This is a genomic window from Yersinia massiliensis CCUG 53443 (assembly GCF_000312485.1).
Classification (GTDB): Bacteria; Pseudomonadota; Gammaproteobacteria; order Enterobacterales; family Enterobacteriaceae; genus Yersinia; species Yersinia massiliensis.
In genome coordinates this window covers 191,858-304,028 of sequence record NZ_HE997647.1, presented here as the reverse complement: position 1 = coordinate 304,028, position 112,171 = coordinate 191,858, and the positions used below count along the sequence as shown (strand labels likewise).

Below are 112,171 nucleotides of genomic sequence, written 5' to 3'. Positions count from 1 at the left end.
TTTTTGACGTTGAAGTTTAAAAGCACATTTGAGCTGCCGAATGAAGAGAGAAGGTAGGACGCGAGGCATGGATGCCGAGCGAGGGCCGCTTGAACAGGAGTGAATCGGCCCGGTCCGTCAGCCGAAACGATGAGTGAGGGAACCTGCAAAGCAGGCAAGCGATACGTGCGAAGCGCGGGTTTCCAAAGGGGCCACGCTCATGGCCCCTTTGGCGGTTGAGGCATCAAAGCCAAGGTGAACACTGAAGTGATAACAACCGAACCAATCACCAAACTGAATTGAGTCGATCATCGAATATCAACCGAAACCAGATCCAGTCCCATCCGAAGCCAGATCCGAATATCAACCGTCCCCCCTGCGAAGCAGGCAAGCCGCGCGGGGTCACGCGCTTGTAACCCCATTGCCGACTAATAGCCCCCGTATCCCCTCCACCAACCCACCCCGCCAACACAGTGAATCATGCCCGCCACTATAAACTCGATACTGCAATCGATGCCCCGCTATCCTTAGCGCCTCACTCATGACTTCATTTACCTGATAAATCACATCTTCGCGACGGCCTGCTTCCATGAAAATATTCAATGAATGACCTGCCCCCAATCCCTGAAGCACTTGCTGAGTCAACCAGCCTTGGCGCACTGCGGTATCCACTGCCGATCTCTTCGCATGATCGGTATCAGGCCACCAAAAAGACCCTGATTGACTCAGTACGCAACCAAAACGTTGTGGCCAATTTAATCCGGCATACAACGAGGCCAAACCACCAAAACTTTGCCCCGCCACCACCGTACGCGATGCCTTACCCGTAAAGGGTTGCAGCTTCGCCACTTGCGGTAATAACTCGGTTTGTAATGCCTGCCAGAAAGCCTCATTGCAAGGTAGCTCTTGAGAACGGTGCGCTTGGTCAATGATATCAATCAACACATACACGGAAGCTGGCAGATGACCCAACACAGTTTCATTATCCAGCACGCCAAAAATAGGTTGTTTTTCGGCCCAATATTGGCCGTCCAGCATAATCACTAATGGCCGCTCAGCCACATCTTCAGCGTGAGAACTCGGGGTAACGTAGACCCACACTTGGCGACGGTTGCCTAATAATGCGCTGTCCCACGTGATCACTTGCAGCCGTTGTGGATCGGCGGGTAGCTGCTGACCGGCATCGATGGGCTGCCAAGCCGCTTGCGGTAAAGCATCGGCTAAATGTACGCCAGACAGTGGCCTTCCCCAATAGCTGGCATGGGCTGCCGTGTGATTGAACGGATCGCTCTCTGCCAGACTCATAAATGAAACCCACCAATTGCGCTGCGCTAAACGCCGCTCTTTGGTGCTGCCTTGCGGTAACGTCAACAGTTTATCTTTCGTGGCGGGAATAAAGCAGTAACTGCCGCGAAAGTCAGACTCGATTTCGGCCTGCCAATACCAAACATCGGTCTGGCCCAACCGCTGGAGCCTTTGCGGGTGTGTGCTGTGATGGTCAGTCAGACCGTTCACATCAATATAAACATGGCTAAAAGCAGCGTCATGCGCCTTGCCTAACCGATCACGCCAAAGAAATGTCAGTTTAACGCGGCCCTCAACCACCGGTTCAGCCAATGGCGTTCCCCACTGCGCAATCTGTTGCCACCATGCCTCGCTGCCCGCCTCGGGGGAATTTAACAACTGCTGACTATCTGGATAGGGGTTCGCCAAACTCACGGGCTGTCCTTTTTTAGTAGACTCAAAATTTCTCAGAAATTAAGACAAATAATATTGAGAATCATTATCCACCACAAGAATATGATGCCGAATTATCTCGTCTGAATACTTCAATTTCATTTGCCCAAAAACCAACTCGGCACTTAATCATTTTTAGGCGAATCGTTTTTGAACAAATAGGTTTTAAACAAATAGCTTTTGACGTTCTGGCACATGTTGATTAAAGAAAAGTAAATTTTTCCCTCGATTGACACTATTTCTGAGACGTAATGAGGAATAAAGAGATGAAATTCATCGCACTAACTTTTGTGCAACCTTTCTATCCATTCAATGTAACCTGACAAAACCATTCTAAAAACAGGGAGATAGTCCTATACTCGCTGGCAACATAATGTCATACCGCGACTTATTCCGCCTCAATGGCCAGTATTCATGGGACCCGCACTTATGGGAAGATCACAGCTTATGCATCAGATGCGCGCCAGTAAAAAGCGCCTGTGCGGCATGCTATTGATCGCCTGCTGGTTGATTCTGAATGCACAATTGGCCGTTGCCAGCCATCAATGTGATATCGCCCCTGCCGCCTCCCCTGTTTTTACCCAACACCAAGGGCATTTACAGAGCCAAATGCATGACATGCCAGCAATGATGGACATGTCCCATGGTCAGGCGCAAAACGCACTGTGCGAGAAACACTGCATTCCAGATTCCATTCAGTCTGATAGCGGTATGTTGGTACTAGCTGCGTTACCCACCAATACAGAGCTGGTATTGGCGGATAGGCAACAAAACCCACGAATTCATCGCCTTGACTGGCAAACCCCACCCATTGTCGGCCCCCCGACCGAAATCGTTTTCTGCCGATTTAGAGAATAGATCCAGACATATTTGACCGCATCTTTAGGCCGCTTTCGTGCGGTGTATTGCGTTTTCTTATGTTTTGGAGCCATTCTTATGCGTACTTTATCTCGTGCTGTCTCCGCTGCTGCGGGCGTGCTTTTTTCTACTGCGACACTTTTTTCCATCATTACGTTTTTCTCGGCTATTTCACTTTTCTCTACTCCCCTGTCAGCCGCGACCTCAACCATGGCCGACACGATGCCAATGTCCCATGATCATGGGGCGATGATGGCCGATGCTGCCACGTCTGACGCCGAGATCTATCACTCCCGTGGGCAGATAAAAGCGTGGAACGCCACCAGCGTTTCTATCGCTCATACCGCCATTGCGGCACTGAATTGGCCGCCGATGACCATGACCTTTGATTTGCCAGATGGCCTGATTACGACCCCCTTGCCGGTTGGTGCATCGGTCACCTTCAGTTTTATTCAAACGAGTCAGGGTTATCAGCTAACCGCCATTTCAGCGCAACAGCCGTAAGGCGGGAGTCATCATGAACGCATTATTCAATCACCCGCAGCAGGGGCGGCCCACGGCTGCGCCACGTTTCGGGTTTGCTCGCCTATTAATGGCTGCCATGTTTAGCCTGCCCGCGATGAGCCATGCCGCAGATATCACGCTGGAACAAGCACTCTCTTCTGCTGAGCGCTATTCGGCCGAACTCTCGGCCAATCAACATCAGGTCAATGCGCTGGAGAATATGGCCAGCTCTGCCACGCAATTACCCGATCCCAAACTGAAATTCGGTATTGAAAACCTGCCCGTTGGTGGCAGCAATGCTCGTCGTTTTACTCGCGAAGGCATGACCATGCAGCGCGTTGGGATTATGCAGGACTATATCAGCAGTGATAAACGGCAAAGAAAAGCCGATACCTTCAGTGCCGAGGCCCGTAAAACGGCTGCGGGCAGCGAAACCATCCGCACCCGCCTACAAAAAGAAGTCGCTCAAGCGTGGTTGGATTTAGCCCTAACCGAGCAGGCAGTCAGCGATGCTAACGTGCTGGTACAGGAAAGCGAAAAACAAGTCGCGCTACAACGTGCAGGAGTCGCCAGTGGTGGTGCGTTGCCCAGCAGTGTCCTTGATGCTCGCCTGACATTTTCAGCCATGCAAGACCGATTGACCACCGCACAACGGGATGTCGCCTTGGCACAAACGCAACTGACCCAGTTGACGGGCATTGAGGTCAATCACATCAGCGGCCCAATGCCCTCTTTTACCCGCTTGCCTGCCGAGAGAACCGTGCTGCGTGAAGCCATCAATCAACATCCAGAGATTGTGCTCGCCAGCCGTGAAGCCGATGTCGCCAAAGCGCGCTCTGCGCAATCCGCGATTGCCGCTACGCCCGATGTTGGCATTGAAGTGTATTACGCCAAACGGGCAGACGAATATGAGGATATGGCCGGAGTGATGGTGACCGTTGACCTGCCACTCTTTCGCTCACAACGCCAAGACAAAGATTACGCCGCTGATGTTTCGCGATCGATGGAGGCCAATGATCAATTGACCTTATTGACCCGCGACCATCAGGCGCAACTTGACACCTTACTCGCGCAGTATCAAGCCGCCCAACAGCTCTGGCAACGACAAACTAATGAAGTATTACCGCTGCAAAAACAGCGCGTTAACTTAATGATGGCGCAATATCAGGCCAATAAAAGCGATTTAAGTAGTGTGTTGGAAGCACGACGCGCCCTACTCGATAGCCAACTCAATGCCAGTAATGCCGCCAGAGAGTTGGCCCGTACTTGGGCGGCCATCCGTTATCTGACCCCGCAGGAGCGCATGCAATGAAAAAACATTTAGGCTTAACCTGGGTCGCCGTGGCAGTGATCAGTGGACTCGCCGGTTATTGGCTGGGCCAACCCGCGTCACAAGCGGCCCCGACAACCGAATCACCTGCGAATGTCTCCTCTGCGAACATATCCCCTGAAAACAGCCCAAAAGTGCTGTATTGGTATGACCCCATGTCACCCGGCCAACGTTTCGATAAACCGGGAAAATCACCCTTTATGGATATGGAGCTTGTTCCGCGTTATGCCGGTGAAACAGCAGACGATGGCGGGGTCACCATCAGCGCACGCCAACAGCAAAATCTGGGTGTACGCACCGCACTGGCTGAGATGCGCCCACTCAACTATCGCCTAAATGGTTACGGCACGGTGACAACCGATGAACGTAACGTACAAATCATCGCGGCACGGGCAAATGGCATTATTGAAAAGTTATACGTCAATGCTAGCCAACAACCGGTCACAAAAAATCAGCCATTAGCTCAGCTCTGGGTGCCTGAATGGAGTGCGGCGCAGCAGGAGTATCTGGCGGTTCGCGCATTAGGTGACACCTCGTTAACGGCCGCCGCTCGCCAGCGGTTACAGTTACAATTCATGCCAGAAGCCGTTATCCGCAGCGTCGAGAAAAGTAGCCAACCGCAAACGCGGGTGACACTACGCTCCCCGTCTGATGGCTATGTGAATAAGCTCGATATTCGCGCCGGTTCGCAAGTGACGGCCACCCAATCGCTATTCGAGTTAGCCAGCCTCGATCCGGTGTGGATCGTCGTCGATTATCCGCAATCACAAGCCAGTTTGCTCACGCTGGGGAGTACCATTACCGCCACCACCGCCAGTTGGTCAGGTGAAACGTTCCACGGCAAAGTCAGTGAATTACTGCCCAATATCGATCCCGCGACCCGTACCTTAAAAGCACGTATCGTGCTGGAAAACCCACAACATAAGCTAAAACAGGGTATGTACCTGAGTGTGCAATCAGCATCTAACGATAATCTTGAACCGGTGCTGGCGATCCCGCAGGAAGCATTATTGATGACGGGCAACCGCAATACTGTCCTGCTCGCCGAAGGAGACGGCCACTTTAAGCCGGTCGAGGTCAGTGCGGGATCAACGCAAGATGGATGGGTAGAGATCAAATCAGGGCTCAATGTTGGCCAGCGCGTGGTAACTTCGGGCCAGTTCTTGATCGATTCGGAAGCGAGTCTGCAAAGTGCGCTGCCGCAGATGGAAGCCACGTCTGAAGCCACCACACCGCCAACCGAACAAGGCACAGAGAGTCCGGCAGATATCTACTCGGTACAGGGGGAAGTCAAAGCGATAAATGGGCAAAACATTACGCTATCGCACGGCCCAATCGCAGCCCTGAAATGGGGTGCCATGACCATGGACTTCCAATTACCGAAAGGGAATTTAGCCCCAGAAATTGTGGTCGGCAGTCAGGTAAACTTCACCTTTACGCTCAATGAACAAGGGGCTCAGATCCGCCAAATCCAACCCGTAAAATCCAATAGCAGTGCCGATATCCATGGAGGCCATTTATGATTGCCGCCATTATCCGTTGGTCACTGCGCAACCGGCTGTTGGTGTTACTCGGTGCGGTGATGATGGCCGCATGGGGGATCTGGTCATTACAACAAACCCCAGTTGACGCGCTGCCGGATCTGTCTGATACACAAGTGATTATTCGCGTCAGCTATCCCGGCAAAGCACCACAAGTGGTGGAGGACCAAGTCACTTATCCACTGACGACAACTATGCTATCGGTGCCGGGTGCCAAAACCGTGCGCGGCTTCTCGATGTTCGGCGATGCTTACGTCTATGTGCTGTTTGACGATGGTACCGATCCTTACTGGGCACGCTCAAGAGTGCTCGAATACCTCAGCCAAGTGCAATCCACCCTGCCCGCCGAGGCGAAAGCTTCACTGGGGCCAGATGCCACCGGCGTAGGTTGGATCTATGAATATGCGTTGATCGATAGAAGTGGCAAATTGAGTTTGGCTGATTTGCGCGCATTACAAGATTGGACGCTGAAATTTGAGCTAAAAACCGTACCAAATGTCTCGGAAGTCGCGAGCGTCGGCGGCATGGTGCGGCAATACCAAGTGGTACTCGACCCCGAACGCATGCGTGCACTGAATATTCCCCATCAACAGATTGCCAGCGCCATTAGTGACAGCAACCAAGAAGGTGGCGGCTCCGTGTTAGAAATGGGGGCGGCCGAGTATATGGTGCGAGCCAGCGGCTACCTGAAAACACCGGATGATTTTAACAATATCGTGATTACCACTCGCGACGGCATTCCTATTTTACTGTCCGATGTTGCCAGTATCCGCATGGGGCCAGAAATGCGCCGTGGCGTGGCAGAACTGAACGGTGAAGGGGAAGTTGCTGGCGGTATCATCGTGATGCGTTACGGTAAAAATGCGCTAGAAACCATCAATGGCGTGAAAGAGAAACTGCAACAGATTCAGCGCAGTTTACCCGCAGGGGTGGAGATCGTGCCGGTTTATGACCGTTCTCAATTGATCACCCAAGCCATCGACAGCCTGTCATTTAAGCTGCTGGAGGAATTCTTAGTCGTCGCCGTGATTTGCTCACTGTTTCTGTTCCATTTTCGCTCGGCACTGGTAGCTATCATCACCCTGCCGCTCGGGATCCTCGGTGCGTTTATCGTGATGCATTATCAGGGCGTCAATGCCAATATCATGTCGCTCGGCGGCATCGCGATTGCCATTGGAGCCATGGTGGATGCGGCCATCGTGATGATCGAGAACATGCACAAGGTGCTGGAGCAATGGCGGCGCGATCACCCTGATCAAACACCTGCCAGCCAAGACTATTGGCGTATATCAGAGCAGGCGGCGATTGAAGTCGGCCCCGCACTCTTTTGCAGCTTATTAATTATCACGTTATCGTTTATTCCTGTCTTTACCTTACAAGCCCAAGAGGGGCGGATGTTCTCCCCGCTGGCCTTTACCAAAACCTACGCCATGGCCGTTTCCGCAGGTTTGGCGATCACGCTCGTCCCCGTCTTAATGGGCTATTTTATTCGTGGGAAAATCCCTGATGAAAATGCTAACCCGATCAATCGCGCACTGATCGCCCTTTATCATCCGGTATTAACCGCCGTGTTAGCACGGCCTAAAACCACCTTAGTCATCGCAGGTATGTTGTTACTGGCCACGCTGTATCCACTCAGTCGATTAGGCAGCGAATTTATGCCCGCGCTGGATGAGGGGGACTTGCTGTATATGCCGTCTACCCTACCGGGGATCTCGGTACGAGAGGCCAGTCACTTGCTACAACAAACCGATCGGCTAATCAAAACCGTACCGGAAGTGGCGACGGTATTTGGTAAAGCTGGGCGAGCAGAGACAGCCACCGATCCCGCTCCACTGACGATGATCGAAACCACGATCCGCTTTAAGCCCAAAGACCAGTGGCGTCCGGGTATGACCATGGACAAATTGATCGAAGAGCTAGACGCCACAGTGAATGTTCCCGGTATCGCCAATCTCTGGGTTCCTCCCATCCGCAACCGGCTAGATATGCTGTCGACCGGCATCAAAAGTCCCGTTGGCATCAAAGTCAACGGCAAGAACGTGCAACAAATCGAGCAAGTGGCGCAGCAAATTGAGCAGGTGGTACGCAAAGTACCTGGGGTGACCTCGGCGTTATCTGAACGTTTAGCCGGAGGGCGCTATGTGGATATCGATATTGATCGCAAACGAGCGGCTCGCTATGGCGTTTCAGTGAAAGAGCTGCAATCACTGGTGGCGACGGTGATCGGCGGGCAAAACATTGGTGAAACCATTGAAGGGCGTGAACGATATCCCATCAATCTACGCTACCCGCGAGAAATACGTGATTCCCTGCAAAAGCTGCGCGATTTACCGGTTGTGACCGCCGGTGGCGGTCAAGTGGCGCTCTCGGAGCTGGCTGATATTAAAGTGACAGAAGGCCCACCCATGTTAAAAAGTGAGAATGCGCGCTTATCCGATTGGGTGTATGTCGATTTACGTGGGCGAGATTTAAAATCAGCCGTCACCGAAATGCAGCAAGCCGTCGCTCAGCAAGTCAAGCTGCCTGAAGGGGTATCACTCGGGTGGTCAGGGCAGTTTGAATATCTGGAACGGGCCACTGCGAAACTGAAAGTGGTGCTGCCAGTGACGTTAATGATCATTTTTGTGCTGCTCTACGTGACTTTCAGCAGTGTCCGCGATGCGGCACTCATCATGGCAACGCTACCTTTTGCTCTGATCGGCGGGGTTTGGCTGCTGTATGGGTTGGGATACAACTTTTCTGTCGCCGCGGCTGTCGGTTTTATTGCGCTGGCGGGGGTGGCAGCAGAGTTTGGTGTCATCATGGTGCTTTACCTTAATCAGGCCGTGAAAAAGCATCAGCAATCGGGTATTGCCTTGACCGCCAGCCAAATGAGTGCCGCTATTCATGAAGGTGCAGTGCTGAGAGTGCGGCCAAAAGCCATGACAGTGGCGACTATTATGGCGGGCCTGCTACCGATAATGTGGGGCGGCGGCACCGGTTCCGAAGTGATGCAACGTATTGCAGCACCGATGATCGGCGGGATGGTCAGTGCTCCATTACTTTCTATGTTAGTAATTCCGGCGGTTTATATGCTGCTGCATAAAAAAGATCACTCATCTTCCTAAGCATCTCAACAGAGTCTCACTCAAGCCCTAAGTCTTGTATCACCGGATTTAGGGCTTTTCTTTACCACCTTAGAGAAACTCAGCTCATCTGAAATAACAACAAGTCTGAGTCAATAAGTTATCACCCCAAACGAACTAATCTTAACACCGAATAAAGTCTTTACCGCTTATTCACTTTATGTACCCAATAGATATCTTATAGAGGATAAATATTATAGTTTTAGCTACAAAGATATAATGACATCTCAAAGATATATAAGAACCCAACACAATTCATAGTTCAATCAAAAATAAAAAAACATAAAATAAAATAAAATAGGAAAACACTGAGAAATAGTAATGATAAATAATAAATAACTGCATAAATAGGAACGATGCTGACTTGTTAATCACAATTTAATCGTGCAAGAATATATAGAAACACCATTAAGGAAAATGAGAATTACAACACAAGCAGTTAGACCCACTCACTACCATTATTAATGATAGAAATAATCTTCACCATAAAAACACTTAAAGAGAAGTACCTACATAGCAATAAAGAACTTATCTATGGCAGGGTAAATGACTAAAACACTCAAATAATATGCATAAATCTTATACAGAACAGGGAGCCTTGAATATGGAGAAAAATGATATCGTATTTAAATTAGAGGGATCAGTGCTATTCTCGCCCACACAACGCAGCTTAAACGGCCCCGATAATAAAGTCGCAAATTTAACTGAAAACAATCTCAGATTTTTACAGCTATTGCTAAATGGCGTGACTGAGAAAGAGCAAATTATCAATGAGGTATGGAAAGAACAGCGAGGTGCGGTCAGTGAAAGTAGCTATTACGGTCAACTCTATATGCTACGTAAGGCATTTGTACAGGTGGGGCTGAAAGAATCACTTATTCATACAGTTCCTCGTAAGGGTGTTCGCTATATAGGTACAGTCAGTCAAATGGCAGTTTGTCATAAGGTTGAGCAGCAGATTAGCGATAACACAGCACCGCTAATAGTCAATACTCCTCCAGCCATGCCCACTCCTTTGATAGCCAAGAATGTACCGACATTAGTCCCTCAACCACCGGTCAAACCCAGTTTTTTACAAAGTTTCCACTGGAAGAAACTGATCTCTTTACTGGCTTTCTTTTCTTTCTGCTGGCTCTCATTTCTTTCAGTCTTAATCGTCATCATCTTATTTAATGGTGATGGCCCACACTCCTAATATCACAATTAAGATGAGAATAATCAAACAAGATTAAATGATGATAATAAAAAGGTATTCACCATAAAAAAAACATTTAATAGCTACCACTACGAACGAGGCGAAAATATTGAATCGGACCGTAGATAAACATTCGATGAGTATAGTAGACAAATAACGGGAATATCCCCATTAATTCAAAGGAAAACAAAATGATGAACTTAATCACTAAAGGCTATGTCACTGCACAACTGAAAACCGAAGCGTTTATGAAAGATAACCGCGGTTCTATTATTGAATATGTGATGATTATTGCTTTGGCGGGTATTCTTATTACTGCGGCTAAAACGCCATTAACAAATCTTGTCACTGATTTGGTGGACGCTGCCAAAAGTTCTGTCACTGCCAATTAATTAAAGGTAAGCACCTATCATCCCCAATATGGCAATTTAAAGTTGCCATATTGGTAAATAACATAAGGAATCGTCTTGGACATCCTTAATATATTACTCATTATTATATTAGTTATACAGCTATTAGTGATTTGCTATAGTGATATTCGTTTCAGAATAATCAGTAATAGATTAATAATCACTATAGCAATGACAACATTGCTTCTTAGCTTTACCCAACACAATACCGTCAGTATTGTCATTCCATTAATCGCGTTACTTACGGGTTATACACTCTTTCATTTCAAACTGATCGGAGCAGGTGATGTAAAATTGATCACCGTATTACTCTTGGCTTTAACGACAGAGCAATCGCTGAACTTCATCCTCTATACCGCCATCATGGGTGGTGTCGTGATGATGATAGGAATGTTGATCAATCGTGCAGATATTCAACGCAGGGGAGTTCCCTATGCCGTGGCAATCTCAATAGGTTTCTTATTATCGCTGTATCTCTAAACATTAGATTTTTACTACTCCAACAATATGAAGGTCATTCATAATGAACCGTAAGTTTATTCTATTATTTTCACTCTTAATTGTGGCCGTCGGTGTCGCAGGTATCCTGAACAATAATAAAGATGATACGAATAACCTCACAAATTTTGGCGAACAGAAAAAAGAGCAAAATGTTGATATTTTACTCGCACAAGCAACACGCCCCCTACCCTCAGGTAAAATACTAACGAGTGAGGATTATGAACTTACTAAAGTCATGGTGAGTAAATCAAGTGAACTAATAAGTAGTGATGTTTCAAATATTAAAATGATCAATAGTCACTTATTGAAATCAAATATTACAGCAGGATCTTACATTACTAATGATATGTTAGTTTCACCGGAAAGTCGTGAATTTAGCCAGTTAACATTAAAGAATAATGAACTTATCTACAGATTCAATATTACACAAGAAGAAGCATATTTACTCGATGCATTAAGTATTGGCGATATGATAGTGCTTCAATTAAGAACACGTGAAACCGATAAGAGAAAAGGATTAGAAAACAGCATTAACATAGACACAAATGAATTAAATGATAGAAAATCACAAAATTACTTATTAACCAACGTCATTTCTAACATACAAGTAATAAGAATAAAAAAGCATTCTTCAAGCGATTTATCAGAAAAAAATAAAGGTAATCAAAAGACTGATGAGATATTTACTGGTTATATAGATGTCATAATACGCACAGATGAACTGGATCTAATCCATATGGCAGAGAAAGCAGGTGATATTCTTCTTGTGCCCGAGGTTAGGTTGGGCAATCACAGCTATAGCCCAATAAGTTTACATGACATCTTCCCTAAACTGCATACAGTAAGAGAGCTCAGAGGATGAACTTAATCAGAACAAAATATCTAAGTTGGAATTTCATTTCCTTATTTATTATTGCTCTTAGCCTAATAGCATTTAATAAAGCTAACGCAAAATCAGTTTATATATCTCCGGGGGAGTCATACATTGTCAAGACTCAAGAAGCGATAGAAACTGTCTTTATCTCATCAGCAGAGGTGGCCGACTATGAATTAGTGGGTAAAAATAGTGTCATTGTTTATGCCAAAGCAGAAGGAACTGCAGAGTTAATATTGTTAAACGATAAAAATATAGAAATCACAAAGAGGGCCGTTGTCGTAAACAGCATCATCAATGCGGTAAAGAAAAGAATAAAGATTGAGTATCCAGACAGCAAAGTTGAAATTGATAAAATAGGGACTAGCTATATTTTAACTGGAGAAGTTGCGTCCGAAGAGGCTAAGGATACTATCGTCAGTATTGTAGGGGAAGCGATTGGTAGCAGGAAAGAAACAATCGGTAAGGAACAATATTTCAGCACGCCTGATTATTCCCGTCTGATTAATAAAATAAGCGTTACACAGTCTAATCAAGTGAATGTCAAACTCACCATTGCGGAGGTCACAAAAGACTTCACTGAGAATATCGGTATAGATTGGAATACGGTCGGAGATGCCATTGGGTCATTCCAATTTATAAAGTTCAATGCCAACGGCGTTAGTACACTCGTTCATGCCATCAATGATGAATCAATTGCACGTATTTTAGCTGAGCCCAATCTCTCCGTCTTATCGGGCGAAAGTGCGTCATTCTTGGTTGGCGGCGAAATACCGATTGTCTTTTCAACAGAAAACAGCCAAACAGTCAGTTATAAAGAATTTGGCATCAAACTCAATGTTGGCGCAAAAGTCAATGAAAGCAAACGTATACGTATTCTCCTAAATGAAGAGGTTAGCAGTATTGACAAGTTATTCGATGCTAAAGGCGGGGATTCTTATCCTTCATTGAGAACACGCAAAGCTGCGACGACATTAGAGCTGGGGGATGGAGAAAGTTTTATTTTGGGCGGCCTTATCAGCAACACAGAAAGAGAATCGCTCAAAAAAATACCCTTTATAGGCGATATTCCGATACTAGGTGCATTCTTCCGTAATGCGCATACCGAACAAAGACAAACTGAATTAGTCGTGATCGCGACAGTGAACCTGGTAAAACCAGTATCAAAGCAAGAAGTGGAACTGCCCGATTTCATGCAAACATCTACCCTCGAACGTCTCTTTAATTTCACCCATATTATGGAGATTAAAAGAGAACAAATGGCAAAAGAGTTTATGCGTAAAGGTGGTTTTATAAAATGAAATTATTAATAATGATTGGTGTGCTTCTTATCTCCAATTTATCTCAAGCAAAAATACTAATAAATCCAGTTAAAGATGACTATTCGTTTACTTTAAAAAAGGAAAAAAATGCCACTAAGAGTAAGACAGCGTGTAAAGAAAAAAAAGAATATAAGCCCTGTGCTTATCAGCTTAATGACTATCGTTCAGTAAAAAATAGTGCATTCGGGTGTGCCGTTAACAACAACAATAAAAACGCAAGTGACAATGGTGATGTATGCAATTAATTCTTAACAAGGATCTGATCAGTAGAAAAGAACGTAAGGTCAAGGATAGCATCACGATTATTTCTAATAGACATTGGCTCATTGAGATAGTTTCCGAACAAATTCGGCTCGCCGATATGAATAACATTAATGAGATCAATAAAGATATTTTTAATGTGCCATCTGTTAGTTTATCGGATCAAACTAACGGTGTTATTGTTGACATCGGCGATAATAGCAATGTTGATGAGCTATTGGCTTTAGCAAATAACTATATCTCACGTCACTGCTGGTGTGTATTAGTCGGTGATGTTGACTCAATCTCTATCGCGCAACAGTTAACTGAACGAGGGGTACTATACTTAAATATACAGTCACAATCAGCGGAGCTAACACAACTTTTACTTAAAGGTATTCAGGTAGAAAAAGATAGAAAAGCATTCTTTATCAGTGTGCTTGGCTGTAAAGGCGGAATAGGTACAACCCTGCTCAGTTATCATTTAGCACATGAGGTCGTTCAAATAAAAAAAGTTCCCACTTTATTATTGCAAGGTAATAACGGTTCACAAGATCTTGACCTTATCACAGAAAAGAAAATAGTCAGTGACTTAACTGAGTATCAGAAAAACTTTGATCTTATGCAGAGCAAAGATAAAAACCTAAATGATATTAGCACTAAAGAAAGCAAAAATTATAATTTCATCATATTTGATCAACCCATACATAACTCATCTAAAGAAAGATTGACTGATTATATCGAATACTCCAACTGTATCATTATCCTACTCGATAATAGCATGACATCAGTTCGTACCGCTAAAGAGTTCATTGACATACACTCTAGATTCAAAAGAGATAACAAACGCGGCATTAAATTAATTATTTGCTTAAATGAAAGTAGGATCGTTACAAAAGATATGCTAAGCACATCCGACATACCGTCTTTATTAGGTCGGAAGATTGATATTAAAATCCCATATATAAGTAAAGAAAATAACTCAATCAGTGACAAGAACTATTATGGTCGTCGTAAAAAGCTAATAACGGAATTAACCAAGCAGACACTAGGTATGCGTCTTGGCACCCCAAAATATAATACTGCATGGATTAACACCATTGCGAAAATATTCGTAAGGAAAAGGTAATTAATGAAAATATCATTAACCACACAAGAGATTATTCGAGAAAAGATGTTGGCCAATATTGATATTGACAAAGTAGAGTATCTCATTAATGACTACGCCAAACTTAACAATTTTATCTCACAAACATTTTATGAAATATTTAATGATAACGAGCATCAGCTAACCACCCAAGATCAGAAAAATATTATCGTAATGATAACAGATGAAATAACGGGGTTCGGGCCACTAAGAGAATTGATGGAAGATGATTCTATAAGCGATATTATGGTCAATGGACCTGATAAAGTATTTATTGAACGTTTTGGGTTAATCAGTTTAAGTCATCAGCGCTTTATTAATAACAAGCAACTGACAGATATTACCAAACGCTTAATGCAACGGGTAAACCGTCGTATAGACGAAGGTAGACCTCTTGCAGATGCCCGACTCATTGATGGGAGTCGAATCAATGCCGTAATAAATCCTATCGCTTTAGATGGTACGGCACTTTCCATCCGAAAATTTAGTAATAACAAAAGAAAGCTAGAAGACTTGGTCGATATGGGTGCGATGAGTAGTGATATGGCTAACTTCCTCATTATTGCAGCCAGTTGCCGAATCAATATTGTTATCTCAGGCGGAACAGGATCGGGGAAAACCACTTTACTCAACGCATTATCGAAGTATATCTCTGAAAACGAAAGAGTGATTACATTGGAAGATGCAGCAGAGTTAAACCTTGAACAACCTCATGTTGTGCGAATGGAAACACGCTTAGCTGGCCTAGAGAATACTGGGCAAATTTCCATGAGAGATTTGGTTGTTAACTCCTTACGTATGCGGCCTGATAGAATAATTATTGGAGAGTGTAGAGGCGAGGAAACATTTGAAATGCTCCAGGCCATGAACACCGGCCATAATGGCTCGATGTCAACACTTCATGCAAACTCACCTCGTGATGCGATTACTCGATTGGAAAGTATGATCATGATGGGGCCAGTTAATATGCCTATATTAACTATTCGACGTAATATCGCATCTGCGATAAATCTTATTGTTCAAGTTTCGCGAATGAATGACGGCTCGCGCAAGATATGCTATATCAGTGAAATTATGGGAATGGAAGGTGAAAATGTCGTACTACAAGATATATTTACATTCAAACCCAATAAAGAACGCGATGAGAAAGGCAAGATTCAAGGAAAATTTACTAATCATGGTTTATTGAGCCGTTCTTCAGTAAGAATAAATGCTGATATTTTCAATTTATCAAATGAGCTCAGCAGTATATTTCCCGTGGTGAAATAATGATTTATTATATATTGCTATTTTCTGGGGTGATTTTATTCACACTCACTAATTTCAAATGGATAAAAATAAAAAGATCCATTAATAACACTGAATTTAAGCCATCAAAAGATGGAGTCTATTTCATTTCGTTTTACAGAAGAATATTATCAGAATGGACTAGTTACATATCAAATATTATCATCGAAAGAAATAATAAACATATAATCGCTCCGATTGTATATTCTATTTTAGTTTTCTTTTCTAACTCATATTGGTTTCATATAGATAATGTTTTTGTTCTTACATTCACCCTTATCAGCATCGTATTTTTTCAATTGAAGATTTCAAGAAGAATTCATCGTTCTCATTTTAACAAAGACTTTCCTGAAGTGTTATTAATGATTAACATGGCCGCCAGTAGCGGTGCGAGTATTAATCAAGTATTAGAACGTTGTGGCAATGAAATAAAAGGGCCATTAGGAAATGAACTCAATTTTATTTGCAGAAAACTGAATGTAGGGGAATCTCCAGAGTCTGTTTTTTATGATTCCTATAAACGATTTAACTACCCAGAGTTCTTTTTCCTTATCACTATCATCTTACTGAACCTTCAGCAGGGGGGGCAATTGAGGGAATTGACTAGCCGACTGTCCTCAGTGACCACAAAAAATAAAACGGCCGAACAGAAAAAAGCTGTTATGACGGCTCAAACGCGAATGTCTGTGAATATAATATCACTAATGCCAATATTATTTTCATTACTGCTTTATTTTATTGATCCAGCCACAATGGACTCAATGTGGAACCACCCGATTGGTAGGATAATCTTTTATTACATAATCGCCAGTGAAACAGTTGGTTTAATAGTAATAAGAAGAATGCTTAGGAAAACATTATGAAAATAGCGTTGATAATTATAACATTATTTTTGGTTGGTTTGTTTTTCACAAAGAAATCAAAATCAAATAAAATTTCAGTTTATCATAAAATGACCAGCCAAGAAAAAGTAGATAATGAAAAAGAACCTAGACACCCAGATAACAAATTATCAAATTTCATTAATCTCCCATTTGTTCTTCGTAATGTAATTTATTTGAAACTGTTAATAACAATAACAACTATAGTAATGTCGACTTTATTTATCGCTACCGACATGATAACCATAAGCCTCAACACATTGATGATTATCGGACTTATTACTATAGCAATGATGTTTTTCCTCCCAAAGATAATAATAAGGAACTATATTAATAGAAAAACGACGTCTATCCTTCGAACACTCCCTTTCTTTATCGATGTTGCCGCAGCTTGTGTTCAATCGGGAATGACGATAGACAGCTCACTAAGCTATGCGGCAAAAAAGTTTCAATTAATCAATACGGATTTATGTTTTATTATTTCCAACATGAATAAACGAGCAGAAATTAATGGACTAGATAGCGCCATTAAAGAGCTACATCAAAGCTCAACAGCGACTGAAATCAGAATGTTTTGCAGTACATTACAATATAGTATTAGTTTTGGTTCTACCGTTTACGATCAACTGATTCAGTTATCCCAAGATATCAGAGAAATGCAATTATTAATTACAGAAGAGAAACTCAGTAAGTTATCGACAAAGTTAACAATACCATTGTTTATTTTTATCCTCATCCCTTTCGTTGTTCTCGTTATATCACCAAGTGTATTGGAGTTAATCACATATGTTCAAAGCAATTAAGTCCGCCATGGCAATTTCTATTTTCATCTTTCTAATCAACGGCTGCACATCTAATACTATCAGTAAAAAAGAATTTTCTTACCGTGAAAGCCTTTTAGTTAAAGCTAACAACTACGGTGGACTTATCAATTTATACCGTGAAAAGTTAAAAATAAGAGAGGATGATACCGTTAGGATCAAATTGGCAAATGCATATTACCTTGCTGGAGATAGCAAGTCGTCATTATATTATTTGCAATCAGTTTCCGATAAAAAAAATGAATCATTCTATCTCATACAAACTAAGAACCTTATCAATCAAAACAAGGTTATTGCCGCCAAGATTGCAGTAAAAGAACTGCTTACAATTTCACCTAACAATGCTGAAGCTCATAATCTGAATGGTATTATATTGGCTAATAGCGGCGAGACGAAAAAAGCTGAAAAAGCCTTTGAACAATCTCGATCCTTATTTATTAATGATGAAACAGCAATGAACAATATCGCTGTCGTAGCAATGCTTGATAATCGTTATACCGATGCGGTGAGAATACTGTTACCGGACTATTTATCAGGCAATAAAAACTCACTGATTTTACATAACTTAGTATTCTCACTGATTAAATTAGGGGACAAGCAATATGCCAAAAAGATAATCATTGCTGAAAAAATGGCAAATGAACCTGATGAATTATTATTAGCATTGAGCCAAGTTGAGCATCTTCATCAAATAAAACTCAGCAATGAAGGTGTTTGATGCGTAAAAAAAGATGGCTATTTTTTTGTTCAAACATCGGCTCTGTTACTATTGAATTTACAATAGTTTTCATTCTTTTTATACTCACTTTACTATTCTCAGCAGAAATATCACGCCTTCTCTATATATCTGCCAGCCTCGATCTGGCAGTTTCAGAAGCAGCGAAAACGGCTAAGAACAAGGAAATAAATAGTGAGTCATATCAGTCGATATTTAATAGAAAGATCATCGAACAGCAAGGTATGTTCGGAAAATTCATTAGCCCAGACAACACTGTCGCAACAGTAGAATTTGCTAATAGCATAGCAGATATTACTTCAAATAATATGTCCTCATACTACTCTAATCAGAAACTGGCGCGTTATACAGTGCGCTATATTTACAAGCCGATTTTATTTCCTATTCCCTCCATTTGGGCCAGCAGCCTGCTATCTCGAGAGGTGGTTTTTGCAAATGAAAACTAATCATTCTTGTCTTATTGCGAGTTGTCATGGTGCAGTCATTATTGAATTTACATTTGTCATCTTCATTATCACATTGCTTATAAAGTTGATGATCTCCGTTGCAACATACCAATCAACAATAGGTAAATTAGATCGCATCTCGTACTCAATTGCAGGAATAGTCAGAGAGCGGGGAATAATATATGCTACTGATACTGAATTAACCCAAAATCAAGTTGATGAGCTAAAAATGCTAGCAGATAAAATGCTGTTACGCTCAGGCTTACAAAGAAGTAATCTTGAAATAACAGTAGAGACATTAAGTTTTATTGTTTCTACTCCAGAGATTAAAAGTATTGATAATAGCAAGACTTTCTCATTAGGCTTCGGAACTTGTCAGCCGATCCAGCCTCTTCGTGACATGACCGCATTATCTCCCTACACCAATTCCGCTCGCTGGTTACCTTTATATCAAGTGACATTATGCCTATCTGCCTCACCTTGGTATACCACATTATTCAGTGTTGGAAGAGGCGAAAGTGCCGCTATTTCCATAAAATCATCTGCGGTGACGATTGAACGCTAGTTCTTATTTTATAGGGATATTACAATGAATTTAAAAAAAATACTTATGCTTTATAAAAAGCATACTGCTCATAACTATAAGTCAATTTTTCTATTTACAGCCAACAAGCAAGGTGCGATTTTATTACCTTTTATTCTTATTCTTCCATTTTTTATTGGCTTAATATTTTTATCTTTTGAGATTTCACATTATTTACAAAAAAAAGCCAAACTGTCTGATGCTATTGAGCAAGCAACACTCGCACTAACCGTCGAGAATGATGATATCCCAGATGCTAATCAAGAAAGTAAAAATCGGGACTTGGTGAGTCAGTATATTCATGCATACTTGCCATTGGAAAATTTCTCGACTCCAGAGATTGAGATAAATAATTATTGTGGCCAGCTTGTTTATAATGCGAAAATGTTTATGAATTACTCAGCAAAATTTTTAGCTAAGACTCCTATCACTAATAAAATAAAAACGATAGATATAGTAGATACTGCTGTGGCAAAAAAAACAAAAGTTAATAATAAAGAAACGGATGTTATTTTTGTTGTTGATTACTCTGGCTCCATGGATAGGGGATTTAGGAATAGTCATTATAGCGATAAAAAAATAGATGCCCTAAGAGAGACATTCATTAGACTCAACAATACTATCTTGCGAAACGCGAATATTCAGACCATTGGTTTTATACCCTACTCATGGGGAACTAAAAGGAAAATAATAGAAAATAATCAGACGAAAGAATACTGCCACTTTCCTTTTGTCGCTAAAGAATATAGCAAAAAAAATGATTACTTTAGGAGATATATTGCGTCTAAACTACGTGAAATATCAGGCCTTGAGAGCATCGAAAATGTTGATGATATTAAATATGCGGACATTGGTTTATTTGATGAAAGACACTCGTACTTTTACAATCAGATAATAACCTTACCCGATGATTATAGATATAAGGCGGAACAACTCTATAATAGAATTCGTTATATCTCCACGGCTTTAACCCAAATCAAAATAATAGGTGAAACTATAGATTATGATGCAACGATTAAGTCAATAAACTCAGATGCAAAATATATCGACATTCCAATAAAAGATATAATAAACGATGAGATTTGTCTAAATTTATCAAATGCATATTCGTTAGAGAACTATCAAGATAATAACATTATTAATTCGATGTTAGGTATGACACCTATTGGTGGAACACTTACTAGTTCAGGCGTTCTCTATGCAAATAATTTATTCAGAAATAACAATGATGATGACAAAGAGAAATTAATGATAATAATCTCTGACGGGGTCGAGAGTTATGATGAAAAATATAGAGAAAACCCAGGGTTTTATATTACTAAAAAACTGATCGATAAAGGTATGTGTGAAAAGATCAAAGATAATAATATAAAGATGATTTTTATTGCTATTGACTATGATCCGGAGAAGATTCAGGACCCCAGAAGATATATTGATTGGAAAAAGTGCGTTGGCGAAGACAATTATTACGAGGCAAATAATGCCCATCAGTTAGAAGTCGAGCTAATGGGGGCTCTAGGGGCTCAATCCTCCAGTGAAGTTGGCCGTAACACACCTAAATAACGATAGCAGGTGCGGTGTATTAGCCACCGCACCGGTTGCAAGCTATTTGGCACCACCTGCTGCTTCCATGCCAACTAGCCCAACTTTGAGATAGCCTGATTTACGTAGCGCATCCATCACGCTCATTAAGGTTTCATAATCCACCACTTTGTCTGCTTGGAAGAAGATCGTGGTTTCTTTATTGGATTGAGTCACTTTATCCAGCGCAGCGGCTAACGTATCGCGGTCAACTTGCTGATCACCGACATAAAGCTGGTTATCCGCCTTAACCGTCAGGAATACTGGTTTCTCCGGCCGTGGTTGTGGTACTGCTGAAGATGCAGGGAGATCGACTTTAATATCAACAGTTGCCAATGGTGCTGCAACCATGAAGATGATCAGTAATACCAACATGACATCAATGAAGGGGGTCACGTTTATTTCGTGTAGTTCACCGCTTTCATCGAGGTTATCATTCATCCGCATCGCCATAAATCACCCCGCACGCAATTGGTGAGGCTGCTTAGATGACTTTGCTTCTGCACTGCTGTTCAGGTCAAGGTCACGGCTTAACAGCAATAACACCTGTGCTGCAACATCACCGACTTGCGCACGGTAGGAACCAATCAAGCGAGCAAAGATATTGTAGATAACCACCGCAGGGATTGCCGCAACTAAGCCTAATGCTGTCGCCAACAGAGCCTCAGCGATACCCGGTGCAACAACGGCCAAATTCGTGGTCTGGGAATGTGCAATGCCGATAAAGCTGTTCATGATGCCCCATACCGTACCAAACAACCCAACAAAGGGTGAGATTGCACCAATAGTGGCGAGGAAACCGTTGCCTTTACCCATTTGGCGGCCAATAGCAGCAACTCGACGCTCTAAACGAAAAGCCGTACGTTCTTTGATGCCGTTGTTGTCGCTCGATTCCGACGATAGCAAACGTTCATTCTGAGCTTCACGCAGTAATTGGCTGCTGATGCTATCTGCGGCAAACACTTCCGCTCGTTCAGATGCAGTGTCCAAATCAGTCACTGCGCCAATAACTTCATGTTCTTGTCGTAAACGGCGACGTGCGCGATATAGCTCAGTCCCTTTAGAGAACAAGATGGTCCAAGTGACAATTGACGCTAATACCAAGCCAATCATGACACCTTTAACCACCACATCGGCATGCTGATACATACCCCAAACAGATAAATCCATCGCCAAACCTTGTGGAGCAGGCGCAGTCAAAGGCTGGACCATCGGTGCAGGGCTAACATTTGTATTGATTGCGGCTTCAGCGGCGGGGGTAATTTCAGGTGCCGGAAGCGGGGTCGATGTTGCTGTTGTTGCTTCTGTTGAGGTTGCTGACGCAACAGATGAAGCAACGGCGCTACCGTTACTTGGTGCAGCCTGCACATGACCTGCTAAACCGGCCACCAGCAATAATGCCACCACCCCTGTCATCACTCGACCTTTTGCGAATGACTTTTCATTAATTTCTTTGCCAGCTGTTTTCACGCTGTGCCTCCACCCAATATGCATTTCAATTTAAGGACGAAATCTAGGTGCCGATCATATCAAACAAATGAGGGATTGATAGTAATTATCATTAGTGTTTACGCCGTTTTTTTGAGAAAAAAAAAGAATTCGCCAAATATCAGGGACTACGTTACTTAACGAGCAGGCTTCAATTGTTGGCTGTACAGCGGAAGTGACACTAATCGTAAACAGAGGTCATTAATTGATTTAACACGGTAATATATTGGCAACATCGAACGCCATCGCTTATAGCCCTTTAATAAATATCCCATTTCGTTACATACACAGCATTTTCCCATGATAAAACCACAGAATATAGCGGGTCACCCTCTTGAGTTTTTTTCATGCTAAAAGCTACGCCCACGCGCCATTCATCATGTTAACGTAATAAATAACGTCCCCTATACATGCTCGCTAATAAAGCTCGGGCATCGCTGATAAGAAGGTCATAAGAAAACCATGTCTGCAAACAAACCAACTTCAGAAAAACTTGAAACACACCTGGTCAGCGCGGGCAGGCGTAAAAAATTCACCCAAGGCTCGGTCAATACTGTGATTCAACGGGCATCGTCTTTGGTTTTTGACACTGTTAAAGCAAAAAAGCATGCCACTATCAATCGGGGAAATGGTGAACTCTTCTATGGTCGTAGAGGCACTCTTACTCATTTCTCCTTGCAGGAGGCGATGACAGAGCTGGAAGGGGGCGCAGGCTGCGTCCTGTATCCCTGCGGTGCAGCCGCAATCAGCAACGCGATCTTGTCATTTGTTTCCGCAGGTGACCATGTACTGATGACGGGTTCGGCCTATGAACCTGCACAAAGTTTCTGCGATAAAATTTTGACGCGCATGAATATCACCACCACCTATTTTGACCCGATGATAGGGGCCGGTATAGCTGACCTCATCACACCAGAAACTAAAGTCGTGTTCCTAGAATCTCCCGGCTCCATCACCATGGAAATACAAGATATTCCAGCAATGGTTCGCGCAATTCGCGCCGTTTCGCCGAATATGGTCATTATGATGGACAATACTTGGGCTGCGGGTGTGCTCTTTAGAGCGCTAGATTTCGATATTGATATCTCCATCCAATCAGGAACTAAATATATTATTGGTCATTCCGACGCGATGTTGGGGATCGCAGTTGCCAATGCCCGCTGTTGGGAGCAGCTACGGGAAGACTCATATCTGATGGGGCAAATGGTCGATGCTGATACGGCCTATCTGGCAAGCCGTGGGCTGCGTACACTAGGTGTTCGTTTAAAACAGCATGAAAAAAACAGTATTGAGATTGCCAACTGGTTAGCGCAACACCCAGAGGTCGCGGCGGTCTATCACCCTGCACTGCCGAGCTGCAAAGGGCATGAATTTTATCTACGCGACTTCACAGGCTGCAACGGTTTGTTCTCTTTTGAATTAAAAGAACAATTATCCCAAGAGCAGTTAGAAGCCTATCTCGACCATTTCACCCATTTCAGCATGGCTTACTCATGGGGCGGTTTTGAATCCTTAATTCTCGGTTATCAACCGAAAGATATCCGTGCAATCCGCCGATATGAAGGTGAAGAGCTTAAAGGGACCTTGTTCCGTCTGCACATTGGCTTAGAGAATGTTCAAGATTTGCAGGACGACTTGACGGCAGGGTTTGAGCGCATTAAAACAGTGTAGTAAACCACCTCCTTCATCATGATGTGTCAATGCGCGGTGACAGCACCCGCGCATTAATTCTCTCTTACAAAAATAATATCAATAGCACGTAGATAGACACTCAAAATTCATTTATTGAGGATAAGATCAATGTGGATAAGCGCCAATGCGAATAAACTATATTGCCCTTATAAACATAAGTCGTTAAGGTCCTCATCGTGACTGGCATTAGCACTTAAAGATAATATCCTCACACGATAGGCGAACAGGAATAGAAATGGATGTATTACACGAAATCCTAAATGCCTTATGGCAGCAGGATTTTAGTAAACTTGCTGATCCAAATGTGATTTGGGTCATTTATGGCATTCTCTTTACCACCCTATTTTTAGAAAATGGCCTGCTGCCGGCTTCTTTTTTACCTGGTGATAGTTTGTTGCTATTGGCAGGAGCCTTAATCGCTAAAGGTGTCATGGGTTTCTTGCCCACCCTAATCATTCTTACCTTGGCGGCCAGCCTCGGTTGTTGGCTAAGCTACTTGCAGGGGTTATGGTTAGGCGATACCAAAGTTGTCAAAAGGTGGCTGCTACAATTACCGGTTCATTATCGTCAACGTGCCCATACCTTGTTTGTGCGCCATGGTTTGGCAGCCCTCATTATTGGCCGTTTTCTCGCCTTTGTGCGTACTCTGTTACCCACACTTGCCGGTATTTCTGGCCTGAACAGTGCGCGTTTTCAATTCTTTAACTGGCTCAGTGGGCTGTTATGGGTTGGCAGCGTCGTGGGGCTGGGCTTCGCGCTGAGCCACATCCCGTTGGTTAAGCATTATGAAAATCAGGTCATGACCGCACTGATGATTTTACCGATTGTTTTGTTATTGGTCGGTTTGGTCGGCACACTGGTGCTGGTGTGGTGTAAACGTAAAAGCGCGACGGAATAACGCAACCGTCATACTCAGTTGGTGCGCAACTTGGCAACCTCTTCGCTGGGGGTGTGGCCGAAGTAACGTTTAAATTCACGACTGAACTGTGACGCACTTTCATACCCCACTTTGTTTGCGGCGGTGCTGGCCTTTAGGCCGTCGTGTAACATCATCATCCGCGCACGATGCAACCGATAAGATTTCAGATATTGCAAAGGAGAAGTATTGGTTACCGCTTTAAAGTTGTGATGGAATGCAGAAACACTCATATTTACATCGGCGGCTAATTGTTCCACATTAAGATTATCTGCAAACTGATGTTCAATCCGCCGTAATGTCTTTGTAATTTGATTAAAGTGCCCGTGTCGATTCACTAACGCCTGCAATGCCCCACCGCACTGACCACAAAGCACATAATAGAGAATTTCACGTACAATTTGTGGACCAAGCACTCTGGCATCACGGGGTTGGGACATCACATCTAGCAACCGTTCGGTAGCACATAGCATTTCATCTGTGAGCGCGGACGAGTTAACACCTGACGCATTACTGAAGGGTTTATCCAGCTCATCTTCACCGATATCAATGAGTAAATCCTGTAGCATTTGGCTATCGATATGAATTGAAATGCCCGCCAGTGGTATTTCTGGGCTAGCAAAAGTTTCACATTCAAACGGCAATGGCACTGTCAAAATCAGATAGTTTTTCGGGTCATAACGAAACACTTTACTGCCCAAATAACCAACTTTATGCCCCTGAAATATAATCACCACACTGGGGGTGTACATGACCGGTGTACGCGGCTGATGAACGGTGGAGTACAGGATTTTCACCCTCGGTACTGCGGAAGGTGTTAGGCCATTACCCTGTGCCAGACGGGTAATCTTCTCCGCCATCTGCGTTTGAATATCATTCACCTCTGTCATTATGCTTTCACCTGCTTCTGCTATCTAAGACAATCTATCATCGGAAACGATCTGACATAAATTGTGCCGTATTTATCGTGTTTTCTACAGCGCTTTGGAGAATTAGGCAAGAGCAAGGCAGGAATGTGCATTGAGGTATCACGCTAAGTTGCCGACAATGGCTGACAATAAAACTGACAACACAGGAAGACAAATTATGCAAAACTTTACCCTTCATACCCCGACTAAGGTGCTGTTTGGTACTGGCCAGATAGCGCAGTTGAGCAAAGAAATTCCTGCTGATGCCCGTATTTTGATCACCTATGGTGGCGGCAGCATTAAGCAAAATGGCGTGTTAGACCAAGTCCATGATGCACTGAAAGGCTTTGATTTCTTGGAGTTTGGCGGTATTGAACCTAACCCGACCTATGAAACATTAATGAAAGCAGTTGAGCTTATCCGTGCAGAAAAGATCAACTTCCTGTTAGCTGTGGGTGGTGGCTCAGTTCTTGATGGCACCAAATTCATTGCTGCGGCCGTCAACTATCCGCAGGATCCCTGGCACATTCTAGAAACGACAGGCAGCGCTATCACTGAAGCATTGCCGATGGGGTCAGTATTGACCTTACCCGCGACGGGATCTGAAACCAACAGCGGTGCAGTTATCAGCCGTCGTAGCACTGGTGATAAACAACACTTCTTCTCACCACATGTACAGCCACTGTTTGCCATATTGGACCCTGTGGTCACCTATAGCCTGCCACCGCGTCAGGTCGCTAATGGGGTAGTCGATGCGTTTGTTCATACCATTGAGCAATACCTGACTTACCCCGTTGATGCAAAAGTACAAGACCGTTTTGCTGAAGGGCTGCTATTAACCCTGATTGAGGATGGTCCTAAAGCGCTGACCGACCCAGAAAATTACGCTGTACGCGCCAATATTATGTGGAGCGCAACCATGGCATTAAATGGGCTGATTGGTGCCGGCGTGCCGCAAGACTGGGCAACCCATATGCTCGGCCACGAGCTCACCGCGCGTCATGGCCTCGACCATGCGCAAACACTGGCGGTGGTATTGCCTGCACTGCTGGTGGCGAAAAAAGAACAGAAACGCGCCAAACTGCTGCAATACGCCGAGCGTGTTTGGGGCTTGCGTGACGGGACCGAAGATCAACGTATTGATGCCGCGATTGAAGCCACTCGTCATTTCTTTGAAAGCATGGGTGTCGCGACTCGCCTATCTGCTTACAAACTCGATGGCAGCTCCATTCCTGACTTGATCAAGAAATTGGAAGAGCATGGAATGACTCAACTGGGTGAACACGGTGATATCACGCTAGCAGAGAGTAAACGTATCTACGAAGCTGCTGTCTAAAATGATGTAACGGGAGCCGCGAAGGCTGGCTCCTGACCATGACTGAAGACATTGCGCAAATGTCATGTTTTCAGCCAACCAGTGATTCATTATTTTCGCCTGCCATGGTGGGCGAAATTATTATTTACTGCTAGGCTTTGGATTATTGCCGCACATTACGCTCCTCCTATCTCAGTGGCAGGCCAGTGCCAATGATAGACCTGTTAACGTTGATGATTTCCCACACGCGATAAATACCAACCAAGCTAATAATTATGATGATCACGACTAAACTTACACTATCGGTCACCGGGCTGGAGTAGCCCAGTCTGTAAGCTAAGGAGATAAACATGTCGACGCAACCCATTATCAAATTGCACGATGGCAATCTGATGCCACAACTTGGCCTTGGCGTTTGGCAGGCAAGTATTGAAGAAACGCGGCTTGCTGTCAGCAAGGCTTTAGAGGTGGGCTATCGGTCGGTGGATACCGCGGCTATTTATAAAAATGAAGAAGGCGTCGGCAAAGCAATAAAAGAGGCAAACGTCGCCCGCGAAGAGCTATTTGTGACCACCAAACTGTGGAATGATAGCCAACGTAACCCAAAACAAGGGCTTGAAGAAAGCCTGCAAAAACTTCAGCTCGATTATGTCGATCTCTATCTCATCCATTGGCCGGTTCCCGCACAGGATCATTATGTCAGTGCTTGGCGTGAACTTATCGCCTTAAAAGAACAAGGTTTGATCCGCAGTATTGGCGTCTGCAACTTCAACATTCCGCATCTGCAACGATTGATTGATGAAACGGGGGTTGCGCCTACTCTCAATCAGATTGAACTGCATCCACTGCTACAACAGCGCCAGATCCATGCTTGGAATGCCACTCATCATATTGCAACCGAGTCTTGGAGCCCCTTAGCGCAAGGAGGCCAGGGTGTTTTTGATCAAGAGATTATTCGCCAGTTAGCGCAAAAATACAGCAAAACGCCGGCGCAAATTGTGATCCGATGGCATCTTGATTGCGGGCTGATTGTTATTCCAAAATCAGTCACACCAGCGCGTATTAAGGAAAACTTCGACGTGTTTGACTTCAAGCTGCACAAAGATGAACTGACGGCAATTTCGAAGTTAGATTGTGGTAAACGATTAGGGCCAGACCCGGCTGTCTTCGGGTCTGACGGCTGATTCAGATATGATTTTCAGCTCAATGAGGTTTTGTTTTGCCTTTGCTCGTCCCTGACGGCTTATTCACCGGCGCTCTGTTTGCGCCGGTTTTGCTACCTGCTGATTTAGGTGCTGTTGCGCCACTAGCTGAATTCGGTTTTTTCCCCGCTGGCACGGCATGCGCTCGAGCACCAGGCTGACGCTGACGGGTGATTGAGGTATGTTTGGTGAGCGCTGGCGTATGATGGCGCAGTGCACGTCGAGCTTCACGTTGCTCTTCAATCGTTGCTGCGGGAACCAAGCACTCACGGCGGCTACCAATCAGGTGTTGCATCCCCATATCGTTTAATGCATCGCGAATCATCGGCCAGTTAGCCGGATCATGATAGCGCAACAGTGCTTTATGCAACCGCCGTTGGCGATCGCCTTTTGGCACCACGACATCTTCACTTTTATAACCGACTTTCGACAGCGGGTTTTTACCGGTGTAATACATGGTGGTGGAGTTCGCCAATGGCGAAGGATAGAAATTCTGCACCTGATCTAAACGGAATCGGTTTTTCTTCAACCACAGAGCCAAATTGACCATGTCCTTATCTTCCGTCCCTGGATGGGCAGAGATGAAATAAGGGATCAAATACTGCTCTTTACCCGCTTGCTTAGAGTAAGTATCAAATAGCTCTTTAAAGCGTTGATAGCTACCCATGCCCGGTTTCATCATTTTGGAAAGTGGCCCTTCCTCCGTGTGTTCCGGTGCGATTTTCAAATAACCGCCCACATGGTGGCTGGCTAATTCTTTGATATAACGTGGGTCTTCGACTGCGATATCGTAACGTACCCCTGAGGCGATCAGGATCTTTTTGATCCCTTTCAAATCACGCGCCCGCCGATAGAGGGAAATGGTCGGCTCATGATTGGTGTCCATGTGCTGGCAAATATCAGGGTAAACGCAAGATGCACGGCGGCACGTTTGTTCAGCACGCGGTGATTGGCAACGCAACATATACATGTTCGCTGTCGGGCCACCCAGATCGGAAATAATGCCGGTAAAACCAGGCACTTTATCGCGAATCTCTTCGATCTCGCGAATAATGGAATCCTCTGAACGGCTCTGAATAATACGGCCTTCATGCTCAGTAATGGAGCAGAATGAACAGCCGCCATAACATCCGCGCATGATGTTAACCGAGAAGCGAATCATGTCGTACGCTGGGATAGGTGATTTCCCATAAGAAGGATGCGGCACACGCTGATAAGGGAGTCCGAAAACGCTGTCCATCTCGTCCGTGCTAAGTGGAATGGCTGGCGGATTGATCCAAATATAGCGGTCGCCATGTTTTTGCATCAACGCTCGTGCACAACCTGGGTTTGTTTCATGATGCAGAATTCGCGACGTATGGGCATATAACACTTTGTCTGCTTTCACTTTTTCATAGGAAGGCAGCAAGACATAGGTTTTCTCCCATGGCTTGGGTTTGGCCGCACGCACTGTAACCGGTTTAGCTTCCGGCTCAGGGATCTCATTCGTTGCGCAGGGCAGATCTTCACCATAAGGATTGGGGATAGCTTCAATACGGCCGGGGTTATCTATACGGGTAGAGTCTACCCCACTCCAGCCTGGTAACGCCGTTTTGCGCATCACGACCGTGTTACGTACATCTTGAATATCGGCGATTTTCTCACCGGCTGCCAGACGATGCGCAACTTCAACCAGTGGCCGCTCGCCATTACCGTAGACCAGCATATCTGCTTTCGCATCCACGATTACCGAACGGCGTACTGTGTCTGACCAATAATCGTAGTGGGCAATGCGCCGCAAACTAGCCTCAATGCCACCGAGCAAGACAGGCACATGGCTATAGGCTTCTTTGCAGCGCTGGCTATAGACCAATGTGGCACGGTCTGGTCGCTTACCGCTTTCATTATCGGGCGTATAAGCATCGTCATGACGCAACTTTCGGTCAGCCGTATAACGGTTGATCATCGAGTCCATGTTTCCGGCGGTCACACCAAAAAACAGATTCGGCTCACCAAGGCGCATGAAATCATTTTTATTGGTCCAATCTGGCTGAGCGATAATGCCCACGCGGAAACCTTGGGCCTCTAGCATCCGACCAATGATAGCCATTCCGAAACTTGGGTGGTCAACATAAGCATCACCAGTGATGACAATAATATCGCAGCTGTCCCAGCCTAGTACGTCCATTTCCTCCCGTGACATCGGCAAGAATGGCGCAGTGCCGTAGCATTCAGCCCAATATGGCTGATAGGAGAATAGGTCACGTTCTGGTTGGATCAGGCTGGTACTCATGGCAACACTCTTCGAATTGGGGAAAGTTGAGGTGGTTCGGGTTAAGAAATCATCACCGGGCGGGGATTATACGCATTTATCCATTGGAAGAGGAAGGATAATGGTGGTTTTGGTTTCAATTTCAATTTCACGTTCAATGAGGATCGGAGCGGGTTTCGGTTGAAGATTGGATCTCGTTTCGGTTGATATTCGTTTGGTGATCACTTTACCTCCGTTGCCTCAACCGAGTCGGGCCGCAGGGCGGCGGCCCAACACCCGCGCCTTTGCGCGAAATATTGTGGCTTCGCCATTCCCTCCGGCAGCTTGCCGGCTTATCGAACCGGCGCTGACTCGCTCCCAGCTCGACAGCCCCTTTCGCCGCGTCCATGCGGCTCATTCGGCCTGCAATCTTTGTCGGCAATTTTTCTGATTGCGCTCAACGTCAAAACCCACAATTCACAACCCAAGACCCAAGACCTAAAAATAATGGTTTTGACCTTGAAGTTTAAAAGCACATTTGAGCTGCCGAATGAAGAGTGAAGGCAAGGAAAACGGGCAGGACGCCCGTTTTAGGCGCCATGAGCAGGGATGCGAATAAAGCCGTCCGTCAGCCGAAACGATGAGTGAGGGAACCTGCGAAGCAGGCAAGCGATACGTGCGCTAGCGCGGGTTTCCAAAGGGGCCACGCTCATGGCCCATTTGGCGGTTGAGGCATCAGAGCCAAGGTGAACACCGAAGTGATAACAACCGAACCTATCACCAAACCAAATAACCGGAGCACCTGCGAAGCAGGCAAGCGATACGTGCGCTAGCGCGGGGGCTCCAAGGGGGTCACGCGCTTGTGACCCCATTGGCGGTTGAGGCATCAGAGCCAAGGTGAATGCCGATTTCATGTCAACCGAACCGATCACCAAACCAAACCAAACCAAACCAAAAAAACCAAAGCACCTGCAAAGCAGCCAAGCAATCCGTGCGCAAGCGCGGGTTTCCAAAGGGGCCACGCTCATGGCCCATTTGGCGGTTGAGGTGCGTATTCTTTCTACGGTGCTGCCACCGTCACCAACTGCCCCGCTGAACCGCGATCTGCCATCTCAAGCGTTTGGCTATGGAACAAGAACGGGAAGTGCTCAGAAGACACTTGATTGAAATACACCAGCAACTCCACATCACCATCGACCCAAACTGTATCCTTCCAACCGCGATCTTCAGCCATCGCAGATGCGCCGTTCACTTTCTTCACTAAGAAAGAGACGCCTTGGATATGGAATGCTTGTGGCATATCAGCATGTAACGTCCAACGTTCCCAAGTCCCTTGCTGTGCCTGAGCATCAACGCGCCCCATATCCCAGATAACGCCATTGATACCCGGCAAATCATCCCCCAACCTGAACTCGCGTGAACGAACCACATTGCCATCTAGAATCTGATCAGAGAGTAAACGCATAGGGAGATTATCAGTCACTAATGGCAGCAAGCCCGTCGGTTTTAAGGTCAAAACCAAGGTAGAAATCAAAATACTGGAAGGCTCAAATAAGCCACGTAGCCGATCCATAATGCCAGCGGAATCGCCCGCAGTGATGGAGACTTCACTGCCTTGCGACATATCGATGACAACTTCACGCCGCTCACCTGGGGCCAACGACAGTTGCTGTACGGCGACTGGCGCGGGCAGGAACCCTTGGTCACTGGCGACAACATGGAGTGGACGACCATCACTGAGTTGTAAGGTATAACGGCGTGAGTTAGAGGCATTAAGTAAACGTAAGCGCACCCAACCACGAGAAACCTCTACAAACGGGCTTTGCACTCCATTAACCAGCAACGTATCACCGACAAATCCCCCTTTAGCGGGCGGGTCGTATTCCGGTACGCCAAAGTTATCTAGCCGCTTATCCTGAATAATAATCGGAAAATCATCAACACCGTAATGGCTCGGCAAAGGCATCCCTTTGCTACTGGCATCTTCCACCAGCCACATACCCGCCAGCCCGTTATAAACATGCGGAGCCATGCGGTTGGGCGTATTGGCATGATACCAAAGGGTTGCCGCCGCTTGCCTTATAGGCAATACCGGCGACCAATCTGAACCAGGAGAAATCATTCGGGACGCTCCACCCATTAACGTACCTGGGACTTGCAGCCCACTTATCGTCATGGATACCGGCTCAGTCAAACGATTGCTGTAAATGAGTTTGACGTCATCGCCACTGAAAACCCTGACGGTCGGCCCCAAATACATGCCGTTAATGCCCCAAACAGCCGCTTTCTGACCACCACTAAATGCCCAGTGCGCTCGCTGTAAGGTCAAAAACAACGGTTGGCCGCGACGGGACTCCAGCAAAGGGGGAACAGGTAGCGAGGGTTGTTTGGTGCTATTAGCCTGTGCCCTCAATGGCAACGAACCAGCACCTAGCGCTAAGCCCGTGGCCTGAATGAACTGGCGACGACTGAGTGACATATCTTCTCCGTGAAAACCGCAATCAAATCTACTGCAATATTTTGCCTGACTGCGAATAACGCTGAAGCACGGCAAAACGCTCACGGCCAAGGCCGCTTAAATGAAAACCCAAATTTCACTTCAACCAAAATTCGCTTGAATCAAGGCTAACTTCCATCTTATGGCCAGGCGCACTCACTGACTCGCCGCAACAAATAGACTACTTTTCAGTCGCCGCCTGTTGTGACTCTTGGGCAATTTCCGCATCGAGTTGCTCAATTTTAGCCAACATTAAATTGCGGCAATGCTCTGACAGCTCGCGCACTCGCTCTTTGCCATAACCTGAGGTATCTACTGGCGGCATGATTTCTACAATCACTTTGCCGTTGGACCAACGATTGAGGTTGATGTGGTTTGTACTTGAGACACAAATCGGCACAATCGGTACCCCCGCAGCTATTGCGGCATGAAAAGCACCGGTCTTAAATGGTAATAACCCGCGGCCACGGCTGCGAGTGCCTTCAGGGAACATCCAGATAGAGACATTTCTTTTTTGCACCTGCTCAACAACCTGCGCGATAGTGCCATGCGCTTTAGCACGATTATCGCGATCAATAAGCAGGTTTCCGGTCAGCCAGTAAAGTGGACCAAATAATGGCACCCATAATAGGCTCTTTTTGCCCACCGTCACCGTACCGGACTGAACCACATTCGACATGGTAACCATATCGTAATTATTTTGATGGTTAGCGATATAAATACAGGTGCCGTAATCAGCGGCCTCTTTGGGTATGCGCTGTTCAACCGTAATGCCAAACAACACAGACATCCGGCCAAATAGATGGGCAAACGTCGCGAGATTACGGGGATTACGCGGCCTAAATAGGCAATAAATAGAACCAAACACACACACCAGAACACAATATAAAACAGCCAGTACCGTGCGCAAAATTAATAACATAACAACCTCTTAAACACTGACTCTTAGACACCTAATCGACGCTAGTATAACGGCTTAGCAACAAAAAACCGCGCTGATTCCTTGCCATCATCATGTTACGCGACAACGCGCGCAAAATGCGCGCGTTGCCTGTTACATTTACTCGCTAATACCTTTTTACCCGCTAATCCCTTTCTGAGATTCCAGTCACTTAGGATATTAGGCATCATTCTCTGTTGGTGCTGCCTGCGCTGGTGCATCAATATCAACACGATCAATACGTTGCAGCCCTCGAGGCAATGGTGAACCTTTTCGGCCTCGTTCAGCACGGAATTTCTGCAAATCTTCAGGTCGTAGCGTTAATTTACGTTTCCCGAAGTGCAGTGTCACTGAAGTTTGCGGCGGCAACACAAATAGCCACGCCAGACGATCTTCACCCGCGGCCGCTTGCGCGCCAGGAATTGATACGATCTTATTCCCTTTACCTTTTGATAATTCAGGTAAATCAGCAACAGGGAACATTAACATACGCCCAGCAGCAGTGATGGATAACAACATATCATCTGGGCCATGAATTTCTAATGGCGGCAGTGCCTTAGCATTCTCCGGCAACGTGATCATTGTTTTACCGGCTCGGTTTTTAGCAACCAAATCATTGAAAGTGCAAACAAAACCATAGCCTGCATCCGAAGCCATTAACAATTTCTGGTCATCCGGAGCCATCAATACCTGCTCAATGGTCGCACCCGGTGGTGGCGTCAATTTGCCGGTCAGCGGTTCTCCTTGCCCACGAGCAGAAGGTAATGTCAGCGGGTCTAAAGCATAACTACGGCCAGTTGAATCAATAAACACCACGGGTTGGTTACTCATGCCACGAGCAGCAGCACGGAAACTATCACCCGCTTTATAACTTAGCCCGCTCGGATCAATATCATGGCCTTTCGCACTGCGCACCCAGCCCATTTCAGACAATACAATGGTCACAGGTTCAGAAGGCACAATGTCATGATCGCTCATGGCTTTCGCTTCAGCGCGCTCAGTCAATGGCGAACGACGTTCATCGCCATAGGCCGCAGCATCAGCTTGAATCTCTTTTTTGATCAGAGTGTTAAGCTTACGTTCTGATGCTAACAATGCCTGCAATTGATCACGTTCTTTAGCCAGTTCATCCTGCTCACCACGAATCTTCATCTCTTCCAGTTTGGCTAAATGGCGAAGTTTCAGTTCGAGGATCGCTTCAGCCTGCGTCTCAGAGATACCAAAATGCTGCATCAGCAACGGTTTCGGTTCATCTTCGGTGCGGATGATATGAATAACTTCATCAATGTTTAAGAAGGCAATCAATAAACCTTCTAAAATATGCAGCCGCTTCAGTACCTTTTCCAAACGGTAATTCAATCGGTTACGCACAGTTTGGCGACGGAAGACCAGCCACTCGGTGAGGATCTCCAACAGCCCTTTGACTGATGGGCGATGATCCAAACCGATCATATTCATATTGATACGGTAGCTTCTTTCCAGATCTGTCGTGGCGAACAGGTGGTGCATCACTTGATCCAGATCGACTCGGTTGGTACGTGGAACAATAACCAAGCGAGTAGGGTTTTCATGGTCAGATTCATCACGCAAATCTTCGACCATCGGCAATTTCTTAGCACGCATCTGGCTGGCAATTTGTTCCAGCACTTTGGCACCGGAAACCTGATGCGGTAATGCAGTAATGACCGCGCTACCGTCTTCTTTCTTCCACAATGCCCGCATGCGTACAGAGCCACGGCCATTCTCGTAAATTTTACGAATTTCATTACGCGGCGTGATGATCTCAGCTTCCGTTGGGAAATCTGGCCCTTGCACGAATTCCAGCAATTCTTCGAGCGACGTCGCAGGTTTATCGATAAGTGCGATCACCGCCTGAGCAACTTCACGTACGTTATGAGGTGGAATATCGGTTGCCATCCCGACAGCAATACCTGTGGTGCCGTTGAGCAAAATGTTCGGCAAGCGTGCAGGCAGCATTTTCGGCTCCTGCATGGTGCCGTCGAAGTTCGGCACCCAATCAACCGTACCTTGGCCTAACTCACTCAACAAAACTTCGGCATATTTGGACAGACGAGATTCGGTATAACGCATCGCCGCAAAGGACTTAGGATCATCCGGTGCCCCCCAGTTCCCTTGCCCATCCACCAGCGGATAGCGGTAAGAGAATGGCTGCGCCATCAGGACCATCGCCTCATAACAAGCACTGTCACCATGAGGATGGTATTTACCCAGCACGTCACCTACAGTACGGGCAGACTTTTTGAATTTCGCGCTATTGCTTAGCCCCAGTTCAGACATCGCATAAACAATGCGCCGCTGGACGGGTTTCAAACCATCGCCGATAAATGGCAACGCCCGATCCATGATGACGTACATGGAATAGTTCAGATAGGCGTTTTCAGTAAAGGTGTGCAGCGGTAAGCGTTCTGCACCGTCATGAGTCAAATCACTCATTACTCAAATATCCTCAGACTCTGGAATGGCGATCACTGGGCGTCAGCGGATCGGCACCGCAAGTTTATTGTCGAATTCTGCCCGCGATAGTACCTCATCTGCAGGGTGACTGTCACAATCCGCAGAGAATCTCAATCTTTCCCCTTCAACAGAGTCAATTTCCACACTGTCGAACTCAATAAAGAAACGAAACAGCCTTAATACATCGCTTTTGTTGCTAAATGAGCAACAGTGTTATGCATAATTGTACATTTTTCTCTGGTCAGGTACCCATTAGCATACTCACTATTCCGAGCCATCTATTTATCTGCGCTATCGGTTCCTAGCTATACAAGGATTATCCCAATGAGTAACGTATTAATTATTAACGCAATGAAAGAATTTGCGCACTCCAAAGGCGCGCTTAATCTCACTCTCACTAATGTAGCCGCCGACTTTTTGCAGGAAAGTGGTCATCGGGTTAAAGTCACTACAGTTGACCAAGGTTATGATATTGAAAGTGAAATTGAAAATTACCTGTGGGCTGATACGGTCATTTACCAGATGCCAGCTTGGTGGATGGGTGAGCCATGGATTTTGAAAAAATACATTGATGAAGTCTTTACCTTTGGTCATGGACGTTTGTATCAAAGTGATGGTCGTACCCGCTCCGATGTGACCAAAGGCTACGGCTCTGGTGGTTTGATTCAAGGTAAAAAATACATGCTTTCAGTAACCTGGAATGCACCTGTTGAAGCCTTTACCGATCCTTCACAGTTTTTTGAGGGCGTCGGGGTTGATGGCGTGTATCTGCATTTCCATAAAGCAAACCAATTCCTTGGCATGGAGTCATTACCAACATTTATGTGTAATGACGTGATGAAACAACCTGATATTGAAGGGGATATTCGTCGTTACCATCAGCATTTGGCTGAGCATTTTAACGGCCAGACTGCTTAAATTCTTACCAATAGGTCATTTGAGGCAGCAATGATTACTGTTTTTGCAGAAATAAAAGTTAAACCAGGGCGTCGTGAGGCCGTATTGCAGGCCATTGGGAAGCTTCTCCCTTCAGTATTAGCGGAAGACGGTTGTAGTGCTTACCGGCCAATGGTTGATGTTCCGACTAAGCTCGACTGGCAGAAGAAGTCGCCTGATTCTATTTTCATGTTAGAGAAGTGGCAAAGCGTTCACCATTTGGAGTTGCATTTACAAACGCAACATATGCAGCAGCATCATGAAGTCACCAAAGATGATGTGTTGGATGTGAATATTCATATTCTGGATAATGCGTAACGCCTCACCCCAAAGCCATTGGCGTTGCAGCTAGGCAGCAAACGAGTAAATCCCGATGAGCTGACTCAAGTCAGTGATTCGGGTGCGCGAGTGCCGCTAACAACGCTGCGGCGTCAAGAATGAAAAGGGATCCCCAAAGCCATTGGCGTTGCAGCTAGGCAGCAAACGAGTAAATCCCGATGAGCTGACTCAAGTCAGTGATTCGGGTGCGCGAGTGCCGCTAACAACGCTGCGGCGTCAGGGGCGAAGGGGATCTTTGAGCCAATCACGCCCCCGCAACTGAATCTGCTCACTCACATAATCTAGAAAACACATGATCCGTGCCGCAAGCTGCGTATTGCGATAATAAACAGCGTTGATAGGCTGCCAAGTTTCCAAAATTTTGTCGGGCATGACTTCAACTAAACGCCCTGCCCGCTGATCCTCTCGGGTCATAAAATCAGATAACTCAACGATCCCTTCCCCTTGCAAGGCTAATAAACGCAGAGTTTCACCACTGGAGGCAGCTAGATTCGGGATGATTGAGGTTCGTCCTGTCGGCAAATGGGGCAATGACCACTGATTGAGAGATTCAGGTTGCGTGAACCCCAACAAACTGTGGTTTGCTAAGTCGTCGATACTGTGTGGTGTACCGTGGCGTTCGAGATAATCAGGGCTGGCGAGGATACGTACTCGACTGGCTCCGAGCAAGCGGGCATGGATCGTCGAGTCACGCAACGCGCCGATACGGATCGCAATATCGGTGCGCTGTTCAAGAAGATCGATATTAAGATCGTCAGTATTCAATTCGAGAATAATTTGCGGGTATAACGTACGAAATCCGGTGACCATCGGCACAATCACATGTTGCATAAACGGAGCGGCTGCATTCACCCGCAGCCGTCCCGCTGGCTGTAATCGACGCAGCGCAATCTGCTCTTCAGCATCATCTACCGCACCAATAATCTGCCGCGCATGACTGAGGAATAACTCACCTTCTTCAGTCAACTCCAAGCGTCGGGTGGTGCGGCGCAGCAGCGTAGTGGCCAGTTTCTTTTCCAGCCGGCTTAAAGCACGGCTGATACCCGATGTGGTTTGGTTACGCTGCTCTGCGGCTGCCGTAATCGAGCCGCAGTCAACCACCGAGGTGAAAGCCTGCAACTCTTCTAAGGTCACTTTCATCGATCACACCTCGATTTCAGCGGTATCCCCTTTCTCTTGCAGCCAATTGCGGCGGTCTTCGGAGCGTTTCTTCGCCAACAGCATATCCATCATTGCCATGGTCTTATCAACATCATCGTCACCGATGGTCAATTGTACCAAGCGGCGAGTATTCGGATCGAGAGTGGTTTCCCGTAACTGCAATGGATTCATCTCACCCAACCCTTTGAATCGCTGAACGTTAGGCTTACCGCGTTTACGCTTTAGTTGATCCAACACACCCGCTTTTTCTTCTTCGTCCAAGGCATAGAATACTTCTTTGCCTAAATCGATACGATACAACGGCGGCATCGCCACATAAACGTGACCATTACGTACTAACGTGCGGAAGTGGCGAACAAACAATGCGCAAAGCAAAGTGGCGATATGCAAACCATCGGAGTCCGCATCCGCCAGGATACAAATCTTCCCGTAACGGAGTTGGCTCAGATCATCGCTGTCGGGATCAATACCGATCGCCACTGAAATATCATGGACTTCCTGCGAAGCCAGTACTTCATCCGAGGATACTTCCCACGTATTGAGGATCTTGCCTTTAAGCGGCATGATCGCCTGATACTCTCGATCGCGAGCTTGTTTAGCTGAGCCGCCTGCGGAATCCCCTTCCACCAAAAATAGCTCAGTCATACTCAAATCTTGCGAAGTACAATCTGCGAGTTTGCCGGGCAAGGCTGGGCCACTGGTCAGCTTTTTACGCACCACTTTTTTTGCTGCGCGCATCCGACGTTGTGCACTGGAAATCGCCAGTTCAGCTAGCTGTTCTGCTGCCTGTACGTTTTGATTCAGCCACAAACTAAAAGCATCTTTTACGACGCCGGACACAAATGCGGCGCATTGACGTGAGGAGAGTCGCTCTTTCGTCTGACCCGCAAATTGTGGGTCCTGCATTTTAACTGACAACACATAGGCGCAGCGTTCCCAGATATCATCCGCTGAGAGTTTGACGCCACGTGGCAGAATATTGCGGTATTCGCAGAAATCGCGCATGGCATCAAGTAAGCCCTGACGCAAACCATTAACGTGCGTACCACCCTGCATCGTGGGGATCAGGTTAACGTAGCTTTCAGTCAGCAGTTCACCACCTTCAGGTAACCATAATAGCGCCCAATCAATGGCTTCCGTGTCCCCGGCAAAAGAGCCGACAAAAGGCACCTCTGGCAAGGTGATCAGGCCATTTACCGCTTCCATCAGGTAATCAGTCAATCCATCGGCATAGCACCAGCGTTGCTCTGTGTTATTCACCAAATCTTTAAAGATGATTTCCACGCCAGGGCACAACACGGCTTTTGCTTTTAGCAAATGGGATAAACGAGAAACGGAGAAACGTGGGCTATCGAAGAAAGAGACATCTGGCCAGAAATGCACGCTCGTACCGGTATTGCGTTTACCGCAGGTGCCGATAACCTGTAAATCCTGCACTTTGTCGCCATTCTCAAAGGCGATGCTGTAAATCTGGCTATCACGGCGCACCGTCACTTCAACACGTGTGGATAAGGCATTCACAACCGAAATACCTACACCATGCAAACCACCCGAGAACTGATAGTTCTTATTGGAGAATTTACCACCCGCATGTAAACGACATAAAATCAGTTCAACGGCGGGAACACCCTCTTCAGGATGGATATCGACAGGCATACCACGGCCATCATCGATAACTTCCAATGATTGGTCGGCATGCAAAATAACATCAATGCGACGAGCGTGGCCTGCCAACGCTTCATCAACGCTGTTATCAATCACCTCTTGACCAAGGTGGTTTGGCCGCGTGGTATCCGTGTACATTCCCGGACGACGACGCACTGGTTCTAAACCGCTGAGTACTTCAATGGCATCAGCGTTATAGCTGGATTCAGTCATGGTTTGATTAATATTCGGCTAAGGGTTGGAAGGCTTTAGGCGGTCGCTAGCCCTAAAAACGTTACGATCGGGGAGAAAAAGTGATCAAAACCAATAAAGGCATGATTCCCACCTGATTCGACGGTCTGCCGACAAGGGGTGTAATAGGCCACCGCTTGACGGTAATCGAGGATTTCGTCCCCTGTCTGTTGCAATAACCAGAGTAAATCCGGTGATTCCAACGTTTCAATCTGCATGGCCTTCAGGTCATAAATATGCCGAGACTCTAACACATATTGTTGCCCTGTGTAGGGGTTCTCATTTTCGCCTAAGTAATCATTGAGTAGTTCAAATGGCCGCACGGCTGGGTTGACGAGCACAGCAGGGATGCTGAAACGCTGAGAAAGCCAAGTCGCAAAATACCCACCTAAGGAAGAGCCAACGATACCAATAGACTGCCCAGCTTTATCCATCACGATGTTTTCTAACATTTCTGCCGCTTCAGCAGGATAAGGCGGTAGCTGCGGTGTCAGCATCTCAATATGAGGATGGTGTATCTGCAACCAACTTTTGAAGGTCGTTGCTTTCGCCGAGCTGGGGGAGCTATTAAAACCATGAATATATAACAGGGTGCTCATCAATAACCGTCCGCGTCCATGTCCGGGCTGAACTCATCACTGGCTAACCGACGAACCTCAGTTTCAAGTATTCCATTAGGCAGTAAATCGAGGTAGCGCCATCCCGGGGCCACAGTATCAATAGTGAAATTAGTACAGTGCGGTTTGAACTGTACGCAAGTTGAGGGGCTAGCCAGTAGACGTTTGCCATACCAATCGAGATCCAAGTCTTGATGGATATGACCGCACAATAAAGTCGTCACTCGCGGATAACGAGTCAAAACGGCCGCCAGCATATGCGCATTACGCAAGCTGTGCTGATCAAGCCAAGTACAACCGGATGGCATAGGATGGTGATGCAATAAAATCAGTGTATATCGTTCTGGGTATGCCACCAGACAACGTTCCATCCATGCCAACTGATAGTCGCTAAGTTCACCATAAGGAACGCCAAAGACCTGACTATCCAATAACAGAATTTGCCAGTTATCACCCACGAGAACTTGCTTTGAAGGTGCAATTCCTGCATCTGCCAGTGCATCAACCATCGCAGGCTGGAAATCGTGATTCCCCGGTAGCCATAAGCAAGGTGCAGGTAAACGCGCGATACCCTTCGCAAAATTCTGATAGGCGGCAACAGAATGGTCCTGAGCCAAATCACCCGTGGCAACAATAAGATCAAATGGGTGCTGCTCTGCAATAATCGCATCCAGTACTGCGCGATAACTGCGAGATGTATTTACACCCAGCAATGTCTCATGTTCACCTGCAAAAAGGTGGGTATCTGTTATTTGTAAAATTCTGACCTTGGCCCCACTCGCCATAGGCAGTTTAAACAGGCTTTCCAAATGGTGTCCTTGTTTTTGCACCCTTTTCTACCCCGTTATCACGGATATTTACGTTCGGTAGGCAAGGCGATAAGTCTGTCTAACAAACCGGAACTGCCACAGCTCCATGCGCCAAACAATAGCGCAACCAGTCAGCTAGAAACTGGTTAATTTGATGCTTTTCGTCCCGTTGATGCAACTTTTTATTCGGATAATCATAACTTGCTTTGAAGCGAGAGATCTGCTGACTGGCACACACTTCCGCGACCTGCGCATCATGATAAAGCCTCACAACCATCGATGGCAGGCTCCACTGATTAACAGCAGGCTCAGTTTGCACAATCTCTACCAGCGAAGTGTAGCGGGTTGACTCAATAATTGTCAGCCGATAACTCACGCCATTAACCTGATAAGCGATATTTTCACCCACTTCATCATTCCGCGGTATCAAACGACGTAATTGTGCGTAGTTGATTTCGCATAGCCGCATCATTTCAGGGAAATCAGGTGTATAGCGTTTTATCATTCTTATGCTCACTTTCTCTTTACGACTGCCATTCTGCTCTTAGCGAGCGGTGGTGCAACGCCAGCCATTGTAATGCAATGATTGAGGCTGCGTTATCAATAGCACCTTCTTCAACCCAACGACAAGCCTGTTCGCGACTCACCACATGTACTCGGATATCTTCATTTTCATCGGCTAACCCATGAATCCCGCTAGCGGTCGTCGCATCAACCTCACCAACCATGATCGATAAACGCTCGCTGGTACCGCCAGGGCTGGCCAAGTAACTGAGCACGGGTTTACAGCGCCCAATGTGAATGCCCGCTTCTTCTTCGGCTTCGCGACGTGCGACTTCCTCTACGGTTTCGCCCTCTTCGATCATCCCTGCAACCATTTCTAATAACCAAGGCGATGGGCTGGTGTCAATGGCAGCAATCCGTAATTGCTCAACCAACACCACTTCATCACGCACGGGATCATAAGGAAGTAACACCGCAGCATGACCGCGCTCAAAAATTTCGCGCTTAACTTCTCCACTCATTTCGCCATTAAATAAACGGTGGCGAAAACGGTATAAATTAAGTGAAAAAAAACCACTGTATAGAGTTTCACGTGCAATAATTTCCACGTCGTGCTTGTCGAAAGTCACCGGTGAGGGCTTGGCAGATGACATAGACTGATTTCCTTACTCAGATTAGCGGCCTAAAAAGACAGTTTGATAAAGATTGTTTGACAAACATACCCTGATACCGATTAGTTGACTGAACACATATGTAGCTTTGTGATAGATTTAAGTAAATTAAGGCGAGATGGCACAATCGGCCACCTTATCCCATTGGCAGACTCTGATAGAATCGGCAACAATTCGTCTATCGACAGCTACCATAGTAATATTGCCGCACAACTGCTGCACAACAAGGACTGCAAATGAAGAAACTGCTCCCCCTTCTTATCGGGCTGAGTCTGGCTGGTTTCAGTACCATGAGCCAGGCAGAAAACTTGCTGCAAGTTTATAAGCAAGCCAGGGATAGTAACCCAGATTTACGCAAATCGGCGGCTGACCGCGATGCTGCATATGAAAAAATTAATGAAGCACGCAGTCCATTGTTACCACAACTCGGTTTGGGTGCAGGTTACAGCCATACTAATGGTTTCCGCGATGCCTCTGACAATCCAGATAGCAACGCCACCTCAGGCTCCCTGCAACTGACACAAACCATTTTTGATATGTCCAAATGGCGCGCGTTGACGTTACAGGAAAAAACAGCGGGCATTCAGGATGTCACGTTCCAAACCAGCGAACAATCCTTGATTCTGAATACGGCAACAGCCTATTTCAACGTGCTAAGAGCCATTGATAGCCTGTCTTATACCGAAGCACAGAAACAATCGGTTTATCGCCAGTTAGACCAAACCACTCAGCGTTTTAACGTGGGTTTAGTGGCAATCACTGATGTCCAGAACGCCCGTGCCAGCTACGATACCGTTTTAGCAGCTGAAGTCACGGCGCGCAATAATCTGGATAACGCGCTAGAAAATCTGCGTCAGATTACTGGCGTTTATTATCCTGAATTGGCGTCACTGAATGTTAGCCGCTTGAAGACACAGCGTCCTGAAGCTGTTGCTAACCTGTTGAAAGATGCAGAAAAACGTAACCTTTCTTTACTTTCTGCTCGTTTGACTCAAGATTTAGCTCGTGAGCAAATTAAATCGGCTGAAACAGGCTACATGCCAACTGTTAATTTGACCGCATCCTCCTCAGTAACCAATACCCGTTACAGTGGCGGCACACCGAGCACTCAACAAGTCAATAATGATGCGGGCCAGAACCAAATTGGCGTGCAATTGAGCTTGCCACTTTACAGCGGTGGTGCGACTAATTCAGCCGTGAAACAAGCACAGTATAATTTTGTCGGTGCCAGTGAACAGTTGGAAAGCGCCCATCGTAGTGTTGTGCAGACAGTCCGCTCCTCCTTCAACAATATTTCGGCCTCCATCAGCAGCATTAAAGCTTATGAGCAAGTGGTTATTTCTAACCAAAGCTCATTGGATGCCATGGAAGCAGGCTATCAAGTGGGGACACGTACGATTCTGGATGTGTTAACTGCCACCACTAACCTGTATCAGTCCAAGCAACAGTTGGCTGATGCGCGTTATAATTATCTGATTAATCAGCTAACTATCCAATCTGCACTCGGTACGCTGAATATGAATGATCTGATGGAACTGAATGGGGTGCTGGATAAACCGGTCCCAACTTCAGCCACCGCTTTGGCACCCGATAATGCGAATCAAAATGCCTACGCTGATGGTGGTAACACGCAATCGACACCGCGCGCTACCCCTGCCAGCCAGACGTCCGCGACACGTAACGGCAATCCATTCAGTAACTAATTCGTCGTTTAGTTAGGCTCTCCGGGTGCAGTATTAGGCTGCATCCGGCTCATTTTCAGTCCCCCTTCTCGTGCACACCCAAGCATTTTTCGTCAATGAAAAAAGCGAGGCTACTCGCACCATTTCGTATAGCTTTGTAAAGTCTGTTGCTGACCGGCCCTCGCGCTTTAATTTTATACACGTTTCCCCTATCCTAGGGACACTTACTGGGAAAGGGCTTCGAATGCCCGGAAATGAGATAATTAACGATGAAACGGACTCAAAACATCAATCAAGAGACTTTCCGTAAATCTTGGCGCAGTTATCGCCTTGCGCCGGTAGCTTTAGCTGTCAGCGCTGTATTTATGCTGGCCGGCTGCGAAAAGACCGATGAAACCGTCTCTTTGTACCAAAATGCGGATGATTGCTCTCAGGCGAATCCGTCTAAGAGTGCGGAATGTACAACTGCTTATAATACTGCTTTGCAGGAAGCAGCTAAGACAGCACCAAAATATGCAACCCGTGAAGACTGCATTGCAGAATTTGGCGAGTCTCAGTGTACTCAGGCCCCTGCGCAAGCGGGTATGGTGCCAACCTCTTCATCATCGACCAGCGAAACAACTGCGGCAGCACCACAGCAGAGCGGCGGTATGTGGATGCCATTGATGGCCGGTTATATGATGGGTCGGATGATGGGCGGCGGCGCAAGTCAGCCACTGTTCACCTCTAAAGCACCGAATAGCCCAGCGAATGGCAAATTTGTTGACTCCACTGGTAAAAACTTTGGTTCAGCGACCACTGGCCGCACCATGACTGTGCCGCGTACTGCAATGGCACCTAAGCCAGCAGTGACCAATACCATCACTCGTGGCGGTTTTGGCGAATCGGTCGCTAAACAGTCCACCATGCAACGTAGCGCCGCAACGTCATCTAAAACCAGCACTCGCAGCATGGGTGGCTAAGGTCTGATTAATGAAACGTTTAGCGATTAGCGAACGCCCAGATTGGCGCGAAAAAGCCACTGAATTTGGTTTCCGTTTTCACACCATGTATGGCGAGCCGTACTGGTGTGAAGATGCTTATTACGAGTTCACGCTAGCGCAAATTGAAGAGCTGGAAGAGACCACGGCAGAGTTGCATCAAATGTGCCTGCAAGTGGTTGAGAAAGTCATCAATAGCGATCAACTGATGGCTAAATTCCGTATTCCAAAGCACTGCTGGGATTTTGTCCGTAGCTCTTGGCGAACCCAACAACCGTCACTCTATTCTCGCCTTGATCTGGCCTATGACGGCGTCAATCCAGCAAAATTGCTGGAGAACAACGCAGACACGCCGACATCACTGTATGAAGCTGCCTTTTTCCAATGGTTATGGTTGGAAGATCAGATCAATGCAGGCAATTTGAGCCAAGATTCTGATCAATACAACAGCATGCAAGAGAAGCTGATTGAGCGTTTTGTTGATCTGCGTGAAAACCACGGTTTTAGCTTGCTGCATCTGGCTTGTTGTCAGGACAGCGAAGAAGATCGCGGTACGGTGCAATATCTGCAAGATTGCGCATTGGAAGCGGGCCTGCCGACTGAATTCATGTTTATGGAAGAGATCGGCCTTGGAGAAAAAGGGCAATTTACTGACCTCGATAACCAAGTCATCAGTAATTTGTTCAAGCTCTATCCGTGGGAATTTATGTTCCGCGAAATGTTCTCCACCAAACTGGAAGATGCTGGCGTGCGCTGGCTGGAACCCGCTTGGAAAAGTATTATCTCCAACAAAGCTTTGCTTCCTTTGCTCTGGGAGATGTTCCCAAATCACCCTAATCTGTTACCCGCTTATTTTGCTGAAGACGATCATCCTGCAATGGATCATTATGTCACCAAGCCGCTATTCTCGCGGGAAGGTGCCAATATCCAGATAGTGGAGAATGGTAAAGAAGTCGCGCGAGTTGATGGGCCGTATGGTGAAGAAGGCATGATTGTACAGCAATTCCATCCGTTGCCTAAATTCGGTGACAGCTATACGTTGATTGGTAGCTGGCTAGTGAATGACCAACCATGTGGTATTGGTTTGCGTGAAGATCGCGAATTGATCACCCAAGATCTGTCGCGTTTTTATCCCCATATCATTCTGGGATAAGTTGGCGCATTGATAAGGGAAGGTCATATGGCCTTCCCTTTTTGTTTCTAATTCCTAATCTCAACTACTGGTGCTTTTTGCTAGTTAACCAGTACCGACAACATACTCAATGATCCCATTTCGATCCCATCGGTAGGAATCGAAATCGCCTCTTTGCCATCCCAACTCCCCAGCACGTAAAGCAGGGGTAAATAGTGTTCAGGTGTTGGGTTAGATAAGGCCGCGCCTTCGTGCTGCATAAAGTTAATTAATGGATGATTCTCACCCTGATAGCTCAAATTATCCCGCACAAACTGATTGAAAGATTCGGCCCAAGGATAGGGATCACTTTCCCCCTGCCATCTCACCATCCGCAAGTTGTGCACCACGTTGCCGCTGGCAACAATCATCACACCTTGATCGCGCAATACTGCCAATTTACGGCCTAACTCATAGTGATACTCTGCCGGTTGAGTGCCATCGATACTCAGCTGCACGACGGGAATATCCGCCTCAGGATACATTTTGATCAAGACTCCCCAGCTACCATGATCCAATCCCCATTCGCTGGTATCCGCCCGTACAGGGATTGGCGCCAGCAGTTGTTGGACTTGCGCTGCTAGCTCAGGCGAGCCTGGCGCCGGATACTCGGTATCAAACAGCGCTTGCGGGAAGCCACCAAAATCATGGATGGTCCGAGGTTTCGCCATAGCAGTTACCGCAGTTCCACGGGTATACCAGTGGGCAGAGATCGCTAGGATGGCCTTAGGACGCGGTAATGTCTCACCCAACGTACGCCATGCCAGAGTGTGACTGTTTTCTTCCAGCACGTTCATCGGGCTACCGTGGCCGAGAAACAGTGCAGGCATACGAGGAGTGTTCATAGAGAATCCTTACGATTAAATAGAAAAGTGTGCTTAAACCATGAGCAACACATTACGCGCTTTTATTCTATTTCACAGCCGGATAACCATGATGATGATGTTCAATAATTTTGAATGGGAAACTGAGTGGGGTAAAAGACCGATTAATACACTGTTATAGCGAGAGATTACGGGGATTAAAGTAGAACATCACCGGGTCACTGTCTTTTCAGAAAACGAGAGGTAACCCGGTGTTTAATGCTCAACTTTAGCAGCCAATATTCAATAGCAACCAAACTAAATCAGTTGGCTATCTTCTAGCGAGATTGGCGATACGCCACCAGATCATCAATCGTGACAACAGGCATATTATGCAACTTGGCGAACTCGATCACTTCTGGCGCATGAGCCATGCTGCCATCATCATTGGTCAGCTCACACAGCACACCCGCTGGTTTGTAACCTGCCAAGATAGCCAAATCAATTGAAGCTTCGGTGTGACCACGGCGGGATAAAACGCCGCCTGATTGGCCGCGCAGTGGGAATACATGGCCCGGGCGGTTAAGGTCGCTTGGTTTTGCATTATCGGCAATTGCTGCACGGATCGTGGTTAAACGATCTGCCGCGGAAACGCCAGTGGTAACGCCTTCTGCCGCTTCAATTGTCACGGTAAAACCGGTTTGGAACTGGCTAGTATTGTTGGTGACCATCATCGGTAATTCTAGCTTTTGACGGTGTTCATCCGTGATACACAGACACACGATGCCGCTACCGTGACGAATGGTGAGCGCCATTTGTTCCACTGTCATGGCTTCAGCAGCAAAAACGATATCGCCTTCGTTTTCACGACTTTCATCATCCAATACCATTACGCCACGGCCATTACGCAAAGCGTCGATAGCACGTTCTACACGCTCGAAAGGCGTGCCAAAATCTGAAAGAAGAGTCTGATTCATGGTAAAAAAAACCTCATTAATATTATGGATTACCAGAATCAGGGCGGTCTTGAGGAGTAACAGGCCATTCTTTTATCTATAAAATCTTATAGATAGAGAAATAGCTGAAATAAGGCAGGTGATCTATACCCGACAGTTTTCAAGCGACTGTGTGAATTGTTTCTTGAAACCTAAAACGTGCATAAAACCAGCAGATACCGTTAATCTCTCCCATCCGGACTATAACCGTCGGCCCCGGAATTACACCGGATCTGCTGACCTCTACCCGACTTTCTTTGATAAGAGAAGCAAGGTGAGCGCTCGCGGGCTTTTGCACCACGACGTTGATACGCCGCAACACAATTTACCGCCGGTGGGGACTTACACCCCGCCCTGAGAATAAGTGTATGACTATAGCGCTATTGATTCTTCGGAGCAATTACCAAAATGTAGATGTGTGGAGGTTTATACAATCTTAATCTGGCATTACACTAGAGGGAGTCACTACACCTCTAATTAGGGAAATATCATGATTGACCCGAAAAAAATTGAACAAATCGCCCGCCAGGTGCATGAGTCTATGCCGAAAGGTATTCGCGAATTCGGGGACGACGTCGAAAAGAAAATCCGGCTGGTGCTACAAGCGCAGTTAACCCGACTGGATTTGGTCAACCGTGAAGAGTTCGACGTGCAAACTCAAGTGTTGCTGCGCACCAGAGAAAAACTGGCCTTACTCGAGCAACGTCTGGGTCAATTGGAAGCTAAATTCAATAGCGCGCCTGCTGCGATTGAAAATCCGACCGATGAAAACAACAGTGAGAACAAAGCTGCCGAGTGATGTGAAAAATCATTATGCGAAGGCGTTATTACTCTTCAGGGTGCTCATGTAGCACCCTGATTTTATTGTGTTCTTGAACTTAAAAGGGGGCATTAGACTAGCAATAAGTCTATTTACGATGGCAGTATCGCTTTCGGCATTCGAGATATCCCAGCCCATAGCAGAACAAACATCAGTAACGCGTATAAGCTTTTCCAACCAATCATCACCAGCAATACACAACATAGAATACTGCCAATCATCGACATCACGCGCGAGCGCCCACTCAATAAACGAATACCTGCCAGCATGCACAACAAGTAAATCAACACGAAAATACCGTTGGCATAAACAATCAGTAAATCCAAAGGTAGCGCCAACCAATAAATCAGCAAGGCGAACACTAAGCAACTACCCACAACGGCCGTTAATGCATAGACGGGAGTTTGACCGGCAGAAAGCTGCGCCAACTTACTTTGTGGTCGCACCTGAGCTTGTGACCACACCATGCGAGCAAAGCTTTGAGTATAAATATTGACGCTAGCAAAGCAGGCTAAATAGCCAATAATGCAGGCAATCCACAGCGCATGTTCCCCAAACAGTTGCACCACAATGCCAGGTAATGAGGCCGCAGCCGCTTGTTCTTCACCATAGGCATGAAAATGCAGCACGGCCACAGTGCATCCCCAGTAAACCGCACCCGCGACCAATAGCCCTACGATTAGCGCCCGAGGAAAATCACGTTCAGGATGACGGAATTCTGTCGCCAGATGCGCAAACGCTTCTAGCCCGACGAAGCACCAGAACATCACGGCAAGTGCATTGAACATATTCGGCGGGGATATATCTTGCGGTGATGGCCAAGGGATTTGGGATGGATGAATCTCTCCTTGCCACCAAATAGCCACCACGAGGGCGATGACCAATAGTGCAATCAAGGTTTGTACATTGGCACTTGAGCCTGCACTGCGCGTGCCGAGCAACCATATGGCCAGTAAAGTCACCAGTTGCACCATCAGCAGTTCGCTATCACGCCAACCAAAGGTTGCCTGCCAGAAACCTGCGGCAATCTGTAAAGCCGCAGGGAGTCCTACGGGGATGACGGACAAGAATAGCCAGCCAGTAACTTTGCCTAATTTCGGCCCAAAAGCCATAGTCACGAAGTGAGCGGCACCACCCGCGCTGGGGAAGTGACGCCCCAAAGCAGCAAAGGCAATAGCAATCGGGAAAACCAGCACAATCAGTACCGGCCAAGCCCATAGGCTGTCATCGCCCGCGAGCATTGCTGCCAGTGCAGGGACGGCAAAGACACCTGTTCCCAGCAGCGAGGTGGACAACAACCCGACGCCCTGTGCGAGGCTTAACTCCTGTTTGAGTCCACTCATTTTATTCTCTACCCAGATCCATTGGCGTTGCCAGTAGGCGTACCCGATGAGCTTACACTAGTAAGTGATTCGGGTGCGTGAGTGCCGCTAACAACGCTGCAGCGCCAAGGACGACGGGTATTTAGCCGCGACCATTCTTGATCGACTGAATAATATTCGTCGTAGAAACACCATCCTCAAAGTTCAACACCTTCACGTCACCACCGGCGGCCCAAACTTCGGCACTGCCTGCAATTTCATCGGGTTTGTAATCGCCACCTTTGACCAGCAAATCTGGCAAGATATCGGCGATTAATCGCTGAGGGGTATCTTCTTCAAACGGCACAACCCAGTCGACAGCTTCTAACGCACCTAACACGATCATGCGCTGATCTAACGGATTCACTGGGCGTTTTTCGCCTTTCAATCGTTTGGTCGAAGCATCACTGTTCACGGCAACGATCAAGCGATCGCCTAATTTGCGGGCATTGGCCAAATACGAAACATGACCAGCATGGAGGATGTCGAAAATACCGTTGGTCATCACCACTTTTTCGCCACGCTGGCGGGCTTGTGCAACGGCTTTTTTCAGTTGCTGCTCATTCATTACACCGAAACCGGTTTCAGCTCGGCCACGAATGGCATTTTCTAGCTCAATCGGAGAAACCGTTGACGTACCCAGCTTCCCAACCACCACACCTGCCGCCGCATTCGCGAGGAAGCATGACTCTTCGAGGGTATTACCCGCCGCCAAAGCCGCTGCCAGCACACCAATCACCGTGTCACCGGCACCCGTCACATCGAACACTTCTTGGGCCTGAGTAGGCAAATGTAGCGGTGGCTTGCCCAGTTGTAGCAAGGTCATCCCTTGTTCGGAACGCGTCACCAGCAAGGCAGAAAGGTCAAAATCGGCCACTAATTTCATGCCGCGAGTGACCAATTCTTCTTCATCTTTGCAGTGACCGACGACGGCTTCAAATTCGGACAGGTTAGGTGTCAACAGTGTTGCACCACGATAACGTTCAAAATCGCTGCCTTTAGGATCGATAAGCACCGGTACTTTTGCTTTGCGCGCCAGTTGAATCATCGGTTGTACGCTGCTCAATGCCCCTTTAGCGTAATCGGACAGGACCAGCGCACCAATTTGTGGAAGCGCTTGTTGGATGCGCTCGAAAATCGGCTGGGGGTCAACGCCACCAAAACCTTCTTCAAAATCCAAGCGAATCAGTTGTTGATTACGGGAAAGAACACGCAGTTTGGTGATAGTCGGATGGGTGGGAACCGAGACAAAATCACAGCGCACCTGAACTTCATTCAGTTTGTTGGTCAAGGCACGCGCCGCATCGTCGATGCCGGTTAAACCCACCAAGCGGGATATTGCGCCCAAGGAAGCAATGTTCATCGCCACGTTCGCGGCACCGCCTGGGCGTTCTTCGATGGTATCAACTTTGACAACAGGAACCGGCGCTTCCGGTGAAATGCGGCTGGTAGGTCCATACCAGTAACGGTCTAACATGACATCGCCCACGACTAAGACTCCGGCGCGACGAAAATCAGGCAGCGTGACTTTCATACGTTTGCCCCCCAATGTGAGCTGTTATTAACCCCGAAATCACCCATCCTTCGCTCCAATAATATTTTCAATGTAAGGATTATGTTCATTGTAAGGTATCGAATAATATCACAGACATATTCCATACCATTAATCACCATGACTTATGCATCAACAGGCGTTGATACCAGCCATTTATGCCAACTAGCCGTAACCTGTTCCCTCTCGGCGGCAAAACAGTCAGCCGCGACCTTACTGGATTGCTCCTGCAAGGCCAAATGATGGATTTCATCTCGCATGGTGACGTAGGCACACGTCAGCGCGGTCGCTTCTTCCTGCGGCATAATGTCGTAGTTGGCCATCAGTTCAAAAATGCGCACATTATCTGACCAACGGGTTAAACGTGGCTCACTGGCGGCATAACGTAACACCAGATATTGCGCGATAAATTCAATATCAGTGATCCCACCTTCATCGGTTTTGATATCAAAGACATCGCGTTGTTTGCTGCCGAGGTGGTTGCGCATTTTTTCGCGCATTTCTCGCACTTCTTGCTGCAAGAGTGGACAGTCACGATGACGACACAATATTTGCTGGCGGATAGTATCAAACTGTTGCTGCAATGAATGATCGCCATACACGATACGGGCGCGCACCAGTGCTTGATGTTCCCAAGTCCAAGCCTCATTTTGCTGATAATCAGCAAAAGCCTCGACCGTACTGACCAGCATACCCGCCTCACCTGATGGCCTCAGCCTGACATCGACTTCATACAAAATGCCAGATGAGGTGCGGGTGCTGAATAAGTGCATGACTCGCTGAGCCAAACGCAAATAGAACTGGCGGCCATCGATACTGCGCTCACCGTCAGTCATGACGTCCAACGGGCAATCGAGCAGGAACACCAGATCCAAATCCGAGCTATAGCCCAGTTCCCATCCACCCAATTTGCCATAGCCGATGACGGCAAAACCACGGCCTTCTTGCTGCGATAGGTGGCTTGGCTGACCATAGCGCACCACCATTTGGTTCCATGCTTGCTGGATAACCGCATCAATGATGGCTTCTGCCAGATAAGTTAAGTGATCACTCACTTTCATCACAGGCAGTGCCTCGGTGATATCACCAGCGGCAATTCGTAACTGCTGTGCCTGCTTAAACTGGCGCAATGCCTCGAGTTGTTGCTCTTCGTCGTCTTCTGGCACGCGCAGCAAATATTGACGTAACTCATCGCGATACGCGCCCGGCTCGAGCGGTTGATAGAACGATTGTGGATCGAGCAACTCATCCAATAACAGCGGGTAACGAGCTAACTGGCTAGCGACCATTGGCGAGGCTGAACACAGTCGGATAACGTGTTTTAACGCCGCATGGTACTCCACCAGCAGTTCCAAATACGTGGTGCGGGTGAGAATGCTCAGCAGCAGTTGAATCAGGCGGCTCAGCGCAATATTGGCATCTGGACGCGGGCAAATTTCAGCAAACAATCGCGGCATAAGCTGATCCAGCACTTCACGGCCACGTGGGCCAATGGTGCGTTTATCCACATCACGACGGAAGTCATTGATGGTGGTCAGTAACTGGCGACGAGCGGCTTCATCCAGATGCGGCGTCAGTGGCGCTAAGTCACACTCTTCCAGCGCATCCTGCCATAAACTTTTGAACAAACCATGACGGGGATCTTCGCCAATATCAGGGGTATCATCGCCAATCAAGTCATCAAATACCCAACGTACCGCTTGCATATGCTGTTCCAGCGCAGCACTCATTGCCGCCCAATCCGCATATCCCATACCCCAAGCCAATCGGGCCTGATTCAGTGTATCGCTGGGTAATGTCTGGGTTTGTTCATCAGCAATGGCTTGCAACAGATTTTCAAGGCGGCGCAAAAACAGATAGCTACCACTCAGATCCGCAACTTGCTGCTCGGGCAGTAACCCTAGTTCCGCGACAGCCTGTAACGTAGGCAATAAGGCTCGCTGTTGCAGCCGAGGTTCACGGCCACCACGGATCAGTTGGAAAACTTGCGTGATAAACTCGATTTCACGAATGCCGCCCGCCCCTAGCTTAATATTGTCTTTCAAGCCACGCCGGCGCACTTCACGCGCGATCATTCCTTTCATGTTGCGTAGCGATTGAATCACGCTGAAATCGATATAGCGACGGAACACAAATGGCCGCAAAGTCTGGCGCAGCTCCTGACTGTAGTGATCTTCTGCACCGCCCATCAGACGAGCCTTAACCATCGCATAGCGTTCCCAATCGCGGCCCTGTTCTTGGTAATAATCCTCCAGTGCTGCAAAGCTCAACACTAAAGGGCCGCTATCACCAAATGGGCGCAGACGCATATCCACTCGATAGACGAAACCATCAATGGTTTGTTGATCGAGTGCCTTGATCAACCGTTGGCCTAAGCGGGTAAAGAATTGGGCGTTGTCCAACTGCCGCCGCCCGCCTTGCGTTTGACCATTTTCGGGATAGGCAAAAATCAGGTCGATATCTGAGGAAAAATTCAGTTCGCCACCGCCGAGTTTGCCCATCCCCAGAATCAATAGCGGCTGCGGTACACCTTCACTATTGCAGGGCGTACCGAACTCACGGCAACAGGCCTGATAGAGCCAGTCACGGGCGGCAACAATCACCGTTTCCGCCAACCAACTGAGTTGCTGCAAGGTATCAGTCGTGGTACTGGTTTGCAGCGCCTGTGACCAGGCAATGCGCACCATGATACGGCGACGAAACAGACGCAAGGCCGCTAAGAGTGCAGCTTCGTCTTGGATTTCGCTCAGCACTTGGCTAAGCCATTGGGGATAATATTGCCACTCCTGCGCTTGCGGTGGTTGCTGATGCAACTCCTCCAGCCATTCAGGGTGAATCAGTAGCATATCACTGACAAAATCACTCAACGCCAAGATGGCGATGTCTTCATCACTTAAACGCTGCGGCGTTGGTAACTCATGAAAGCGCTGCTGTACATTCTGCGCCTGAATCTGTAATTGCGAAGGGAGTGGCAACATATCGAATTCCTTGTCTACCCATCGTACATGACGTGGCAAAAACCTTGACTTACCGGCGACCTGCCACGTCAATGACGTTGGGTATTTACTCGATTAACGGACAGCAGCACCATTCAGCCAAAAGGCTGCCTGCGCTAATGCTTCTTTACGGGCAGTATCGCGCCAATGGCCCTGACGTTCTTTAATCGCCAGTTGTAGACCAAACCAAGCATCGATATACGGGTGCCATTCACTCTGCGGGTAGAAACCGGAAAGTAATTGGAAAGACATAATTTGCCGATTCAAACGCGGCAACTGTGCCACATAGCCGTCATCATCCATATTCTGGCCAAAGGCTTCTTTCAAATCAGCGGCGCTACGGCTCAGCATAATGTCGCAGAAACGCTTAAATGAGCCATCAAACTTAGCTTGTGCCTTTGCATCCATAAATGGTCGCCAGCCTGAGGTGACCAACCACGATGTAAGTGCTAACTTACTTTTTAGATAATCAACGCTATAACAGAGTTGCTCGGCGTTCACATTTTTCGGTTCGAGTTGTGGCTCCAGCGCAGTCAACGACGCCCGCAAGTCAGTACTGGCTTTACGTGGCACCAAGCCGCCAAAAATTGCCAAGGTTTGGCGTACCATCGCTAATGCTTCAATGACCATCGCCTTCGCCGCAGGTTCACCACGCAACCACAGCTCTTCATGGTATTGCCAGTGATCCAGCGCCATCTCCAGCCCTGCAACCATCCCCTGCTCAACCGTTGATTTCGGTGCTGGCTGCAAGACCAATAGTGGCCGAAGTTCACGAGGAGGATTGCCTTGCGCCAAGTGATAACCACGCGCAGCTTTACTTAAATTGCTTTGACGTAAACCGCCAATTGACGCGAGTTCAGCCGCCAATGCCAGTAAATCAGCTTGATGACCTTGTTTTAGCTCTAGCTCAATTTCGCTCAACGGTTCCGACTGTTCACCCGCATGAGTAGAAGAAATTGCCCCTTGATCCAAAGCAAGCTCAATCTCGCTCTCGCCGTAAGTGATTACCCACTTCTCACGAGTAAAATCTGTACGGAACAGCGGTGCTAGCGCCGTTTGTAGCTCCGCGACATCCCAACCTTCTGGCCAGATATCCGTCGGGAAGCGGGCCAAGTCGAGTTTGTCGCCGTCAATATCGACATTATATTCGGGGCGTTGATGTAAACCACCGACAACTTTACCGCCGGTTTTAATCGTCATTTCATAACGGCCATCGTAGCCACGAATACGCAAACCCATATCATGCTGGCGCAGGCGATTATCTGCGGTTTCAAAATAGATATTCGTCAGTGTTTGCGGCGCGGAATACTGGCACGGCCAAGATGTGAGTCGTTCAGGCAACGCGGTAATGGCCTCTGACGTAGCCATAAATTTTAGTTCTATTTCAACGGTCATAATTTTATTCACACCGGTATGTTGCGAGATTACGGGCATTATGCCTTTTTCACGGTGATTTGCGTGTTTTACACAAAAAAACCGTGCAGCAGCCCCAAGTCAAACCCTATTTTAACCTGTTTTAGTCAGTCTGCCCTAAGGCTTCATAAGACAATTTTTCGCCACGATAAAAATAGCCAAGTAAGGTGGCCCAAGCCGCGCTGGCTATGAGAGTAAGATAGTTCTCATTCCGGTTTATGCGTTGCGTCGGCAAACTGAACACACTACTATCGTTCCTTAAATTCACTCACAAATGACTCTCTAATGCAGAAAATACGCCTAATTTGCCTCGCGGTGCTTAGTCTCAGTCTCTCTTGGACTGCACACGCCGAAGAAAAACGCTACATCTCTGATGAGCTGGATACCTACGTTCGTAGCGGCCCCGGTAATCAATACCGTATCGTCGGCACGCTGAAAGGTGGGGATGAAGTCACCCTGATAAGCGTTGATGAAGGCACAAATTATGGCCAAATCCGCGATAATAAGGGGAAAACGATATGGATCCCGCTGAATCAACTGAGTGAAACGCCAAGTCTCCGTATTCGTGTGCCTGACCTTGAACAGCAGGTCAAAACGCTGACAGATAAATTAGCTAACATTGATAATAGCTGGAACCAGCGCACCGCTGAAATGCAGCAAAAAGTCGCGGCGAGTGATAGCGTCATTTCCGAGCTGCAAAAGGAAAATGAATCACTGAAAAACCAGTTGGTGGTCGCGCAGAAGAAGGTCAATGCAGTCAATCTGCAATTAGATGATAAGCAGCGCACGATTATCCTACAGTGGTTTATGTATGGCGGCGGTGTCGCTGGGATTGGTTTATTGCTCGGTCTGATCTTGCCGCATCTGATCCCGAGCCGTAAAAAGAATAATCGTTGGATGAACTGAAGCGCATCCCGATGAGCTTACATCGGTAAGCGATTCGGGTAAGCGAGAGCAGCTAACAACGCTGCAACGTCAAGAGCCAAGGCAAACCCAACGTTATTGGCGTTCCAGCTAGGCAGCAAACGAGCGCATCCCAATGAGCTTACACCGGTAAGTGATTCGGGTAAGCGAGAGCAGCTAACAACGCTGCAACGTCAAGAGCCAAGGCAAACCCAACGTTATTGGCGTTCCAGCTAGGCAGCAAATGAGCGCATCCCGATGAGCTTACACCGGTAAGTGATTCGGGTAAGCGAAAGCAGCTAACAACGCTGCAACGTCAAGAACGAAGGGTTTACATGGAAATCTACTTAGTCGGCGGTGCCGTCCGCGACACCTTACTCAACCTACCTGTCACTGAACAGGATTGGGTCGTCGTGGGTGCCACCCCAGAGCAATTACTGGCGCAGGGCTACCAACAGGTCGGTAAAGACTTCCCCGTTTTCCTCCATCCGGTCAGCCATGAAGAGTATGCGCTGGCCAGAACCGAACGTAAATCAGGCCAAGGTTATACGGGCTTTACCTGCTACGCAGCCCCTGACGTCACTTTGGAAGAAGATTTACTGCGTCGCGATCTTACTATCAATGCCATTGCTCGTCGCCATGACGGAGAGTTAATCGATCCCTATCACGGTCAGCAAGATTTAGATAATCGCGTACTGCGCCATGTCTCTGATGCTTTTGGCGAAGACCCGTTGCGTGTCCTGCGTGTCGCCCGTTTCGCAGCCCGTTTCGCACATTTGGGCTTTAACGTCGCACCTGAAACTCAAACCTTGATGGCTGCCATGGCACAAAGTGGTGAGTTATCAGCGTTGACGCCAGAGCGGGTCTGGAAAGAGACTGAAAAAGCCCTGAAAACACAAAGCCCACAGGTTTACTTTCAAGTACTACGCGATTGCGGCGCATTGGCGGTGTTGTTCCCAGAAATTGACCGCCTATTCGGTGTTCCCGCACCGGAAAAATGGCATCCAGAGATTGATACCGGCATCCATACCCTGATGACATTGACTATTGCCGCTCAACTCAGTCCTGAAGTGGATATTCGCTTCGCCGCGCTTTGTCATGATTTAGGTAAAGGGCTGACACCCAAGCAATTCTGGCCGCATCATCACGGCCATGGTCCGGCAGGCGTTAAATTGGTTGAGCAGATGTGCCAGCGTTTGCGCGTCCCTAATCCAGTGCGTGATTTGGCAAAACTGGTGGCTGAGTATCATGACCTTATCCATACGGTGAATAAACTTCGCCCTGAAACCTTGCTCAAATTATTTGATGCGATCGATGTCTGGCGCAAACCAGAGCGTCTTGAGCAGATGATTATGACCAGTGAAGCGGATGCTCGTGGTCGTACTGGGTTTGAAGAGAATCCTTATCCGCAAGGGGATTATTTGCGAACTGCATATCAAATTGCGAATGGCGTATCCGTACAAGAGGTTGTCGCCAGTGGGCTACAAGGTTTAGCGATACGTGACGAACTGAAACGTCGTCGTCAGCAGGCTCTGGCGCAGTGGAAGGCAACACAAGAAGTCATTTCAGAGTAACCGTCTAGAACAATAAAAACCCTGATCATTCAGGGTTTTTTTATGCTTAATATTCGTGAGCGATTACATAAAGACCCAATACACCGCGGCCGCGACCACGAAGCGATAAATAGCAAATGGGACAAAAGAAATACGCTTTATCAGTGACAAGAAGGTTTTGATGGCGATCAGGGCAACGATAAATGCCGTGATAAACCCGACAGCAAACATCGGTAAATCGCCCAGAGACAGGAAGTGCAGACTCTTATACAAATCCAGCCCACTGGCTCCCATCATCATTGGCACCGCTAAAATAAACGAGAACTCAGAGGCCGCGTAACGATTGACGCCCACTAACATCCCACCAGAAATAGTCGCACCGGAACGGGAGAACCCCGGCCACAAGGCGAGGCACTGGAAGCAGCCGATAGCAAAGGCTTGGCGATAAGTAATGTCATCCAGCCCAACCGCTTTTGGATTTTTAGGTTTGAACCACTCAGCGGCCAGTAATAACAAGCCCCCCGCGACTAGGGCATACATCACACTGTGCGGGTTAAATAAGGCTTTAATGGCATTGTGGAACACCAATCCCAGCCCCACCGCAGGCAACATCGCCAATAGAATGTGGCCTAATGTCAGATGACCATTGGTTTTCCCTTCATGAGGTGTCGCGCCGAAATGGATACCAATCAGGCCGAACAACCGCCGCCAGAACACCACTACCACGGCCAGAATCGACCCCAACTGAATAATGACTTCAAAGGTTTTTGCTTTGTCGCCAGTAAAGCCCAGCAACTCGCCGACGATAATCATATGCCCAGTGGATGAAACCGGTAAAAACTCAGTCAGCCCTTCTACTACACCCAAAACAAAAGCCACAAACAGCGAATACATATCCGTCATCAACGATACCCAATGCCATGTGATAGAAACCAAAAAACGGCAAAACTGAAAACCCAGCGGTTAGCAGAATAATGCCGTTCAAATTCAATATTGATAAAATTATCGCGCCATGCAATCAGACCACAGTATTGATGCAGGGTTGCACTTTTATGTCATCCCAGCAAAAAATAGTCCATCACTTAATTAAGACGCTGGCCACGTTCAATCACGACGCCCACATTTCTGGCCTGAGCAACCGCTCCCGGTTTACTGACCTTGACTCGTACCCAAGGCGATTTAAAACGCTGTAGCAATAATTCAGCTATCTCTTCAGCAACCCGCTCCACCAAGGCAAAGCGCTGCAACGACACATGCTTTATGACGCTATCACTGATATCTGCGTAACTGAGGCAATCATTCACATCATCACTGGCTGCGGCTTTACGGTTATCCCAGCCCATTTCGATATCGAACACTAACTTTTGTTCAATGGTCTGCTCCCAGTCATAAACACCGATGGTGGTGATAACACTGAGCTCTTCAATAAATACGATATCCATCACGTCATTCTCTGTTTTTGTGCTTGCCGGATACCACTTCCAGCCGAATATGCGTATTATCCACTGATGTTGGGATTAAAACGATCATTATTCAACAGGGCGGTGTTATGAGTGCTATCGCGCTTGGCATGATTATCTTCGCGTATTTGTGTGGCTCAATTTCCAGTGCGATCTTAGTATGCCGGGTTGCCAAGCTACCAGATCCGCGTGAGCATGGTTCCGGTAATCCCGGAGCGACCAACGTTCTACGCATCGGTGGCCGCACCGCTGCTGCAACGGTCCTGATTTTTGATGTGCTGAAAGGGATGTTGCCGGTCTGGATAGCTTACCTGCTACATGTTTCCCCGCTATATCTTGGCTTGACCGCCATCGCTGCCTGCCTTGGCCACATTTATCCCGTATTTTTCCACTTTAAGGGTGGCAAAGGCGTCGCCACCGCATTTGGTGCTATCGCACCTATTGGTTGGGATTTAACGGGGTTAATGACAGGGACATGGTTGCTGACTGTGTTACTGAGCGGTTATTCATCTTTAGGGGCCATTATCAGCGCACTGATCGCCCCCTTCTACGTCTGGTGGTTTAAGCCACAATTCACTTTCCCTGTCGCCATGCTTTCTTGCCTAGTTTTGATGCGCCACCATGACAATATTCAACGTTTATGGCGAGGAAAAGAAAGCAAAATCTGGGACAAACTCAGAAAGAAAAAACAGAAAACATCCGCCGAAGAAGCTGCCGAGTTGGAAGAGAAAGAGGATTAATGACCCAATAGACTCGGGGTCTGGCGGGGCAACACAGCCGCAGCCCCGCACAGACATTCGATATATAGCACTCAGACTGCTGGTAGTTCAGATAAGGGCCAACGTGGCCGTACCGATACACTCAACTCGCTGTTCACACCACTTTTCAGCCGAATTAATCCAGCATAAGCAATCATCGCGCCATTATCGGTACAAAACTCTGGCCGAGCATAGAACACTTCACCGCCGCGCTTTTGCATCATTTCAGCCAGTTTTGATCGCAAAGTACGGTTGGCACTAACGCCACCGGCAATGACCAAACGTTTGAAACCAGTCTGATCCAGCGCACGCTTGGATTTTATCGCCAGCGTATCTACGACAGCATCTTCGAATGCACGAGCGATATCGGCTCGAGTCTGATCGTCCGTCCCATTGGCTCGAATCGTGTTTGCCGCAAAAGTTTTTAGGCCAGAAAAACTAAAATCCAGCCCAGGGCGATCAGTCATTGGCCGTGGGAAGGTAAATCGCCCTGCGGTGCCCTGTTGTGCCATTCGCGACAACATCGGCCCACCGGGGTAATCCAACCCTAATAATTTGGCTGTTTTATCAAATGCTTCACCGGCCGCATCATCAACAGATTCACCCAATAGCAGGTATTCGCCGATACCGGTTACGCTGATCAATTGAGTGTGACCACCAGAAACCAGCAACGCGACAAACGGAAATTCAGGGGCATTTTCTTCCAACATGGGGGCCAGCAAATGCCCTTCCATATGATGGACCGGCACCGCAGGGACACCCCACGCAAATGCCAATGCACGGCCAACTGTGGCCCCAACCAATAATGCGCCAACCAATCCGGGACCGGCGGTATAAGCCACACCATCGATATCTTTGGCACTCAGATTGGCTTCTTTCAACGCCGCTTGAATCAGTGGCACCGTTTTGCGTACATGGTCGCGGGAAGCCAGTTCAGGTACGACACCGCCATAATCAGCGTGTAATTTAACCTGACTGTACAATTGGTTAGCTAACAGACCGGTTTCATCGTCATAGACTGCAATTCCGGTTTCATCGCAGGACGTCTCTATACCCAAAACTCGCATTACATTTCCCATCATTCAGTGCGGCGCATAGTTTAGCATATCAGTGACGCCCGTCATGATTTCTGATCCTAAATTGCACAGTAAAATGCCCTTTTGGGTTCTCTCTGCCCCCAATGTTGTTGATCATGGTCACATTTGAAAATAATGTTGATAAATTCGCTCAATGGGCCTGTTTAGTATATAATCAGCGGCCGTCGTACCCTCAGGCACCAACTTTCTTGTAAAGAATGGGGCGACATCACAGGAGCGTGCCTGTTTCAATTTGCTGTGGTGCTTTACAAAGCAGCATCCATTGAAGTAAAATTCCGCACCATTTTGAGAAGGCTGGCGATTGGCCAGCAGCAAACCGATTTCTATTGAGGTGAGAGGCACATGCCGGTAATTAAAGTACGTGAAAACGAGCCGTTCGACGTAGCTCTTCGTCGTTTCAAACGTTCCTGTGAAAAAGCAGGTGTTTTAGCTGAAGTTCGTCGTCGTGAGTTCTATGAAAAACCGACTACTGAACGTAAACGTGCTAAAGCTTCTGCTGTAAAACGTCACGCGAAGAAACTGGCCCGCGAAAACGCACGCCGCACTCGTCTGTATTAATTCTTCGGGGGTAACCCCATCGCGTCGTTTTTGATGTTCTGAGAACGCGCAGATCGAGTAGTTGCATACGAAGGCCGTGCTTTCCGAAAGGAATGCGCGGCTTGTTCTCGTTTATGGACTGACGACTAGGGGCTTATGGCTGGACGAATTCCACGCGTATTTATCAATGACTTGCTGGCTCGCACCGATATCGTCGATCTGATCGATGTTCGGGTAAAGCTGAAGAAGCAAGGCAAAAATTACCATGCGTGCTGTCCGTTCCATCATGAGAAAACCCCCTCATTCACCGTTAACGGTGAAAAACAGTTCTATCACTGTTTCGGCTGTGGCGCACATGGCAATGCTGTTGATTTCTTGATGAATTACGATCGACTTGAATTTGTCGAAAGTATTGAGGAATTAGCCACCATGCATGGGCTGGAAGTGCCTTATGAGGCAGGAACCGGCACCACCCAGATCGAACGTCACCAACGACAAAGTCTTTATCAACTGATGGATAGCCTAAGCGCATTCTATCAACAGTCGCTCAACGGCCATACCGCTAATCAGGCACGCGAATATCTTAAACATCGCGGATTGAGTGAAGAAATCATCCAACATTTTGCTATTGGTTTTGCCCCCCCAGGTTGGGACAACGCCTTAAAACGTTTTGGTCGCGATGGTGAGAGCCGTACCGCGCTGAACGATGCAGGAATGCTGGTGACTAATGATACAGGGCGGACTTACGATCGATTTCGTGAGCGTGTCATGTTCCCTATCCGTGATAAACGTGGTCGGGTTATCGCTTTCGGCGGGCGAATTCTGGGCGATGGAGTGCCAAAATACCTCAACTCCCCAGAAACAGAAATCTTTCATAAAGGTCGGCAGTTATACGGCTTGTATGAAGCACAAGTGAATCACCCCAATCCAACACGTTTACTCGTGGTGGAAGGCTATATGGATGTGGTGGCACTCGCGCAATTTGGCATTGATTATGCCGTTGCCTCGCTGGGAACAGCGACAACTGCGGAACATATTCAATTATTATTCCGCGCGACCGATAACGTAATTTGTTGTTATGACGGCGATCGTGCGGGTAGGGATGCGGCTTGGCGAGCATTAGAGACGGCTCTGCCCTATCTAAATGATGGACGTCAGCTACGCTTTATGTTTTTGCCCGATGGCGAAGACCCCGATACTTTGGTACGTAAAGAAGGGAAAGACGTATTCGAACAGCGGATGGAGGAGGCGCAGCCACTCTCAACCTTCTTGTTTGAAACGTTGATGCCACAGGTGGATTTGAGCAGCCCCGATGGGAGAGCCAAATTAAGCACACTGGCATTACCTTTAATCAGCCAAGTGCCTGGTGAAACCTTGCGCCTTTATTTGCGTCAGCAGTTGGGCAATAAGTTAGGTCTACTTGATGACAGCCAGCTTGATAAGTTGATGCCAAAGCAGGTAGAAAACACGAATTCATACCAGCCGCCCCAGCTAAAACGCACAACCATGCGTATACTTATAGGGCTACTGGTGCAAAATCCGCAACTGGCCACATTGATTCCCTCACTACAGGGCGTTGAACAAGCTAAGTTAGCAGGTTTGCCACTATTTATTGAATTGGTTGAGACTTGTTTAGCCCAGCCAGGGCTGACAACCGGGCAGTTACTAGAGCTGTACCGTGATAATAAATTCAGCCAACAGCTTGAAACTCTCGCAACATGGAACCACATGATTGTTGAGGACATGGTCGAACCGACTTTTGTCGATACGCTAGCGAGCCTGTATGACTCCATTTTGGAGCAACGTCAGGAAACACTGATAGCACGTGACCGAACACATGGATTAAGCGCCGAAGAACGTAAAGAGCTTTGGTCTTTGAATCTGGCTTTAGCCAGAAAAAAATGAATTACCCAACGGCTTAATTGCCGATAAATGTGGGGGCGACTCCCCTCAATATGCCGCCATAGCGGGCAGCGGCGACAAAAAAAGGCCCCAAATGCTATTGTTGGCGGTTTCGCCGACCGACACCAACCCAAATACTCTGAAGTGTGGATACCGTCTTATGGAGCAAAACCCGCAGTCACAGCTGAAGCTACTTGTCACCCGTGGTAAGGAGCAAGGCTATCTGACCTATGCTGAGGTCAATGACCATCTGCCGGAAGATATCGTCGATTCCGATCAGATCGAAGACATCATCCAGATGATTAATGACATGGGCATACAGGTACTTGAAGAAGCCCCTGATGCCGATGATTTAATGCTGGCCGAAAACACCACTGATACCGACGATGACGCGGCGGAAGCTGCTGCACAGGTATTGTCCAGTGTTGAATCAGAAATCGGGCGTACAACCGACCCGGTGCGTATGTACATGCGCGAAATGGGCACCGTTGAACTACTGACGCGTGAAGGCGAGATTGATATCGCTAAGCGCATTGAAGACGGCATCAATCAGGTCCAGTGCTCAGTTGCTGAGTACCCTGAAGCCATAACTTATCTGTTGGAACAATATGATCGCGTTGAAGCGGGTGAAGCCCGTTTATCTGACCTGATCACCGGTTTTGTCGATCCAAACGCCGAAGAAGATATTGCACCAACCGCGACTCACGTTGGTTCTGAATTATCCTCTGAAGAGATGGATGATGACGACAACGAAGATGAAGACGAAGAAGAAGAAGAAGACGATAACAGCATCGATCCAGAGCTGGCTCGTCAGAAATTCAGCGAATTGCGCGAGCAGTATGAAAACGCGCGCATGGAGATCAAGAAGAATGGTCGCAGCCATGCCAATGCTGCTGCTGAAATTCTGAAACTTTCTGAAGTGTTCAAACAGTTCCGCTTGGTACCGAAGCAGTTCGACTATCTGGTCAATAACATGCGTGCCATGATGGATCGCGTTCGTACTCAAGAACGTATCATCATGAAACTGTGTGTTGAACAGTGCAAAATGCCGAAGAAAAACTTCGTTACCCTGTTTGCCAGCAATGAAACCAGCGATACCTGGTTCGCGGCAGCAGTGGCTATGGGTAAACCATGGTCTGAAAAACTGAAAGATGTCTCGGAAGATGTGCAACGTAGCTTGCAGAAATTGCGCCAGATCGAAGAAGAAACCGGCCTGACCATTGAGCAAGTGAAAGACATTAACCGTCGTATGTCTATCGGTGAAGCAAAAGCACGTCGCGCCAAGAAAGAAATGGTTGAGGCTAACCTGCGTCTGGTTATCTCTATTGCGAAAAAATACACCAACCGTGGTCTGCAATTCCTAGATTTAATTCAGGAAGGCAACATCGGTTTGATGAAAGCAGTAGATAAGTTCGAATACCGTCGTGGTTATAAATTCTCTACTTATGCTACTTGGTGGATTCGTCAGGCCATCACCCGCTCTATCGCGGATCAGGCGCGCACCATCCGTATTCCGGTGCATATGATTGAAACGATTAATAAACTTAATCGTATTTCTCGCCAGATGCTGCAAGAGATGGGTCGCGAGCCAACGCCAGAAGAACTGGCTGAACGCATGCTGATGCCGGAAGACAAAATCCGTAAAGTACTGAAGATTGCTAAAGAGCCAATCTCAATGGAAACCCCGATCGGTGATGATGAAGATTCACATCTGGGCGATTTCATCGAAGATACTACTCTGGAGCTGCCGCTGGACTCTGCCACCTCTGAGAGCCTGCGTTCTGCTACTCACGACGTGTTGGCTGGCCTGACCGCGCGTGAAGCGAAAGTGCTGCGTATGCGTTTCGGTATTGATATGAACACTGACCACACGTTGGAAGAAGTGGGTAAACAGTTCGACGTCACCCGTGAGCGTATCCGTCAGATCGAAGCTAAGGCATTGCGTAAATTGCGTCACCCAAGCCGTTCTGAAGTGCTGCGTAGCTTCCTAGACGATTAATCGTCGTCCGAAGTCACAGCACATAAAACCCTCGGCATGCCGGGGGTTTTTCTTTTGTGGCCTTAAAACCCTTAATATCAAACCAATCCTTGCACCGCATTAGCGGCCAACGCCATTAAAAACCTTAAATTTGCGCATAAAACACCCACCTGATTTATCAGCTCTAGACCGCAGGATAAAAACTACCGTATAATCAGCGCCCAAGCTTGGCCCCTTAGCTCAGTTGGTTAGAGCACGCGACTCATAATCGCTTGGTCACTGGTTCAAGTCCAGTAGGGGCCACCAAATTTTTGCTTTTAAATCAGCACATTAAGCCACTTTTGACGAAGTGGCTTTTTTGTATCTGGTAGTCGTTATTTTGTATCTGATGATCAATGTCGCAAAAGTGCCACACGAGTTTTTTACTTATTCGTATAAATCGTTAACTATAAGTTCGTAGGCTGGCGAAGAACGATGACAGCTAATCTTCTCTATTCAAACATTGCATAACCTGCAACCACGCCGCTTCTGTCTCTTTCCCCTGCTGTTGGAAGACTTGCCGCAACAATTGCATTTGCGTATCAGTTAATTGTGCTTCAAGCGTTTTACCCGATGCAGAGAGTGCTAATTGCCGTACCCGTTGATCGTGTTCAGCGGCGGTAACGTTGACCAGCCCCATCGTCACTAATTGTTTTAGCGGCCCGTTGAGCGCTTGCTTGCTAATTTTAAGAATACTCAGCAGGGCATTAATGGAAATATCTGGATTGTGACCAACGAAATAGAGAATACGGTGATGTACTCGGCCTAATCCACGCTGAGCCAGTAATTTATCGGGTAGTTCCGTGAACTTACGATAACCAAAATAAAACTGCTCAATGGCCTGATGTAGTAATACGTCGTCTTGAAGCTGAGAATTTTTAGTGGTTGCCATCGAGTTTCGGTCACAAATTAAAAATAATTAGGTCAAGAGTATTGACGTAAATCGCTGTCCATTTTACTTTCCATAAAGGTCAAATGGGTTGACCTTTATGGACGGACTGCATGAATAGAACTACAGCGCATCAGAATAGTCGATTTTCCTCACGGCTGCACGACCTTCACCCCTCACCAATTCGGGAAATATTGTCTGTCATTGATAGGCCAGGCATGATTTCTTTTGCGGGTGGATTGCCTGCGGTGGAGAGTTTCCCCCATCTGAATCTCGATGGAATGCCACAACCAATGCTGCAATATGGCGCGAGTGAAGGTGAGTCCGAGCTACGCCAGCAGATTGCACAGAACTTATCTGCGCGAGGTTTAGCCTGTTCAGCAGAACAAGTACTGATCATTTCAGGCTCACAGCAAGGGATCGATCTGGTCGCTAAGTTGTTTATTGATGCGGGCACGCCCGTTGCGGTTGAATCACCCACCTATTTGGCCGCCCTGCAGGTATTCCGCTTCTTCGGCGCGCGTTTTGTGGCTTATGATTCAGCGCAACCCGATACTGAGATGCTTAGAACGGAAAATCCCGCGTTCGCTTACACCATTCCGACATTCCAGAATCCAAGTGGTGATTGCCTTGATGCTGCTCAGCGGGCAGCCCTCGCGAAAAGCTGTGATGACCTCATGTTGCCACTGTTTGAAGACGATCCTTACCATGACTTGGTTTATGACCCTTGTGAACGCAAACCCGTTTGTGCCCTATTGCAGTATGCGCCGTGGATTTATCAGGGTTCATTTTCGAAAAGCCTATCGCCAGCGCTGCGCTTGGGATATTTAGTGGCTTCGCCAGAATTAATCCCCTATCTGACACGGCTAAAGCAAGCCGCGGATTTGCATAGTAGCCGTATCAGCCAATGGCTTGTCTTGCAGCAACTGCGCGATCCTAAACACGAAAACCAGATGAGTGAGCTAGCAGGCTATTATCGAACTCGCCGCGATGCATTTGAAGTTTCTCTCCAACGCCACTTTGCTGAATTGGCCCATTGGAAAAAACCCGCTGGGGGTTTGTTCTTTTGGCTTACGCTAAATCAGCGTATTGATACTCGATTACTGCTGCCAATCGCACTTGAAAATAATATTGCGTTTATGCCGGGAGAATCGTTTATCCCAAATGCTTCAGAAGGTTGCGGTCAATTGCGCCTTAACTTCAGTCATGCCACTGAAGAACAAGCAGAATTTGGTTTACAGAAATTGGCTCAATTAGTGCAAGAGTTTTCATCACGCGGTTCTGTCTAAGATGAGCCCAGAAGCACCCTGCTTCTGTTTTGCTTTATCCACCGCGATTGATGAGCATAATTCATAAAGTCTATCCGGTTGTGGGTGATTATTCGCTGATGAAATATCGCTAATATAACCCACGACCTCTTATCTAGACTGACCACGATGAATAACTCTCAGCCACGCACGCAAACTGTCGCCGGAAAAACAACGGGTGCCAGTTTTGTTATTATTCTTAGTGCGTTAATGGCCTTTACGTCTTTATCGACTGATATCTATTTGCCTGCTATGCCTATCATGACGAAGGATTTGCAAGGTAATGTAGAACTCACCATCACCGGTTTTTTAATTGGTTTTTGTATTGCACAACTGGTTTGGGGGCCGCTAAGTGACCAGTGGGGCCGTCGAGTGCCACTGATGATTGGTATGACATTATTCATCATCGGCTCAATAGGTTGCGCGCTTTCCACTCATATTTCACAAATCGTGTTCTGGCGCGTTTTTCAAGCTCTTGGCGCTTGTACCGGCCCCATGCTAGCGCGAGCGATGATACGTGACCTGTTCAGCCGTACTCGTGCAGCCCAGATGCTTTCGACACTGATCATCATTATGGCTATCGCCCCCATCGCAGGGCCTCTGCTTGGCGGGCAAATAATAAAGATCACATCATGGCATACCATTTTCTGGCTGCTGGCCATTATTGGTGTGCTTATGTTGATTTCGTTGCGCTGGTTGCCTGAAACATTACCTGAAGAGAAGCGGATTAAAGCATCACTACCCAATGCTTTTCACCACTATTATTCACTTCTCACCAACACGATATTCATGCGTTTTACACTATGCCTGACGTTCTATTATGTCGCAGCATATGCTTTTATAACGGGGTCGCCATTTGTCTACATCACTTTTTTTGGTATCGACCCACAACATTATGGCTGGCTTTTCGCTCTGAATATTGTCGGCGTCATGGGTATGAGCCTTGTAAATCGACGTCTCGTGCAGCGTTTTGCTCTTGAAACACTGCTCAAGTTTGCAGTGGTTATCGCGGCAATTGCTGGGTTAATCCTTGCTCTAGCGGCAAGATTGGATATCGGCGGGGTGATGTTGATTGTGGCCTCGGTATTTGTTTTCTTCTCGATGAACGGGATCATTGCGGCCACTTCTACCGCTGCCGCACTGGATGCTGTACCCAATATTGCCGGTTCTGCGTCTGCATTGATGGGAGCATTACAATATGGCAGCGGAATTATTTCTTCTCTGCTGCTCGCGTTAATGAGTGGTGGCACACCTTGGACGATGGCTTGGATCATCGCATTATTTTCCCTCGCCAGCGCCGTCGTGGCACTCACCACACGAGTGAATTTGGCGGCAAACTAGTTAATCTGTCACCATTTCGTTATGACCCATCCCGAAGGGCAGTCCTGCTGCCCTCCTCCTCCGACCCCAAGAAGTCCTTTCCTATCATAGCCATACCAAGAATTCGCAGTGTTACATCATTGTACAAATTTTTCACAATTCAAAAATAGGGTGATGGGGATCTCTCTTTAAGACGATTTCAATGGTCGAGCAAAAAGATCCACTTTATGATGAATTCACAATAGCGAACGTGATCCGCATATGCGCACATAAGGAAACTGACATGTCATTCGAATACATGAACCCCGTGAAATTCTATTTTGGTGCTGGCAAGTTCAAGCAAGCAGGGACGATCGCTGCCACCTACGGCACAAAAGCGCTGATTGTTGCCTCTGATAGTGCCAAACCCACAGGGCAACTCGCCTCATTGCAGGAATATCTCACTCAAGCAGGGGTCGCCTTCAGCGTATTTGATCGTTTTATGCAGAACCCACTTTCAACATTACTGGCTGAAGGGGCTGAGATAGCCAATCGTGAAGGTTGTGATTTAGTTATCGGTCTTGGCGGTGGCAGTGCCATGGATATGGCAAAAGGCATCGCATTTTCAGCCATGAATGAAGGCAGTATCTGGGACTATGTTTATGGCGTAAAACAGGGGACAGCAGCGCTGCCAGTGGTCTTAATCCCCACCACCGCAGGGACGGGTAGCGAAGCAAACCGTACCGCAGTCTTTACCAACCCTGAAACCAATGACAAGAAAGGCTTGGTTAACCCACTGATTTACCCTAAAGCGGCGATTATTGATGCCGAGCTGATGCTGACCCTGCCCAAGCGCGTCATTGCAGGCCCAGGAGCTGATGTGCTGTTCCATGCGTTGGAATCGTTCATTTCTAAAAATGCGCATCCTATGAGTGAGATGTTATCGCTCAAAGCCATCGAACTTATCGCACAAAATTTACCGCGCGTTTATGACGATGTTAGTGATTTGGCGGCATGGGAAAAAGTTACTTTTGCCAGCTCATTGGCAGGCATGGCGATTGACTGCGCAGGAACAACCTTACCTCATGCATTGCAACACCCGATGGGGGGATTATTAAACGTGGTTCATGCGGAAGGCATCGCCGCTATTTATATGCCTTTCATGGAATATACCTGGCCCGCTGCACCGGAAAAATTCGCCGCCATTGCACGAGCAATGGGGGTAGATACCCGTGGTATGACCGTCGAACAAGCGGCAGCCAGCAGTGTCGATGCCGTTAAAAACCTTCTAACGCATATTAATATGACACCAACACTGACTGAATTGGGTGTCAAAGAAGAGCATTTCGATTGGATGGTGAATAATGTTCTCACCACCATGAAAGTCGTACTGTCAAATAATCCTAAAGTCCCAGACGCTGACACAATCAGAAGTATTTATCAGCGCTGCCTTTAATAAAAATAATAAATAAAATGAGAGGCAATAATTTTATTGTCTCTCTCAGCTCACAAATGGCCTCTACCAGGGAATTCATATGTACATAATTATTGATTGTGGTTCAACAAATACCAGACTGTATTTAGTTGATCAGGAAAAGGTGAAGGATAAATATGAAGTTGCTATTGGCGTAAATAGCACTGTCAGTAATGGCAATAACCAGCTGCTCAAACTCACCCTCACCGAGGCAATAAAGTCATTACTCAATCAAAATAAACTTTCTTTGCACGATGTCGACTTTGCTATTGCCTCTGGCATGATTACATCTAATCTGGGTCTGTTGGAGGTTCCTCATCTCATTGCGCCGGTTAATATCAATGACTTCGCGCAACATACCTGTGAGGTTGAGGGGAATAAAGTCTTACCGATTGATCTGCCTATTATATTCATTCCTGGCGTTAAAAATGATATTGGCGAAGCCACATGGGACAACATCAGAAAGATAGATCTGATGCGTGGAGAAGAAACACAGGCCATAGGTGTTATCTCAAGCATGTCATTAACGCTACCCGCCACCATTGTGGAGCTAGGATCAACGACAAAGCTCATCCACATCAATAAAGAGGGGGCGATTGCTGGCAGTATCACGTCCTTGAGTGGGCAAGTTTATGCAGCAGTCAGAAAGGAAACCTTTATCAATTCGAGCATGATTGATTCTGACAGCAATACTCAGGATTTCTACAGTACAGATATTCTCAAGTATGCCTATGAATGCGTGAGCAAGGCTGGTTTACTGCGTAGCCTTCTGTTTACGCGATTTATCCAATTCTCATTATCGACAACAGCAGCAGAAAGAAAATTCTATTGTGAATCAACAATAGCAGCGGATGATATGAAATTGTTTGATGAAGCAGAAGAACAAGGCTTCTCACTTACCGGCGATATTATATTCATCGGTAACTCTGAACGATGCAAAATATATCAAGGAATGTTAAAAGAAACTAAAGCAATTAAAAATAATATCATCTCGATTACTAACCCTGAAGAAATTGCCATGTTAGGCATAAAAGGCGCATGTTATATTGCTAAGAATTACACCCATGAACATTGCATTTAACTGTTTTGTATTTAACTATTTAAGCCATCCACATTAAATATAGGCCGTACTTAACTAGCACTCTCATTTTTAAGTCAGAATGTTGTTAATCAATTGCACATTAAAATTTTACTAACGCAATATTAATCGGTATTAACTTAACCTCTGGGAAATTACTATGTACATTATCACCATCGATACAGGGACCACAAACACCCGCGTTAGCGTTTGGAAAGATGATGGCATTATTGCCCAATCTTTTCAGGCTGTTGGTGTTCGTGACACCGCAATCAGTGGCAGTAAAGATACGTTAATGAACGCGGTGAAAGCCGCCATTGACGACGCCATGAAACAAGCCAACATTAGCTACCACGATCCGCTTATTTTGCTGTCATCTGGCATGATCACATCTAATGTCGGTCTCTACGAATTAGCGCATCAGATTGCGCCAGCGGGAGTTGCAGAACTCGCTCAGGGGATGGTGAAAGTAGACATGCCTGAAGTCGCTGAACAGCCGATTTGGTTTGTCCCTGGGGTGCGTAACAACACCGAACTCGTCACAGCAGAAAACGTCGAAGCGATGGATATCATGCGCGGCGAAGAGACAGAGGTCATTGGAGTCATCCAATCTATGGACTTACAAGGACCAGCACTGATTATTTTGCCCGGCTCGCATTCTAAATTCGTTCGTATTGATGCGGAAAATCGAATTACCGGTTGTGTCACCACTATTGGCGGCGAATTATTAGATGTCATTACGCAAAATACGATTCTAGCCAGTTCACTGCAACACGGTTTTGCTGACGAAATAGATGAGGGTGCATTGCTAGAAGGCAGCCGAACGTGTCAAAAAGTCGGCCTTTCACGCAGTTGTTTTTCAGTTCGTATTCTCGACATGTTTGCTCATCAATCAAAAAATGAGAAAGCCAATTTCTTATTGGGTGCCGTACTGTCCAGTGATATTTCTGCCATTAAAAACAGTGATGCATTAAATATCACATCTGATATGACCATTGTCATTGGCGGGAAAAAGATCCTTAAAGAGGCTTTCGCCACATTGATTAATGATGATGCATTCTTTACCGGGGAAATACGTGTTATCGAAGATAATCCGAAACCGCTATCGGGTCTGGGTATTCTGGAGTTAGCACGATTTAAACAGCTTTTGTAATCACTTTATCCTACGAATGAAGTATTAATAGGGCAATCACCATGAATACAACCGTAAAAACAACAGCGGTAGTTGCAAATAAAGTCGGAAAGAAAAGATGGTTTGTTGTATTTCTATTATTAGTCGGCGGTATTATTAACTATATAGACAGGGCAAGTTTATCTATTGCTGCACCTGATATGATGAAAGACTTGAATCTAACCAATACCGATATCGGTTTGATGGGGTCTGTTTTCGCACTGATTTACGCGATGTGTCAACTTCCTTCTGGTTGGTTAGTTGATAAACTTGGTCCCAAAAAAGTCTATGGTTGGGCCATTGGCTTATGGAGTGGCGCAACCATGCTCACTGGGGCATGTAGTAGCCTCGCCTCACTTCTCTTTGCCCGTGCATTATTGGGTGTGACAGAAGCGCCATGCTGGCCGGGAGCGGCTAAAATAACTGCCACTTGGTTCCCGAAAAAAGAACGTGCACTCGCTACCGGTTTTTGGGATGCAGCGTCTAAATGGGGTCCAGCAATCGCACCACCGATTTTGGTCGCTATTATTGTTCCCTTTGGCTGGCGCTCACTGTTTTATATTGCTGGTGCTCTGGGTTTAGTTTTCCTGATTTTCTTTATTTTTCTTTATCATCAACCTGAAAAACACCCAACCATTACTGAAGAAGAACTGGATTATATAAAAGAAGGCGGTGGCGGTACAGCCGTGGGTAATGCGATAGGTGATGACGGTAAAAAAATAACCTGGGGTTCTTTATTCAAATATAAATGTGTATGGGGAATGATATTAGGCTGGTTCTGTTACGTATGGATGATGAATATCTTCACCACGTTCTTACCGCTTTATTTAATGAAAACCCAAAATATAGAACTTAAGTCTCTCGGTATTTATGCCAGTATCCCTTATTTCGGCGGTATTGTCGGTGCAGTGGTCGGTGGATATATCTCAAAATGGTTAATGGACCGCGAAATATTTAAAGATTCGTTAGTCGCTAAACGCGTCACTATCAGTGTATCGGCTTTATTAGCAGGTATTACCGTAGTCTGTATTCCTTTTGCGACCAGCTTAAGTTCAACACTGGCATTATTGGTTGTGGCAATGGCATTGCTCTCTGCCCTTTCTGCAACCGGTTGGGCATTACCGGGTGATGTTGCGCCTTCTGCCATGGTCGGTTCAGTCGGCAGTATTCAGAATTTTGGTGGCTACTTTGCGGGTTCGTTATCGCCGCTGGTCACTGGGATGATTGCAGATGCGACGGGGTCATACACGCTGGCCTTTGTGAGCGGCGGTATCATCGCTGGGTGTGCAGCACTGTGTTACTGGTTCTTGGTGACCAAACCAATTACAGCAACAAACTAAGTAAAAACAATATGATGGCACCAGTAGCAATGGGAAATCTCCATTCTACTGGTGAGTAAGACTTAATTCGCCGTAAAGAAGGAAAATGCTTTGATAAAGCAAAAAGTGATTCAAGCCATAGAAGACACTGGCATCATCGCGATTGCGCGCCACATCACACCGGAACAGGTGTTACCGCTGGCACAGGCATTGTATGACGGTGGCATCCGAGTGATTGAAGTGACCTGCAATACGTCTGGTTTTTTACCCTGCATTGAAATGTTGTCCGCTGAATTTGGCGACAAAATGTATGTTGGGGCGGGAACGGTATTGAATCCAATTATGGCTCAATTAGTGATAAACGCGGGCGCCAACTTTGTACTGGCTCCTGATTTTAATCCTGAAGTGGTCAAAATCGTCCACGAACATCAGCGCTTGATGATCCCAGCCGTGGTCACGCCCAGTGAAATGTTGCAAGCCTGCCGCATGGGGATTGATCTACTCAAACTGTTCCCAGCGAATGCGTTGGGGGTCAATTATCTCAAAGAGATTCGTGGACCTCTCGATAACCTTGACCTTATCGCTGTCGGTGGGATCACACTTGCCAATACTGCTGACTTTGCCAAAGCAGGGGCATTTGCTGTGGGCGTAGGCAGTGAGCTTATCAATAAGCAGATGATTGCAGACGGAAATTGGCAAGGCTTAACTGAGCTTGCCGATAATTTCGTCACGACATTCCGCCAAGGTAAATGCCGGTAGATACCGGTATGACGCCCCTGCGGTACAAAAATGGATCGGCGTCCGGCAGCATAACACTGCCGGAGCTGTGATCAAGGCGTTGATAAAGCGTCTTTTTTTTACGCATTCAGAATGGTTAGATACGGTATAATGGCAAAAATATTTGTTAAGGCATGCCTTCAATGGACAAGTTTAATCGTTCAGTGGGGCGGGCAATTGAAATTCTCGAGCTGCTCGCACACAGTCCAAATGAATTAACCATCACTGAAATCAGTAAAAGTCTGGCGATCCCGAAAAGCACCGCGTTCGATATCATTTATACGCTAGTCGATAAAGGATACCTTGAAATTGCCGACGAGCGTCTTAAGTCCTATCGGCTTGGCGTTAAGCTATTTCAGGTCGGTTCCGGATATCGTGATAAAAAGCCATTCTACGATGTCGCAAAATCGGTGCTTGAGAAGATTACCGCTCAAGTAAACGAAACCTCATTCCTCGCGATTGAAAGTGGCGGAATGCTGGTTTATCTGGATAAAGCGGAGAGCGAAAGTTCAGTACGCACATCGTGTAAACTGGGCGCAAATCGGCCGATGTATTGCACCGGTTTAGGCAAAGCGCTACTTTCTGCTTATTCCGACGAACGCTTGCTCGATATTGTCCGCCGCACCGGTGGAATGCCCCCGATTACCCCGACCACCATTACGACCGAAGAACGCCTGATTGCAGAGATGAACGAAGCACGCCAACGGGGTTATGCGATTGATGATCGCGAACACAATATGGATGTCTTTTGTGTGGCTGCCCCCATTTATGACTCACATAACGCGCCGCTTGCGGCTATCAGCGTGGCCTGTCTCTCATCAAAAATGATCGGTAATCCAGAGCGCGTTAAAGAGCTGGGAACCCTGGTTTCACAAGCGGCGTTATCAATCTCTCAACGGATTGGTTATACCGGTGACCGGCTATATCACGTACGTTAAAACCTCCCCCTCACTGAATTCACTTTCAGCAGCGTGGCTGATCCTGTAAAGGAAATATGCCACGTTACAATTGCATTGATATCATTAATTTTATTTATGCGTCACATGATAGGCTTATACTTATCGCAGTCATCAATCACACTATTCTGATCATACAGGAGTTATCGTCATGCTTAATATTGATCGAAAATACCTCATGAATCTTGATGAAAGCGTATTAAAAAAGCAGCGATTAATCATGCGAGTCATTGCCATTTTGTTGTTACTGGGCGGGATCTTTTGCCTGATTAACCCACTGGCGTCCAGCGTTGTCCTGAGTAAAATCATCGGTATTCTGCTACTACTCAGCGGGATTGCCCTGATAGTCGGGATGATAGCCAACCGCTCCCATAATCTTTGGCCGATGGTCACCGGTATTCTGCTTGGCGTGGCATACATTGTTATGGGTTATGTTTTCGTCACAAATCCAGCGATAGGCATGATAAGCCTGGCCATTGTCTTAGCTGTACTCTTTGCCTTTGGCGGGATAATGCGGCTCATCACGGGATTCAAAACATGGGGGATGCCGGGTGCATGGCTGCAAATCCTACTAGGGGTGCTGGATTTAGTGATCACTTATTTGTTGGTCAGTGCAGGGCCACTAATGTCGATCACGTTGGTCACCACCTTGGTCGGGATTGAGATGCTGTTCAGTTCATTCAGTTGCTTTATGATTGCTGGCCTCTATAAACGTAACGCTTAGCTCATTTCTTTGCCACGGTATCCTTCGCTGCGATACCGTCTCTTTCTCTGTCATATTCATGACGGCTATCACATTCAGTACATCGCAATTTCCCAAGCTGCACGCCACCGTCTAGATTTGAATAAAAAATCTCATCCGACCACTTGCTAAATACGCGAGGGCGGCGAGAAATAACAACAACGGTTTGGCTGTATTGAGCTGATTAATAGAGCCAGAAGTACACCCGATGGAGACTGCAATGTTAGCTTACCCTCACCTGCTCGCGCCGCTTGATCTCGGCTTTACCACGCTAAAAAATCGCGTGTTGATGGGTTCAATGCATACTGGTTTGGAAGAATTGCCTGATGGGCCACAACGTTTGGCGGCCTTCTATGCTGAACGGGCCGCCGGTGGTGTTGGCTTGATAGTGACCGGCGGCATCGCACCCAATAAAAAAGGCGTGGTCTATCAGGGGGCATCAATACTGAATGACCCAGCACAAGTCCCCCACCACCAAATAGTGACAGAGGCCGTGCATCACGCAGGCGGCAAAATCGCGCTACAAATTCTTCACGCAGGCCGTTACAGCTATCAGAAGCAACCCGTGGCGCCTTCCGCTTTGCAAGCGCCCATCAATCCCTTTGCGCCACAAGCATTGAGCCATGATGAAGTGCTGCAAACCATTGCCGACTTTGCCCAATGCGCCTTGCTTGCCAAACAGGCAGGCTACGATGGCGTCGAAGTGATGGGGTCGGAGGGCTATCTTATTAATCAGTTCCTCGCGGCCAGAACCAATCATCGTGATGATGAATGGGGCGGCGATTTCACTCGCCGAATGCGTTTTGCGGTTGAAATTGTACGGGCGGTGCGGCAAGCAACGGGGCCTGATTTTATCCTAATTTATCGCCTGTCGATGCTTGATTTAGTCGAAGAAGGCTCCAACTGGGATGAGATCGAACAACTGGCCTTAGCCATTGAGCAGGCTGGGGCAACGATAATTAATACCGGTATCGGATGGCATGAAGCGCGCATTCCGACCATCGCCACCATGGTGCCGCGAGCCGGATTTAGCTGGGTGACCCGTAAATTGATGGGTAAAGTCAGTATCCCGCTGATTACCACGAACCGGATTAACGACCCTTCAGTTGCTGAGCAAGTTCTTGTCGACGGCTGCGCGGATATGGTTTCGATGGCACGCCCTTTTCTAGCCGATGCGGAATTTGTCCAAAAGGCTAAACAGGATCGAGCCGACGAAATTAACACCTGTATCGGCTGTAATCAGGCTTGTTTGGATCAGATTTTCGATGGGAAGCTGACGTCATGTTTGGTTAACCCACGCGCCTGCCGCGAAACTGAAATGCCCGTATTACCGACAGAAACACCGAAGCGGTTGGCTGTCATTGGCTCTGGGCCTGCGGGATTAGCCTTTGCCGTCACCGCCGCCAGTCGTGGTCATCAAGTGACGCTCTTTGATGCCGCCTCCGATATCGGCGGTCAATTCAATATCGCTAAACAGATCCCTGGCAAAGAAGAATTCTACGAAACGCTGCGCTATTTCCGTCGTCAGTTGGTCCTTCATGGGGTCATTCAGCAATTGAATACGCCAGTGCAAGCGCAGCAACTCGCTGATTTTGATGAGGTGATCCTTGCCTGTGGTATCCAGCCACGTTTACCGGCCATCAAAGGTATTGAGCACCCAAAAGTGCTGACCTATCTGGATGTCTTACGTGATAAAAAGCCGGTGGGTGAACGGGTCGCCATTATCGGTGCAGGCGGAATTGGCTTTGATACAGCGGAATACCTCAGTCAAACCGGTGAGTCCAGCAGCTTGGATAGCGCGGCATTCAGTCATGAATGGGGAATCGATCAAGCTCTGGCACATCGCGGCGGCTTATCACCGGCGGGGGCAAAAGTTGAACCGTCGCCACGACAGATTTTTCTGCTCCAGCGGAAAACCAGTAAAGTGGGTGAGGGTTTGGGGAAAACTACCGGTTGGATCCATCGCACCAGTTTGGCCATGCGTGGCGTGAAAATGTTCAACAGCGTGAGTTACGACCTTATTGATGATGAAGGGCTACATATTACTCGCGCAGAACAACGCAGTTGCCTACCCGTCGATACTATTATTATCTGCGCGGGTCAGGAGCCACGTAGAGAGTTGCATCAACCCTTGCTGGATATGGGCAAAACGGTGCATTTAATTGGTGGCGCGGACGTCGCCGCAGAGCTGGATGCTCGTAGAGCCATTGATCAAGGGACTCGTCTGGCGTTATCTATCTAGCATGAATGAATGAATCATAAATAACGGGTGTGGTGAAAACCACCCCCTGTCCCTCGAATAATAAATCTCAATAATTAATCAACTCAATTACTCCCCATCATATGAATTAATTTACCAATAAATTAAATACAAAATTAATCTATTTAAATTTTAATTAATGGAAAAAACAACTTAGCAATAAAAATAAATATTAATAAGAACAACAAACTGAACTTTAGTGAGGCATTAGAATAAAATTTCATCCCAGCAAACTCTCATTGAACCCCAAGCACCAAATTAATTACATTCACCAGCGTCTAATTAAAGTAGCCTAAATCAATAATGGATACAGGTTACACATCATTATATTAAATACATGGATTGCCATACTAATCATGAAAAATAAAATAAAATCACAAACAATAACTCAAGAGAATGTTAAGAACAGCCAGAAAAATGGACTTTCTGGAATAAATAAAACACCTATCGCACTGTGTATGACAACCGCTATTTTAATGTTAGGTCACCCATCAGCCATGGCAGATAATTACTATCGAGAGGATATCAATAATGATACCGTTCTCAACGCTTATGACCGAGCGGTAGAAGTTACTCTAGGCGAAGGTGTATGGCTAACTCTCAGAGATGAAACTCAAATCCAAGAGACCAAAATAGAGGCAGGCAGAACTGTTTCCCTGCATGATAAAAGCTCTGCTAAGCATATTCGTGTTCAGGGCGGTCAACTACAATTACATGGTAACGAACATGGAGAAGCAGCAATAGCTGAAGATATATACATATATTCAGGGGGGGTTAGCGTCAGCACAACAGCAACAATCTCTGATACAGTTATTGAACCCAAGCCCTTAGATAAATCAGCACCACCTGTTCTGTATTTGAGTAATGATAGTAATGCCCTTGATACTAAAGTCTACAAAGGTGGTGAATTATTTGTTCAAGGTTCCCAAATAACCCAAGATGAAAAAGGTGTAACACTCGAGAACACTCAAGTAGCAGGAGAATTACGTCTTCGTAGCGATGTCACATTAACAGGAAAAACAGATTTTTTACCGACTTCAACATTAGAAACTAAAGGGCATTTGATTCGTAACCAAGGTGAATTAATTTTCGATATTAATAATGACACCAATATTAATGCCAGTATTGACGGGCTAGGTTCACTCACTAAAGAAGGAAAGGTGACGTTAACCCTATTCGGCAAGGATAAGAGCAAGGGCCACATCCTTTCACCTGACTTCGTTTATGAAGGTGATACGAACATCAATGATGGAACATTAAAATTATCTAATGCCATCTTCTTAAAAAGTAAAATTAATGGTCAACAAGATACACAGCTTGTTTTAGAAAAAACCACGCTCACAACCGCCATACAGGGAGGCAATCTCCTCATTGGCGAGAATAGCGTTTGGAATATGACAAAAAACTCTAACATCAACGATTTAATCCTATCAAAAACGAGTACTATTAATTTGAGTCCTACAGAAATAGGGAATAAATTAATCATTGATGGTAATTATGCTGGCAAGTATGGAACCTTATTATTCCAAACTGAGTTAGAAGGAGACAATTCAATCACTGACCATATCCTTATTAAGGGTGATACCGCAGGCTATTCTAGAGTTAGGATAGTGAATAGTCATGGTAACGGGGCAGAAACGAAGATAGGGATTCCTCTTATCGAAGTTTTGGGAATCTCTGACGGCGTATTTGAGCAACTCGGGCGTAATAAGGCTGGTGCTTTTGAATACAAATTAGGCCGTGGTGAGGGTGAGCGTCATAAAAACTGGTATCTGCGTAGTAGCTTAGCTGATTACGATGCGGGTCAAACAACACCAATTGCGACCAAATTGACTGAACACGCCTCGAGTGATGAGGCAAGACCTGATGCGCCAGTGGTGCCAGCAGTACCGGTGGTGTCAACAGCAGCAGTGATGCCGACAGCCACAGTGGTGCCGACAGCCACAGTGGCGCCAGCAGCCGCAGTGGTGCCAACAGCCACAGTGGTGCCAGCAGCCGCAGTGGTGCCAGCACCAGCGAGTCAACCACAAGTGTATGCACCTGAAAATGGCAGCTATATTGCCAATATCGTGATGGCGAGAAACTTGTTCAACACCCGCCTAGAGGACCGCACCGGCAGCTATCAGTATCAAGATGCAATCAGTGGACAATGGCAAACCGCCAGCATGTGGATGCACACCCAAGGCGGGAAAAATAACTTTGGTCAGGCTGTCGAACAATTAGATGTCCACGGAAAATATTACTCCGTTCAACTGGGGATGGATGTTATTCAAGCGGGTAACGGGCGCCTTGGTATGTTAGCCGGATTAGGCAGAGCCACAAACCATAGCCGCTCAAACGTCACTGGCTATTATGCCAACGGTGCGGTGAGTGGATATAACCTTGGTGTGTATGCTTCATGGTTGCCAGAGCAACAAGATAATACCGGTTTCTATTTCGATACCTTGGCGCAATATAGCTGGTTCAATAATACGGTGAATGGCCAAGAACAAGTGGAAGATAAATATAAATCATCCGGTTTCACCACCTCAATTGAGAGTGGCTATACCTTCAAAATGGCGACGACAAATCAATTGAATTATTTCGTTCAGCCCAACGCTCAATTGACCTTGCAGGGAATACAAACTCAAACGCATAAAACAGTCTACGGTGAGTCCATCAGTGACAGTAATAAAGGCCATATGGTCACGCGTATTGGTGCCAAAACTTATCTGCAAACCGTTGATAGCGCAGATAGCCAATTCACGCCATTCTTTGCTATTAACTGGCGGCACCAGAATCAAAACACGGGTGCGATTATTTCAGGGCAACGTGTTGAGAACAAAAGCAAAAATAGCACTGAATTCCAGATTGGCGTAGAGAGTAAAATTGAGCAACAACTGCATGTCTGGGCGACAATCGATTATCAGATGGGCCGTTATAATGATAAAAACGCCAATGCCGTAGCTGGTATCAAATATCACTTCTAATACTCACAAAAACGGATCACTGGATTAACCAGTGATCCGATCAAGTAAGTACATCCCCAATGTTATCCAGAGCATCCCCAAAGTCATTGGAGTCACAGGTAGGCGGCAAGTAAGCAAATCCCGATGAGCTGACTCTCGTCAGTGATTCGGGTACGCGAACGTAGCTAACACCCCTGTGGCTTCAAGGACGCAGGGGATAGTGGGGACTTAGAAATCGCTATACGACATATCCAAACTCCCCGACCCGCCACCCTCTGAACGAGACGAACCGGTCTTCACCGCTTTTAACACCATAAACTTCTGGTTTGAATCCAGTGTTTCACAGTTGCCAAACAAACGATTAAGTTTGTGGAAATAATCTAGATGACGGTTACCGACGATCATCAGCTCGCCCCCGACTTTCAGGCAGCGCTTGGCATCACAAAACATCTGCCATGCAACATGATCGCTGACGGCATGCTGTTGATGGAAAGGCGGGTTACAGAGCACCAACTGTAAGCTCTCACGCTCAACCCCATCCAAGCCATGGCTCACCATAAACTCACAACGTGACAAATCTTGCGGGCGGTTATACGTAATATTCAACTCACTGGACGCGACTGCCATGTAGGACTCGTCCACAAACAGCATTTCTGCCAGCGGATTCTGCTCCAGTGCGATTAAACCAACCACACCATTACCACAACCGAGATCGGCGATTTTACCGGTGACATCATAGGGTAAGATCTCCATAAAGAAGCGCGCACCGATATCCAGGTTATTACGCGAGAAAACATTCGCGTGGTTATGAATCACATACTCGGTATTCGCCAGCGGCCAATCGGTGGTTGCTGGTGCCTCTGTTACTGGAATATCCGCCACTTCACAGTGAATCAAGCGTGCTTTCTTCCATGCCAACGTTGTTTTGGTTGGCCCCAGAATTTTTTCAAACAATTGCAGGGTGGAATTATGTACATCACGGGATTTTGCACCGGCAATAATCACGGTATCCGGTGCGACAACACGGCGTAAAGCACGCAATTGGTGCTCGAGCAACGCCAAGGCTTTAGGGATTTTAATCACCACCAGCTTAGGGGCATCAGGTAAGTCATCCATGCTGCCCAGCAATGTAACGGCGTCTTCATCCAGACGGTTTAGCCGTAGATTATGTGCTGTTGCCAGTTGGCTCATATAAGAGTCACTGACACTGAATGGCCGATGAGCGTGTAAAGCGCAAGCCAACGTGCCGAACTGATCATTAAATACCAGTACTGGGCGGCCATCAATTTGGCTTAAGTCAATGTTTTGTAGCAGATATTCATCCGCTGCTTCCCACGCCTGTAAAGTATTCGAATTTTCTTGTGGCGGAAAGCGCTCAAGCTCAAGGCTCTGCGTTTCCAGTAAGAGTTGGCTCATCACCGCTCCTGAATAATAAATTTGGGCTGTTTATCCCCTAAAACGGACGATCAGTAAATTGTTTTTTTACTTAAATGACATTTTAGCGAAACCAAGACCAACAAGACAAAAAATACTCAGCACAATAGAGAGGAGGAAAGCCAAACAGGAAGATTAATTGCATTTATACGAACTCACCGCGAAGCCATTAGCCAGCATGGGCCGCCTTTGTCTAAACGATAGGAAACCGTTATTATCGCGCTAACATCACTATCACTCGATTTATCAAACTAGCCAGAGCAAATACATATGCAGGAACTCACCTATCTGCAAGGTTATCCAGAGCACCTACAATCTCAGGTACGGCAACTGATTACTGATCAACGATTGGGGAATGTATTGCGTCAGCGATACCCACAAACGCATGATTACAATACCGATAAGATGCTGTATCAGTACACGATGGATTTGAAAAACCAATATCTGCGCAATGCTCAGCCACTAAGCAAAGTCGCCTACGACAGTAAAATTCAGGTGATGAAACATGCGCTTGGCCTGCACACCGCCATTTCCAGAGTACAAGGCGGCAAGTTGAAGGCCAAAGCAGAGATTCGCGTCGCAACGCTATTTAAAAATGCCCCTGAAGCCTTCCTCAAAATGATCGTGGTTCACGAACTGGCTCATTTAAAAGAGAAAGATCACAACAAAGCGTTCTACAGTTTGTGTTGCCATATGGAGCCGCAATATCATCAGCTAGAGTTTGATACTCGCCTCTATCTGACGCATTTGGATCTGTTTGGCACCCTTTATTAGCCATCGACGGCTAACGAAATAAAACCCATCGGCGACACTGCGGTCATGATAGTCTGACGAACAAACGTGTTTTTCTTCTGCCAGAATGGAGTTCACTATGATTCGCTTAGCCGTCATTGGCACCAATTGGATCACCGCGCGCTTTGTCGATGCTGCCCACGAAACCGGCAAAATAAAATTAGTTGCTGTTTACTCACGTAAGCTGGATCAGGCACAAAAATTTGGCGCTGATTATAACGTCACTGAGTATTACGATGATCTGGACGCACTGGCCGCGAGCGAGCAAATTGATGCGGTGTATATCGCGAGCCCGAACTCATTACATTACCCACAGGCTAAACTGTTCCTCAGTCATAAAAAACACGTTATTTGCGAAAAATCATTAGCCTCGAATCTGGCTGAAGTTGAATCACTGGTGGCCTGCGCCCGCGCCCATGAAGTGGTTTTGTTTGAAGCGTTCAAAACTGCCTACCTCCCTAATTTTATTCAGTTAAAACAGTCACTTCCACGTGTGGGTAAACTGCGCAAGGCGATTATTAACTTCTGCCAATACTCCTCCCGTTATCAGCGCTACCTGAATGGTGAAAACCCCAATACCTTTAATCCAGCATTTTCTAATGGCTCGATCATGGATATTGGCTACTACTGTTTGGCAAGTGCGTTGGCATTATGGGGAGAACCCAAAGCGGTGCTTGCCAGTGCTAGCTTGCTGCCAAGTGGGGTGGATGCCCACGGCACCGTTTGTCTGAACTATGGCGATTTCGATGTGGCAATCATCCATTCGAAAGTGAGCCAATCTGATATTCCTAGCGAGATTCAGGGTGAAGATGGATCGCTGGTGATTGAAAGTATCTCTGAATGCCAATCTGTTGCCTTTACGCCGCGCGGTAGCCATTCACAAGACCTAACGCAACCACAACATATTAATACTATGCTGTATGAAGCTGAGGTTTTTGCCCATCTGATTGAGAACCAGCAGGTGGAGCATGATGGGTTGCGGTTGTCATTACTGACATCGCGTATTCAGACGGAGATTCGTCGTCAAACTGGCGTGATTTTCCCAGCAGATAGCCAACCACCGGCGGTATTGCCAAGATAACGACTGTTGCGGTTCAACTGAGTGAACGCGGTCCCCAAAAAAAGACCTCGTGCGTCAGTAGAACGTTAATATTTTGTTTCAGTGATTGACCGGCAGGCTATTTTCGATTATTTTTGCGCGGCAAAGGGGAGTAACTTCATTGCCGGTTTGCCGTCATTACGGTGCGAAAGCACCCGGTTACCGGGCAACCTCATTAATGTCCCAGTCTCTGTAGAACGATAAGTCTCTATCAGCGCGGTGACATTATTAGAGTTGTAAGTGAGACCTTGCCGGAAGGCGAGGTTTGCTTGCAGCTCAGACATAGCGGCTAGCGTCTTCCGACGTTGGCCGTTTTTGTTTTTATAAGGTTCCTTAATGATGAATACCGTGGGTACTCCCTTACTCTGGGGCAGTTTTGCTGTTGTGGTGACGATTATGCTCGCCATCGATTTACTGCTACAGGGGCGTCGTGGTTCGCAAACCATGACACTGCGTCAAGCCGCTTGCTGGTCATTAGTTTGGGTCAGTTTATCGTTGCTGTTTAATGCCGGTTTCTGGTGGTATTTGGCCGAAACGGTCGGCCGTGAAATCGCGGATAAGCAAGCGCTCGCATTCCTGACTGGCTATCTGATTGAAAAAGCCCTAGCTGTCGATAACGTCTTCGTCTGGCTGATGCTGTTTAGCTATTTTGCCGTACCTGCCAATTTGCAGCGCCGAGTGCTGATTTACGGTGTGCTGGGTGCGATTGTGTTACGTACCATCATGATCTTTGCCGGAAGCTGGCTGGTGTCGCAATTCAGTTGGATTCTCTATCTGTTCGGTGCCTTCCTGCTGTTTACCGGTATCAAAATGGCATTGGCGAAAGAAGACGATACGCCTATCGGTGAAAAGCCCTTGGTCCGCTGGATTCGTAATCACCTACGTATGACCGACGAGTTGCACGGTGACCGTTTTACTGTGCGTAAAAATGGCCTGCTCTACGCCACCCCCTTGGTACTGGTCTTGATTCTGGTCGAGCTGAGTGACGTTATTTTTGCTGTCGATAGCATCCCTGCTATTTTTGCCGTCACCACGGATCCCTTTATTGTTTTGACCTCTAACCTGTTTGCTATCTTGGGCTTACGCGCCATGTATTTCTTGTTAGCAAACGTGGCAGAGCGCTTCTCAATGTTGAAGTACGGTTTGTCGGTCATTCTGGTGTTTATCGGTATCAAAATGATGATTATTGATCTGTTCCACATTCCTATCGGTATCTCATTAGGAGTAGTGGCAGGTATTTTGGCGCTCACATTGTTGATTAACGTGTGGGTGAATCATCGTGCAGATCGTCGTTCGGCAGCAGATAAGTCTGCCCATAAATAACGTCATAAACGCGACAATATATTATGCGGGGAGTGATTACCCCGCATTTATCTCGCACTTCTCTTCCCGAGCCAAATGTTATTGCGATCACATAAATGTAAACAAAATGTTATGCAAATTAGATCTGCATTGGATTTTACTGATTGCCTCTTTCCTGCTCAATAGATTCCCTTATACTGTCAAAGCAAACACACCCAGTTACAAATAATACTCAGTGACAAATAATATTAAGTTATTGGTGTGAAAATACTCGTTCGGCCCCGTTCCGGCTGACGCGATTATTAATTAAAAATAAGATATATAACGGTAAGAGGCATCACTGGAAAACTATGGATAAGAGACCTTCTGGATTTATCGGATTTATCGTCCGCGGCAGTTTAGTTAAGCAGATACTGGTTGGCTTGATTGCCGGCATCATTTTAGCACTCGTGTCCACCCAAGCTGCTATTGCCGTGGGTCTGTTCGGCACGTTGTTCGTTGGCGCACTAAAAGCAGTTGCACCGGTTTTGGTATTGATGCTGGTCATGGCCTCAATTGCCAACCACAAGCAAGGGCAAAAAACCAATATTCGCCCGATTCTGTTTTTATATCTGCTAGGCACTTTCTCTGCGGCGCTGATTGCTGTTGCTGTCAGCTTTATGTTCCCATCCACGTTGGTGTTGGCGACACAAAATGCAGACATCACTCCGCCAGGTGGGATTGTTGACGTCTTGAAAGGCTTACTCAACAGCATTATCGCAAACCCTATCCATGCACTGCTTAATGCCAACTATATCGGCATCTTAGCTTGGGCTGTTGGGCTGGGTATCGCTTTGCGTCACGCAGCAGATACCACCAAGGCATTGATTACTGATATGTCGGATGCGGTGACTGTGGTGGTTCGGGTGGTTATTCGCTTTGCCCCGCTGGGTATTTTTGGTCTGGTCGCCTCTACCATCGCTGAAACCGGTTTTGGCGCATTGCTGGGTTACGCACAACTGCTCGTTGTCTTGATTGGTTGTATGTTACTGGTGGCATTGGTCATCAACCCACTGATCGTTTACTGGAAAATTCGTAGAAACCCTTATCCACTGGTGCTCGCTTGCCTGCGTGAAAGTGGTGTTACCGCCTTCTTTACCCGTAGCTCAGCGGCCAACATTCCCGTGAATATGGAAATGTGTAAGAAAATGAACCTGCATGAAGACACTTATTCTGTCTCCATCCCGTTGGGCGCCACCATCAACATGGCGGGCGCAGCCATTACCATCACGGTACTGACATTGGCAGCGGTTCATACTTTGGGTATCACAGTAGACTTGCCAACCGCTCTGCTGTTGAGTGTGGTTGCCGCAATCTGTGCTTGTGGAGCATCCGGTGTCGCCGGTGGTTCGCTGTTACTGATCCCACTAGCTTGCGGCATGTTTGGTATACCCAATGAAGTGGCGATGCAGGTCGTTGCCGTTGGCTTCATCATTGGCGTGTTGCAAGACTCCGCTGAAACTGCACTGAACTCATCCACTGATGTGATATTCACTGCCGCAGTTTGCCAAGCTGAAGATGCACGTTTAGCTGATCCTGATCCGTTAGCGAACCGTAAAAACGCCTAAATCAGGCAGTGACAGTACATTAGCCGGTGACAGTACAAATGACTCGGGGGCAATATAGCCCCCGTTTTTATTGAGTCACGCTTTCTTTCGTGGCTTTTTTCTCAACCTTAAAGGGGTCGATCCCTTTTAATTGCAAGCGGCGAAAACGGATAATATTAAACCCGTTGAGCAGCAAAAAACTCCCTTCAATCAACGAACCACCAATGGAACCCAACCAAACGTTATGGATAACCCAGCAAACGGTGGCAACCCACATCACACAACGGGTCGTCAGCCCATGAGTGCGAAACAAGGCCCAAGTACTGATAACCGTGCCAAAAATCGGTAATATTTCTATCGCGTGCTGCATTCGCCAAATGCCAAACGCCAGCGTCAATATGATAAACACCATCATCGCAAAAAAACTGCGCGTTTTGGCGGCGACCAGATTACGCACTGCATTCAACATGGCGCTACTGCCCGCCGTACTGGCACCCATGAGAAAGAAATGGCAACCAATAATGGCGCTATAGGCAGAAAGTTGAAGTCTGAAACGCCGCTCATCGCGGTTGAAGAACATGGTGATACCGACAAAAAATGCCAGTACACCAACGGCTTGAGCAAACCAATAGAAGGTCATGGTGGGAAAGTCCTGATGTGCGGTTGCCCACACTGTGTCTTACATCATTATCAATGAATCCCCTTAGCACTTAGCGCTGTCAACAGGTTAACGACAGCGACAGCGACAAGTGCCTTGGGCACCGTGTCTTATTCAATAAAAATAAAACACCGTTTCATATTAATTGAAAGACACCTTTATTACAAGGTAACACCACTCTTAAAGATCGCCAGTTCGCGGAAGTCATTCACTTCATTACGAGCCGGTTTGCCGTTGGCAATATCCACAATCAGGTCAACAAATTCAGTCAGTAAACTGTCCATGGATGTGCCATGAATCAATTTACCGGCATCAAAATCGATCCAATGCGGTTTTTTAGCGGCTAACTCACTGTTGGTCGCCAGTTTAACCGTCGGGACAAAACCGCCGTAAGGTGTACCGCGTCCTGTACTGAACAACACCATGTGACAACCTGCCCCCGCTAATGCACTGGTGGCGACGGCATCATTGCCCGGTGCGCTAAGTAAATTCAGCCCTGGACGCTGTAAACGTTCACCATACTTCAGCACATCAACCACTTTGCTCTGCCCTGCTTTTTGGGTACAGCCAAGCGATTTCTCTTCCAGCGTGGTAATCCCGCCCGCTTTATTGCCCGGTGACGGGTTTTCATAAATCGGTTGGTTGTGGGCAATAAAGTACTGTTTGAAATCATTGACCATACTTACGGTCTTTTCAAACGTCGCTTCATCGCGGCAGCGGCTCATCAGAATACGCTCTGCACCGAACATTTCCGGCACTTCAGTTAATACCGATGTACCGCCATTGGCAATGACATAATCGGAGAAACGGCCCAATAATGGGTTTGCGGTGATCCCTGATAAACCATCAGAACCACCACATTCCAAGCCAAACTTCAGTTCGCTTAATTTGCCCGGCACACGCTGATCATTACGCATCACTTGATACAGAGCATGTAGATGTTCAAGACCGGCTTCGACTTCATCATCCTGCTGCTGGCACACCATAAAGTGCACGCGATCTTCATCCACCTCGCCCAATGTGGTACGGAAAACGTCTACCTGATTGTTTTCACAGCCTAAACCTATCACCAACACCGCTCCTGCATTAGGGTGACGCACCATATTTTGCAGCATAGTACGGGTGTTTTCGTGATCCTGACCGAGCTGTGAACAACCAAACGGATGGCTGAACAGATAGACGCCATCAATCCCTTCAGCATCTTGTGTCTCTTTCAGGAAACGTTGCTGAATCTGACGCGCGATCCCATTCACACAGCCCACGGTTGGGATGATCCACAATTCGTTGCGGATCCCCACATTCCCGTTAGCACGGCGATAGATCTGCACATCACGATCGGGCATTTGTGATGGCAACTCGCTGAATTCTGGCTGATATTGATACTCGTCCAGATCGCTCAGGTTAGTTTTGGCATTTTGCGAATGGATATGTTCGCCTGGCTCGATCAGCGTTAATGCATGGCCGATAGGCAAACCATACTTAACGATCATCTGGCCAGGTTCGATGGTTGTTATGGCAAATTTATGCCCGCGCGCCACCGGCTGAGCCAGCTTAACGCTAAACTCCCCGTTATCGATCACTTCATCAGCGGCCAAATCTTGCAGTGCAACGGCGACATTATCCAACGGGTGAATTTTTATAATATTTTGCATAGTTAAACCTTTAGCTGTAAGTCGCTACTGCCGCTCTCATGCCGTTATCAATGATGGATTGCAGTTGCTCTGTCACTTGACTGGCCAGTTGCGGTACCGCCGTCAAATCCTGCCCCCAATGATTGGCATCAGACAACACGTTATTGACCAATTCAGCCAATGTGATGTCGCTGTGTTTTACACTGCTCCACAGTGTAGAGAAACGCTCCAGCCAGTGTGCATCGTCCTGCAACGGGTAGGTTTGCCCCTCACGTTCACCACGATAAAAGGCGATCAATGCAGCCAGTGCAAAGGTCAGGCGTGGTGGCAATTTGCCTTGCTGTTGCTGATAAGTCAGCAATTGAGGCAAGATACGGGTGCGGAATTTTGTCATGCCATTCAGTGCGATAGATAACAGTTGGTGCTGAATGAACGGGTTGCGGAAACGGCTCAATACCGCCTGAGAGAACGACAACAGTTCGTCTTCTGGTAAATCCAATACCGGTACAATTTCTTCGGTAATGGCTTTTTCAACGAAGCTGCTGATTTGTGCGTCGTCCATGGTCTGGCCAACGGTATCTAATCCAGACAGATAAGCCACTGGCACCAACGCGGTGTGAGCACCATTCAAAATGGCCACTTTGCGTTCTTTATAAGGTTTGATGTCATCCACAATGCGCACGTTCAGATCTAATTGATCCAAACGAAGCTCTTGTGCCAATTCTTTTGGCCCTTGGATAACAAACAGATAGAAGTATTCTGCGGTATCCAAGAAACTGTCCTGATAGCCTAATTCAGTTTGTAGGGCGGCCACTTCATCACGTGGATAACCCGTCACAATACGGTCAACTAAGGTTGAACAGAACGTATTGTTTTGCGTTAACCATTGGGTGAATTCAGCCGGCAGTTGCCAATGGCTTGCGTAGCGCAGGACTAATTCACGCAGGGCTTCACCGTTGTAATCGATTAATTCGCACGGCAGCAATACCCAGCCCTTATCAGCAGCACCAGCAAAATGTTCAAAGCGTTCGAACAGCAAGCGGGTCAATTTAGCGGGGAAAGAACTCGGCGGTGCGTCGTTAAATTGGTCTGCTTCGTTCCAAGCAATACCCGCTTCAGTGGTGTTTGAGAACATAAAGCGGATATTAGGATCACGGGCCAGCGCCAGATATTCATCGAATTGACGGTAAATATTGATTTCGCGGTTAACGGAGCGGATCAGGCGGGATTCACGCACCGCTTCGCCCTGCTCGTTCAAGCCACGGATCACCGCAGTATACAAGCCATCCTGCGTACTGAGTGAAGGTGGGAAATCCGTGTCGATCGGGCGGATCACCACGATCCCAGCATTCAGATCGGTATGTTCATTCAGTAAATCGATTTGCCAGTCGACAAATGCACGCAGGAAGTTGCCTTCGCCGAATTGAATAATCTTGTCTGGGTGGCTACGGCCGGGAAAGTCACGACGGTTCAGTGTTTGCATCAGGGTTTACCTCATAACGCATGTTGTTTGGACCGTGCATCACTGACAGTCCGTGCTTTTCAGCCAGGCGTTAAAAATAGAATAAGTTAGCGTTCCCCCTTCGTCGTCGGTGTTGCAGGCTGCTCACTGCCCGCAACACCCATGACGTTGGGTTTATCAATCAATGTCAATTAAGAACAATGTTAATTAAGCGATTACAGCTCAATGGCGAAATACTGTTTCGCGTTATCGAAACAGATGTTTTTCACCATTGAACCCAGCAGTTCAATGTCTGCTGGCGCTTCGCCATCTTCCACCCAGCGGCCAATCATCTGGCACAGAATGCGGCGGAAATATTCATGGCGGGTATAAGACAAGAAGCTGCGGCTATCTGTCAGCATGCCAACAAAGCGGCTCAGTAAACCAAGCTGTGCCAGTTGGGTCATTTGACGTTGCATGCCATCTTTCTGATCGTTGAACCACCAGCCTGAACCAAACTGCATTTTTCCTGCTGCGCCTTCGCCTTGGAAGTTACCGACCATAGTGCCGATCACTTCGTTATCACGTGGGTTCAAGCAGTAAAGGATGGTTTTTGGCAGCGCATTACGCAGACCCTGCGCATCTAACAAGCGGGATAGAGGCTGTGCCAGTGGTTGGTCATTGATGGAGTCGAAACCGATATCTGGGCCGACTAGATTAAACATGCGGCTGTTATTGTTACGCAGCGCACCGATGTGATACTGCTGCACCCATTCACGGCGATGATATTCGCCAGACAGGAATAACAAGACTGCCGTTTTAAACTGCGCGATCTCTTCCGTGCTCGGCTGATTACCAGCCAGACGGCGCGCCAAGATAGCGTCTAACGTGGCTTCATCCGCCTCGCCATAAACCACCACATCCAAGGCGTGGTCAGAGACTTTACAGCCGTGGGCGGCAAAGTGATCCATACGCTTGTTCAGTGCAGTGCAAAGATCGGCAAAACGGCTAATAGAGGTATCTGCGGCCGCTTCTAAGCGCTGCATATAGTCGTTAAAGCCAGCCGCTTCGATGTTGAAGGCTTTATCCGGACGCCAGCTTGGTAACACTTTAATGTTAAAGCTGCCGTCTGCGGCAATGGCTTTGTGGTGGCGCAGATCATCAATCGGATCATCTGTCGTGCCCACCATTTTGACGTTCATCTGCTGCATGATGCCACGCGCAGAGAAACTGTCTTGAGCCAGTAATTCGTTACCACGCTGCCAGATTTCTTCTGATGTCGCAGGTGACAATAACTTACCTGTAATACCAAATGGACGGCGCAATTCCAGATGCGTCCAGTGATAAAGCGGGTTACCGATGGTATGAGGAACCGTTGCCGCCCATGCTTCGAACTTCTCGCGGTCACTGGCATCACCGGTACACAAACGTTCTGCGACACCATTGGTCCGCATCGCACGCCATTTATAGTGGTCACCTTTCAACCAGATGTCATACAGATTCTTAAAGCGGTAGTTTTCTGCAATCTGTTCTGGGGGTAAATGGCAATGATAATCATAAATCGGCTGATCTTTTGCATAGTCATGATACAGACGACGCGCGAATTCGGTGTCGAGCAAAAAGTCTTCGGTTAAAAACTGCGACATATTAGGTTCCTCACTTGAGTACATCTTAGAGCACTGCTTCCTGTTATCGCGAAGTTATCACACCAATTTCCTCTATCGTCCAGTACTTTTTTATCGATAGAGATCGCAAAATGCTAACAAAAAGAACAAATACTCAACATTTATCGTCTATTTAGTCCCTTGCGGCACTAAGTCTGTCGGGTTCTATTATTCCCTAATTGAAAAGTGGTTTTTGTGATATCACTCAACTTTTAAATCTGTATGACAAGTTATTGTTGCGTCGTCCTCAGTCAGGTCATTCGCAATGTTGTTTAAACGCGCTGATTTGACCTAAATGGGAATCGACAAGCAAGAATGAGAGCAGTAACAGCACGACTGCTCTCAACAGGAAGGGATAACCAAAGCAGTTGAAGCGATGAATGTCATTCAAACCTCAACTCAAGAAGAAAACATGATCCAAAGTAATGGCATGTTAGCGGCGGTAACCGCGATGGCTATTAAGAAAGATCAGGTACCACCGCATGCACAGTAATGTCGGGTTGGACCAAATTGCGCCATGAAATGCGGCTATAGACTGCGCTTCATAGCAGTAATCTTATACTGGGAGAAAGTTACAAATGATGCGTAAAATTAAAGGCTTACGCTGGTACATGATCGCGTTGGTCACTGTCGGCACCATATTGGGTTACCTAACACGTAACGCCATTGCGGTTGCCGCACCGACATTGCAAGAACAGCTACATATTACGACACAGCAATACTCTTACATTATTGCCGCCTATTCTGCTGCTTATACCTTGATGCAACCGGTGGCCGGTTATGTTCTCGACGTTATGGGCACTAAAGTCGGCTATGCGATGTTTGCCGTCATGTGGGCCATTTTCTGTATGAGTACCGCATTAGCCAGCAGTTGGGGTGGTTTAGCTATCGCTCGTGGTGCGGTAGGTGCGGCAGAAGCTGCGATGATCCCTGCGGGTCTGAAAGCCGCCAGTGAGTGGTTCCCAGCGAAAGAACGTTCTATCGCTGTGGGTTACTTCAACGTCGGCTCCTCAATCGGTGGCATGATCGCTCCGCCATTAGTGGTGTGGGCTATCGTTATGCACAGTTGGCAGATGGCGTTTATCATCACCGGTGTGCTCAGCCTGATTTGGGCCATTGCTTGGTTGATTCTCTACAAACACCCGAAAGACCAGAAAAAACTGAGTGATGAAGAGCGTGAATACATCCTCAGTGGTCAGGAAGCACAGCACTCGACTTCTAATGCTAAAAAGATGTCTGCAATGCAGATTATCCGTAACCGTCAGTTCTGGGGGATTGCGATCCCACGTTTCTTGGCAGAACCCGCTTGGGGGACGTTCAACGCATGGATTCCGCTGTTCATGTTCAAAGCTTATGGCTTTAACCTGAAAGAAATCGCCATGTTTGCTTGGATGCCAATGCTGTTTGCCGATTTGGGCTGCATTTTGGGTGGCTATTTGCCGCCAATCTTCCAGAAATACTTCAAAGTTAACCTGATTGTTTCCCGTAAGTTAGTGGTCACAATGGGCGGCCTGTTGATGATTGCACCAGGGACTATCGGCCTGTTCACTAGCCCTTACGTTGCTATCGCACTGCTGTGCGTCGGGGGCTTCGCTCACCAATCGCTGTCTGGTGCACTGATTACGCTGTCATCTGATGTCTTTGGTCGAAACGAAGTGGCAACGGCCAACGGCTTGACCGGCATGGCCGCTTGGACAGCCAGTACCCTGTTTGCTCTGGTGGTCGGTGCGCTAGCCGATACCATCGGCTTCAGCCCACTGTTCGCCGCTTTAGCCGTGTTCGACGTGTTGGCTGTCGTGGTTATCTGGACCGTGCTGCAAAACCGTCCGGCCGTCGAAGCAACTATCGATCCGGTGCAGCAATCTCCGGCGGGACAGAACTAATCTGATTGATGATAGTGAGGTATTCACTATCACGAAAACCCAGCCATGATTGGCTGGGTTTTTTTATTATCAATAACCCTCAAATTACTGCGTACTTTCCATCACAACTGTGATAGCAATGACTAGTACCCAATAGGGATAAGTGGTATAACAAGTCCCATTCTATCTCTTTCGAGATACCATGCCTTCCAGACAAAATGAGCCGCTAGATTTGCGGCTTCAATTGATCCAAGAGCCTTAATCATGGAATTCACAGAAACCAGACGGTTGTACCAGCAGTTAGCCGCAGAGTTAAAGCAGCGAATCGAATCGGGTGTTTATCCGGTAGGCGATAAATTGCCTGCAGAACGCTACATTTCCGAAGAAATGAATGTTAGCCGAACCGTGGTCCGTGAAGCGATTATTATGCTGGAAGTAGAGGGTTACGTCGAAGTGCGTAAAGGCTCTGGCATCCATGTGATGTCAAATCAGCAAAAGCACTTGGTTATGCCTAATCAGGGGATTGAGTTCGCCACCGCCGGCCCTTTTGAGCTGCTCCAAGCGCGCCAACTGATCGAAAGTAATATTGCTGAATTCGCCGCCACACAAGTTACGCGGCAGGATATCGTGCAATTAATCGAAATCCAAAAGCATGCGCGGCAGGAAGACCGTTTCCGTGATTCACAATGGGATCTCAAATTCCATGTACAGGTCGCGTTAGCCACTCAAAACACCGCGATGGCCACTATTGTCGAAAAAATGTGGAGCCAGCGAGTGCATAACCCCTACTGGCTAAAACTGCATGAGCATATCGATGATAAATCTATTGAGAGTTGGTGCGAAGATCACGATCGAATCCTCGAAGCGTTGATGCGTAAAGATCCCTACGCCAGCAAGCTGGCTATGTGGCAACATTTGGAAAATACCAAACAAATGCTGTTCCGTGCCACTACCGATGATTTCGAATTTAATGTGGACCGCTATTTGTTCGCAGAAAACCCCGTTGTACACCTCGATATTCCAAAAGAGATTGGGCTAGCAAATTCTGGGGTTACGGGTACTGAACGCCGTTAATTTCCGCCGCGAAATGGCTAAGGCCGCGAGAAGAGAAACGGATACTCATGTTTCTCTTCTCAGCGAAAATAGGCCACTCTGAGGTCATTAAATGTTGAGTTCTGTCAGTAAACGTCAGCATTAAGCCTATTTTTATAATACCCATCAATAAACACCCCGCTAGCATCTATATTTCCCTGTTTCATATCTCGCTATTTTGCTAAAGTGTCAGCACTTTTTTACTCGGGTGCTTTAGGAGCGAAACGCAAAGATATGCGCTGGTTGTTTGCTCTATTAGTTGCGGTATCTAGCTGGGCCGGTTCGGTCTCCGGTAGCATGATCTCGCACACGAACTCCAGCTCATCAGGTATGGCGTTATCCACGCTCAGTACTGCTTATCCTGATGCTCCTCTTATTTGCGTTACCCCCTCTGCTGCCGGTCAATTATCGTCCACTCTGAGTCTGCAAAATAATCTCATCTATCCGCAATTGCGTTTAGTGGGGATGCCCGCAAAAAAAACCGCCATAAAAAATCGGTTCGGTGCAGCAAAATTTACCGGCTCAGCCAGCCCTTCACTGGCTAATAGCAGTTGGGTTGGTGCAAATCTGGCGATAATACGCACCAATAGTGCAGATGAGATCTACAAACAGCCACGACAATCACTGTCACTGGTAAATTATTCCAACTGGATATTCCATGTCTCAACACAGCGAAATCGTGTGGGTGGCTGGAAAGAGAGTAATACTCAATATAGCGGGATGCTGACCTACCACCATGATGATGTGATGACTTTTCGATTGTCGTAGCATCAGAGTAACGACAACGAGAAGTACATTTACCTCTTGATAGCGATAGCGCGAATGGGTTTGTTTTGAATTCATTGATTAAAACCCTCGCTTAAACACGTGAATTATCGAGCCTCTTGGTCGTTCGTGTTTAAAAGCTAACAGATATACCCAAAGTAATTGCAGTTGCAGGCCAGCAGCAAATAAATACCCCCGCAGCTTTAAGTACCAAGGTTATATAACAATGACGTTTTAGGAATACCAGATGGACATCATTAAAGAACTCTTACATGCTTTATGGGCTCAAGACTATGAGACGCTAGCTAACCCGTCTCTGGTATGGGCCATCTATATCCTATTGTTTGTGATACTTTTTCTGGAAAATGGTTTGCTCCCGGCGGCGTTTTTACCGGGCGATAGTCTGCTGATTTTGGTTGGCGTCCTGATTGCAAAAGGTGCCATGAGTTTCCCAGTCACGCTGGTGGTATTAACCACTGCAGCCAGTCTCGGATGCTGGGTCAGCTATATTCAGGGTCGATGGCTAGGGAACACTAAAGTGGTACAAGGTTGGTTATCCCATTTGCCTGCCCATTACCATCAGCGTGCTCATAACCTCTTCCATCGCCATGGGCTATCCGCCTTGCTAGTCGGTCGCTTCTTAGCATTCGTGCGCACTTTATTGCCAACAATTGCGGGCCTTTCTGGCCTGAGTAATGCCCGTTTTCAGTTCTTTAACTGGATGAGTGGCCTACTGTGGGTACTTATCTTAACCACGATGGGCTTCGCGTTTGGTAAAACGCCTGTTTTCCTGAAATATGAAGATGAGGTGATGTTCGTCCTGATGTTGCTGCCTTTGGCACTCTTGGTGATTGGCTTATTTGGCTCTTTGTACGTGCTTTGGCGTAAAAAGAACGCCGCCGCCAGTCCCGCATCAACTGACGACGGCAACGATAAAGGTAAGCCAGAGTGATCAAGCTCAAGGGCCGTTTTAGTCGCCCAGTCTGGCAGTATCTTATTCTGCCCGTGACTGCCTTGTTGCTCGCAGTACTGCTGCTTACGCCCATCATCATGCGTACGGAAAGTGCGTTGAAGATTCGGCCTAATCAGCAGGGGTTATCGTTGCCTGATGGGTTCTCTCTGTATCAACACCTCGATCAGCGGGGGATCCGCATTAAAAGTATTGTCCCAGAGAAAGACAGTCTAGTGGTGAATCTGGAATCTCCTGAACAGCAGGAAGAAGCTATCGAGGTTTTACAGGATCTTTTGCCGACGGGTTATGTCATTGTCTCGAGTGAATCCAAAAGACGCCATCGATTGTTACCCGCATTCAGAGATAACCTACAAAATGTAGGGTAACTCCTTCGGCGGGGGTCTTCTCCCGCCATGAGCCCCTCTTTATTCTGCTGATATCTGATAAATCTATAAAAAATATTGTAGTAAACTTGGGTATCACATCATTCAGCGCTATGCTTAGTCATTCACGGCAACCTATTTCGTCCCAGAAACTTGCTGTAAAAAGGAAGCAATACTATGTTGTTACGTTCGATGTTGTTACGTCATTCTCTCTTGTTGGCTTTGCCTATCATCATGTTTACAAGTACCGCGCACGCTGCGCTTGATGATGAATGTGCTGTAAAAGCCAAAGAAATCCAACAACAGATCGATTATGCCAAACAGCATGGCAATACCCGTCGCGCCGCGGGTCTACAAACAGCCTTAAAAGAAGTGAAAAATAACTGCACCGCTGAAAGCCTGAAAGCTGATCGGCAGAAAAAGATTCGGCAAAAACAGCACGACGTCACTGAACGCCAAGAAGAGCTAAAAGAAGCTCAGCAAAAAGGTGATGCTGACAAAATTTCTAAGCAACAGAAGAAATTAGCGGAAGCACAAGCTGAGCTAAAACAGGCTAAGGAACAGAAGTAGCCACACCATTTCTTACAGATGAAAACGGCGAACCACCCGAGATTATTTTAGGATAATTAACCTGTTAACCTTCGGATGAATTCGCTATGTTTGGTATTCACCTCAGTTATGTTAAGGAGCTATTACATGCCACAAGATAAAACCTCTGAACATTTGCGCGCTGAACTTAAGTCATTGGCAGATACGTTAGAAGAAGTACTGCACTCTTCGACCGACAAGCCGAAAGCTGAGTTAGACAAACTGCGGGCCAAAGCAGAAAGCGCGTTGAAAGACACTCGTGAGCGTCTGAGCGAAACTGGCGATAGAATCGCAGCCCAAACCAAAGAAATTGCTGATAAAGCTGACACTTATGTCCACGACAATCCTTGGGCTGGCGTCGGCATCGGTGCTGCCGTTGGTGTGGTGCTAGGCGTTCTGTTGTCTCGCCGCTAATTATGGCTGAACTTCCTCAAACTCAGGGCCCCGGTAAAGGGGTCCTAGACGCTGTTCAACGCATTGCCACCATTGTGGTTGGCATGGTTGAAACCCGTGTACGCCTAGCCGCTATTGAACTGGAAGAAGAAAAGGCAACACTGATTCAGGTGCTGCTAATGGCGGGGATCACTCTGCTGTTTACCGCTTTCGGTTTGATGAGTTTGCTGGTATTCGTGATATGGGCGATTGACCCTGCTTATCGTTTAATGGCACTCGGCACCACGACTGCGGTGCTATTGGTACTGGCAATCATCGGTGTTATCTGGACACTCACCAAAGTGCGTCACTCTAAGCTACTGGGTTCTACCCGTAAGCAGTTGGAAGTGGATCGCGAATTATTGGAGAAAGAGCGTTGAGCCGCCGTCACTTAGCACAGGAAAAGGCCGCATTGTTACGCGAGATCCAGCAGCAACGCTTGGATCTCGCCAACAGTGCTGCACATTGGATTGAAGTCACCGCACCTTACGATCGCGGCTGGGCAAAGATTGTCAGTATGCGAAAATATTTGATGGTCGGCTCCAGTTTGTTAGCACTATACAGTGTTCGTCACCCCAAAAAACTCATCCGTTGGTCACGCCGAGCAGTCGGTGCATGGGGGACTATCCAATTGTTTCGCCGAACATTTTCATTGCGTTAACGCTTCACAGCCTTTACCAGTAGGCCATTCTCGTATTTTATCGATAAAATTCTCTCCTCACCCTGTACTCCGCATCTACGGGGTGTTTCCCGTATTTCCTGCCTACCAATTCAGTTTTTTTGATGAAAACTGACAATTTTACTTACTAACAACTTTTCAACTTCTCAACTAACATTCTTTCATCAACTCAGAGGACTGGTGGGATGAACCCACTGGCCACTACAAACAAAACACGTTTAGATAACCATTAACGCCCGCAGATGCCAGGCATTAATACAAACAACTTTTTGGAGAAGTCGTCGATGAACAAATTACAAGATACTGGCCTGTTGGTAGCACGCATTCTGATGCCGATTCTGTTTATTGTGGCCGGTTACGGCAAAATGGGTGATGCCTATGCCGGCACTCAACAGTACATGCAAGCAATGGGCGTCCCTGGTTTCTTCCTGCCACTGACGATTTTGTTAGAGTTTGGCGGCGGTCTGGCTATTCTGTTTGGTTTCCTGACCCGTACTACGGCACTGTTTACAGCGGGTTTCACCATTTTGACTGCATTGATCTTCCACACTAACTTTGCGGAAGGTGTTAACCAACTGATGTTCATGAAAAACTTGACCATCGCGGGTGGGTTCATCGTACTGGCTGTTGCTGGCCCAGGCGCTTTCAGTATCGACCGCTTGCTGGGTAAGAAGTGGTAATCAGCGGGCAGCGCATATAACCAGCCAATAAAGACTAGAGTTAATAAAGACGACAGTTAATAAAGGCTACAGTTAATACGCCCTATCAATTGGTAGGGCGTGTTTATTTAGGGGGATAGTATGGGGCAACTCGTTGACGGCAAGTGGAAAGATATCTGGTATGACACGAAATCTACCGGTGGTCACTTCAAACGCAGTACTTCGCAGTTCCGTAATTGGGTCACCGCTGATGGTCAAGCTGGGCCACAAGGTAAAGCCGGTTTTAAAGCCGAGGCAAACCGTTATCATTTATATGTTTCCCTTGCTTGCCCGTGGGCACACCGTACTTTACTGATGCGCACATTGAAAGGCTTGGAATCACTGATTTCTGTGTCTGTCGTACACCCATTGATGCTGGAGAATGGCTGGACTTTCGCTCGCGACTTCCCTGCGGCTACCGGTGATGAGCTCTACCAGCTTGATTATCTTTACCAGCTCTATCTACGCGCTGACCCTGATTACAGTGGGCGTGTGACGGTTCCAGTGCTGTGGGACAAGCAGCAGCAGACGGTCGTCAGCAATGAATCGGCTGACATTATTCGTATGTTCAATAGTGTTTTTGATAATGTGGGTGCAATAGCCGGTGATTACTACCCTGCGGCTTTGCGCAGTGATATCGATGATATCAATAGTTGGGTTTACGATCAGGTCAATAACGGGGTATATAAGGCAGGATTTGCAACGACTCAATCTGCCTATGATGAAGCCGTAGCCACCTTGTTCGATGCCTTAGATAGGCTAGAGCAGATATTGGCGAAACATCGCTATTTGGCGGGCAATACTCTCACGGAAGCAGATTTGCGCTTATGGACCACACTGGTGCGTTTTGATCCGGTTTATGTCACACATTTCAAATGTGATAAACGCCGCATCAGCGATTACCCGAATATTTATGGTTTCTTGCGCGAGATCTATCAAATGCCAGGGATTGCCGAAACTGTGGATTTCGCTCATATCCGCAATCACTATTACCGCAGTCACGGCACCATTAATCCCTTTGGGATTATCTCCATCGGCCCACAGCAAGATTTGCTAGCAGCCCATGGCAGAGATAAACGTTTTGCTTGATGCGTGCACGTCGCAAACGTCGTCATACTGAGCAGGGTACAACATCTCAGTATGACGATGCGAAGCGGTTTATCCTCGCCCCAGAAGCTTAGGGATCTCTCTCAAACACCAGGATTTAGCCTCACCCATGCTGTCGCGACGCCATGCCATAATAATATCGGCCTCACGGCTATATTCAGGCCCGACAACGCGTAAGCGACCTTCTTCGATATCTTTTTCGACCATCTCATAAGGCATAGTCGCGACACCCAAGCCGGCTAATAGCGCTCGCCGTTTGTCTTCTATGGTGCTGACGGTTAATCGCTGCTGCTTATCAAGCAATTGCACCGTTAATACCGGCCGTTCACGGGCAGTATCGGCGACGGCCACACCACGGTATTTCACTCGCGTCAGTTCTGACAGTGGTTCCGGCTCCAGATGAATGGGATGGTCTGGGCTGGCAACATAGACGCTGGTCACTTTGTACAATTTACGGCTGTTTATTTCTGAAGAAGCACGAAAATGCATGTCTGGTGCGATCACGATATCTGCTCGCCCCTGCTCTAACCGCTCCCATGCTCCAGCCAAGACTTCGGTAAAGATAGAGACTTGCGTGTTCGCTTTGAGCGCCAGTTTGTCTACCAGTGGGAACAATTTCCACGCGGGAGATAATGCCTCACTGACGATCGTAATGTGAGTTTCCCAGCCACGGGCCAATGCCTCGGCATCGGTCGTGAGTTTGTCTGCCGCTTCCAACAGTACACGCCCACGATCAAGTAACATGCGCCCGACATTGGTAAATTTGGTGCGATGGCCAGAACGGTCAAATAACACGACATCCAGCTCTTCTTCGAGCTTTTGCATGGTGTAGCTCAACGCTGAAGGCACACGTCCTAGCTCGTCGGCTGCCGCTGCAAAACTGCCACGACGATCAATGGCATCCATCACTCTCAATGCTTCTAACGTTAGCGCCCGATCTTTGCCCATTATTATCTCAATCAGGAAATTTGAACATAGCGACCAGATTAACTGGCTAACAATCCGGCGTCCAGACGCTTACCATCTGTTTACTGATTAATATCTACAAATTGTACCCAAAATCACTGATGTTGCAGATAAACGAAAGAGTCCTGACAAGCTGACACAAGTCAGTGACTCGGGTGAGTGAGTGCAGGCAACACACCTGCAGCTTGAAAGATGAAGGGTATAAGGAGCAATCACTGTCATGATCACATGCAGAACAGCAAAACAATGCGGGCAGGCTGACTTTGGTTGGCTCCAAGCCCGATATACTTTTTCTTTTGGTCATTATTTTGATCCAAAACTACTCGGCTATGCTTCGCTGCGTGTTTTGAATCAGGAAGTACTCGCACTCGGTGCTTCATTCCAACCTCGGACTTATCCTCGAGTGGATATCCTCAACCTGATTTTACAGGGCGAAGCAGAGTATCGAGATAGTTTGGGCCACCATGTCCGGGGCAAAAAGGGCGATGTGCTGCTTTTCTCGACGCAACCGGGTGTCAGCTATAGCGAGCATAACTTGAGTGCCGACCAACCTTTAACTCGCATTCAGTTATGGCTCAATGCCTGCCCTGATCAGGAGAGTCAAACGGCTCAGCAACTGTCATTATGCACGCAGCCATTACGACTACTGGCATCCCCTGACGGCGAGCAAGGTAGCCTCAAGCTGCGCCAGCAAGTTTGGATTCATCATCTGGATTTAGCGGCTGGAGAACAGTATACGATTAACCTTCACGGCCCTAGAGCTTACCTGCAATCTATCCATGGAACCGTTGCCGTAGAAGGGCCACAAGTCAATGAGCCTCAACGCCTAACCTGTGGTGATGGCGCTTTTGTGCAAGAAGAACAACATTTGGTGATTAAAGCAGAAACACCTTTGCGGGCACTGCTCATTGATTTACCAGAGTAATACGGCTGCCGCTTGAATCGACTTAAATGCCACAGCACCGTGGCATTTAAGTGATTGTGATGATTTAGGCTTTCAGTGATGCCATATCAATGACAAAGCGGTATTTCACATCGCTTTTTACCATGCGCTCGTAAGCCTCATTAATATCTTGAATGTTGATCATTTCGATATCTGAAACGATGCCGTGCTTAGCGCAGAAATCCAGCATTTCCTGTGTTTCAGCAATGCCACCGATACATGAACCTGCTACCGAGCGCCGCGCCAGAATGAGTGGCATGGTATTTAGCATCGGGCTGAGATCGCCTAAATACCCCACCAACACCAGTGTCCCATCAACTTTTAATGTCGGGATGTAGGGCATGAGATCGTGCACATAAGGCACGGTATCGATAATCAGATCGAACTGCCCTTTAGCTGCCGCCATTTGTGCGTCTTCAGTGGATAACACAATGTGATGAGCCCCTAAGCGGCGGGCATCAGCCTCTTTGCTGGCTGAACGCGTAAAAAGAGTCACTTCAGCACCCAGCGCATTCGCCAGCTTTAATGCCATATGACCCAATCCGCCCAGCCCCACAACCGCCACTTTGCTGCCTTTGCCAATGTTCCAATGACGTAGCGGTGACCAAGTAGTGATACCGGCACACAAAAGCGGTGCCGCCGCTTTCAGATCCAAGCCTGCGGGCATTTTCAGCACAAAATCTTCAGAGGCGACAATCGCTTGCGAGTAGCCACCGAAAGTCGGTGTATGGTCATGGCGGTCAACACCATTGTAGGTTTGGATGTTACCGACTTCACAATACTGCTCTAAGCCCGCCTGACAGGGTTGGCATTCTCGACAGGAATCGACCATGCAGCCAATGCCAGCAAAATCACCCACTTTGAATTTCGTCACCTCTTTGCCGATAGCCGTCACACGCCCAATCACTTCATGGCCTGGCACCAGAGGATAGGTGCTGAACCCCCAATCATTATGTGCCTGATGCAGGTCAGAATGGCAAACACCGCAATAGAGTACCTCCATCACCACATCGTCGGGACGTGGATCTCGACGGGTAAATTCTAACGGTGCAAGTGGGACTTGTGCTGATTTAGCGGCATAACCGAGTACTTTCATTGTCATGGGATATCTCCAGTATTTTGAGTACGGTCAATTTCGATGCAATAAGCAGCCGAGTTATTTCCGGTACTGCTCATCACTGACTTTTTCCATCCACTCAACAGGGCTGCCATTGAGGGATTCGGCGATAGCGATATGCGTCAGGGCCAGGAAGGGTGGGAACCACTTGAGGTAATTTTCACTTTGTCCTCCACATTGGCGAAAGTCGCCGATCTAAATATGGACAAGATAACTGTAGACGCTGTGGAGAATTTCATCGTTATTCCTTCGTTAAGATTTGACGCGACATTGATCAAAATAGTGATAACGGTAGAGAATGCACACCTGACCGAACCCCGTTCAAATAAGGCGGCATATATCAGAGCAATGCTGGTAATAGGGAAGGTAGCAAATATCTTAGTGGCGGATTAGCGGGTTAAATATGGATGCTTCTATGAGTCTGACTCATGAGTTAAGTTATACTCATTAAAATTCATCCTAAACAAGAATAGGAATGCAGATGTTAAAAGAGAATTTCAACGACTTAATCTCATTCCTGATGGTGGCAAGAGAACGTAGTTTTACCAAAGCAGCGGCAAAGTTGGGAGTATCACAATCGGCCTTAAGCCATGCTATCCGTGGGTTGGAGGAACGCCTTGAACTTCGTCTGTTGACTCGAACCACTCGCAGTGTTGCGCCAACAGAAGCTGGGGAGAGGCTAGCGAATAGCCTTGGGCCGCGTTTTGCTGACATTGAGCGTGAACTGGATGCGCTTAGCGAAATGCGCGCACGACCGGCGGGGAATATTCGTATTAACGCCGGTGAACATGCGGTCGATTCAGTTCTGTGGCCAGTGCTGAAAACATTCCTCGCTAACTATCCTGACATCAATGTTGAAATCACCGTCGATAACAGCTTGACCGATATTGTCGCTGAGCGTTTTGATGCTGGCATTCGTTTAGGCGAGCAAGTGGCGAAAGACATGATTGCGGTACAAATTGGGCCACCAATGAGTATGGCCGTTGTCGGTTCACCCGTTTATTTGGCTAAATATGGCATCCCTACCACGCCAACTGAACTACAAAGCCATCGTTGTATTAATATGCGTCTGCCCACCATGGGGGGACTTTATGCTTGGGAGTTCGAAAAAAAAGGACGGCAGCTAAAAGTACGCGTTGATGGCCAATTGACCTTTAATAGTTTGCGTCAGCGTATTGACGCCGCGGTGATAGGCTTTGGTTTGGCATGTGTACCGGAAGATTCAGTCAAAACCGAGATTGCCAACGGTGACTTAGTCAGAGTATTAGAAACCTGGTGCGAGCCCTTCCCTGGCTACTATCTTTACTACCCGAGCCGCAGGCAGCATACCACCGCCTTTTCACTATTGGTTGAGGCATTACGCTATCAACGTTAGTTGCAAACTACTCTTGCAAAAAACACTGTTGCAAAAACACTGTTGCAAATATCTTACGATGGTGAATTTAAGGCTCACGTTGGCTGAAGGGGTAAATAATTAACTTTTTACCCAAGCGATATCTTCAGGAAGAAGTACGTCTGGTTAATGGTGTTTTTTGTCGCTGAATTTCCATTAAAAGAGATAAACCGATTCAAAATACTATTTTAAATATTTTCCAAGCTGGATATTTATTGCCAAATGTCAATAAAGTTTAAATCACCCCACCAGTCCGTATTTATACGTAGATAACGAGTAATTATACGAATTTACTCTTCATTTCAATATTACTAATCTTATCCAACCCTAAACGGGCTCAAATTTACACGTTATTCAGTGGATATCCATCTCATCAAGATCGCCTATAAATAAATATGTAAGGAACACATATCATGATGCGCAACTGTACTATTGCTATCGCCGCCGGATTACTCATCGCCTCTTCAGCGCCAGCCATTGCTGATCAAATTGATCAAGAGGGCTATTATGGTTCAATTAAACTTTTGAGAACGTTCCAAGAAGCGAAGAACATGGATACGAGTAGTCGTCCAGGTATTGGTTCATTTGTTTCAGGTCAAGATAGCGATAATTTCTATAATGGTGCTATTGCAGCCGGTTATCAATTTGGTAATGGCTGGCGTACTGAGGGTGAATACACCTTCAAGAATAAATCTACATATACCAGTGGTTCGACTAACTTCCCGACAAGCTTTAATCATCAGAATATTAATTCTGAGCGGCTGATGTTGAACGCATATCGTGATATCGCATTGAGCCATGGCTTCTCTTTATATGGCACATTGGGTATTGGTGTTGCCAAAATCAGTTCTGATGGCTGGCAAGGTAATCCAGCACGGCAATATGCTAGCAGTACGCAAAATAATCTCACCTATGCCATCGGCGCGGGCGTGAGCTATTCACCGATTGAGCCACTGGTTCTTGACTTGGGTTATCGCTACGTTGACATGGGGAATGTTCAAAGCGGATTGAATCAATTTGCTAACGCCAGATCATTACAAGATGAACAAATGAAAGCCCATTTAGTGTCTAGTGAGTTCTTATTTGGTGTTCGTTACCTGTTTTAAATCCTCTCCCCCTCATCTGAGGGGGTATTCGTACCAACATATTGATATGAACATCACAAACCACTGCCACAAAAAATCCCTCAATGACCCAATCCCTCCATCACTCATTTTCAACCTTCGCAGAACGCGATATCTCTTCGTAAAACATTCTTTGTCTATAGCCTCTATTTTCTTAAAACGTGATGGCTAGCGTAATGCTAAAACTTTCAGTATTAAATGTTAACCTGATTCAATTAATTCGCTATCTAATATGAGATATTCTATGGATGTTATCTTTCTGAGGAAATGAATCATTCTATATTGCGATACCAAAGACAAGAAAATTCCTAATAAATAGACTGAGCTTCACACGAACACATTGTTTACTTTATTTCTAATTTTATACATGAAAATTATTCATAATCATAACTCAGTCAATTACCGTTCTATTTTTTGATAATAGCTTCTCACTCAATTGGCTTGCGTTTGATATTAATAATTCAAGATTAACAGGGGGTTATTAGCACATAATTACGATTCAAGGCACAATACAAATGTAATAAGGAGGTTTATATGTTGTAAAACAATAGCGCTTAACCATATTTATAAAATGATAATTATTTTCATCTCTTCTTTTTTATTAAAGACGCTATTGGTGTGATTCTTTTTTTCGGTTGACCGGGGATTAAATGAAAAAATCATAAAATCAACTCACAAACTCGAGATTAAATACCATGAATCTATCTAATTATTTTGAGCTAGCCATGCTCATCATTAGGAAATACAAAAAAACACCCTATTTAAAAGGCAAGAATATTCCTAATAATTCGATTCCCCCCTTACGAATAAATTGGAAGAAAATTGCACTTCAACTTTGTTTTCCCATCATCATTTCATTTACGTCCACAACGATGGCAACAACGCTTTCCGAAGGAATAGCGACAAGACCTTATGTTCTTTCCCAAGGAGAAACGACAGAGTCGATAGCGAAACAATATCAATTATCCATTAACCAACTGAAGGATTTAAATCAATCTCGTGTATTTAAAATACCTTTTGATTCATTGGGCGCTGGAGATGAAATTGATATACCTAAAACACCGCCATTACCTTCAATACAAACTGGAAATGACATATCAACAGATACGGAAATGAAGCTCGCAAATGGAGGAATGTTGTCGGGAGAAATGCTCTCTAAACAAGACCCAACTCGTTATATCGGACAGAAAGTAAAATCCTCAATCATCAATGAAGCTAATCAATCAGTTCAAGGATGGTTAAATCAGTTTGGTACTGCGCAGATACAGTTGAATGTTGATGATGACTTTAATCTAGATAATAGCGCTTTGGATTTTCTTGCTCCTTTGTATGAACAAGAGGAACTTCTGTTATTCACTCAACTGGGAGTAAGGAATAAAGATAGCCGCAATACCGTCAATGTGGGTATCGGTGTACGTACCCATATTGGACAATGGATGTATGGCATTAACTCTTTCTTTGATAATGACTTTACTGGCCATAATCAGCGTTTCGGTGTTGGGACTGAAGTTTGGACTGATTATCTAAAATTATCCGCCAACAGTTATTTTGGTATCACGGACTGGCACCAATCTCGAGATTTCGAACATTACAACGAACGACCTGCTGATGGCTTTGATATCCGCGCAGAAGCCTATATTCCTTCCTACCCGCAATTGGGTGGGAAGTTAATGTATGAAAAATACCGTGGCGATGAGGTCGCTCTTTTCGGTAAAGATAATAGACAAAAGAATCCATATGCCGTCACTACGGGTATTAGCTATACCCCAATCCCATTAGTGACATTAGGTGTCGACCATCGTGTCGGCCAAAATAGTAAAAATGATACCAGCATGAATTTGCAGTTTAACTATCGTCTGGGCGAACCTTGGCAGAAACAGATTGATCCTTCAGTCGTCGCGGCAACTAGACTCTTGACTGGCAGTCGATATGATCTGGTTGAGCGCAATAACAACATCGTCCTTGATTATCAAAAACAAGAATTAATTCGGCTGAGTTTACCCACGCAATTAGTGGGTATTGAGGGTGATACCGCAGTACTGACCGCTCAAGTCGTCGCACAACACGCTACTGATCGAATCGATTGGGATGCGCCTTCTCTGATTGCTGCTGGTGGGAATATTAGCCAGCTTTCCTCTCACGTGATTCAAGTGACTTACCCACCTTATCAAGTCACTCGCGGTATCAATAACACCTACACTTTAAGCGCTGTAGCCCATGATATAAAAGGCAATGCCTCTAATCGGGCGACAACACTTATTCAAGTTAATCCTCAAGATATCAGCAGCGTAAACTCAATATTGAGCGCCAATCCCGTCAATATTATGGCGAACGGTAGTGATACGTCGCTGGTCACCCTGACGCTAAAAGACAGCCATGATAATCCGGTGTCTGGTCAGAACGTGACCTTTACGACGACATTAGGCACGCTCGGTTCAGCCGTGGAAAGTGGTAGTGGCATTTATACCGCCACGCTGACCGCCGGAACCGTAACCGGCATTGCCAGTGTGACGGCTAGAGTCAATGGCAATGCATTGGGTGTGACT

General features: G+C 46.8%; 99 protein-coding genes, 1 tRNA gene, 1 pseudogene and 1 riboswitch. Of the genes and pseudogenes, 66 read left to right on the top strand and 35 right to left on the bottom strand.

Going from position 1 to position 112,171, the window contains the following annotated elements; genetic code table 11:
- Positions 1 to 117 precede the first annotated feature (117 nt).
- On the bottom strand, positions 118 to 291 hold the full coding sequence (locus tag BN68_RS24025) for a hypothetical protein (RefSeq protein ID WP_019212565.1): 174 nt from the start codon (positions 289 to 291) through the stop codon (positions 118 to 120).
- Positions 292 to 381: 90 nt separating this feature from the next.
- Positions 382 to 1,698: an enterochelin esterase gene (gene fes, locus BN68_RS17960; protein ID WP_019212564.1), complete on the bottom strand. Its 1,317-nt coding sequence runs from the start codon at positions 1,696 to 1,698 to the stop codon at positions 382 to 384.
- A gap of 465 nt (positions 1,699 to 2,163) precedes the next feature.
- Between fes and BN68_RS17955 the strand changes: the two genes are divergently transcribed.
- The 19 genes from BN68_RS17955 to BN68_RS17865 all read left to right on the top strand — a co-directional run bounded on the left by BN68_RS17955 (position 2,164) and on the right by BN68_RS17865 (position 21,083).
- On the top strand, positions 2,164 to 2,574 hold the full coding sequence (locus tag BN68_RS17955) for a hypothetical protein (RefSeq protein ID WP_019212563.1): 411 nt from the start codon (positions 2,164 to 2,166) through the stop codon (positions 2,572 to 2,574).
- 78 nt (positions 2,575 to 2,652) lie between these two features.
- Positions 2,653 to 3,078, top strand: coding sequence for a copper-binding protein (locus tag BN68_RS17950; protein ID WP_019212562.1), 426 nt, complete (start codon positions 2,653 to 2,655; stop codon positions 3,076 to 3,078).
- A gap of 13 nt (positions 3,079 to 3,091) precedes the next feature.
- Complete coding sequence (locus BN68_RS17945; RefSeq protein WP_019212561.1) at positions 3,092 to 4,390, top strand: TolC family protein; 1,299 nt, start codon at positions 3,092 to 3,094, stop codon at positions 4,388 to 4,390.
- Complete coding sequence (locus BN68_RS17940; RefSeq protein ID WP_019212560.1) at positions 4,387 to 5,931, top strand: efflux RND transporter periplasmic adaptor subunit; 1,545 nt, start codon at positions 4,387 to 4,389, stop codon at positions 5,929 to 5,931. Before BN68_RS17945 ends, BN68_RS17940 begins: the two co-directional genes overlap by 4 nt.
- The gene (locus tag BN68_RS17935; protein WP_019212559.1) at positions 5,928 to 9,059 is read left to right on the top strand and encodes an efflux RND transporter permease subunit; all 3,132 of its coding nucleotides are present in this window, start codon (positions 5,928 to 5,930) and stop codon (positions 9,057 to 9,059) included. Before BN68_RS17940 ends, BN68_RS17935 begins: the two co-directional genes overlap by 4 nt.
- 622 nt (positions 9,060 to 9,681) lie before the next feature.
- The gene (locus BN68_RS17930; RefSeq protein ID WP_019212558.1) at positions 9,682 to 10,272 is read left to right on the top strand and encodes a winged helix-turn-helix domain-containing protein; all 591 of its coding nucleotides are present in this window, start codon (positions 9,682 to 9,684) and stop codon (positions 10,270 to 10,272) included.
- Positions 10,273 to 10,463: 191 nt separating this feature from the next.
- Positions 10,464 to 10,664, top strand: coding sequence for a hypothetical protein (locus tag BN68_RS17925; protein ID WP_019212557.1), 201 nt, complete (start codon positions 10,464 to 10,466; stop codon positions 10,662 to 10,664).
- A 75-nt stretch (positions 10,665 to 10,739) separates the two neighbouring features.
- Positions 10,740 to 11,162, top strand: a complete 423-nt coding sequence (locus BN68_RS17920; protein WP_019212556.1) for an A24 family peptidase — start codon at positions 10,740 to 10,742, stop codon at positions 11,160 to 11,162.
- 43 nt (positions 11,163 to 11,205) lie between these two features.
- Complete coding sequence (locus tag BN68_RS17915; protein WP_019212555.1) at positions 11,206 to 12,045, top strand: CpaB family protein; 840 nt, start codon at positions 11,206 to 11,208, stop codon at positions 12,043 to 12,045.
- Entirely contained in the window at positions 12,042 to 13,358 is a 1,317-nt protein-coding gene (locus BN68_RS17910) for a type II and III secretion system protein family protein (protein ID WP_019212554.1), read from the top strand. The genes BN68_RS17915 and BN68_RS17910 overlap by 4 nt, the downstream gene beginning before the upstream one ends.
- On the top strand, positions 13,355 to 13,624 hold the full coding sequence (locus BN68_RS17905) for a hypothetical protein (RefSeq protein ID WP_019212553.1): 270 nt from the start codon (positions 13,355 to 13,357) through the stop codon (positions 13,622 to 13,624). Before BN68_RS17910 ends, BN68_RS17905 begins: the two co-directional genes overlap by 4 nt.
- Positions 13,615 to 14,748 carry a hypothetical protein gene (locus tag BN68_RS17900; RefSeq protein WP_019212552.1) on the top strand — a complete coding sequence of 378 codons (1,134 nt, stop codon included), beginning with the start codon at positions 13,615 to 13,617 and terminating at the stop codon, positions 14,746 to 14,748. Before BN68_RS17905 ends, BN68_RS17900 begins: the two co-directional genes overlap by 10 nt.
- 3 nt (positions 14,749 to 14,751) lie before the next feature.
- Positions 14,752 to 16,035, top strand: a complete 1,284-nt coding sequence (locus BN68_RS17895; RefSeq protein ID WP_019212551.1) for a CpaF family protein — start codon at positions 14,752 to 14,754, stop codon at positions 16,033 to 16,035.
- Complete coding sequence (locus BN68_RS17890) at positions 16,035 to 16,916, top strand: type II secretion system F family protein (protein ID WP_019212550.1); 882 nt, start codon at positions 16,035 to 16,037, stop codon at positions 16,914 to 16,916. The genes BN68_RS17895 and BN68_RS17890 overlap by 1 nt, the downstream gene beginning before the upstream one ends.
- Positions 16,913 to 17,737, top strand: coding sequence for a type II secretion system F family protein (locus BN68_RS17885; protein WP_019212549.1), 825 nt, complete (start codon positions 16,913 to 16,915; stop codon positions 17,735 to 17,737). The genes BN68_RS17890 and BN68_RS17885 overlap by 4 nt, the downstream gene beginning before the upstream one ends.
- A complete protein-coding gene (locus BN68_RS17880) occupies positions 17,721 to 18,473 on the top strand; it encodes a tetratricopeptide repeat protein (protein WP_019212548.1) in 753 nt (250 codons plus the stop codon). The genes BN68_RS17885 and BN68_RS17880 overlap by 17 nt, the downstream gene beginning before the upstream one ends.
- On the top strand, positions 18,473 to 18,937 hold the full coding sequence (locus BN68_RS17875) for a TadE/TadG family type IV pilus assembly protein (protein ID WP_019212547.1): 465 nt from the start codon (positions 18,473 to 18,475) through the stop codon (positions 18,935 to 18,937). Before BN68_RS17880 ends, BN68_RS17875 begins: the two co-directional genes overlap by 1 nt.
- A complete protein-coding gene (gene tadF / locus BN68_RS17870) occupies positions 18,927 to 19,502 on the top strand; it encodes a tight adherence pilus pseudopilin TadF (protein ID WP_019212546.1) in 576 nt (191 codons plus the stop codon). Before BN68_RS17875 ends, tadF begins: the two co-directional genes overlap by 11 nt.
- Positions 19,503 to 19,526: 24 nt before the next feature.
- Positions 19,527 to 21,083 (top strand): TadE/TadG family type IV pilus assembly protein, encoded by a 1,557-nt coding sequence (locus tag BN68_RS17865; protein ID WP_019212545.1) that lies wholly within the window; start codon positions 19,527 to 19,529, stop codon positions 21,081 to 21,083.
- Between the two features lie 42 nt (positions 21,084 to 21,125).
- On the opposite strand, the gene exbD is transcribed toward BN68_RS17865, so the two are convergent.
- Both exbD and exbB read right to left on the bottom strand, forming a co-directional pair.
- Positions 21,126 to 21,554 (bottom strand): TonB system transport protein ExbD, encoded by a 429-nt coding sequence (gene exbD / locus BN68_RS17860; protein ID WP_019212544.1) that lies wholly within the window; start codon positions 21,552 to 21,554, stop codon positions 21,126 to 21,128.
- A gap of 3 nt (positions 21,555 to 21,557) precedes the next feature.
- Positions 21,558 to 22,571, bottom strand: a complete 1,014-nt coding sequence (exbB, locus tag BN68_RS17855) for a tol-pal system-associated acyl-CoA thioesterase (RefSeq protein WP_019212543.1) — start codon at positions 22,569 to 22,571, stop codon at positions 21,558 to 21,560.
- Between the two features lie 480 nt (positions 22,572 to 23,051).
- Between exbB and metC the strand changes: the two genes are divergently transcribed.
- The gene (metC, locus tag BN68_RS17850) at positions 23,052 to 24,260 is read left to right on the top strand and encodes a cystathionine beta-lyase (RefSeq protein ID WP_019212542.1); all 1,209 of its coding nucleotides are present in this window, start codon (positions 23,052 to 23,054) and stop codon (positions 24,258 to 24,260) included.
- 256 nt (positions 24,261 to 24,516) lie between these two features.
- Positions 24,517 to 25,179: a DedA family protein gene (locus tag BN68_RS17845; RefSeq protein WP_019212541.1), complete on the top strand. Its 663-nt coding sequence runs from the start codon at positions 24,517 to 24,519 to the stop codon at positions 25,177 to 25,179.
- A gap of 14 nt (positions 25,180 to 25,193) precedes the next feature.
- Here the strand turns inward: BN68_RS17845 and BN68_RS17840 are convergent, their stop codons facing one another.
- Positions 25,194 to 26,087 carry an AraC family transcriptional regulator gene (locus tag BN68_RS17840; protein WP_019212540.1) on the bottom strand — a complete coding sequence of 298 codons (894 nt, stop codon included), beginning with the start codon at positions 26,085 to 26,087 and terminating at the stop codon, positions 25,194 to 25,196.
- A gap of 196 nt (positions 26,088 to 26,283) precedes the next feature.
- On the opposite strand from BN68_RS17840, the gene yqhD reads away from it, so the two are divergent.
- Together yqhD and dkgA are read left to right on the top strand one after the other, a co-directional pair.
- A complete protein-coding gene (gene yqhD / locus BN68_RS17835) occupies positions 26,284 to 27,441 on the top strand; it encodes an alcohol dehydrogenase (RefSeq protein ID WP_019212539.1) in 1,158 nt (385 codons plus the stop codon).
- 329 nt (positions 27,442 to 27,770) lie between these two features.
- Positions 27,771 to 28,604: a 2,5-didehydrogluconate reductase DkgA gene (dkgA, locus tag BN68_RS17830; protein WP_019212536.1), complete on the top strand. Its 834-nt coding sequence runs from the start codon at positions 27,771 to 27,773 to the stop codon at positions 28,602 to 28,604.
- A 19-nt stretch (positions 28,605 to 28,623) separates the two neighbouring features.
- On the opposite strand, the gene BN68_RS17825 is transcribed toward dkgA, so the two are convergent.
- The 5 genes from BN68_RS17825 to parC form a co-directional block, all read right to left on the bottom strand.
- Entirely contained in the window at positions 28,624 to 30,894 is a 2,271-nt protein-coding gene (locus tag BN68_RS17825; protein ID WP_019212535.1) for a YgiQ family radical SAM protein, read from the bottom strand.
- 548 nt (positions 30,895 to 31,442) lie between these two features.
- On the bottom strand, positions 31,443 to 31,880 hold the full coding sequence (locus BN68_RS24175; RefSeq protein ID WP_019212534.1) for a hypothetical protein: 438 nt from the start codon (positions 31,878 to 31,880) through the stop codon (positions 31,443 to 31,445).
- A 32-nt stretch (positions 31,881 to 31,912) separates the two neighbouring features.
- Complete coding sequence (gene ftsP / locus BN68_RS17815; RefSeq protein ID WP_019212533.1) at positions 31,913 to 33,331, bottom strand: cell division protein FtsP; 1,419 nt, start codon at positions 33,329 to 33,331, stop codon at positions 31,913 to 31,915.
- Positions 33,332 to 33,530: 199 nt separating this feature from the next.
- Complete coding sequence (locus tag BN68_RS17810; protein ID WP_019212531.1) at positions 33,531 to 34,271, bottom strand: 1-acylglycerol-3-phosphate O-acyltransferase; 741 nt, start codon at positions 34,269 to 34,271, stop codon at positions 33,531 to 33,533.
- A gap of 198 nt (positions 34,272 to 34,469) precedes the next feature.
- Positions 34,470 to 36,743, bottom strand: a complete 2,274-nt coding sequence (gene parC, locus BN68_RS17805; RefSeq protein ID WP_019212530.1) for a DNA topoisomerase IV subunit A — start codon at positions 36,741 to 36,743, stop codon at positions 34,470 to 34,472.
- 345 nt (positions 36,744 to 37,088) lie between these two features.
- On the opposite strand from parC, the gene BN68_RS17800 reads away from it, so the two are divergent.
- Positions 37,089 to 37,682 carry an NAD(P)H-dependent oxidoreductase gene (locus BN68_RS17800; protein WP_019212529.1) on the top strand — a complete coding sequence of 198 codons (594 nt, stop codon included), beginning with the start codon at positions 37,089 to 37,091 and terminating at the stop codon, positions 37,680 to 37,682.
- Positions 37,683 to 37,712: 30 nt separating this feature from the next.
- On the top strand, positions 37,713 to 38,018 hold the full coding sequence (locus tag BN68_RS17795) for a putative quinol monooxygenase (RefSeq protein WP_019212528.1): 306 nt from the start codon (positions 37,713 to 37,715) through the stop codon (positions 38,016 to 38,018).
- Positions 38,019 to 38,255: 237 nt separating this feature from the next.
- Here the strand turns inward: BN68_RS17795 and BN68_RS17790 are convergent, their stop codons facing one another.
- The 6 genes from BN68_RS17790 to nudF form a co-directional block, all read right to left on the bottom strand.
- Positions 38,256 to 39,179, bottom strand: a complete 924-nt coding sequence (locus BN68_RS17790) for a LysR family transcriptional regulator (protein ID WP_019212527.1) — start codon at positions 39,177 to 39,179, stop codon at positions 38,256 to 38,258.
- Between the two features lie 3 nt (positions 39,180 to 39,182).
- Positions 39,183 to 41,078 (bottom strand): DNA topoisomerase IV subunit B, encoded by a 1,896-nt coding sequence (gene parE / locus BN68_RS17785; RefSeq protein ID WP_019212526.1) that lies wholly within the window; start codon positions 41,076 to 41,078, stop codon positions 39,183 to 39,185.
- A 35-nt stretch (positions 41,079 to 41,113) separates the two neighbouring features.
- Complete coding sequence (yqiA, locus tag BN68_RS17780; protein WP_019212525.1) at positions 41,114 to 41,695, bottom strand: esterase YqiA; 582 nt, start codon at positions 41,693 to 41,695, stop codon at positions 41,114 to 41,116.
- Positions 41,695 to 42,522, bottom strand: coding sequence for a 3',5'-cyclic-AMP phosphodiesterase (gene cpdA, locus BN68_RS17775; protein ID WP_042806950.1), 828 nt, complete (start codon positions 42,520 to 42,522; stop codon positions 41,695 to 41,697). Before cpdA ends, yqiA begins: the two co-directional genes overlap by 1 nt.
- A 79-nt stretch (positions 42,523 to 42,601) precedes the next feature.
- Positions 42,602 to 43,027, bottom strand: a complete 426-nt coding sequence (locus BN68_RS17770; RefSeq protein ID WP_019212523.1) for a DUF1249 family protein — start codon at positions 43,025 to 43,027, stop codon at positions 42,602 to 42,604.
- 19 nt (positions 43,028 to 43,046) lie between these two features.
- The gene (gene nudF, locus BN68_RS17765) at positions 43,047 to 43,679 is read right to left on the bottom strand and encodes an ADP-ribose diphosphatase (protein ID WP_019212522.1); all 633 of its coding nucleotides are present in this window, start codon (positions 43,677 to 43,679) and stop codon (positions 43,047 to 43,049) included.
- Between the two features lie 254 nt (positions 43,680 to 43,933).
- Here nudF and tolC point away from each other — a divergent pair, with 254 nt between their 5' ends.
- The 3 genes from tolC (at position 43,934) to BN68_RS17750 (ending at position 47,512) form a co-directional block, all read left to right on the top strand.
- Entirely contained in the window at positions 43,934 to 45,400 is a 1,467-nt protein-coding gene (tolC, locus tag BN68_RS17760) for an outer membrane channel protein TolC (RefSeq protein WP_019212521.1), read from the top strand.
- A gap of 248 nt (positions 45,401 to 45,648) precedes the next feature.
- Positions 45,649 to 46,341 carry a DUF1190 family protein gene (locus BN68_RS17755; RefSeq protein ID WP_019212520.1) on the top strand — a complete coding sequence of 231 codons (693 nt, stop codon included), beginning with the start codon at positions 45,649 to 45,651 and terminating at the stop codon, positions 46,339 to 46,341.
- Between the two features lie 10 nt (positions 46,342 to 46,351).
- Entirely contained in the window at positions 46,352 to 47,512 is a 1,161-nt protein-coding gene (locus BN68_RS17750) for a glutathionylspermidine synthase family protein (protein ID WP_019212519.1), read from the top strand.
- An 80-nt stretch (positions 47,513 to 47,592) separates the two neighbouring features.
- On the opposite strand, the gene ygiD is transcribed toward BN68_RS17750, so the two are convergent.
- Entirely contained in the window at positions 47,593 to 48,375 is a 783-nt protein-coding gene (gene ygiD / locus BN68_RS17745; protein ID WP_019212518.1) for a 4,5-DOPA-extradiol-dioxygenase, read from the bottom strand.
- Between the two features lie 296 nt (positions 48,376 to 48,671).
- Positions 48,672 to 49,310, bottom strand: a complete 639-nt coding sequence (gene ribB, locus BN68_RS17740; protein ID WP_019212517.1) for a 3,4-dihydroxy-2-butanone-4-phosphate synthase — start codon at positions 49,308 to 49,310, stop codon at positions 48,672 to 48,674.
- A 198-nt stretch (positions 49,311 to 49,508) separates the two neighbouring features.
- Positions 49,509 to 49,694, bottom strand: a riboswitch (FMN riboswitch).
- Positions 49,695 to 49,818: 124 nt separating this feature from the next.
- Here ribB and ubiK point away from each other — a divergent pair.
- A complete protein-coding gene (ubiK, locus tag BN68_RS17735) occupies positions 49,819 to 50,127 on the top strand; it encodes a ubiquinone biosynthesis accessory factor UbiK (protein WP_019212516.1) in 309 nt (102 codons plus the stop codon).
- A gap of 113 nt (positions 50,128 to 50,240) precedes the next feature.
- Here ubiK and yjeH read toward each other — a convergent pair whose 3' ends face one another.
- From yjeH to BN68_RS17715, 4 genes are all read right to left on the bottom strand, one after another.
- Positions 50,241 to 51,491, bottom strand: coding sequence for an L-methionine/branched-chain amino acid transporter (gene yjeH, locus BN68_RS17730; protein WP_019212515.1), 1,251 nt, complete (start codon positions 51,489 to 51,491; stop codon positions 50,241 to 50,243).
- Positions 51,492 to 51,612: 121 nt separating this feature from the next.
- Positions 51,613 to 53,043 carry a bifunctional D-glycero-beta-D-manno-heptose-7-phosphate kinase/D-glycero-beta-D-manno-heptose 1-phosphate adenylyltransferase HldE gene (hldE, locus tag BN68_RS17725; RefSeq protein ID WP_019212514.1) on the bottom strand — a complete coding sequence of 477 codons (1,431 nt, stop codon included), beginning with the start codon at positions 53,041 to 53,043 and terminating at the stop codon, positions 51,613 to 51,615.
- 143 nt (positions 53,044 to 53,186) lie between these two features.
- Positions 53,187 to 56,039: a bifunctional [glutamate--ammonia ligase]-adenylyl-L-tyrosine phosphorylase/[glutamate--ammonia-ligase] adenylyltransferase gene (gene glnE / locus BN68_RS17720; protein WP_019212513.1), complete on the bottom strand. Its 2,853-nt coding sequence runs from the start codon at positions 56,037 to 56,039 to the stop codon at positions 53,187 to 53,189.
- A 93-nt stretch (positions 56,040 to 56,132) separates the two neighbouring features.
- Positions 56,133 to 57,452 (bottom strand): CYTH domain-containing protein, encoded by a 1,320-nt coding sequence (locus BN68_RS17715; RefSeq protein WP_042806949.1) that lies wholly within the window; start codon positions 57,450 to 57,452, stop codon positions 56,133 to 56,135.
- Positions 57,453 to 57,755: 303 nt separating this feature from the next.
- On the opposite strand from BN68_RS17715, the gene BN68_RS17710 reads away from it, so the two are divergent.
- The gene (locus BN68_RS17710; protein WP_019212511.1) at positions 57,756 to 58,376 is read left to right on the top strand and encodes a TIGR04211 family SH3 domain-containing protein; all 621 of its coding nucleotides are present in this window, start codon (positions 57,756 to 57,758) and stop codon (positions 58,374 to 58,376) included.
- Between the two features lie 332 nt (positions 58,377 to 58,708).
- Complete coding sequence (locus BN68_RS17705; RefSeq protein WP_019212510.1) at positions 58,709 to 59,947, top strand: multifunctional CCA addition/repair protein; 1,239 nt, start codon at positions 58,709 to 58,711, stop codon at positions 59,945 to 59,947.
- A gap of 63 nt (positions 59,948 to 60,010) precedes the next feature.
- On the opposite strand, the gene bacA is transcribed toward BN68_RS17705, so the two are convergent.
- Both bacA and folB read right to left on the bottom strand, forming a co-directional pair.
- Positions 60,011 to 60,829, bottom strand: a complete 819-nt coding sequence (bacA, locus tag BN68_RS17700) for an undecaprenyl-diphosphate phosphatase (RefSeq protein WP_019212509.1) — start codon at positions 60,827 to 60,829, stop codon at positions 60,011 to 60,013.
- 179 nt (positions 60,830 to 61,008) lie between these two features.
- Positions 61,009 to 61,368, bottom strand: a complete 360-nt coding sequence (gene folB / locus BN68_RS17695; protein WP_019212508.1) for a bifunctional dihydroneopterin aldolase/7,8-dihydroneopterin epimerase — start codon at positions 61,366 to 61,368, stop codon at positions 61,009 to 61,011.
- 107 nt (positions 61,369 to 61,475) lie between these two features.
- Here folB and plsY point away from each other — a divergent pair, with 107 nt between their 5' ends.
- The gene (plsY, locus tag BN68_RS17690; protein WP_042806929.1) at positions 61,476 to 62,126 is read left to right on the top strand and encodes a glycerol-3-phosphate 1-O-acyltransferase PlsY; all 651 of its coding nucleotides are present in this window, start codon (positions 61,476 to 61,478) and stop codon (positions 62,124 to 62,126) included.
- Between the two features lie 71 nt (positions 62,127 to 62,197).
- Here the strand turns inward: plsY and tsaD are convergent, their stop codons facing one another.
- On the bottom strand, positions 62,198 to 63,211 hold the full coding sequence (tsaD, locus tag BN68_RS17685; RefSeq protein WP_019212506.1) for a tRNA (adenosine(37)-N6)-threonylcarbamoyltransferase complex transferase subunit TsaD: 1,014 nt from the start codon (positions 63,209 to 63,211) through the stop codon (positions 62,198 to 62,200).
- A 372-nt stretch (positions 63,212 to 63,583) separates the two neighbouring features.
- Between tsaD and rpsU the strand changes: the two genes are divergently transcribed.
- From rpsU to BN68_RS17665, 4 genes are all read left to right on the top strand, one after another.
- Positions 63,584 to 63,799 (top strand): 30S ribosomal protein S21, encoded by a 216-nt coding sequence (gene rpsU / locus BN68_RS17680; protein WP_001144069.1) that lies wholly within the window; start codon positions 63,584 to 63,586, stop codon positions 63,797 to 63,799.
- Positions 63,800 to 63,934: 135 nt separating this feature from the next.
- Positions 63,935 to 65,683 (top strand): DNA primase, encoded by a 1,749-nt coding sequence (dnaG, locus tag BN68_RS17675; protein WP_019212505.1) that lies wholly within the window; start codon positions 63,935 to 63,937, stop codon positions 65,681 to 65,683.
- Positions 65,684 to 65,840: 157 nt separating this feature from the next.
- On the top strand, positions 65,841 to 67,679 hold the full coding sequence (rpoD, locus tag BN68_RS17670) for an RNA polymerase sigma factor RpoD (protein WP_019212504.1): 1,839 nt from the start codon (positions 65,841 to 65,843) through the stop codon (positions 67,677 to 67,679).
- A 208-nt stretch (positions 67,680 to 67,887) separates the two neighbouring features.
- Positions 67,888 to 67,964, top strand: a tRNA-Ile gene (locus BN68_RS17665).
- Positions 67,965 to 68,139: 175 nt separating this feature from the next.
- On the opposite strand, the gene BN68_RS17660 is transcribed toward BN68_RS17665, so the two are convergent.
- Positions 68,140 to 68,589 (bottom strand): MarR family winged helix-turn-helix transcriptional regulator, encoded by a 450-nt coding sequence (locus tag BN68_RS17660; RefSeq protein WP_019212503.1) that lies wholly within the window; start codon positions 68,587 to 68,589, stop codon positions 68,140 to 68,142.
- A gap of 215 nt (positions 68,590 to 68,804) precedes the next feature.
- On the opposite strand from BN68_RS17660, the gene BN68_RS17655 reads away from it, so the two are divergent.
- From BN68_RS17655 to BN68_RS17605, 11 genes are all read left to right on the top strand, one after another.
- A complete protein-coding gene (locus BN68_RS17655) occupies positions 68,805 to 69,875 on the top strand; it encodes an aminotransferase-like domain-containing protein (RefSeq protein ID WP_019212502.1) in 1,071 nt (356 codons plus the stop codon).
- A gap of 147 nt (positions 69,876 to 70,022) precedes the next feature.
- A complete protein-coding gene (locus tag BN68_RS17650; protein ID WP_019212501.1) occupies positions 70,023 to 71,234 on the top strand; it encodes a multidrug effflux MFS transporter in 1,212 nt (403 codons plus the stop codon).
- Between the two features lie 262 nt (positions 71,235 to 71,496).
- Positions 71,497 to 72,648 carry an iron-containing alcohol dehydrogenase gene (locus BN68_RS17645; RefSeq protein ID WP_019212500.1) on the top strand — a complete coding sequence of 384 codons (1,152 nt, stop codon included), beginning with the start codon at positions 71,497 to 71,499 and terminating at the stop codon, positions 72,646 to 72,648.
- Positions 72,649 to 72,727: 79 nt separating this feature from the next.
- Positions 72,728 to 73,747, top strand: coding sequence for a 2-dehydro-3-deoxygalactonokinase (locus tag BN68_RS17640; RefSeq protein ID WP_019212499.1), 1,020 nt, complete (start codon positions 72,728 to 72,730; stop codon positions 73,745 to 73,747).
- Positions 73,748 to 73,904: 157 nt separating this feature from the next.
- Complete coding sequence (locus tag BN68_RS17635; RefSeq protein WP_019212498.1) at positions 73,905 to 74,897, top strand: 2-dehydro-3-deoxygalactonokinase; 993 nt, start codon at positions 73,905 to 73,907, stop codon at positions 74,895 to 74,897.
- A 41-nt stretch (positions 74,898 to 74,938) separates the two neighbouring features.
- Positions 74,939 to 76,255, top strand: coding sequence for an MFS transporter (locus BN68_RS17630; RefSeq protein ID WP_019212497.1), 1,317 nt, complete (start codon positions 74,939 to 74,941; stop codon positions 76,253 to 76,255).
- Positions 76,256 to 76,345: 90 nt separating this feature from the next.
- Positions 76,346 to 76,993, top strand: a complete 648-nt coding sequence (locus tag BN68_RS17625) for a bifunctional 4-hydroxy-2-oxoglutarate aldolase/2-dehydro-3-deoxy-phosphogluconate aldolase (RefSeq protein WP_019212496.1) — start codon at positions 76,346 to 76,348, stop codon at positions 76,991 to 76,993.
- Positions 76,994 to 77,154: 161 nt separating this feature from the next.
- Positions 77,155 to 77,949 (top strand): IclR family transcriptional regulator, encoded by a 795-nt coding sequence (locus BN68_RS17620; RefSeq protein WP_019212495.1) that lies wholly within the window; start codon positions 77,155 to 77,157, stop codon positions 77,947 to 77,949.
- Positions 77,950 to 78,118: 169 nt separating this feature from the next.
- Positions 78,119 to 78,691 carry an HdeD family acid-resistance protein gene (locus BN68_RS17615; RefSeq protein ID WP_019212494.1) on the top strand — a complete coding sequence of 191 codons (573 nt, stop codon included), beginning with the start codon at positions 78,119 to 78,121 and terminating at the stop codon, positions 78,689 to 78,691.
- 238 nt (positions 78,692 to 78,929) lie between these two features.
- Positions 78,930 to 80,951 (top strand): NADPH-dependent 2,4-dienoyl-CoA reductase, encoded by a 2,022-nt coding sequence (locus BN68_RS17610; RefSeq protein WP_019212493.1) that lies wholly within the window; start codon positions 78,930 to 78,932, stop codon positions 80,949 to 80,951.
- Positions 80,952 to 81,325: 374 nt separating this feature from the next.
- Positions 81,326 to 83,938 (top strand): autotransporter outer membrane beta-barrel domain-containing protein, encoded by a 2,613-nt coding sequence (locus BN68_RS17605; protein ID WP_042806927.1) that lies wholly within the window; start codon positions 81,326 to 81,328, stop codon positions 83,936 to 83,938.
- A gap of 207 nt (positions 83,939 to 84,145) precedes the next feature.
- On the opposite strand, the gene rlmG is transcribed toward BN68_RS17605, so the two are convergent.
- A complete protein-coding gene (gene rlmG / locus BN68_RS17600; RefSeq protein ID WP_019212491.1) occupies positions 84,146 to 85,333 on the bottom strand; it encodes a 23S rRNA (guanine(1835)-N(2))-methyltransferase RlmG in 1,188 nt (395 codons plus the stop codon).
- A gap of 288 nt (positions 85,334 to 85,621) precedes the next feature.
- On the opposite strand from rlmG, the gene BN68_RS17595 reads away from it, so the two are divergent.
- Complete coding sequence (locus BN68_RS17595) at positions 85,622 to 86,125, top strand: M48 metallopeptidase family protein (RefSeq protein ID WP_019212490.1); 504 nt, start codon at positions 85,622 to 85,624, stop codon at positions 86,123 to 86,125.
- Positions 86,126 to 86,222: 97 nt separating this feature from the next.
- Positions 86,223 to 87,224: a Gfo/Idh/MocA family protein gene (locus tag BN68_RS17590; protein WP_019212489.1), complete on the top strand. Its 1,002-nt coding sequence runs from the start codon at positions 86,223 to 86,225 to the stop codon at positions 87,222 to 87,224.
- Between the two features lie 107 nt (positions 87,225 to 87,331).
- Here the strand turns inward: BN68_RS17590 and BN68_RS24010 are convergent, their stop codons facing one another.
- On the bottom strand, positions 87,332 to 87,526 hold the full coding sequence (locus tag BN68_RS24010) for a hypothetical protein (RefSeq protein WP_019212488.1): 195 nt from the start codon (positions 87,524 to 87,526) through the stop codon (positions 87,332 to 87,334).
- 52 nt (positions 87,527 to 87,578) lie between these two features.
- On the opposite strand from BN68_RS24010, the gene BN68_RS17585 reads away from it, so the two are divergent.
- Together BN68_RS17585 and sstT are read left to right on the top strand one after the other, a co-directional pair.
- A complete protein-coding gene (locus tag BN68_RS17585; protein WP_019212487.1) occupies positions 87,579 to 88,565 on the top strand; it encodes a TerC family protein in 987 nt (328 codons plus the stop codon).
- A 329-nt stretch (positions 88,566 to 88,894) separates the two neighbouring features.
- Positions 88,895 to 90,151 (top strand): serine/threonine transporter SstT, encoded by a 1,257-nt coding sequence (gene sstT / locus BN68_RS17580; protein ID WP_019212486.1) that lies wholly within the window; start codon positions 88,895 to 88,897, stop codon positions 90,149 to 90,151.
- Positions 90,152 to 90,218: 67 nt separating this feature from the next.
- Here sstT and BN68_RS17575 read toward each other — a convergent pair whose 3' ends face one another.
- From BN68_RS17575 to uxaC, 4 genes are all read right to left on the bottom strand, one after another.
- Positions 90,219 to 90,770 (bottom strand): YgjV family protein, encoded by a 552-nt coding sequence (locus BN68_RS17575; protein WP_019212485.1) that lies wholly within the window; start codon positions 90,768 to 90,770, stop codon positions 90,219 to 90,221.
- A 179-nt stretch (positions 90,771 to 90,949) separates the two neighbouring features.
- Positions 90,950 to 92,440: a UxaA family hydrolase gene (locus tag BN68_RS17570; RefSeq protein WP_019212484.1), complete on the bottom strand. Its 1,491-nt coding sequence runs from the start codon at positions 92,438 to 92,440 to the stop codon at positions 90,950 to 90,952.
- 10 nt (positions 92,441 to 92,450) lie between these two features.
- Positions 92,451 to 93,902 carry a tagaturonate reductase gene (locus BN68_RS17565; protein ID WP_019212483.1) on the bottom strand — a complete coding sequence of 484 codons (1,452 nt, stop codon included), beginning with the start codon at positions 93,900 to 93,902 and terminating at the stop codon, positions 92,451 to 92,453.
- Between the two features lie 194 nt (positions 93,903 to 94,096).
- The gene (uxaC, locus tag BN68_RS17560; RefSeq protein WP_019212482.1) at positions 94,097 to 95,506 is read right to left on the bottom strand and encodes a glucuronate isomerase; all 1,410 of its coding nucleotides are present in this window, start codon (positions 95,504 to 95,506) and stop codon (positions 94,097 to 94,099) included.
- A gap of 596 nt (positions 95,507 to 96,102) precedes the next feature.
- Here uxaC and BN68_RS17555 point away from each other — a divergent pair.
- From BN68_RS17555 to BN68_RS17500, 11 genes are all read left to right on the top strand, one after another.
- Positions 96,103 to 97,407: an MFS transporter gene (locus tag BN68_RS17555; protein WP_019212480.1), complete on the top strand. Its 1,305-nt coding sequence runs from the start codon at positions 96,103 to 96,105 to the stop codon at positions 97,405 to 97,407.
- A 243-nt stretch (positions 97,408 to 97,650) separates the two neighbouring features.
- Positions 97,651 to 98,460, top strand: a complete 810-nt coding sequence (gene exuR, locus BN68_RS17550; protein ID WP_042806925.1) for a transcriptional regulator ExuR — start codon at positions 97,651 to 97,653, stop codon at positions 98,458 to 98,460.
- Between the two features lie 252 nt (positions 98,461 to 98,712).
- Entirely contained in the window at positions 98,713 to 99,246 is a 534-nt protein-coding gene (locus BN68_RS17540) for a hypothetical protein (RefSeq protein ID WP_019212478.1), read from the top strand.
- 244 nt (positions 99,247 to 99,490) lie between these two features.
- Positions 99,491 to 100,195 carry a DedA family protein gene (locus BN68_RS17535; protein WP_019212477.1) on the top strand — a complete coding sequence of 235 codons (705 nt, stop codon included), beginning with the start codon at positions 99,491 to 99,493 and terminating at the stop codon, positions 100,193 to 100,195.
- A complete protein-coding gene (gene mzrA, locus BN68_RS17530; protein ID WP_019212476.1) occupies positions 100,192 to 100,581 on the top strand; it encodes an EnvZ/OmpR regulon moderator MzrA in 390 nt (129 codons plus the stop codon). The genes BN68_RS17535 and mzrA overlap by 4 nt, the downstream gene beginning before the upstream one ends.
- A gap of 189 nt (positions 100,582 to 100,770) precedes the next feature.
- A complete protein-coding gene (locus BN68_RS17525) occupies positions 100,771 to 101,148 on the top strand; it encodes a DUF1090 domain-containing protein (protein ID WP_042806947.1) in 378 nt (125 codons plus the stop codon).
- A gap of 126 nt (positions 101,149 to 101,274) precedes the next feature.
- Positions 101,275 to 101,580 carry a DUF883 family protein gene (locus BN68_RS17520; RefSeq protein ID WP_019212474.1) on the top strand — a complete coding sequence of 102 codons (306 nt, stop codon included), beginning with the start codon at positions 101,275 to 101,277 and terminating at the stop codon, positions 101,578 to 101,580.
- A gap of 2 nt (positions 101,581 to 101,582) precedes the next feature.
- Positions 101,583 to 101,978, top strand: a complete 396-nt coding sequence (locus tag BN68_RS17515; protein WP_019212473.1) for a phage holin family protein — start codon at positions 101,583 to 101,585, stop codon at positions 101,976 to 101,978.
- Positions 101,975 to 102,259, top strand: coding sequence for a YqjK-like family protein (locus tag BN68_RS17510; RefSeq protein ID WP_019212472.1), 285 nt, complete (start codon positions 101,975 to 101,977; stop codon positions 102,257 to 102,259). The genes BN68_RS17515 and BN68_RS17510 overlap by 4 nt, the downstream gene beginning before the upstream one ends.
- 302 nt (positions 102,260 to 102,561) lie before the next feature.
- On the top strand, positions 102,562 to 102,957 hold the full coding sequence (locus BN68_RS17505) for a DoxX family protein (protein ID WP_019212471.1): 396 nt from the start codon (positions 102,562 to 102,564) through the stop codon (positions 102,955 to 102,957).
- A gap of 120 nt (positions 102,958 to 103,077) precedes the next feature.
- Entirely contained in the window at positions 103,078 to 104,064 is a 987-nt protein-coding gene (locus tag BN68_RS17500; RefSeq protein ID WP_019212470.1) for a glutathione S-transferase family protein, read from the top strand.
- 69 nt (positions 104,065 to 104,133) lie between these two features.
- Here BN68_RS17500 and BN68_RS17495 read toward each other — a convergent pair whose 3' ends face one another.
- Complete coding sequence (locus BN68_RS17495; RefSeq protein ID WP_019212469.1) at positions 104,134 to 105,030, bottom strand: LysR family transcriptional regulator; 897 nt, start codon at positions 105,028 to 105,030, stop codon at positions 104,134 to 104,136.
- Between the two features lie 238 nt (positions 105,031 to 105,268).
- On the opposite strand from BN68_RS17495, the gene BN68_RS17490 reads away from it, so the two are divergent.
- Complete coding sequence (locus tag BN68_RS17490) at positions 105,269 to 105,973, top strand: pirin family protein (RefSeq protein ID WP_019212468.1); 705 nt, start codon at positions 105,269 to 105,271, stop codon at positions 105,971 to 105,973.
- Between the two features lie 64 nt (positions 105,974 to 106,037).
- Here the strand turns inward: BN68_RS17490 and BN68_RS17485 are convergent, their stop codons facing one another.
- Together BN68_RS17485 and BN68_RS24380 are read right to left on the bottom strand one after the other, a co-directional pair.
- Positions 106,038 to 107,093, bottom strand: coding sequence for an NAD(P)-dependent alcohol dehydrogenase (locus tag BN68_RS17485; protein WP_019212467.1), 1,056 nt, complete (start codon positions 107,091 to 107,093; stop codon positions 106,038 to 106,040).
- Between the two features lie 54 nt (positions 107,094 to 107,147).
- Positions 107,148 to 107,246 (bottom strand): annotated as a pseudogene (locus BN68_RS24380) ((R)-mandelonitrile lyase); the annotation flags it as partial.
- Between the two features lie 343 nt (positions 107,247 to 107,589).
- On the opposite strand from BN68_RS24380, the gene BN68_RS17475 reads away from it, so the two are divergent.
- From BN68_RS17475 to BN68_RS17465, 3 genes are all read left to right on the top strand, one after another.
- On the top strand, positions 107,590 to 108,483 hold the full coding sequence (locus tag BN68_RS17475) for a LysR family transcriptional regulator (RefSeq protein ID WP_019212465.1): 894 nt from the start codon (positions 107,590 to 107,592) through the stop codon (positions 108,481 to 108,483).
- 434 nt (positions 108,484 to 108,917) lie between these two features.
- On the top strand, positions 108,918 to 109,607 hold the full coding sequence (locus BN68_RS17470) for an outer membrane protein (protein ID WP_042806946.1): 690 nt from the start codon (positions 108,918 to 108,920) through the stop codon (positions 109,605 to 109,607).
- A 713-nt stretch (positions 109,608 to 110,320) separates the two neighbouring features.
- A partial coding sequence (locus BN68_RS17465; RefSeq protein WP_196796404.1) for an inverse autotransporter beta domain-containing protein occupies positions 110,321 to 112,171 on the top strand: 1,851 nt, incomplete at its 3' end.

Coding starts and splice junctions, on each gene's coding strand:
- nudF (WP_019212522.1), bottom strand. CDS start 43,679: ATGTCATCTGCCAAGCCCTCACCGGTGACTTTCGACAAGCACGACGTG.
- BN68_RS17535 (WP_019212477.1), top strand. CDS start 99,491: ATGGACATCATTAAAGAACTCTTACATGCTTTATGGGCTCAAGACTAT.
- dkgA (WP_019212536.1), top strand. CDS start 27,771: ATGTCGACGCAACCCATTATCAAATTGCACGATGGCAATCTGATGCCA.
- dnaG (WP_019212505.1), top strand. CDS start 63,935: ATGGCTGGACGAATTCCACGCGTATTTATCAATGACTTGCTGGCTCGC.
- BN68_RS24175 (WP_019212534.1), bottom strand. CDS start 31,880: ATGAGCGTGGCCCCTTTGGAAACCCGCGCTTGCGCACGGATTGCTTGG.
- rpsU (WP_001144069.1), top strand. CDS start 63,584: ATGCCGGTAATTAAAGTACGTGAAAACGAGCCGTTCGACGTAGCTCTT.
- yqiA (WP_019212525.1), bottom strand. CDS start 41,695: ATGAGCACCCTGTTATATATTCATGGTTTTAATAGCTCCCCCAGCTCG.
- glnE (WP_019212513.1), bottom strand. CDS start 56,039: ATGTTGCCACTCCCTTCGCAATTACAGATTCAGGCGCAGAATGTACAG.
- BN68_RS17515 (WP_019212473.1), top strand. CDS start 101,583: ATGGCTGAACTTCCTCAAACTCAGGGCCCCGGTAAAGGGGTCCTAGAC.
- yjeH (WP_019212515.1), bottom strand. CDS start 51,491: ATGAGTGGACTCAAACAGGAGTTAAGCCTCGCACAGGGCGTCGGGTTG.
- ygiD (WP_019212518.1), bottom strand. CDS start 48,375: ATGAACACTCCTCGTATGCCTGCACTGTTTCTCGGCCACGGTAGCCCG.
- exbD (WP_019212544.1), bottom strand. CDS start 21,554: ATGGCGATGCGGATGAATGATAACCTCGATGAAAGCGGTGAACTACAC.
- BN68_RS24025 (WP_019212565.1), bottom strand. CDS start 291: ATGATCGACTCAATTCAGTTTGGTGATTGGTTCGGTTGTTATCACTTC.
- BN68_RS17470 (WP_042806946.1), top strand. CDS start 108,918: ATGCGCAACTGTACTATTGCTATCGCCGCCGGATTACTCATCGCCTCT.
- BN68_RS17475 (WP_019212465.1), top strand. CDS start 107,590: ATGTTAAAAGAGAATTTCAACGACTTAATCTCATTCCTGATGGTGGCA.
- BN68_RS17755 (WP_019212520.1), top strand. CDS start 45,649: ATGAAACGGACTCAAAACATCAATCAAGAGACTTTCCGTAAATCTTGG.
- BN68_RS17590 (WP_019212489.1), top strand. CDS start 86,223: ATGATTCGCTTAGCCGTCATTGGCACCAATTGGATCACCGCGCGCTTT.
- BN68_RS17555 (WP_019212480.1), top strand. CDS start 96,103: ATGATGCGTAAAATTAAAGGCTTACGCTGGTACATGATCGCGTTGGTC.
- BN68_RS17585 (WP_019212487.1), top strand. CDS start 87,579: ATGATGAATACCGTGGGTACTCCCTTACTCTGGGGCAGTTTTGCTGTT.
- ubiK (WP_019212516.1), top strand. CDS start 49,819: ATGATTGACCCGAAAAAAATTGAACAAATCGCCCGCCAGGTGCATGAG.
- BN68_RS17845 (WP_019212541.1), top strand. CDS start 24,517: ATGGATGTATTACACGAAATCCTAAATGCCTTATGGCAGCAGGATTTT.
- tadF (WP_019212546.1), top strand. CDS start 18,927: ATGAAAACTAATCATTCTTGTCTTATTGCGAGTTGTCATGGTGCAGTC.
- BN68_RS17655 (WP_019212502.1), top strand. CDS start 68,805: ATGATTTCTTTTGCGGGTGGATTGCCTGCGGTGGAGAGTTTCCCCCAT.
- BN68_RS17895 (WP_019212551.1), top strand. CDS start 14,752: ATGAAAATATCATTAACCACACAAGAGATTATTCGAGAAAAGATGTTG.
- BN68_RS17615 (WP_019212494.1), top strand. CDS start 78,119: ATGCTTAATATTGATCGAAAATACCTCATGAATCTTGATGAAAGCGTA.
- folB (WP_019212508.1), bottom strand. CDS start 61,368: ATGGATATCGTATTTATTGAAGAGCTCAGTGTTATCACCACCATCGGT.
- BN68_RS17800 (WP_019212529.1), top strand. CDS start 37,089: ATGAGTAACGTATTAATTATTAACGCAATGAAAGAATTTGCGCACTCC.
- BN68_RS17715 (WP_042806949.1), bottom strand. CDS start 57,452: ATGACCGTTGAAATAGAACTAAAATTTATGGCTACGTCAGAGGCCATT.
- BN68_RS17890 (WP_019212550.1), top strand. CDS start 16,035: ATGATTTATTATATATTGCTATTTTCTGGGGTGATTTTATTCACACTC.
- BN68_RS17885 (WP_019212549.1), top strand. CDS start 16,913: ATGAAAATAGCGTTGATAATTATAACATTATTTTTGGTTGGTTTGTTT.
- BN68_RS17495 (WP_019212469.1), bottom strand. CDS start 105,030: ATGGGCAAAGATCGGGCGCTAACGTTAGAAGCATTGAGAGTGATGGAT.
- rpoD (WP_019212504.1), top strand. CDS start 65,841: ATGGAGCAAAACCCGCAGTCACAGCTGAAGCTACTTGTCACCCGTGGT.
- BN68_RS17485 (WP_019212467.1), bottom strand. CDS start 107,093: ATGACAATGAAAGTACTCGGTTATGCCGCTAAATCAGCACAAGTCCCA.
- sstT (WP_019212486.1), top strand. CDS start 88,895: ATGGATAAGAGACCTTCTGGATTTATCGGATTTATCGTCCGCGGCAGT.
- uxaC (WP_019212482.1), bottom strand. CDS start 95,506: ATGTCGCAGTTTTTAACCGAAGACTTTTTGCTCGACACCGAATTCGCG.
- BN68_RS17635 (WP_019212498.1), top strand. CDS start 73,905: ATGTACATTATCACCATCGATACAGGGACCACAAACACCCGCGTTAGC.
- exuR (WP_042806925.1), top strand. CDS start 97,651: ATGGAATTCACAGAAACCAGACGGTTGTACCAGCAGTTAGCCGCAGAG.
- BN68_RS17790 (WP_019212527.1), bottom strand. CDS start 39,179: ATGAAAGTGACCTTAGAAGAGTTGCAGGCTTTCACCTCGGTGGTTGAC.
- BN68_RS17880 (WP_019212548.1), top strand. CDS start 17,721: ATGTTCAAAGCAATTAAGTCCGCCATGGCAATTTCTATTTTCATCTTT.
- BN68_RS17825 (WP_019212535.1), bottom strand. CDS start 30,894: ATGAGTACCAGCCTGATCCAACCAGAACGTGACCTATTCTCCTATCAG.
- plsY (WP_042806929.1), top strand. CDS start 61,476: ATGAGTGCTATCGCGCTTGGCATGATTATCTTCGCGTATTTGTGTGGC.
- BN68_RS17955 (WP_019212563.1), top strand. CDS start 2,164: ATGCATCAGATGCGCGCCAGTAAAAAGCGCCTGTGCGGCATGCTATTG.
- BN68_RS17540 (WP_019212478.1), top strand. CDS start 98,713: ATGCGCTGGTTGTTTGCTCTATTAGTTGCGGTATCTAGCTGGGCCGGT.
- BN68_RS17565 (WP_019212483.1), bottom strand. CDS start 93,902: ATGCAAACACTGAACCGTCGTGACTTTCCCGGCCGTAGCCACCCAGAC.
- BN68_RS17770 (WP_019212523.1), bottom strand. CDS start 43,027: ATGATAAAACGCTATACACCTGATTTCCCTGAAATGATGCGGCTATGC.
- BN68_RS17500 (WP_019212470.1), top strand. CDS start 103,078: ATGGGGCAACTCGTTGACGGCAAGTGGAAAGATATCTGGTATGACACG.
- BN68_RS17810 (WP_019212531.1), bottom strand. CDS start 34,271: ATGTTATTAATTTTGCGCACGGTACTGGCTGTTTTATATTGTGTTCTG.
- hldE (WP_019212514.1), bottom strand. CDS start 53,043: ATGAAAGTCACGCTGCCTGATTTTCGTCGCGCCGGAGTCTTAGTCGTG.
- BN68_RS17900 (WP_019212552.1), top strand. CDS start 13,615: ATGCAATTAATTCTTAACAAGGATCTGATCAGTAGAAAAGAACGTAAG.
- bacA (WP_019212509.1), bottom strand. CDS start 60,829: ATGACGGATATGTATTCGCTGTTTGTGGCTTTTGTTTTGGGTGTAGTA.
- yqhD (WP_019212539.1), top strand. CDS start 26,284: ATGCAAAACTTTACCCTTCATACCCCGACTAAGGTGCTGTTTGGTACT.
- BN68_RS17620 (WP_019212495.1), top strand. CDS start 77,155: ATGGACAAGTTTAATCGTTCAGTGGGGCGGGCAATTGAAATTCTCGAG.
- parC (WP_019212530.1), bottom strand. CDS start 36,743: ATGAGTGATTTGACTCATGACGGTGCAGAACGCTTACCGCTGCACACC.
- BN68_RS17650 (WP_019212501.1), top strand. CDS start 70,023: ATGAATAACTCTCAGCCACGCACGCAAACTGTCGCCGGAAAAACAACG.
- BN68_RS17795 (WP_019212528.1), top strand. CDS start 37,713: ATGATTACTGTTTTTGCAGAAATAAAAGTTAAACCAGGGCGTCGTGAG.
- BN68_RS17640 (WP_019212499.1), top strand. CDS start 72,728: ATGTACATAATTATTGATTGTGGTTCAACAAATACCAGACTGTATTTA.
- BN68_RS17525 (WP_042806947.1), top strand. CDS start 100,771: ATGTTGTTACGTCATTCTCTCTTGTTGGCTTTGCCTATCATCATGTTT.
- BN68_RS17645 (WP_019212500.1), top strand. CDS start 71,497: ATGTCATTCGAATACATGAACCCCGTGAAATTCTATTTTGGTGCTGGC.
- BN68_RS17925 (WP_019212557.1), top strand. CDS start 10,464: ATGATGAACTTAATCACTAAAGGCTATGTCACTGCACAACTGAAAACC.
- BN68_RS17905 (WP_019212553.1), top strand. CDS start 13,355: ATGAAATTATTAATAATGATTGGTGTGCTTCTTATCTCCAATTTATCT.
- tsaD (WP_019212506.1), bottom strand. CDS start 63,211: ATGCGAGTTTTGGGTATAGAGACGTCCTGCGATGAAACCGGAATTGCA.
- BN68_RS17840 (WP_019212540.1), bottom strand. CDS start 26,087: ATGACAGAGGTGAATGATATTCAAACGCAGATGGCGGAGAAGATTACC.
- tolC (WP_019212521.1), top strand. CDS start 43,934: ATGAAGAAACTGCTCCCCCTTCTTATCGGGCTGAGTCTGGCTGGTTTC.
- BN68_RS17570 (WP_019212484.1), bottom strand. CDS start 92,440: ATGCAAAATATTATAAAAATTCACCCGTTGGATAATGTCGCCGTTGCA.
- ribB (WP_019212517.1), bottom strand. CDS start 49,310: ATGAATCAGACTCTTCTTTCAGATTTTGGCACGCCTTTCGAGCGTGTA.
- BN68_RS17660 (WP_019212503.1), bottom strand. CDS start 68,589: ATGGCAACCACTAAAAATTCTCAGCTTCAAGACGACGTATTACTACAT.
- BN68_RS17935 (WP_019212559.1), top strand. CDS start 5,928: ATGATTGCCGCCATTATCCGTTGGTCACTGCGCAACCGGCTGTTGGTG.
- BN68_RS17575 (WP_019212485.1), bottom strand. CDS start 90,770: ATGACCTTCTATTGGTTTGCTCAAGCCGTTGGTGTACTGGCATTTTTT.
- BN68_RS17520 (WP_019212474.1), top strand. CDS start 101,275: ATGCCACAAGATAAAACCTCTGAACATTTGCGCGCTGAACTTAAGTCA.
- BN68_RS17610 (WP_019212493.1), top strand. CDS start 78,930: ATGTTAGCTTACCCTCACCTGCTCGCGCCGCTTGATCTCGGCTTTACC.
- BN68_RS17605 (WP_042806927.1), top strand. CDS start 81,326: ATGAAAAATAAAATAAAATCACAAACAATAACTCAAGAGAATGTTAAG.
- BN68_RS17940 (WP_019212560.1), top strand. CDS start 4,387: ATGAAAAAACATTTAGGCTTAACCTGGGTCGCCGTGGCAGTGATCAGT.
- BN68_RS17705 (WP_019212510.1), top strand. CDS start 58,709: ATGGAAATCTACTTAGTCGGCGGTGCCGTCCGCGACACCTTACTCAAC.
- parE (WP_019212526.1), bottom strand. CDS start 41,078: ATGACTGAATCCAGCTATAACGCTGATGCCATTGAAGTACTCAGCGGT.
- BN68_RS17930 (WP_019212558.1), top strand. CDS start 9,682: ATGGAGAAAAATGATATCGTATTTAAATTAGAGGGATCAGTGCTATTC.
- metC (WP_019212542.1), top strand. CDS start 23,052: ATGTCTGCAAACAAACCAACTTCAGAAAAACTTGAAACACACCTGGTC.
- BN68_RS17865 (WP_019212545.1), top strand. CDS start 19,527: ATGAATTTAAAAAAAATACTTATGCTTTATAAAAAGCATACTGCTCAT.
- BN68_RS24010 (WP_019212488.1), bottom strand. CDS start 87,526: ATGTCTGAGCTGCAAGCAAACCTCGCCTTCCGGCAAGGTCTCACTTAC.
- BN68_RS17505 (WP_019212471.1), top strand. CDS start 102,562: ATGAACAAATTACAAGATACTGGCCTGTTGGTAGCACGCATTCTGATG.
- BN68_RS17750 (WP_019212519.1), top strand. CDS start 46,352: ATGAAACGTTTAGCGATTAGCGAACGCCCAGATTGGCGCGAAAAAGCC.
- rlmG (WP_019212491.1), bottom strand. CDS start 85,333: ATGAGCCAACTCTTACTGGAAACGCAGAGCCTTGAGCTTGAGCGCTTT.
- BN68_RS17875 (WP_019212547.1), top strand. CDS start 18,473: ATGCGTAAAAAAAGATGGCTATTTTTTTGTTCAAACATCGGCTCTGTT.
- BN68_RS17945 (WP_019212561.1), top strand. CDS start 3,092: ATGAACGCATTATTCAATCACCCGCAGCAGGGGCGGCCCACGGCTGCG.
- BN68_RS17490 (WP_019212468.1), top strand. CDS start 105,269: ATGATCACATGCAGAACAGCAAAACAATGCGGGCAGGCTGACTTTGGT.
- BN68_RS17950 (WP_019212562.1), top strand. CDS start 2,653: ATGCGTACTTTATCTCGTGCTGTCTCCGCTGCTGCGGGCGTGCTTTTT.
- BN68_RS17710 (WP_019212511.1), top strand. CDS start 57,756: ATGCAGAAAATACGCCTAATTTGCCTCGCGGTGCTTAGTCTCAGTCTC.
- ftsP (WP_019212533.1), bottom strand. CDS start 33,331: ATGTCACTCAGTCGTCGCCAGTTCATTCAGGCCACGGGCTTAGCGCTA.
- BN68_RS17630 (WP_019212497.1), top strand. CDS start 74,939: ATGAATACAACCGTAAAAACAACAGCGGTAGTTGCAAATAAAGTCGGA.
- BN68_RS17915 (WP_019212555.1), top strand. CDS start 11,206: ATGAACCGTAAGTTTATTCTATTATTTTCACTCTTAATTGTGGCCGTC.
- BN68_RS17595 (WP_019212490.1), top strand. CDS start 85,622: ATGCAGGAACTCACCTATCTGCAAGGTTATCCAGAGCACCTACAATCT.
- BN68_RS17910 (WP_019212554.1), top strand. CDS start 12,042: ATGAACTTAATCAGAACAAAATATCTAAGTTGGAATTTCATTTCCTTA.